Raw genomic sequence first — 111,807 nt, forward strand, 5'->3', positions numbered from 1 at the left:
TCCGTCCCGGCCGCCGGGTACCCGGACCGCGATCTGCCCAGGCACCAGACGCCATCGGAGGTACCCCCCATGCCCGAGTACGGCTACTTCCTCTCCTGTGAGGAGTTCGGCCCGGCGGAGCTCGTCGAGCAGGCGCGGATGGCCGAGCAGGCCGGCTTCCGGTCGCTGTGGATCTCCGACCACTACCACCCGTGGAACGACGCGCAGGGCCAGAGCCCCTTCGTGTGGTCGGTGATCGGCGCGCTGTCGGAAGCGGTGTCGCTGCCGATCGAGACGGCGGTGACCTGCCCGACCGTGCGGATCCATCCGGCGGTGATCGCGCAGGCCGCGGCGACCTCGGCGGTGATGACGGACGGCCGCTTCCGGCTGGGCGTCGGCACCGGCGAAGCGCTCAACGAGCACATCCTCGGACACGTCTGGCCGCCGGCGAGCGTGCGCATGGAGATGCTGGAGGAGTCCATCCAGATCATGCGGCGGCTGTTCACCGGCGAGGAGGTCAGCCACTACGGCACCCACTACAAGGTGGAGAACGCCCGCCTCTACACGGTCCCGGACGAGCCCGTCCCGATCGACATCTCCGGCTTCGGCCCGGCCGCCACGAAGCTCGCGGCGCGCGTGGGGGACGGCTACATCACGATGATGCCGGAGGAGTCGATGGTGGAGCAGTTCCGCAAAGGCGGCGGAGGCGGAAAGCCGGTGAGCGGCGGCACGAAGGTCTGCTACGGCACCGACCGCGACGAGGCCGTGCGCACCGTCCGCGAGAAGTGGTTCAACCAGTTCCTGCCGGGCGAGATGGGCCAGATCCTGCCCTCACCGCGCCACTTCGAGCAGCTGGAGCCGCTGGTCACGGAGGAGATGGTGCGCGAGAAGTCGGTCTGCGGTGACGACGTCGACGAACATGTCTCGGCCCTGCGGGCCTTCGCCGACGTGGGCTTCGACCGGGTCTACGTCAACCAGATCGGACCGGACCAGCGCGGGTTCTTCGACTTCTACCGTACGAAGGTGCTGCCGCAGCTGGATCAGGGCTGAGGTCGGGACCATGAAACTGCACCGCCCCGTCGTCTCCGTCTACACGGTGCCGACCGACGCCCCCGAGGCCGACGGGACGCTCGCCTGGAGCTCCACGACGATGGTGATCGCGGAGGTGACGACGGGCGACGCGACCGGCACGGGCTGGACGTACGGCCCGGCCGCTGTCGGCGACTTCCTCCGCGACCACCTCGCCCCGCTCGTCGAGGGCCGCAGCGCGCTCGACATCCCGGCCGCGCACGACGCGATGTGCCGCTCGGTCCGCAACGCGGGCCGCCCGGGCATCGCGGCCTGCGCGATCTCGGCACTCGACATCGCCCTGTGGGACCTCAAGGCCCGCCTCCTCGAACTCCCCCTGGCCCGCCTCCTCGGCGTCTGCCGCGAACGCGTGCCCGTGTACGGCAGCGGCGGCTTCACGACGTACCACGACACGCATCTGGCGGCGCAGCTGAACGGCTGGGTGCACGGGCAGCACATTCCGCGCGTGAAGATAAAGATCGGCGAGAGCTGGGGCCGTGCGGTCGAGCGCGACCTGGCCCGCGTCCGCGCGGCCCGCCAGGTCATCGGCCCGGAGGCGGAGTTGTACGTCGACGCGAACGGCGCGTACACCCGCAAGCAGGCGGTCCGGGTCGGCCACGCCCTCGCCGAGCAGGGCGTCGGCTGGTTCGAGGAGCCGGTCTCCTCGGACGACCTGACCGGCCTGCGCCTGGTGCGCGACGCGCTGGTGTGCGACGTGACGGCCGGCGAGTACGGCTACGACCTCCCGTACTTCGCCCGCATGATCGCCGCGGGCGCGGTCGACTGCCTCCAGGTGGACGCGACCCGCTGCGGCGGCATCACGGAGTTCCTCCGTGCCGCGGCCCTGGCCCAGTCCCACGGCCTGGAGATCTCCTCCCACTGCGCCCCGCACGCCCACGTCCACGCGGCGGCCACGATCCCCAACTTCCGCCACGCCGAGTGGTTCCACGACCACGTCCGCATAGAAGACATGTTCTTCACAGGCGCCCTCGACCCGACAGGCGGCTCGGTACACCCCGTGACGGGGATCGGCCACGGCCTGACACTGCGGGCGGAGGAGGTGGAGGAGTACTTGGTGGCGGGCCCGTCATAAGAAGGCCTGCGGCTGGCGCCTTTCTGCTACCGGCTCCCTATTTCCGCCGCGACGGCGACCGGCCACCGCGGCGGAGCCCTGCGGTCACCACCGCCCCCAGCCCCCCGGCGACCAACCCCGCCCCCACTCGCCCGCGGTTGCGCGAAACCCACCCCTCCGGGCTGTCCGACACCGCTTCCTCGTCGAAACGCCCGTGCGCCCCGAAGTCCCGGCCGTGCGCCCCGTCCGCCGGGGTCCACAGATTACCGAAACCGTCGTACTCCCCCGGATCCTGCTGCGCGTCGAAGCCGGTCCTGGCCAGGTAGCGGTCCAGCAGGCCCGGCGCCACCGCGTTGGCGAGCAGCGTGGCGGCCGTGGAGCCGCCGATCCAGTACTCGCGTCGGCGGGCGTGCGCGGCCGCGTGGAGGATCGCCTTCGCGGCCACCTCCGGCTGGTAGACGGGCGCCACCGGTCGGGCCCTGCCCGGCATACGGCTCAACACCCAGTCGAACTGCGGGGTGTTGACCGCCGGCAGCTGCACCATCGTCGTACGGACACCGCTCTTCTCGTGCAGCAGCTCGCACCGCAGCGATTCGTTGAACCCCTGGATCGCGTGCTTGGCCCCGCAGTAGGCGGACTGGAGGGGTATGCCGCGATAGGCCAGCGCCGAGCCGACCTGCACGATCGTCCCCCGGTCGCGCGGCAGCATGTGGCGCAGGGCGGCCCGCGTGCCGAACACGCAGCCCAGGTACGTCACTTCGGTCACCCTGCGGAACTCGTCCGCGGTGATCTCGGTGAACGGCGCGAAGACACCGGCGAAGGCGTTGTTGACCCACACGTCGATGTGTCCGAACGCGTCGGCCACCTGCTGGGCCGCGTCGTCGACCGCCTTGGCGTCGGCCATGTCCACGGTGACGACGAGGGCTTCACCCCCGGCCCGCTGCACCTCGTCCGCCGCCGCGGCGAGACCCTCGCGCCCCCGGGCCAGCAGGGCGACCCGGTCGCCCCGCGCGCCGAAGGCCCGGGCCGTGGCCCGCCCCACACCGCCACTGGCCCCGGTCACGACGACGACCCTGCGCCCGCCCGGCAGCCCCGGCACTCCCCAACGCAGCCGCACCACGGCTCACGCCCGGTGGTGCGGCTGCTCGGGGTCGACGCCCTCCGGACGCGGCGCCGGTTCCGCAGTACCGGATCCGGGCGCGGCGCTTCCGGGCAGGGGCGCACCGGCGCCGGGGCCGGGTACGCCACCGCCGGGCCCGGGCAGGCCCGCCCCGGGCGCGACCGGCGGCACCGGCGGGACCGCCGGGATGCCGGACGCCCGGCCGCCGGCCGGGTCGCCCTGCATGGCCGCCAGCTCGGCCTCGCGCTCCGGCGTCGGCCGGGACGCGGACGGACGGGCAGCCCCGCGCAGGACATAGGCGACCACGCCGAGGATCGCCGCGGTGATCAGCGCGGCGGCCCAGTCGGGCAGGCCGATCGCGAGGGCCAGACCGACGGTGAGGGCGAGGGCCGCGCCCGCGTAGAGGGCGACGGCGCCGGACGCGGCGTACAGCATGGCCGTACGGCGCTGTTTGCGAGTCTGTTCGCGCAGTTCCTCGCGCACGGTCTCGCGCGCCACCTGCGCCAGCTCGTCGACCAGGTGCTTGTCCAGATGCTCCAGATGATCCAAGCCTTCCATGACCGCCGAGTACCCGCACACCCGTGCGCATAACGCGGTCCGTGACGGCCGGAAAGCGGTGCGTCGGCCCCCGGTCGCCGGGTACCCGCCGCTCGCACAACCGGACGCACATCCCCTACCGGAGGAAGACAAGAGGATGACCGAGCGCACCGACGTGGTGGAGCTGCTCAAGGGGCAGCACACCAGGATCCGAGAACTGTTCGACGAGGTGGCGAACACCAAGGGCCAGGACCGGGCGCACCACTTCCACGACCTCGTCCGCCTGCTCGCGGTGCACGAGACCGCCGAGGAAGAGGTCGTCCACCCCTTCGCCCGCAAGAACATCGACGGCGGCGAACTGGTCGTCAAGGACCGGATCGAGGAGGAGGAGCACGCCAAACAGGCCCTCTCCCGCCTCGACGACATGGATCCGGACTCACCCGAGTTCCTGGACCAGTTCGCGGCCCTGCGCCAGGACGTGCTCGCGCACGCCGAGAACGAGGAGCGGTACGAGTTCGCGCACTTCGCCCGGGTCGCGGACCGCGGCAGGCTGGAGACCCTGGCCCGCGCGGTGCGGGCGGCCGAGGCCCTGGCGCCGACCCGCCCGCATCCCGGCACCGACACCGCCGTCAAGAACATGGCGGTCGGTCCGGTCGCGGCCGTCGTGGACCGCACCCGGGACGTGGTGCGCAAGGCGATGGGCTGACCCGCGCGCGAGGCGGCCGGAAAGGGTGACGATCATGCGAAACGATCTCCTCTTCCGGCCGCCCCAACTAGGCTCGTCCGCATGGACATTCTGGGAGCCACGCTGCGTGTCTGCGTCGACGACCTGGAGACCGCGGTCCCGTTCTACGAACGGCTGGCCGGCGGCACCGCGCTGCGTTTCGAGCGCGGTGGCGTCCAGGTGGCCGCGGTCGGCTGCTTCCTGCTGATGAGCGGGCCCGAGGCGGAGCTGGAGGTACTGCGCAAGGTGGCCGCGACGATCGCCGTCAAGGACGTCGAGGAGGCCCACCGGGTCCTCACCGAGCTCGGCGCCCATGTCGTCGCCGGCCCGGTGGCGACCCCGGCGGGCCGCAATCTGATCGCGGTGCATCCGGACGGCATGGTGTACGAGTACGTGGACCGCAACTCGTAACCCGCTCACCGCTCCTGTGCGATGGTCCGCGCCAACCGCCGTGCGGAGGGCCGCAGTTCACGTTCCACGGCCTTCTCCGTCCGCCGGTCCAGGACGACCTTCGGCGTGGACGGGCCGCGCCGGTCGAGGAGTTCGACGCGCAGGTGCGTCGGCGGATGGGTGGCGTCCTGCTGGTGCCACTCCAATGCGCTGACCCGGCGCAGCCGTTCACGCTCGCGCGGCGGTACGGCCGCCACGCGGTCGGCGAGTTGCGCCCACAGCGTCTCGTGGGGACCGGACAGGTCGGCGGCCAGGCGGTGCAGCTCGTCATCGATCCGTGCGGCGTGCAGCAGGGTCTCCATCAGGTCCCGGGCGCCCTCGGTGGACGCGACCTCAGCGGCGAGGTCGTCGGCGAGGTACTCGCGCCGCGGGAAGCCGCGCAGCGACACCTTCTCCAGCAGGCTGAGCACGCTCTGCGCCGCATGGTGCGGGGGCGTGAGCGGCAGCGCCACCAGCACCCGGGCGACCCGTCCGTTCCAGCGCTCGGGCCGGAGCACCTCCACCCACAGCCGCAGCGTGTACAGGGCGCTGCCCACCACGCTGCCGTGCCGGGTGTCGCCGCCCGCGAAGTGGCCGAGCTCGTGCCCGAGCAGGGCGACCTTCTGCTGCGGGGTGAGCACGGCCCACAGCCCGAGCCCGAGGTGCAGCACCCGCTGCCGCAGCCCATAGGTGTGCACCCCGGCGTTGACCCGTCCGTCCACCACGATCACGTCGACGCCGCGCGTGCCCACTTCGCCCGCGACCTCGTCGATCAGCCCGAACAGCCGTGGCGCGTCGGCGCGTTCCAGCCTCGGCACCCGGGAGCCGAGCCGCGGAAAGCGCGGCAGCAGGACAAGGAACAGCAGCACCAGCGGCACGCCCACCGCCCAGGCGACCGGGTTGCCGCCGCCCGCCACCAGCAGCCCGACTCCCGCCCCGAGCAACGCGAACGACAGCCCGTGCACCATGAGGGCCAGGGCGTACGACAGCACGTACGAGGCCGTCAGCCGGGCCCGCCGCCCTCGCGTGCCCTCACGGGCCAGCTCCTCGAAGGTCCCTTCGCTGTGCCGTCCGGCGAGCTCGCGCCGGCGTGCCGCGGTGCCGCCGAGGCCGTAGACGAAGAGCTCGGGCGCCACGTTCCACTCGCAGCCCGTGCACCACACGGGATATCCCGCGTCGACGGGCATGTCCAACCCGCACTGCGGACAGGTCTGTTCGGTCGTCTGCTCGGCCATGCGTGCCCACCCCCGTCGCCGCCGCGTCGTACTCGTGTGCGGCGACGAGAGCGGGCACCGGTCCGGTTCGGCCGGGGCGAGGCCGACTTCCCTACGTCTCAGGACTCGGGCGGACGCATACGGAAGTCGTAGTGCGCCGGCAGCGGTTCGTCGGTGACCCGGCTCCACAGCCGGCCGATCGCCTCCGCCCCCTCTCGCAGGTCGGCCACCTCGAAGCCCGCGCGGAAGACGTCCAGCGCCTCCTCGGCCCGCCCCTCCGCGCACAGCAGCCCGGCCTCGATCAGCCGGAACCGGCCGCGCTCGCGGGTGGCCGGATGCAGTCGTCGCCACACGTCGCGCGCCTGGGCGGTGCGCCCCACGGCGAGCAGCGCCTCGATGGTCTCGCGGCCGAGCGCGGCCGTGGCCGCCGTCCACGACTCGCCGTTGTCGCGCCGCTCGTGGCACAGGTCGTCGAAGGCGTCCGCGTACCGGTCGGCGGCCCGCTCGTGGTTGCCGCTCTCCTGGTCGGCGACGGCGAGGCAGCGCAGCAACGGCCAGAGGGACGGGGCGAGTTCGAGCGCCCGCTCCCAGCTGCGCACGGCCTGCGCCCGGTCACCGGCGTGCCACTGGGCGACGCCCAGGTGGTACTCGGTGAGCGGCGTGGCGGGCGCGGTCTCCAGCATGTCCCGCCAGTGCGTGGCGACGAGCGTCTGCCCGGGCGGCCGCACCCGGCGCGGCTCGGGGAAGGAGCCGGCCCGCAGCAGGTGCAGCCACGGCTCCTGGGCCTCGCCGAGCGTGTCCTCGTCGAAGGGGGTGCCGGGCAACTTCCAGTCGGCGCGCAGCACTTCGAGCGCTCCCCAGCCGGAGCCGGCGGCGAGGACCTCGCCGGGTTCGGTGTCGGCGCACGGCTTCCAGGCGGCGTACGCGGCCTCTAGTTCGGCGCGCGGCAGGGCCGCCTCCAGCCGCACCTCGGCACCCCGCAGCACCGCCGCCCACTCCCCCTCGGGGCGTGCGTCCAGCGGCCCGTACGCCTCCAGCCAGCTCAGCTCGCTCTCCGGTTCCAGCCGGACGTGCTCCAACTGGGTGCGGGCGAGCCCCGCCTGGATCTCGCAGTAGCCGCCGGTGCCCGGCTCGGTGAGCCACTCCTGCCAGCGCCGCCCGCCGGCGCCCGTGCCCCACACGAAGAGCTTGCGTCCGCGCAGCACGTCGGTGGACGTCTGCACGAGCCCGTGCCCGTCGGCGTCGAGGGCCGCGATCCAGCGCCGTCGCCCGTCGTCGATCTCGTAGAAGTAGTCGGCTGCGTAAGGGCTGTTGAGCGGGTACGTGCGGTCGATCCCGTCGTACGACGGCACGGGCACCCGGCGCAGTCGCCGCTCGTACCCGAAGTGCCATGCCTCGTCGGCGGGTGCCAGCACCCGGCGCTCCTCGGGCACGGCGATGTTGGACCACCAGTACGTCGGCACGGGCCGCTCGTGCGGATTGCGGATGCGGACGCCGACGTACAGGAAGTCGGAGCCGTCCGGCAGCCAGAGGTCGATCTGGAAGGGCAGGTCCCGCAGCCGGTCCCACTCCCAGAGGCGGAGCATGTCGCCGCCGTCGGGGGCGGGGACGCGGGCGGCGTGCAGGGGTGCGCAGGAGAGCGGGGTGTGGCCGGTGGCGCCGATGTTCCATTCGATGCCGCCGGAGAACCAGGCGCCGTTCAGCGCGAAGTTCGCGGGCTGGAACACCGGGTTGCGGTAGAGGAGTTCGCGTCCGGTGGGCTTGTGGAGGAGGGAGGCGACGCGGCCGCCGAGGCCGGGCAGGACGGTGGCCTTGAGACGGTCGTTCTCGATCACCAGGGCGTCGATCTCACGGGGTTCACGGGTTCTGCCGTACCCGTCCCTGACCCGCACGGGCAGCAGGCTGCGCAGCCTCTCGTAGCCGATCTGCCGAGCCATCTCGCGCGGCAGGTCCTCTCTGTCCCGGTCGTCGATGCGGTGAACCTCGTGGAGCAGTCGCAGCGGGGGCAGCGGGTTGTCCGGACCCAGCTCCGCTGCGGGCAACGTCAGTACCTCACGTCGGATCGTCGTCACGATCACCATGGAAGCCGCTCGCCGATGAGCTGACCAGGGGAGGTACCGGTCAGGATTCCGCAAAGGCGGACACGAGGGCGTCGGCGAGGAGGGCGCCCGCCGAGCCGTCCGGGTCGAGATCGGGGTCGTAGATCGTGACGTTGAGCCCGACGCACTGCGGGGAGGCGAGCAACGGCCGCAGTACCGCGACGAGTTCCTCCGGGAGCAGCCCGTCCGGATCGGGGCTGTCGACGGCCGGCATCACCGACGGGTCGAGGACGTCGGCGTCCAAGTGCACCCAGAATCCCTGGAGTTGGGGCACGGCGAAGGCCTGCGCGGTGGCCGTCGCGAGCGCCTCCCCGCCCCACTCCCGCACGTCACCCACCGTCACGACCGGAATCTTGAGGGCGGCGAGCTCGGCCCGCTCCTTCTCGAAGCAGTCCCGGATGCCGAAGTACCGCACGTCCTCGTCGCGCAGATACGGCTTCAGTCCCTCCAGGTCCGTCAGGTCGTCCTGCCCGCGCCCGGTGGCCAGCGCGACCTCCTCCCCGCCCGCCGCGCCGACGCGGTCGGAGTTGCCGGGGTGCCGGAAGTCAGGGGAGGCGTCCAGCGAGACCAGCCCGTAGCGCCCGATGCGGCGCAGCGCGAGCGAGGCTCCGAGCTGGATGGAGCAGTCACCGCCGAGCACGACGGGAAAGTCCCCGGCCCGCACATGCCGCTCGACGCGGTCGGCGAGCTTCACGGTGTACGAGGCGATGGCGGCGGCGTTGAAGACCCCGTCGCCCTCCTGCCAGTCCCCCCGGTCGTACCGCGGCGGCACGACCACCCCGCCCTCCAGCGCCCCCAAGCGCTGCACGATCCGCTGCTCCCGCAGCGCCCCGGCGAGCTTGTAGCAGCCGGGCACGGTGCCGGGTGCGGGCGGGCGCAGGCCCAGGTTGGAGGGGGCGTCCAGCACGACGAAATTCCGCATGCGGGTCATCCTCGTCGACGTACAGTCGGGCCTTCAACGGAATTCGACGCGGGAGCAGACCGATGGGCGAGCAGCACACGTACCGGGTGATCGTCCGGGGCACGTGGGACGGGCTGAGCGAGGAGGCCCGCGAGCGGCTGCTGGCCGAGGCGGCGGAGCACTCCATGGCAAGCATGCGGTTCTGCGAGGAGGGCTCGCTGTCGTACGAGCCGGCGCCGCTCAAGCACTTCTCGATGCGGTACGTGGTCGTCTCGGACGCCGCCGACGGCGAGGAGATGGCGGGCGCGATCGCGGAGGACCGGGCGGAGACGGCGCTGCGGGAGCTGGGCTACGGGTTCCGCGGCCTGAAGTCCACCGTGACGGACCTCGACACCATGAAGATCAACTTCAAGCCCGCATCTCGGCGGTGATCGCCCAGCGCTCGTGGTCCCGCCAGGCCCCGTCGATGAAGAGCATGGCCGGCGAGAAGCCTTCGAGCCGGAAGCCGCACGAGCGGGCCAGGGCGATGGAGGCCGCGTTCCGGGGCTGTACGTTGATCTCCAGCCGGTGCAGCCGCATCGCGCCGAAGGCGTACCCCACCACCAGGTCGAGCCCCTCCCGCATCAGGCCCCGCCCGGCGGCGTGCGCGAACGCGCCGTATCCGAGCGCGCCGCTCTGGAAGCCGCCCTCGACGATGTTGTTGATGTTGATGAACCCGGCGATGGCCCCGTCGCCGTGCTCGCTCTCCTTCTCGCACACCATGAACCCGGCCCTGGTCCGGTCCTCGATCAGCCGCGCCGCGTACGCGGTGTACCCGTCCGCGGTGTCCGGCGGGAACAGCCAGGGGTGGTGCAGGTCCTTGCTCTCCCGGGCCCGGGCGGCGAACTCGGCACCGTCCTCGTAGGCGAAGTGACGTATCCCCACCCGGGGCCCCTCGGCGAGATAACGGGATGCATGCGGCATCCGGCCACCCTACGGGGTGCCGCGTTCCGGCAGCGCCGCCAAGGGGCGCGGGGAACTGCGCGACCAGCCACGACGGCGCCGCAGCCGACCGACGAACCCGTCAGCTCCGCCGTCTCATGAAATACGCCCCGCACAGAGCGCCGATCACGCCCGTGGCCAGCAGTGCCATCCACAGCGGCATCGTGACCTCGGGGATCAGCAGTCGGATCCTGGTCGCGCGGGTGTTCTCGAAGATGAAGATCAGGGCGAGAACGGCGAGGAGCAGCACGATGATCCGGGAGGGGGTCATCAGCTGCCGGCCCCGGCCCCCGCTCTTGGCGCCGCTCTCGGCGGTCTTCGGGCTCATGCGACCAGGGTGGGTCCGAAGCCCGTCGCCCACACGGCGGGGGCCGCCGTCCGGGTGACGGAGTGCGCCGGGTCAGCGCAGGGCGGGCCGGTCGAGGGTCAGCGTGCCCGCGTCGGCGTCGAGTTCGGCGCTCACCCCGAAGGGGACGGTCAGCGCCCCCGCGCAGTGTCCGAAGCCGAACTCCTCGGCCACGGGCACCCCGAGGCCGCCGAGCCGGTCGACGAGCATCGCCCGTACCTGCTCGTACGGATCGCAGTCCTGCCACGACCCGAGCAGCACCCCGCTCACCCCGTCGAACCAGCCCGCGCGCAGGAGTTGGGTGAGGTAGCGGTCGAGGCGGTACGTCTCCTCGCCCACGTCCTCCAGGCAGAGCAGTCCGCCGCGCGCACCGGGCCGGGCGTACGGGGTGCCCAGGTCGGCGGCGAGCAGGGAGAGGCAGCCGCCGAGGGTCACGCCCCGGGCCCGGCCGGGGACGAGGGCGGTGCCGCCGGAGGTGATCGTGCGGACGGTCTCCGGGGCGAGGAGCGTGGCCTTGAGGTGTTCCTGGGCCCGGGCGTTCTTGACGAAGTCGATCCCGGCGGCCATCGGCCCGTGCAGAGTGACGAGGCCGAGCCTGGTGGCGAACGCCTCGTGCAGGGCGGTGATGTCGCTGAAGCCGACGAAGACCTTGGGGCCGGCGGCGCGCATCGCGTCCCAGTCGAGCAGTTCGGCCATGCGCTGGACGCCGTAGCCGCCCCGCGCGCACAGCACCGCGTCCACCGACGGGTCGCACCAGGCGGCCTGGAGGTCGGCCGCGCGGTCCGCGTCCGTGCCCGCCAGGTAGCTGAACTGCCCGTGCCGGTCCAGCACATGGGGTGCCGCCACCGGGTCGAGATCCCAGCCGCGCAGCACGTCGAGGCCGGCCTGGAGGCGCTCCTCCGGCACCGGCCCGCTGGGCGCGACGACGGCGACCCGGGCGCCGGGTGCGAGCCGGGCCGGCCGGACGAGTTCTCGTACCTCTTCGGTCACTTGGACAGCTCCAGGGTCGGGATGTCGCGCGGGTTGAGGCCGAAGACCTGGGCGTAGAGGGAGAGTTCGGACTCCAGGACCCGGATCATGGTCTCCGCGCGGCGGAAGCCGTGGCCCTCCCCCTCGAAGGCGATGTACGCGTGCGGCACCCGCCGTCCGGCCATCCGCTCCAGGAAGCGCTCGCACTGGGCGGGCGGGCAGATCACGTCGTCCAGCCCCTGGAGCAGCAGGAAGGGCGCGGTGATGCGGTCGGCGTGCTCGGTGGGCGAGCGCTCCGCGTACCGCCCCGGCACCTCGGCGAGCGGTCCGACCAGGGTCTCCAGGTACTGCGACTCGAAGTCGTGGGTCTCCCCCGTGCCCCAGCCGGCCAGGTCGAGGATGGGGTAGATGATCGTGCCGCAGGCGTACACGTCGGTGCTCGTGAGCGACGCGGCGGCGGTCCAGCCGCCCGCGCTGCCGCCGCGGATGGCCAGCCGGTCGCGGTCGGCGGTCCCCTCGTCGGCGAGGGCGAGCGCGACGGCCGCGCAGTCCTCGACGTCGACGACGCCCCACTGCTCGCGCAGCCGGCCCCGGTACTCCCGTCCGTACCCGGTCGAGCCGCCGTAGTTGACCTCGGCGACGCCGATGCCTCGGGAGGTGAAGTAGGCGATCTCCAGGTCGAGGACGAGGGGCGCGCGGCTGGTGGGGCCGCCGTGCGCCCAGACGACGTAGGGCGGCAGCTCGTCGCCGGGCGGGACGCAACCCGGGTTGTGCGGTGGGTAGATGTGCGCGTGGATGTCGCGTCCGGCGGGGCCGGTGAAGGTGCGGATCTGCGGCTCGGGGTAGTGGGCGGGGTCGACCGCGTCGTCGTGCTCGGCGCCGATCACGCGGGCTCTGCCGGTACGAGCGTCCAGTTCGACCACCTCGTAGGCGCTGCGCGGGCTCGCGCCCACCGCGACCACGCGCTCGCCGTGCACCGCGAGCGTCGGCGCGAACTCGGTCCAGGGGCCCGCCGCGTCGACGATCTCGCCGGTCTCCGGGTCCAGTATCCCGAGGGCGGTGGCGCCGCGGCCGTGCACGACGGCAATCAGGCCGCCGTCCAGCGGGGCGAACCAGCGCTGCCCGAGCTTCCACAGCGGCCCGGCGAACTCCTCCTCGCGCGGGCACAGCGGGCTGCCGTCGCGGTAGAGGTTCCACCAGCCGGTGCGGTCGCTCGCGTACAGCAGGGAGCCGTCGGCCGCCCAGTCGACCTGCGCGATCGACTCCCGGGGCCCGCCGGCGACGGTCCGCTGCCGCTGGAGGGTGCCGTCGTCGGCCACCCCGGCGACGACCAGTTCCGTGCCGTCCCACGGCATCCGCGGATGGTCCCAGGCCAGCCAGGCGGCACTGCGCCCGTCGGGCGAGAGGCGGGGCCCGGTGACGAACCGGTGCCGGCCGTCGGTGAGTTCACGTACCGCGTCCCGGTCCTGGGCGGCCGAACCGTCCAGCGGCACGGCGGTGAGCACGCGGCGTACGTCGGTGGGGCCGTCGCCGGTGAACTCCTCCAGGACGCACCACACTTCGCCCCGGTCGGTCACCAACTGCGGCTGTGCCCAGCGCAGTCCGCCGCCCACGAGGGAGACGGGCGTCAACGGCCTTGGCTCGCCGTCGAGTTCGTACCGGTAGAGCCGCTGGTCGGCGAAGTTCACGAAGACCGCGAGCGGGCGGCCGTCCACGACCGCCCCGGCCCAGGGGTGGCCGCCGTACTCGATGACGCGGGTGCGGACGTTCCACGGCGCGGGCAGCACCGGCTCCTCCCGGCCGTCGGCGCGCCGCCGCACGAGGGTGCGCCGGCCGCCCTCGGTGGGCCGTGGCTCGGTCCACCACGCCTCGTCGCCGACGAAGCCGACGTACTCGGGATGCCCGTCGTGCTCGGCCGCGAGCGCCGCGTCGATGGGCGAGGGCCAGGATCCGTACGGCAGGGTCTCCACGTTCTCCCCCAACTCGCCTAGGCCGTGCGCAGAAAGCGGTCGAGTACGCGTACCCCGAAGTGCAGCGCCTCGACCGGGACGCGCTCGTCGACGCCGTGGAACATGGCCTGGTAGTCGTAGCCCTCGGGCAGCTTCAGCGGGGTGAAGCCGTAGCCGGTGATGCCGAGGCGCGAGAACTCCTTGGCGTCGGTGCCGCCGGACATGCAGTACGGCACGACGTGCCCTTCGGGCGCGAACTCCTCGACGGCCGCCCGCATCTTCGCGTACGTGGGCGAGTCGAGGGGCGCCTGCAGGGCGATCGAGCGGTGGTGGAACTCCCAGTCGACGTCGGGTCCGGTGAGCTCGTCGAGGGTGGCGCGGAACTCGTCCTCGACGCCGAACAGATGACGTCCGTCGACGTACGCGACGGCCTCCCCCGGAATGACGTTGACCTTGTAACCGGCTTCCAGCATGGTCGGGTTGGCGCTGTTGCGCACGGTCGCCTCGACCAGCTTCGCGGCCGGACCGAGCTTGTGCAGCAGGCCGTCCACGTCGTCCGGGTCGCTCTCGATGCCGTAGAGCAGGGCGAGTTCGGTGAGTGCCGCCCGCACGGTCGGGGTGAGCCGCGCGGGCCACTCGTACTCGCCGATCCGGGTGATCGCGGCGGCGAGCCGGGTGACGGCGTTCTCCTTGTTGACCTTGGAGCCGTGCCCGGCGCGTCCGCGCGCGGTGAGCTTCAGCCAGCCCGTGCCGCGCTCGCCCGCGGCGATCGGATAGAGCTGCCGCCCGGCGCCGTCGTGGAAGGTGAAGGCCCCGGACTCGCTGACGCCCTCGGTGCAGCCCTCGAAGAGCGCCGCGTGCTCGCCGGCCAGGAACCCGGAGCCGTCCCGGGCGCTGTCCTCCTCGTCCGCGGTGAAGGCGACGACGACGTCCCGCCGGGGCCGGACGCCGGCGCGCGCCCAGCCGCGCACGACCGCGAGGATCATCGCGTCCATGTTCTTCATGTCGACCGCGCCGCGCCCCCAGACGACGCCGTCGCGGATCTCCCCGGAGAAGGGGTGCACGCTCCAGTCCTCGGCCCGGGCGGGTACGACGTCCAGGTGGCCGTGGACCAGCAGCGCGTCGGCGGACGGGTCGGAGCCCTCGATGCGGGCCACCACATTGGTCCGGCCCGCGGTGCGCTCCAGCAGGACGGGTTCCAGGCCCGCCCCGGCCAGCTGTTCGGCCGCGTACTCGGCGGCGGGCCGCTCCCGGCAGTCCCCGCCGCCGCGGTTGGTGGTGTCGATGCGGATGAGGTCGGACGTGAACCGCACGACCTCATCCAGTGCCTGCTCGTCAGCCATACTGCTCCTCCACGGCGGCCGAGACGATCGTGGTGACCGCCTTGAAGGTACGAATCCCCTCGTACATGGTCCCGCTGGTGTACGCCACTTTCCGTTCCCCGATCCTGCCGACGCCCGGCACGACGGTCGCGGCCATCGCGAGATGCTCGGCGTCGAACTCGAGCGCGACGGTGAACGGCCCTGCCTGCACCGGCTGTTGACGGGCCGCCAGCCGAGCGGCCTCCTTGGCGGCGGCCCGGATGTCGGCGGCCGTGCGGGCCGGTGTGCGGCACACGGCCGCGTACCGCGAGACATGGTCCTTGACGGCGACCTTCAGCGCCTCGGGCGCATACCCGAGGGCGTCCTCGCAGGCCACGTCGTCACCGGTCACCAGGACGACGGGTACCCCGTACTCGGCGACCACGCGTGCGTTCAGCAGGCCCTCGCTGGCCCGCACGTCATCGAGCCACACGCCGGTGATGGAGTTCGCGAGGTAGGTGTGGGCGAGCACGCCCTCCATGCCGGCGCCGGCGTGGTAGCCGACGAACGCGATGCCGTCGACGTCGCCGTGCTGCACGCCCTCCACCATGGACAGCGACTTGTGCCGCCCGGTGAGCATCTGCGTGCGCTCGTCGAGCTGTTCGAGGAGCAGGTTGCGCATCGTCCAGTGCGCCTCGTTGACGAGCACCTCGTCCGCGCCGCCGTCGAAGAACCCCAGCACGGCGGCGTTCACGTCCGAGGTGAACATCGACCGGCACCGCTCCCACTGCGGCGTCCCCGGCAGCACGTCGGCCGGCCACGTCACCCCCGTGGCACCCTCCATGTCGGCGCTGATCAGGATCTTCATGGAGCGCCACGTTACGCGCCACGGGGGGAACGGGCCAGGAAGCCGGGCTTCAGAGGGTGCGGCCGAACAGGTCCAGCAGCGCCGCCCAGTGCCGGTCGGTCGCCTCGGCGCCGTACATCGCCGTGTCCGCCTGGGTGAAGCCGTGCCGGGCGCCCTCGTACACCTCGCTGCGGTGCCGCACCCCGGCCTCGGTCAGGGACTTCTCCAGCCGGTCGATCTGCTCGGCGGGGTTCGTGGGGTCCTGGTCGGCGTGGCCGAAGTACAGCTCGGCCGTGACGCGGCCGGCGAGCAGGTGGGGGCTGTCCGGTGCGTCGGTCGCGAGGTACGCGCCGTGGAATCCGGCCGCGGCGGCGACGCGGTCCGCGTGCGTGCCGGCGGTGCGCAGCGCGAGCCCCGCGCCCATGCAGTAGCCGGTGACACCGACCGGGCCGTCGGTGGTCAGCGGGGACGCGGCCAGCCAGTCGAGGTAGACGGCGGCGTCCCGCATCGCGCCCTCGGGGGTGAGGGTGCGCGCGGCCGGCCCCAACTGCGCGAGGATCTCCGGGCGTTCGGCCGGGTTGATGAAGTCGGGGAGCTCGACCACGGGCGCGGGCCCGAACCGGTAGAAGACGTTCGGGACCAGCACCGTGTAGCCGGCCGAGGCCAGCCGGTCGGCCATCGACCTCAGGTGCGGCCGCAGCCCGAAGGCGTCCATGTAGAACAGGACGGCGGGGCGCGGGGTGCTGTCGTCGGGGGTGGCGAGGTAGGCGTCGACGGTTCCGTCGGGGGTGGTGATCTCGACGGAGCTGCCCTGTACGGCGGTCATGTGCTCTCTCAGCTCTCGCGGGTCGCGGCGTCGGTCAGTTCCTTCACACGGGCGGCGGGGACGGGCACGCCCTGCGACTGGAAGAACCAGCGCTGCGCCTCCTCCTGGCTCAGCCCCTCCGGCCGCTCCCCCATGTACGGCTGCACATAGGCGGGCGTCCCGGGCGCGAGCCGCCAGCTGTCGGCGAGGCCCCCGATGTCGACGGCGTCGTAGCCGAACGCGTCCAGCAGGGCGACGACCTGCGCCTTGGCCTCCGCGTCGTCACCGGCGACGGGCAGCGCGCTGCGGTCGGCGGCACCCGCGGGACGGGCGAGCGTGACCAGGTGGTGGAAGTCGATGGTCGCGAACGTCTTCACCACCCGGGAGTCCGCCAGGTGCCGCTGCACCAGCGCGCTGGAGGTCAGCTCACCGCTGCCCAGTTCGGCGATGTCACCGTCGCGCTGCGGATGGAAGACCATCGCGTCGACGACGGTCCTGCCCGCGAGCGCGGCGGCCGGCAGCTCGCCGTAGGCCTTCAGCGGTACGGCCGCCACGACCAGGTCACCGGCCTGCGCGGCCTCGGCGGGGGTGGCCGCGCGGGCGTGCGGGCCGAGGTCGCCGACCAGGTCGGCGAGGGTCTCGGGGCCGCGGGAGTTGCTCAGCACGACGTCCAGTCCGGCGGCGACGGCCAGCCGGGCGACCGCACCGCCGATCATGCCGCTGCCGATGATTCCGAGGGTCTTGGTCACTGTGGCGCTCCTCCGCGTCGTATGTGAAACTGAGTGTCACGCTAACCACTGAGTGTCGACACTGCAAGCGAGGTTCGACGGGAGCTAGGATCAGGGGGTGACCGGAGCAGCGCGCACGAACACGAGGGACATCGCCCGGGCCGCCGTACGGGCCGAACTGGCCCAGGTGGCCTTCGAGTTGTTCCGCCGGGAGGGGTTCGACAAGGTCACCCTGGACGACCTCGCGGCGGCCGCGGGCGTGTCCCGCTCCACCTTCCTGCGCTATTTCGGCACCAAGGAGGACGCCGTCCTGGGCGCCTTCGACGGACATGACCGGCGGGTCGCCGACGCCCTGCGCGCCCGGCCGGCCGGCGAGGACGAGTGGACGGCGCTGCGGCGGGCGCTGGACACGGTGATCGAGCGCTACCACGTGGACCCGGCCGGCTCCCTGGAGACGACCCGGCTGGTCCGGGACACCCCGGCGCTGTGCGCCCGGCACCTGGAGAAGCAGTACAGCTGGCGCCCGGCCCTGTCCGAGGCCCTCGCCGGGCGCGCGGGCGCCGAGCGGCCGACGCTCGCCCAGTCCGTCCGCGCGGCGGCCGCCCTGGACTGTCTGAACGTCGCCCTCGACCACTGGCTCGCCTCGGACGGCCACCAGGACCTGGTCGCCCTGCTGGACGAGGCCTTCGCGTCGCTCGCGGCGGGCTGACCCGGCCCAGGGTCAGATGGACACGGCCACCGCGTTGAACGTCGTCTCCGGCGTCTGCGGGCTGGTGAAACGGGCGTTGACCAGATACAGCCGGCTGCCGAACCGGGCCGCGGTGGTCGGGACGTCGAAGCGCGGGTCGGTGATCGTGCTGCGCAGCGTCGCGGTCGTGGCCTTGGCGTCGAGGTCGAACACGCTGATCAGGTTGAGGCGGTTCTGCACGACGTACAGGGTGCGGCCGATGCGCCACAGCCCGTCGCCATTGGCCACGTCGGCCGCGCCGGACAGGGTTATCTCGGTCGCGTGCCCGGTCCTCAGGCTCACGTTGTAGAGCTTGCCGGGGGTGCTGCTGACGACGATCAGGCCGCGGCCGTCCGGCGTGCCGACGACGCCGTTGGCGTTGTTGACGTCCGGGGTCTGCACCCAGTCGCCGGTCAGCGGCAGGGCACGCACCTCGCCGTCGCGGCCGCGCGGGACGCCGTACAGCGCGGCGGCGCGCGAGTCGGTGAACCAGGCACGGTCGCCGAGCAGGGTGACGTCGTTGATGAAGTGGCCGGTGGCCTCGGTGAGTTGGTACGTCTTCAGGAGCTCGCCGGTGCGGGAGTCGTGGACGCGGGCGACTCCCGTGCTGCCGGCGACGTAGAGCAGTCCGTCGCGGTCCAGCTTGAGGCCGACGGCGACCTGGCCGGTCGCGCCCGCGTAGAGCACTCCGCCCTCGCCGGTGCGCAGGTCGGTGCGGTAGAGGGCGCCGTTCGCGCGCGAGCCCAGGTACGCGAAGGGCTTGCCGCCGATCGCGATGCCCTCGGGGAGCCAGCCGTCGGGGAGCGGGAACTCGGTCGGCCAGGTCGCCTCGCCGGCGGACGGCGCGGCACTCGCCGTACCGGCACCGGCCGCCACGGCGAGACCGGCCAGCGCGGCCGAGCCGAGCAGGGCCCGCCGGGACGGACGGTGGGGGTGGGGGTAGGTCCGGGTCATGGTTCGGGCCTCCGGGGATGGGGGGACGGGACGGCGAACACGTGGCTGGACGAACAACGGGAAGCCGATGACCCGGCCTTGACCGAGATTTCGATTCCTGTTCGTGTCAAACGAACCGCCGCCCACGGGAGTTCCCCGCCGCCCCACCCGTCCCGGTCAAGGCCCCGTCAGCTCGCCCGCCCCGCCACCACCCACTTCGACGGCAGCACGAGCCGCGTCCCATCGGGCGCGAACTCCGTTGTCGTGAGCGGGAGTTCGCCGCTCGCCAGGATCGTCAGACCGGCCGCGCGGAAGTACTCGGGTACGTCCGCGTCGGCCACCTCGCCGGGGGCGATGCCGTGCCGGAAGATCGGGGCGAGCTTGGGCGGCGGGCCGGCCGGGCTCTGGGCCAGGCCCAGCAGCACCGGCTTGGCGTCCTCGGAGAGTTCGACGAGGAAGACGCGCCCCCGGTCGCCGAGGAGCGCGGCGATCCCGTCCACCATGGGCTGCCGGTCGTCGGGCTCGGCCTGGTGCAGGACGCCGCGCATGTAGACGTTGGCGTCGCCGAGTTCCGCGTGCAGCGACTCCGTCTCGTTCTTCTCGACGGCGTCCAGCACCCGGTAGGTCGCCTGCCCGGCGGGGTCGGAATGCCGGGCGTGCTCGATCGCGGCGCCGGACAGGTCGGCGCCGACGACGTGCCGGAAGCGGTCGGCGAGGAACCGGGTCTGGGTGCCGTTCCCGCAGCCGAGGTCCACCATCGCGAGGCCGGGTTCGGCGAGGTGCGGCTCGAACAGCGCCAGATGGAGCGCGGCGGTCAGCGCCGGCTCCGCGTCCCAGAAGACGGCCCCCTCCTCCTCGGGGGCCTCCCGCCAGAAGCCCTCCCAGGCCTCCCGGTACCGACTCGTCACGCTCATGGCCAACTCCCCAGGGTGCGCCGCGAATCCCGCCGCAAGTGACGGGCCAGTACGGTCTATCGCGCCCTGGTCACGGCTACAAGCGCGTCGCGCATTCCTTCACTCCCCATTCGACCCGGGTCCGCCCCTGCGCGCCCCGCGCGCCCCTGTGGCGCGGTCGGCCGGGACGCGGTTCAGCGCCGCGGCAGGGTCAGTTCGAACCAGACGGTCTTGCCGGCCTTGGTGCGGCTGGTGCCCCATTCGCGGGCGAGCGTGCTGACCACGCGCAGGCCGCGCCCGAACTCGTCGGTCGGGCCGGCGTTGAGCAGGGTCGGCAGCTCGTGGTCGTCGTCCTCCACCTCGCACAGCAGGGTGTCGCCGCGGACCAGCCGCAGCTCGACCGGACGGCTGTGGGAGTGCCGTACCGCGTTGGTGACGAGCTCGCTGACCATCAGCTCGGCGTGGTCGGCGAGTTTCGCGAGCCCCCAGTCGTGCAGTTGCTCGCGGACTGCGGCACGCGCGCGTGGCACCTCGACCGGGTCGGGGGTGATGCGCCACTCGGCGACGTCGTCCGCCTCGATGCCGTTCAGTCGGGCCATCAGCAGGGCCACGTCGTCCTTGCGGCCGCCGCGGGTGTTGAGGGCGCGGATGATGGAGTCGCAGGCGTCGTCCATGGAGGCCGCCGGGTGGGCGGCGGACTCGCTGAGCGTGGCGAGCCCCACGCCGATGTCCTCGCCGCGCACCTCGACCAGCCCGTCGGTGCACATCACCAGGCGGTCGCCGGGTTCCACGCGCACGCGTACCGCCTCGAAGGGCACTCCGCCGACCCCGATGGGCGCGCCGGTCGGCAGGTCGAGCAGCTCACTGTGGCCGTCCTCGGCACGCACCAACACGGGTGGGATATGGCCGGCGTTGGCGATGTGCAGCTCGCTCGCGATCGGGTCGTACACGGCGTACACGCAGGTCGCGAGGTAGTTGTCGCCGAGGCGCTGGGCGAGGTCGTCGAGGTTGCGCAGCAGTTGCGCGGGCGGCAGGTCGAGCGCGGCCATGGTCTGCACGGCCGTACGCAACTGGCCCATCATGGCGGCCGAGTTGAGGCCGTGGCCCATGACGTCGCCGACGACCAGGGCGGTGCGGGCGCCGGGCAGCTTCACGGAGTCGAACCAGTCGCCGCCGACCCGGCCGAGGAGCGTGCCGGGAAGGTAGCGGGTGGCGATGTCGCAGCCCGCCATGCGCGGCGGGATGTGCGGCAGCATGCTGTCCTGGAGGGTCTCGGCGACGCTCTCCTGGTAGGTGTACATGCGCGCGTTGTCGAGCACGAGCCCCGCGCGGGCGGCGAGTTCGGCGCCGGTGACGCGGTCCATGTCGTTGAAGACGGGCCGCTCCGGGTGGCGGAGCAGGATCATGAAGCCCAGAACGACGTTCCGTGCCTTCAGGGGCACGACCAGCATGGAGCGGCCGGTGATGAGGGGCCTGATGTCGCGCTTCTCGAACTGCGCGGCGATCGCGTGGCCCATCTCCTCGCTGATGCGCGGCACCAGGACGGGTTCGCCGCTGGTCATGCACTGGAAGAACGGGGTGTGCGCCGGGAACGGCATGGCCTCGCCGACCGGCACGACGTCGTCCCAGCGGCCCGGTTCGTCGGTGTGCTCCAGGGCCACCCGGTGCCACATCGTGGTGGTGTCGGGCACGCCCTCCGGGAACCCCTCGCCCGCGACGACCTGCTCGCGCAGATAGGTGCCGGCGACATCGGTGAAGCGCGGTACGACGGCCTTGCTGACCTCGATGATCGTCCGCGAGAGGTCGAGGGAGGTGCCGATGCGCCCGCTGACCTCGTTGAGGAACTCGAGGTGCTCGCGGACGGCCGCGTACTCCAGGTCCTCGCCGTCGTCGGCGGTGTCCTGCGGCACCGGCAGGCCCTCGGCCACCGCGCGGGCGGCCCGCTCGCGGCGCGCCCTGCGCTCGGCGCGCCGGGGCACGCCCCAGTCGGGGGTGACGGGCACCCGGTCGTTCTGGCTGAACTCCAGGACGGGATAGCCCAGTTCGAGGACCTGAGCGACGATGCGGGCGCTCTCGTCCACGCTCATGCTCGGCAGGATCTCCGGCAGCCGGCGGGCCAGCTCCTCGGCGCCGGGGAAGTCGGTGTGCAGGGCGAAGCCCGGGGCGATCCGCTCGAAGGCCATGTCCCCGTCGGCGCCGTCGGCCTCGTCCCGGCGCAGGCCCGCGGTGTCGGCGGCGAGCACCAGCAGCCGCTCGCTCCCCGGACCCACCAGGGGGTACGCCCACCACAGCACGTCGACCCGGTCCCTCTCGGGCACGGTGAGGCGGGCGCGCCCCGCGGCCGGGTAGGAGAGCCTGCCGCCGAGGGAGGACTCGAGGTCGGGTCCGAGCCCGTCGTAGTCCGCGTACGTGCCGTACAGCGGAGTCTCGTCCTCGTCGGGCAGGGCGCCTGAGACGGGCAGCAGGTCGACGGCGGGGTGCCCGATCGCCTCGTCCTTGGGGACTCCGAACAGGCGGCGCGCGCCGGTGCTCCAGTGCGAGACGAGACCGTCGCGGCCCACCACGACCACGGCCAGCGGGATGCGCCCGGCGTGCCCGGTCGGCGCGCCGTTCCCAGCAGCAGGGCTGGGAGGTGCGTCCCTCTCGGTGCCACGTTCCATGGCCCAGGCCCTCTCTCCGCACGGCTCCGCAAGATCTGTGTAGCCCACTCCACGGTACGGCTCCCGTCATCGGTGATGTGCGGCAATACGGGAATTGGTGCGGGGCGGGCGCACGGGCGCGTGGGCGTGTGCGCCGGAGTGGTTCAGTCCTCGTGGCCCAGCTGCAGGTCGCGCTCGGTGCGCCCCCCGCCCGCCACCTGGAGCACGGTCGCGACCGGCGGGTAACCGGCGGCGATCACGGTGTACTCGCCGGAGGAGAGATCGACGAACCGGAACGTTCCGTCGGCTCCGGTGGTGAGGGTGTCCACGACATTGCCGGCCGCGTCGAGCAGCGTCACGCGCGCGTCCTCGACGGGCCTCCCGCCCCCGGCCCGCACGGTCCCCCGCAGTACGGCGCCGCCCGCGAGCTCGACGTCCTGGCGGGTCTCGCGGGCGGCCTGGACGGTGACGGGGAGCGCGGCCGGGCGGAACGCGGGCGCGCTGGCCGCGAGGGTGTACTCCCCGGCGACCAGCTCGGTGATGACGTAACCGCCCTCGCGTCCGCTGCGGGTGGTGGCGACGACCTCGCCGTGCACGTTGGTGAGCGTGACGGTGGCCTCGCGCACCGGTGCGCCGTCCGCGGTGATGACGTTGCCGGCGAGCCGCCCGGCGCCGCCGAGGACGATGTCCAGCTCGACGGGGCGCTCGCCGACGGTGACGGAGACGGCCTGCGGCTGGTGACCGCCCGCCGCGGCGATCAGCACGTACGAACCCGGACCGGGCGTGGACAGCGCGTACCGCCCGTCCTCGCCGCTCGCGCCCCGTCCGATCTGCTGTCCGGCCACGTCGATGAGCGTGAGCGCCGCGCGCGGCACCACGGTGCCGTCGGGGTGCTGCACCGTGCCGCAGACGGGGATTCCGGCGGCGTACGGCGAACGTGCCTGCGGGATCGGGGCGTTTACGGGCGCGGGCTCGGTTTCGGCGGCGTTGTGGGACACCAGCGGTTTCTCCTTGAGGAAGAAGGCGATGAGCAGGCCGAGGGCGAGCACCGGCACCAGGTAGAGGAAGATCCGGGGCATGGCGTCGGCGTACGCCCGGATGTAGCCGTCGCGCAGCGGCGCGGGCAGGGTGTGGACGAGCTGCGGGGTGATGGACTCGGGGTCGGGAAGGGCGGCACCCGCGCGCGTGGGCAGCCGTTCCGCCAGCGCGTCGGAGAGCCGGTCGGCGAAGAGGGTGCCGAAGATCGCGGCGCCGACGCTGCCGCCGATCTGCCGGAAGTAGTTGTTGGCGCTCGTGGCGGTCCCCAGGTCGGCGGGGCGCACGGAGTTCTGCACGGCGAGGACCAGCACCGGCATCACCAGTCCGATGCCGGCGCCGAGGACGGCCATCCAGATGCTGTAGTGCAGCCGGGGCGTGTCGACTTCGAGCCGGGACAGCAGCCACATGCCGACGACGGAGAGCGCGCCGCCGAGCAGCGGGTAGATCTTGTAGCGCCCGGTGTGGCTGATGAGCTGCCCGGAGATGATCGAGGCGCCGACGATCCCGCCCATCATGGGCAGCATCAGCAGCCCGGACCCGGTGGCGGAGACGCCGTCGACCATCTGCAGGAAGGTCGGCAGATAGCTGGCGGCCCCGAAGAGCGCGACGCCGATCACCAGGCCCACCAGTCCGGTGACGTTGAAGACGGAGTCCCTGAACAGCCGCAGGGGGATGAGGGGTTCGGCGGCGAAGCGCTCGGCGACGAGGAACAGCACGGTGGCGGCCACGGCCCCGGCGCCGAGCCCGAGGATCACCCGAGAACCCCACGCGTACTCGGTGCCGCCCCAACTGGTCAGCAGCACCAGGCACGTCGAAGCAGCCGCGAGCAGCAGCGCGCCGAGGATGTCGAGACGCGGCCTGGCCGTCGGCTTCGGCAGCTTCAGTACGACGGTGACGACGGCCAGGGTGACGATGCCGAAGGGGACGTTGAAGTAGAAGCACCACCGCCAGGAGAGGTGGTCCGTGAAGTAGCCGCCCAGCAGGGGTCCCGCGACGGAGGCGAGCCCGAAGGCGGCGCCGATCAGGCCCATGAACCGGCCGCGCCGCCGGGGCGGCACGATGTCCGCGATGATCGCCTGGACGCCGATCATGAGCCCGCCGGCGCCGACGCCCTGGACGGCGCGGAAGGCGATCAGCTGGTCCATGGACTGCGCGCGGCCCGCCAGTGCGGAGCCGATCACGAAGACGACGATGGCGAACTGGAAGACGCCCTTGCGGCCGAGCAGGTCGCCGAGCTTGCCGTAGACCGGCAGACCGACGGTGGAGGTCAGCAGGTACGCGGTGATCGCCCAGGACATCCGGTCGAGGCCGTGCAGCTCCCCGACGATCCTCGGCAGCGCGGTGGCGACGATCATCTGCTCCAGCGCCGCGAGCAGCAGCGCGAGCATCAGCCCGAGGAAGACCAACCGCACCCGGCGCGGGCTCAGTTCGGCCGGCGACGCGGGTGCGGGGGCGGCGGCCCGCGCGGGCGCCGGCGCCGCGTCCTCGTGCACCAGAGTGATCCCGCCCACGTACCGCTCCCCTCGTCGCGCTGCCTGACAAATTCCCGCGTAAGGCGACAACTCCGAGCAAGCGCGACGAGTTACGGCAGATCGGTACAGCGCACCGAGATCCACTCGATCCGGTGAGGGAGGTCAACGACCCCCGCCCACCGGGGACTTACTTCTCGACCTCGGTCGCCAGGTTGGCGAGCAGGGCGTCGTAGATGCGGCCGAGGCCCTTGGGCGCGAAGGTCTTCTCGAAGAACCCGCCGATGCCGCCGGCGCCGTTCCAGACCGTGCTGACGACCACGCGGGACTTGCCCTCGCCGGCCGGGGTGACCGTCCAGGTGGTGACCATGGAGGAGTTGCGGTCCTTCTCGACGAGCTGCCCGTCGGTGGGTTCGGTGACCTCCAGGAGGCAGTCCCGGACCCGCTTGCTGGTGGCCTGGAGCTTCCAGTGGACGAGGGTGCCCTCGCCGTCGCCGCCCTCGCGCACCTCGTACTCGCTGAAGTGCTCGGGCAGCAGCTTCCGCCGGGTGCCGCTGTAGTCGGCGAGGGCGTCGAACACCTTCTCCGCGTCCGCCGCGACGACCCGCTCCGTAGTGGCCTCGACCTGCGCCATCGATTTCCTCCAGGACTTGCGTTCTCGGGGTTGGGGCAAGCCAACCACCCCCGCCCAGGGCCGCCCAAATCGGGGTGGCGGAGGAGGTCGGAAGCGATCAGAAAGAGCACTTGCCCCGTAAATCGAACACGTGTTTCACTCTGGGGGCAGCGCTACCAAGGAGGCGTCATGCGCTGGGAGAACCTCACAGTGGACTCCGGCGGTCACAGCCGGGCGGCCGACTCCGCGCTGTTCGGTGCGGACGCGGTCGTGAGCAGGACCTTCGACACGCCCGAGTTCCGCGGAATCACCTTTCACGAGGTGCGGGCCCGCTCGATCATCAACCGGGTGCCGGGCGCCTCGCGGATGCCCTTCGAATGGACGGTCAACCCCTACCGCGGCTGCTCGCACGCGTGCGTGTACTGCTTCGCCCGCAAGACGCACACCTATCTCGACCTCGACTCGGGGATCGACTTCGACTCGCAGATCGTGGTCAAGGTGAACGCGCCGGAGCTGCTGCGCCGCCAGCTGGGCTCGCGCCGCTGGCTGGGCGAGCACATAGCGATGGGCACCAACGTCGACTGCTACCAGCGCGCCGAGGGACGGTACCGGCTGATGCCGGGCATCCTGGCCGCCCTGCGCGACCACGCGAACCCCTTCTCGATCCTGACCAAGGGCACGCTGATCCTGCGTGACCTCGACCTGCTGGTGCAGGCGTCCCAGGTGACGGACGTCGGCATCTCGGTCTCGGTGGGCTTCACCGACCCCGAGCTGTGGCGCACGGTCGAGCCGGGCACACCGGCGCCGGAGCGCCGCCTGGACGTGGTCCGCACCCTGGCCGAGCACGGCATCGGCTGCGGCGTCCTGATGGCCCCGGTGATCCCGTTCCTGAGCGACCACCCCGCCCAACTGCGCGCCACCGTGCGGGCGATCGCCGCCGCGGGCGCCACCTCGGTCACGCCCCTGGTGCTGCATCTGCGCCCGGGCGCCCGCGAGTGGTTCATGGCCTGGCTGGCCCACCACCACCCGCACCTGGTGCGCCGCTACGAGCGCCTGTACGCGGACGGCGCCTACGCGCCGAAGTGGTACCAGCGCCGGATCACCCGTCAGGTGCACGAGCTGGCCCAGGAGTACGGGATCGGCCCCACGCGCGCGGGGATGCCTCGCCGGATCCCGCCGCCGGAGCCGGCCGAGGCGACGATGTCCGAACCGACCCAACTCACGCTGATTTGAGAGCGTTCGAGCGCATCCCTCGACCCGATTGGGTCAAGTATTGCCAGAACGCGTTCCTCCGGTGCCGCTTTCCGGGACGATGCGGCGAGGACCGTGAGACTCGCGGTCCGCAGCCCCTCCGTCCTGGGAGGACTCCATGAGAAAACGCGCAGCCGTGCTGTGCGGCGCCGCCGTCGTCGTGGCCGGGACCGTCACGGCCGTCCCCGCCGACGCGAGCGCCCCGAGCAGCGCGGACACCGCTCGAGCCGCGAAGCTCACCTGGAAGAACTGCGGCACCACCGACTATCCGACGCTCCAGTGCGCGTCCCTCAAGGTGCCGCTCGACCACCGCAACCCGTACGGGAAGCAGATCACGCTCGCGCTCTCGCGCGTGCCGCACACCGCCAAGAAGTCCCAGGGCCCGCTGCTGGTCAACCCCGGCGGCCCCGGCGGCAGCGGTCTCTCACTCGCCGGGTTCGTCGCGACCTCGCTGCCCAAGGCGGTCGCCGCCCAGTACGACGTCATCGGCTTCGACCCGCGCGGGGTGGGCAAGAGCAAACCCGCCCTGGACTGCAAGCCGGGTTACTTCAACCCGGTGCGCCCGGACTCGGTGCCGAGCACGCCCGCAATCGAGAAGGCCAACCTGGAGCGCGCCAAGTCCTTCGCCGCCGCCTGCGGCAAGAAGTACGCGAGCGTGCTGCCGTACATCAACACCATCCAGGCCGTGCAGGACATGGACTCGATCCGGGCGGCCACGGGCTACAAGAAGACCAGCTACTTCGGCTACTCGTACGGCACCTACCTGGGCGCGGTCTACGCCAAGCTCTTCCCGCAGCGCGTCAAGCGGCTGGTCCTGGACTCGATCGTCGACCCGACGGGTGTCTGGTACGACGACAACATCGGGCAGGACTACGCCTTCGACGCCCGCCAGAAGGCGCTGATGGCCTGGATCGCCAAGTACGACTCGACGTACAAGCTGGGCACCGACCCGGCCAAGATCGAGGCCAAGTGGTACGCGATGCGCAAGGCGCTCGCGAAGAAGCCGGCGGGTGGCAAGGTGGGGGCCTCCGAGCTGGAGGACACCTTCATCCCGGGCGGCTACTACAACGGCTACTGGCCCTACCTCGCCGAGGCGTTCGCGGCGTACGTGAACGACAAGAACGCCGACCCGCTGGTCGAGGCCTACGAGAACTTCGCCGCCATCGACGCGTCCGGGGACAACGGCTACAGCATCTACACCTCGGTGCAGTGCCGTGACGCCGCCTGGCCGCGCGACTGGAACCAGTGGCGCAAGGACAACTGGGCGGTCTACGACAAGGCGCCGTTCATGGCCTGGAACAACGCCTGGTACAATGCGCCGTGCGCGTTCTGGCCGACCGACTCGCTGCGCCCGGTCAACGTCGCCAACGGCAAGCTGCCGCCGACGCTGCTGTTCCAGGCGACGAACGACGCGGCCACCCCGTACGAGGGCGGTGCGACGGTCCACGAGCTGCTGGCCGGTTCGAGCTTCGTGGTCGAGCAGGGCGGCGGCAACCACGGCATCACGCTGAGCGGGAACGCCTGCCTGGACAAGTACCTCGCGAAGTACCTGACCGACGGCACCGTGCCGCGCAGCGGCGGCGAGGTCGACGCGGTCTGCCCGAAGCTGCCGGACCCGAAGCCGCTGGCCGCGAAGGCGGCGGCGTCGAGCTCCGAACGCGGGTCCACCCTGCACGGCCTGCTCGGCTTCCGCGGCTGAGCGGTTGACCCACCGTCGGGGGCGGGCGTTGTCAGACCCGTGGTCCACCATGGACGCATGAGTGAGCTGACCAGGATCCCCGCCCCCGACGGCGTCTTCCCCGCCGCCCAGTACAGCCACGTGGTGCTGGGCACCGGCCGTTTCGTCGCGATCGCCGGCCAGGTCGCCGTGGACGAGGACGGCAAGCTCGTGGGCGAGGGCGACCCCGAGGCCCAGGCCCGCCAGGTCTTCGAGAACCTCCGCCGCTGCCTGGCCGCCGCCGGCGCGGGCTTCGACGACGTCGTCAAACTCACCTTCTTCGTCACGGACATGGCCCACATGCCGGCCCTCCGCACGGCCCGCGCCGTCCACATACCCGACGACCGCCTGCCGGCCGCGACGGCCGTCCAGGTGGCCGCGCTGGTCCGGCCGGAGTTCCTGATGGAGGTCGAGGCGTTCGCGGTGGTGGCCCCGTGAGCCGCCCCCGCGTCCGCGAGATGACGCTCGAAGACTGCGACCGGGTCGCCGAGATACGCGTCGGCGGCTGGCGGTCCGCGTACCGCGGCCTGATCCCCCAGCCCTACCTCGACTCCATGAGCGTCCGGGAGGACGCCGAGCGCCGCCGCACGCGCCTCCTGGAGGGCAGTGCGGGCGTGGTGAACGTGGTGGCCGAACGGGACGGCGAGGTCATCGGCTGGGCCTGTCACGGCCCGTACCGCGACGGTGAAGTCCCCGCCGGGGGCGTGGAGTTGTACGCGATCTACGTCGATCCGCAGCGGTACGGCGCGGGCGTGGGGCGGCAGCTGATCGAGGAGTCGGTACGACGGTGCACGGCCGCCGGGCACACCCGGATGTACCTGTGGGTGTTGGAGGGCAACGCGCGCGCCCGCCGCTTCTACGAGCGCTCCGGCTTCCGGCCGGACGGCGCCGCCGAGCCCTTCGAGGTGGACGGCGTGCAGGTGCCGGAGGTTCGGTACGTCAAGGAGCTGTCGGGCTGACCTCACCTGGGCCTGGGGATCCGCGCCAGCGCCCGTACCGCCGCCTCCGCCAGCGCCGGATGCGCGAGGGCCTCGTTCAGTACGGGTCTGGCGCGGGCGTCCTCCAGGTCGCCGAGCCCCTCGACGCAGGCAAGGGCCACGCGGCGGTAGGGGTCGTGCGGGCGCAGCCTGCGCTCCAGGGTGGTGATCAGCGCGGGTACGGACTCGGGGGCGCGCAGCTCCGTCAGCAGGCGGACCGGGTGCAGGGCGTAGGCGACGCGCAGTTCGTTCGTGGCGAGCGCCGCCGCCGCACGGGCCGTGCGCGGGTCGCCGAGGCGGGCGAGGGCGTACGCGGCGGAGGCGCAGCGCTGCGGATCACGGTGGTTCAGGAACAGGACGAGCGACTCGAAGGCCCGCCGGTCGCCCGCGAGTCCCAGCCGGAACGCGGCCAGTTCCCTGGCCCACAGCGGCTGTCCGGGCTCGGTGAGCACGCCGGCCAGCTCGTCGGTGTCCTCGGTCGCCACGAGCCGGTCGCAGGCGGGGCTGCCTTGGGACTCCGCCCGTAAACGCTCCGTGAGTGATCGCAACTCTTCGTCCATGGCACCGAGATTAGGGTCCCGGCGGATCCGTCGGGACCTACATCACAAACACGGGGACTGGCGCGCTCGTTACCCGCCGGTTAAGCTCAATCGAGCGAGTCACCCACTCGCATCTGCTTACGTCGGCCTGGTGACGCAGCCGTCGTAAGGGCAGTCGGTTCGGTACCACAGGTACCGCAGCACGACCCGGCCTCGGGACAGGGCCGGTCGGTTTCCCCGTTCGCTCCAGGCGTGTGCACGCCCATGGCGACGGCACCGGGCGTGTGCGCTCGCAGCCCGGCAACACCCGCATCCCTCTTCACGCACCCGGTGCGCCCGTGGTCCGGCCGCGAGACGGCCACCCCTCGGCGCACCCGGGGGCGCTCCCAGTCGTCACCCTCATTCCTGGAGTCCCGCGATGGCCACTCCCCTGTCCGACACCCCTCTGTCCCCGATCGAGACCATTGCCGTCGTCGGTCTCGGCACCATGGGCACCGGTATCACCGAGGTCCTCGCCAAGGCCGGTCGCGAGGTCGTCGGCATCGACATCAGCGAGGCCGCGGCCGCCAAGTCGGTCGCCGCCCTGGAGGCCGCCACCGCCCGAGCCGTGGAGAAGGGCCGGCTCACCGAGCAGGAGCGCGCCGAGCTGCTGGCCCGCGTGAGCACCTCCACCGACCTGCGGGCCGCGGCCGACGCCGACCTGGTCATCGAGGTGGCTCCGGAGTCGTACGAGATCAAGCACCAGATCTTCCGTGAACTCGACGGCATCGTGCGCCCGGAGACGATCCTGGCGACCGGCACCAACGCCCTGTCCGTGACCCGGCTGGCCGCCGACTCGGCGCGTCCGGAGCGCGTGCTCGGGCTGCACTTCTTCAACCCGGCGCCCGCCATGAAGCTGGTCGAGGTCGTCTCCTCGGTGCTGACCGCGCCGACCGCCGTCTCCGCGGTCACCAACCTCGCCCTCGACCTCGGCAAGGAGCCCGTCGCGGTCGGCGACCGGCCCGGATTCGTCGCCGACGGGCTGCTGTTCGGCTACCTCAACCAGGCCGCAGCGATGTACGAGGCCAAGTACGCCTCCCGCGAGGACATCGACGCTGCGATGCGGCTCGGCTGCGGTCTGCCGATGGGCCCGCTCGCGCTGCTCGACCTGATCGGCGTCGACACCGCCCGTACGGTCCTGGAGGCCATGTACGCCGAGTCCCACGACCGGCTGCACGCCCCCGCCCCGATCCTCAAGCAGCTCAGCGAGGCGGGCCTGACGGGCCGTAAGTCGGGCCGCGGCTTCTACACCTACGAGGCCCCCGGCAGCGCCACCGTCGTGCGGGACGCGCTGACGCCGCTGGCCGGCGCCGAGCGGGCCCCTGGCCGCGAGGTCCGCTCGGTCGGCGTCGCCGGCTCCGGCACCATGGCCTCCGGCATCGCCGAGGTCTTCGCCAAGGCCGGCTACGAGGTGGTGCTGGCCGCCCGCAGCGAGGAGAAGGCGCAGGCCGCCAAGGCCCGGATCGGCAAGTCGCTCTCGCGTTCCGTCGACAAGGGACGGATGACGGCCGAGGCCGCCGCGCAGACCCTGGACCGGATCACCGCGGCGGGCTCCTACGACTCCTTCGCCGAGGTCGACCTGGCCGTCGAGGCGGTCGCCGAGGACCTGGAGATCAAGCAGCAGTTGTTCCAGGCGCTGGACAAGGTCTGCAAGCCCGGCGCGGTCCTGGCCACCACGACCTCCTCGCTGCCCGTCGTCGCCTGCGCCCGCGCCACCTCGCGCCCGCAGGACGTGATCGGGATGCACTTCTTCAACCCGGCGCCGGCGATGAAGCTGGTCGAGGTCGTCCGTACGGTGTTGACGGCCGAGGACGTCCACTCAACTGTTCACGAGGTGTGTGGACGGATCAAGAAGCACGCGGTCGACTGTGGAGACCGTGCGGGCTTCATCGTGAACGCATTGCTTTTCCCGTACCTCAACAACGCGATCAAGATGGTGCAGGAGCACTATGCATCTCTTGACGACATTGACGCTGCGATGAAGCTGGGCGGCGGCTACCCGATGGGCCCGTTCGAGCTCCTTGACGTGGTCGGGCTCGACGTCTCCCTTGCGATCGAGAAGGTCCTGCACCGCGAGTTCCGCGACCCGGGCCTCGCTCCGGCCCCGCTCCTGGAGCACCTGGTGGCCGCGGGCTGCCTCGGCCGCAAGACCGGCCGTGGCTTCCGCGAATATGCCCGCCGCTGACGGCGTCGGCGACTGGTTCAGAGGCGGCGAGGACTGGGGCGGACTGCTCGACCCGGGCAGTCCACCCCCGCCCCCGGGACCCGGCGCTCCCCCGCCCGCTCCGGGCGGGGGAAGCCCCGTACCTGCGCATCGAGCTGCGCACATGCAGTACGTTCGGGTCATGTCCCAGCCCGCCAAGTCCTCACGTACACCAGCTACGCCCGACGCGCCGGAAAGTGCCGCAGGCAGTCGCGCGGCCGCCCAGCGGCTCAAGATGCGCCGAGAACTGGCGGCCGCGGCGATGGAGCTGTTCTCGACCAAGGGGTACGAGGCGACCACCGTCGACGAGATCGCGGCCGCGGCCGGAGTGGCCCGCCGCACCTTCTTCCGCCACTTCCGCTCCAAGGAAGAGGCGATCTTCCCCGATCACGACGACACGCTGATCCGCGCCGAGGCCGTGCTCAACGCGGCCCCGCCGCACGAGCACCCGCTCGACACGGTGTGCCGCGGCATCAAGGAAGTCATGCGGATGTACGCGGCCCGGCCGGAGATCTCGGTCGCCCGCTACAAGCTCACGCGCGAGGTGCCCACCCTGCGCGAGGCGGAGATCGCGTCGGTGGCCCGCTACGAACGCCTCTTCACCCGCTACCTGCTCGGCCACTTCGACGAGCACGCGCACGACGACGACGCCAACGACGACCCGCTGCTCGCGGAGGTCGCCGCGTCCGCGGTCGTCACCGCCCACAACCACGTCCTCAGACGCTGGCTCAGGGCCGGCGGCCAGGGCGACGTGGAGGCGCAGCTGGACCACGCCTTCGCGATCGTGCGCAAGACGTTCGGCACGGGCATCGGGGCGGGCCGTACGGCACCCCCGCAGCCGCCCGCACCGGCGACGGTCTCCACCCAGGGCGAGGTGCTGGTCACGGTCGCCCGCACCGACGCCCCCCTGGACGAGGTCATGCGGACCATCGAGCAGGCGCTCAAGGACCGCTGAGGAGCATCGGGAAGCTCCTTCGGCGCTGTGATGACGGCCACCCTTCGGGGTGGCCGTTTTGGCATGTCAGAGCACCTTTTCGAGCAGATTTCAGAGCCCGTTCGATCGATCATCGCTCATTTGTTACGTAAAGATTTCACCTGAGAGGAATCTCTGGCACTCAGTGCCTTGCACGGTGGCACGCGGTGTCTTACGTTGATGGTGTCCGGGCGGCCGGCGAGCAGAGACCTTTCGCTCGCCGGCTGTCCCAGCAAGTCATCGACTCGCCCGCCCGGACGCCTGCGTCACAGGCAACCTCCCGCGCCACAAAGCGCTGCCGAAGCACCATCCGCCGAACCGACGGCACTTCACCGAAACCCTCAGCAGCACACCGACGTAACCCTCAGCACCCCTCCCTCAGGGTGCGTATCGCCGGAGGCAACACCGTGACCACGAAGGACATCCTGGACGCGATCCAGTCGCCGGACTCGACGCCGGCCGACTTCGCCGCCCTGCCGCTCCCCGAGTCGTACCGCGCGATCACCGTGCACAAGGACGAGACGGAGATGTTCGCGGGCCTGGAGACCCGTGACAAGGACCCGCGCAAGTCGATCCACCTGGACGAGGTGGCGCTGCCCGAGCTCGGCCCGGGCGAGGCCCTGGTCGCCGTCATGGCATCGAGTGTCAACTACAACTCGGTGTGGACCTCGATCTTCGAGCCGCTGTCCACCTTCGGCTTCCTGGAGCGCTACGGCCGCCTCAGCGAGCTCACCAAGCGGCACGACCTGCCGTACCACATCATCGGCTCCGACCTCGCCGGCGTCGTCCTGCGCACCGGCCCGGGCGTCAACGCCTGGAAGCCCGGCGACGAGGTCGTCGCGCACTGCCTGAGCGTGGAGCTGGAGTCGAGCGACGGCCACAACGACACCATGCTCGACCCCGAGCAGCGCATCTGGGGCTTCGAGACCAACTTCGGCGGCCTCGCCGAGATCGCCCTGGTCAAGTCCAACCAGCTGATGCCGAAGCCGGACCACCTCAGCTGGGAGGAGGCCGCCGCTCCGGGGCTCGTGAACTCGACCGCGTACCGGCAGCTGGTCTCCCGCAACGGCGCCGCCATGAAGCAGGGCGACAACGTGCTGATCTGGGGCGCCAGCGGCGGTCTGGGCTCCTACGCCACGCAGTTCGCGCTGGCCGGTGGCGCCAACCCGATCTGTGTCGTGTCCTCGCCGCAGAAGGCGGACATCTGCCGGGCGATGGGCGCCGAGGCGATCATCGACCGCAACGCCGAGGGCTACAAGTTCTGGAAGGACGAGCAGACCCAGGACCCCAAGGAGTGGAAGCGCTTCGGCAAGCGCATCCGCGAGCTCACCGGCGGCGAGGACATCGACATCGTCTTCGAGCACCCCGGCCGCGAGACCTTCGGCGCCTCCGTCTTCGTCACCCGCAAGGGCGGCACCATCACCACCTGCGCCTCGACCTCGGGCTACATGCACGAGTACGACAACCGCTACCTGTGGATGTCCCTGAAGCGGATCATCGGCTCGCACTTCGCCAACTACCGCGAGGCCTGGGAGGCCAACCGGCTCATCGCGAAGGGCAAGATCCACCCGACGCTGTCGAAGACCTACTCCCTGGAGGAGACCGGTCAGGCCGCCTACGACGTGCACCGCAACCTCCACCAGGGCAAGGTCGGCGTGCTGTGCCTGGCCCCCGAGGAGGGCCTCGGCGTGCGCGACGAGGAGATGCGCGCCAAGCACCTCGACGCCATCAACCGCTTCCGCAACATCTGAGACACCCGGGGTCATAGATGACTGAGCGTCAGCCCGCCGAAGGCACGCGGGAGAAGGACCGGCCGTGGCTCATGCGCACGTACGCCGGTCACTCCACGGCCGAGGCGTCCAACGAGCTGTACCGGCGCAACCTCGCCAAGGGGCAGACCGGCCTGTCGGTCGCGTTCGACCTGCCCACGCAGACCGGCTACGACTCCGACCACATCCTCGCCCGCGGCGAGGTCGGCCGGGTCGGTGTGCCGATCGCGCACCTCGGTGACATGCGCCGGCTGTTCCAGGACATCCCCCTGGAGCAGATGAACACCTCGATGACGATCAACGCCACCGCCATGTGGCTGCTGGCGCTCTACCAGGTCGTCGCCGAGGAGCAGGGTGCGGACATCACCAAGCTCCAGGGCACGACCCAGAACGACATCGTGAAGGAGTACCTGTCGCGGGGCACGCACGTGTTCCCGCCAGGTCCCTCCCTCCGTCTGACGACGGACATGATCTGCTACACGGTCAACCACATCCCCAAGTGGAACCCGATCAACATATGCAGCTATCACCTCCAGGAGGCGGGGGCGACCCCGGTCCAGGAGATCGCGTACGCCATGTCGACGGCGATCGCGGTGCTGGACGCGGTGCGGGACTCGGGGCAGGTGCCGGAAGAGAAGTTCGGTGACGTCGTCGCCCGGATCTCCTTCTTCGTGAACGCGGGCGTCCGCTTCATCGAGGAGATGTGCAAGATGCGCGCCTTCGGCCGCATCTGGGACAAGATCACCCGCGAGCGGTACGGCATCGAGAACCCCAAGCAGCGTCGCTTCCGGTACGGCGTCCAGGTCAACTCCCTCGGTCTGACCGAGGCGCAGCCGGAGAACAACGTCCAGCGGATCGTCCTCGAGATGCTCGCCGTGACGCTCTCGAAGGACGCACGCGCGCGTGCCGTCCAACTCCCCGCCTGGAACGAGGCCTTGGGCCTGCCCCGGCCCTGGGACCAGCAGTGGTCGCTGCGCATCCAGCAGGTCCTCGCCCACGAGAGCGACCTGCTGGAGTACGAGGACATCTTCGACGGCTCGCACGTCATCGAGGCGAAGGTCGCCAAGCTGGTCGAGGAGTCCCTCGCGGAGATCGAGCGGATCCAGGAGATGGGCGGCGCGATGGCCGCCGTCGAGTCGGGCTACCTCAAGTCGCAGCTCGTGTCGTCCCACGCCGAGCGGCGCGCTCGTATTGAGTCCGGTCAAGAGAAGATCGTGGGCGTCAACATCTTCGAGACGACCGAGCCCAATCCACTCACCGCGGATCTCGATACAGCCATCCAGACAGTCGATCCGGCTGTCGAGGCCCGCGTCATCGCATCACTGCGGAACTGGCGCGACACCCGCTACCAGCCCCCCTTCAACCACCCGCGCCCGTGCAAGGCGCTGGAGAAGCTGAAGGAGGCGGCCAGGGGCACCGGCAACCTCATGGAGGCCACCCTGGAGTGTGCCCGTGCGGGGGCCACGACCGGTGAGTGGGCCGGTGCCCTGCGCGAGGTGTTCGGCGAGTTCCGCGCCCCGACCGGCGTCTCGTCCGCGCCGGTGGCGGTCCCCGCCGAGGAGGGCTCGGCCATGGCCGAGGTGCGCCGCAAGGTCGAGCTGACGGCGAAGGACCTCGGCGTCGGCAAGCTGCGCTTCCTGGTCGGCAAGCCGGGCCTGGACGGGCACTCCAACGGCGCCGAGCAGATCGCCGTACGGGCCCGGGACGCCGGCTTCGAGGTGGTCTACCAGGGCATCCGGCTCACCCCGGAGCAGATCACGGACGCGGCCCTCGCCGAGGACGTGCACGCGGTCGGCCTGTCCATCCTCTCCGGCTCGCACGCCCAGCTCGTTCCCGACGTGCTGGAACGGCTCCGTGTGGCCGGTGCCACAGACATCCCCGTCATCGCCGGTGGGATCATCCCCAATGGTGACGCCGAGCAGCTGAGGGCCGCCGGAGTGGCCGCCGTCTTCACCCCGAAGGACTTCGACATCACCGGAATCATCGGCCGCATCGTCGACGAGATCCGGAAAGCGAACAAGCTCGACCCCCTGGAGGTCCCCGCATGACCACGCCCGTCAACCGTCTGCGTCCGCGACGCTCGTGCCTCGCGGTCCCCGGAAGCAACCCCCGCTTCCTGGAGAAGGCGCAGGGCCTCCCCGCCGACCAGGTCTTCCTGGACCTGGAGGACGCGTGCGCCCCGCTCGCCAAGCCCGAGGCCCGGCACACGATCGTCAAGTTCCTCAACGAGGGTGACTGGACGGGCAAGACGAGGGTCGTGCGGGTCAACGACTGGACGACCGAGTGGACGTACCGCGACGTCGTCACGGTCGTCGAGGGCGCCGGCCAGAACCTCGACTGCATCATGCTGCCGAAGGTGCAGACGGCCCAACAGATCGTCGCCCTCGACCTCCTGCTGACGCAGATCGAGAAGACCATGGGCTTCGAGGTCGGCAAGATCGGCATCGAGGCGCAGATCGAGAACGCCCAGGGCCTCAACAACGTCAACGAGATCGCGACGGCCTCCCAGCGCGTCGAGACGATCATCTTCGGCCCGGCCGACTTCATGGCGTCGATCAACATGAAGTCGCTGGTCGTGGGCGAGCAGCCGCCCGGCTACCCGGCGGACGCCTACCACTACATCCTGATGAAGATCCTGATGGCCGCCCGCGCCAACAACCTCCAGGCGATCGACGGCCCCTACCTGCAGATCCGCAACATCGACGGCTACCGCGAGGTCGCCCAGCGTGCCGCCGCCCTCGGCTTCGACGGCAAGTGGGTGCTGCACCCGGGCCAGGTCGAGGCGTCCAACGAGATCTTCTCGCCCTCCCAGGAGGACTACGACCACGCCGAGCTGATCCTGGACGCGTACGACTACTACACGTCCGAGGCGGGCGGCAAGAAGGGCTCGGCGATGCTCGGCGACGAGATGATCGACGAGGCCAGCCGCAAGATGGCGCTGGTCATCTCCGGCAAGGGACGCGCGGCCGGCATGCAGCGCACCAGCAAGTTCGAGATCCCGGAGGCCTGACGGTCATGCAGTTCGGACGCACCTACGAGGAGTTCGAGGTCGGGGCGACGTACAAGCACTGGCCGGGCAAGACGGTCACCGAGTACGACGACCACCTGTTCTGTCTCCTCACCATGAACCACCACCCGCTCCACATGGACACCAACTATGCGGAGAACACGACGGACTTCGGCAAGAACGTCGTCGTCGGCAACTACATCTACTCCCTGCTGCTCGGCATGAGCGTGCCGGACATCTCCGGCAAGGCGATCGCCAACCTGGAGATCGAGTCGCTCAAGCACGTGGCGCCGACCTTCCATGGCGACACGATCTACGGCCAGACGACCGTGCTCGACAAGTGGCCCTCCAAGTCGAAGAACGACCGCGGGATCGTCCACGTCGAGACCAAGGGCTACAAGCAGGACGGCACGCTGGTCTGCGTGTTCCGCCGCAAGGTGATGGTGCCGACCGAGACGTACATCAAGGAGCGCGGCGGCGAGCAGCCCGGCCGCCCGGAACTTCAGGAGGGCTGAGCCCCATGGCACGCCTCGCCCAGACCGCCGGTCTGACCGACGTCCAGCAGGAGATCCTCTCCACCGTCCGCGACTTCGTGGACAAGGAGATCATCCCGGTCGCGACCGAGCTGGAGCACCGTGACGAGTACCCGCAGCAGATCGTCGACGGGCTCAGGGAGTTGGGCCTGTTCGGCCTGATGATCCCGGAGGAGTACGGGGGTCTGGGCGAGTCGCTCCTGACCTACGCGCTGTGCGTCGAGGAGATCGCCCGTGGCTGGATGTCGGTCTCCGGCATCATCAACACCCACTTCATCGTGGCGTACATGCTCAAGCAGCACGGCACGCAGGAGCAGAAGGACCACTTCCTGCCGCGCATGGCGGCCGGCGACATCCGCGGCGCCTTCTCGATGTCGGAGCCGGGTCTGGGCTCGGACGTGTCCGCCATCACCTCCAAGGCGGTCAAGGACGGTGACGAATACGTCCTCAACGGCCAGAAGATGTGGCTGACCAACGGCGGAACGTCAAGTCTGGTCGCCGTACTCGTCCGAAGTGATGAAGGACACCCCGAGGGCACGGCACCCCACAAGTCGATGACGACCTTCCTGGTCGAGAAGGAGCCCGGCTTCGGAGAGGTCCGCCCCGGCCTCACCATCCCCGGGAAGATCGACAAGATGGGCTACAAGGGCGTCGACACCACCGAGTTGATCATGGATGGCCTGCGGATTCCGGCCAACCGCGTGCTCGGCGGCGAGACCGGCCGAGGTTTTTACCAAATGATGGACGGGGTCGAGGTCGGCCGCGTCAACGTGGCGGCGCGTGGCTGCGGCGTCGCTCAGCGTGCCTTCGAGCTCGGCGTCCAGTACGCCCAGCAACGGCACACTTTCGGCAAGGCGATCGCCCAGCACCAGGCCATCCAGTTCAAACTGGCGGAGATGGCCACCAAGGTCGAGGCCGCCCATGCGATGATGGTGAACGCCGCACGCAAAAAGGACTCCGGCGAACGAAACGACCTTGAGGCAGGGATGGCGAAGTACCTCGCCTCCGAGTACTGCAAGGAGGTCGTGGAGGACGCCTTCCGGATCCACGGTGGCTACGGCTTCTCCAAGGAGTACGAGATCGAGCGCCTCTACCGCGAGGCGCCGATGCTGCTCATCGGTGAAGGCACCGCCGAGATCCAGAAGATGATCATCGGTCGCAGGCTGCTCGAAGAGTATCGATTCCAGGGCTAGATGTCCGGATACGGGGTGTTTTCTTGGAGAAGAAGATCACACCCCGTAGGCACTCTTCGGCCGCCGACTCGGCTTCCTGGCTTGCCCAGTTGTGGCCGTCGACCGGTACGATCCCCGGAAAGCCGCCGTCCCCCGTTACAGCGCGGCATCATCCGCTACGAAGGTCATCCATGCCCCACAGCCAAACCTCTGCACCACGCGACAGCCTGGCAGGCGTACGTCTTGCGCGCGGAGCATCGCCGTGGCTTCTGCCGACCGTCGCCACCGCAGCCCTCAGCCTGGCCCGCGCGCGCCGCTCCGGCGTCGCCAAGGCCGTGGCCGTGCCCGCCACCGCGCTCGCGGCGGGCATGCTGTGGTTCTTCCGCGACCCCGAGCGCGAGATCGCTCAGGGCCGGGTCATCTCGCCCGCCGACGGTGTGGTGCAGAGCATCATGCCGTGGAAGGACGGACGTACCCGCGTCGCGATCTTCATGAGCCCGCTCAACGTCCACGTCAACCGCGCGCCGCTCTCCGGCGAGGTGACGTCGGTCGAGCACATCCCCGGCGGGTTCGTTCCGGCGTTCAACAAGGAGAGCGAGAACAACGAGCGCGTAGTCTGGCATTTCGACACCGAACTCGGCGACATCGAGATGATCCAGATCGCCGGCGCGGTGGCCCGCCGCATCGTGCCCTACATCCCGCAGGGGACGAAGGTCGAGCAGGGCGACCGCATCGGTCTGATCCGCTTCGGCTCGCGCGTCGACATCTACCTGCCCGAGGGCGTGGAGGTGGCGGTCGAGGTCGGTCAGAAGACCGTGGCTGGGGTGACTCGCATTGACCGTGATTGATCCTTCAGATACCCAGGCGGGCTGGGTTCCCGAGGCCGACGAGGTGGACGACGAGGAGGAGATGCCTCTTTCTCTCCGCCTCTCGATAGCGGACACCCTCACCCTCGGCAACGCGACGTGCGGCTTCATGGCGGTGTACTTCACCACCACCGGCATCCTGATCCCGCACCTCACCGACAGCCAGGAATCCGGCATGGCGCGCAACAGCGCGGCCACCGCGGTGATCCTGATGCTGTGCGCGGCGGTCTTCGACCTGTTCGACGGCCTGGTGGCGCGCAAGCTGCGCTCCTCCCCCATGGGCGCGGAGCTGGACAACCTCTCCGACCTGATCAGCTTCGGCCTCGCGCCGGCGTACTTCGTGCTGGTCTACGGCATGGTGGCGGACGACGCGTACCAGAAGGTCGCGGCGGTCGGGGCAATCGTGGTGCTCCTGGCCGTCGTACTGAGACTCGCGCGCTTCTCGTGCGTGACGCCGACGAACGGCATGTTCCAGGGCATGCCGTCCCCGTTCGGCGCCCTGACGGTCGTCTCGATCGTCCTCCTGGAGCTGCCGTTCTTCGCGACGCTCCTGGCGATCCTGGGCACCGCCTGGCTGATGGTGAGCCGGGTCGAGTACCCGAAGCCGCGCGGCCGCAGCGCGGTGGCGATGCTCTCCTGGATCGTGCTGAGCATGGGCCTGCTGGCGGCGTGGGCCTTCGACGCCCCCAGCGGCCAGCTGCTCCTCCAGACGGGCTGCGCGCTGCAGCTGGTCATGGGCGCGGTCATCCCGCTGTTCGCCACGGCCCGCCGGGTGAACAACTTCCGCGACAACCGCCGAGAGGCGCGGGCGGCCCAGCTGCCGTAGCGGATGTCGTACGACGATGAGGGCCCCGAGCCGACCGGCTCGGGGCCCTTCGTCATGCCGACCGGCTCTCGCTCAGGTCAGGAAGTCGCGCGCGATCTGCTCGGCGACCCGCTCCAGGATCGGCCCGGCGTCCGAGATGCACTTGGCGACGTCCGGCTCGGCGTCCGTCAGCGGGTACGCCCGGCGGATCCCGGCCCGGCCCAGCGCCTCCGGCGGCAGGGCGAGACGGCCGCAGACCGCGACGACCTCCTTGTCCGCGGCGCGGGCCGCGGCGGCGACGCCCGCGGGGGCCTTGCCGTGCAGGGTCTGCTCGTCCAGGGAGCCCTCGCCCGTGATCACCAGCTCCGCCCGCTCCAGGGCCGGCGCGAAGCCCAGGACGTCGAGCATGACCTCGATGCCGGGGCGGAAGCGGGCGCCGAGCAGGAGGGCGCCGTAGCCGATGCCACCGGCCGCGCCCGCGCCCGGCGAGGCGGCGTACTCGGCGGCCTGGGCGCCGACCGCCTCCTCCAGGACCTTGGCGTAGTGCGCGAGGGCCGAGTCCAGGGTCTCCACGTCGTCCGGGGACGCGCCCTTCTGCGGGCCGTACACGGCCGGGGCGCCCTTGGGGCCGGTGAGCGGGTTGTCCACGTCGCTGGCGAGGACCAGCTCGACGGAGGCGAGGCGCGGGTCCAGGCCGGACAGGTCGGCCGAGGCGAGCTCGCCGAGGCCGCCGCCGCCCGGCGGGACCGGCTCGCCGTCCGCGTCCAGGAAACGCGCGCCCAGCGCGGAGAGCATGCCGGCGCCGCCGTCGGTCGTGGCGCTGCCGCCGACGCCGAAGACGATGGTGCGCGCGCCCGCGTCGAGCGCGGCCCGCAGCACCTCGCCCGAGCCGTACGTCGAGGCCGTCAGAGGCGCGAAGACGCCCGCCGGGAGCCGCTGCAGGCCGCTGGCCTCGGCCATCTCCACGACCGCGGTGTCGCCGCGCAGCGCGAAGGCCGCCGTCACGTCGTGGCCGAGCGGTCCCGCGACCAGGAGCTCGCGCCGCTCGAAGCCGGCCGCGACGGCCGCGTCCACGGTCCCGTCACCGCCGTCCGCCACGGGCAGCGAGGCCACCTCGACTCCCGGCACGACCCGGCGCAGCCCGGCCGTCACACGCTCGGCGACCTGCACGGCCGTGAGCGACCCCTTGAACTTGTCCGCGGCGATGAGCACGCGCTGTGTCACCTGTATCCCCTTGCTCTCCGGGCCTCACGCATGTCAAGGCCAGTCGCGCCGCTGCGACCTTAACCGGAGACCGCCCCCGCCGTCATGCACCGCCCGGACCCTGAGAACGGCGTGGGGACAACGTACGAGCGCCGTGTCAGGCGCCTGTGCGGACGCCCAAAACCCGCGCGGGCGCCCCCGGAATCGGGTAAACCGGTCCTATGACCCCTGTGGGCACCGAGCCAGAGCTCGCCAACCGCGTCCTCGGGGGCTGGCTCGGCCGGATCGCGGGCAACATGCTCGGCAAGCCGGTCGAGCAGGGCGACCTGTGGACGCGGGACCGTATCGACCGCTATCTCCGGCAGGCCGCCGCCCTGCCGCTGACCGACTACCTCCCCGAGCCCGCCGACGAGAGCGACGGCTTCGAGCTGCGCCCCGAGTGGCGCCAGTGCGTGCGCGGGCGCATCCACGGCAGCTGCCGGGACGACGACGTCGACTACGCGATCCTGGGCCTGGACCTGCTGGAGACGCACGGCTTCGGCTTCAGCACCGAGCAGGTGGGCGACCTGTGGCTGCTGAGACTGCCGTACCTGCAGACCTTCACGGCGGAGCGGGCGGCGTACCGTAATCTCGCGAACGGCCTCAAGCCGCCGCTGACCGCCACCTACGACAACCCCTACCAGGAGTGGATCGGCGCCCTGATCCGCGCCGACATCTACGGCTGGACCTGCCCCGGCCTGCCGCGCCGCGCCGCCTCGCTGGCCCGCCGGGACGCCGTGCTGTCGCACACCGGGAACGGGGTGTACGGCGCGATGTGGGCGGCCGCGCTGATCTCGGCGGCGTTCACCGCGCCGACGGTCCGGCACGCGGTCGACCAGGCGCTGGCTGTCGTCCCGGCCTCCAGCCGCCTGGCCCGCACGGTTCGGCGGGTCGTCTCGCTCCACGACACCCGGATGACCTGGGAGGACACGCTCACCACGGTCGCCGAGGAGACCGCCGGGCTCGGCTGGATCCACACCATCCCGAACGCGGCGGTGCTCACCGCGGGCCTGCTGTACGGCGACGGCGACTTCACCCGCACCATCACGCTCACCGTCCGCGGCGGCCTCGACACCGACTCCAACGGCGCGACGGCGGGCTCGGTGGCGGGCGTGCTCACCGGAGCGGAGGCGATCCCGGCGCAGTGGAAGGAGCCGCTGGAGGACACCGTCCGCAGCGCGGTCTTCGGCTTCGACGGGGTGCACATCAGCGAGCTGTCGGAGCGGACGGTACGGCTGGCCGAGGCGAAGCCCGATCCCTAGCCCGCGTCCCCGAACACCCCGGCCGTGACCCCCATCGCCCGCAGCACGAGCCGTTCCCGCAGCCGGTCCGGCAGGAACCGCAGCGCCGCCAGAGCCCGCCCGTCCCGTCCGGTCGTGTACAGCGGGGCGGGCCGCCGCGCGGTCAGCGCCCGTACGACCGCGGAGACGGCCGGGGCGACGGGCCCGAGTGTCTGCCGCGCGGCCGTCTCCCGTACGGCGTCCAGGGCGCGGGCGTAGTACCGCTGGGTGTGCGCGCTCCCGGCCCAGCCCAGCTCGGCGCTCGCCTTGTCGGCAGTGGCGAAGATCGGGGTGTCCATGGCGCCGGGCTCGACCAGGCTGACCTTGACGCCCTGGTGCCGTACCTCCATGCGCAGCGCCTGGGTGAGCGCCGACAGGGCGGCCTTGGAGGCGGCGATCGGGCCGAAGAAGGGCGGCGGGACGCGGGCGGAGACGGCTCCGATGTTGACGATACGGCCGCCCGCCGACCGCAGGGCGGGCAGGAAGGCGCGGATCACGGTCGCCTGTCCGATCACGTTGATCTCGAACTGCCGCCGCCATGCCTCGGACGGCGTCAGCTCGACGGGGCCCTGCCCCATGATCGCGGCGCTGTTGACGAGCCCGTCGAGCCGCGGCCCGATCGCCTCGGCGGCGGCCTGGACGGACTCCTCGTCGGTGAGGTCGAGCCGGACGGGCGTGAAGCCGGCGCCTCGCAGCGCGTCCGCGTCCGCGGGCCTGCGGTGGGCGGCGTACACCGTCCAGCCGTCGGCGTGCAGCCTGCGCGCCACGGCGGAGCCGACGCCGCCGGTGACGCCGGTGATGAGAACGGTACGGGGCACAAGGGCCGCCTTTCGGCTGGGAGTTCAGGGGATGCGCGGTTCGCGAGATCCGCGTCCCTTCCACCCTCCGCCCGTGCCCGTGCCGGTTGAAGAGTGCAGAATTTACTGGTGGCAGCGACACCAGTACCGGACCCCGGCCGCAAGGCGCTCGGCGCCTTCCTGCGGTCCCGACGCGAGCGGGCCGACCCCGAGGGGACGGGACTGCCGCCCGGAGGCCGTCGCCGTACCCCGGGGCTGCGCCGGGAGGAGGTCTCCCTGCTGTCCGGGGTGAGTCTGACCTGGTACACCTGGCTGGAACAGGGCCGCGACATCAACGTCTCGCCGCAGATCCTGCTGGCCCTGGCCCGCGCGCTCCAGCTGGACGAGGTCGAGCGCGCCCATCTGTTCCGGCTCGCGGGCCTGCCCGCCCCGAAGCCGGCCGAGCGCTCCCTCGACGTGCCGCACGCGGTCCGCGGCTTCCTGGACACGCTCCTGCCCAACCCGGCGTTCGTGATCGACCGCTGCTTCGACGTCCTGGCCTGGAACAGCGCCCAGGAGGAGATCCTCGGCAGCGCCCTGCTCGACCGCCCGCGCCGCGAGCTGAACAGCGTCTGGCTGCTCTTCCGCGAGCCCCGGGTGCGTGCCCTGATGCCCGAGTGGGAGGCGGAGGCGCGGTGGCTGGCCGGGTTGCTGCGCCAGCAGGCGGCGTACGAGCTGGACAACCCGCGCTTCACCGAGCTGGTCGACGAACTCCTCGCCACGAGCGAGGAGTTCGCGGCGCTGTGGGAGCAGCACGACGTCGTCGAGTTCCGCTCCTCGGTCCGCCGCTACCGGCACCCGGTCGTCGGCGACCTGGAGGTGTCGTACGTCCGCATGGCGCTGGAGGAGGCACCCTGGCTGAGCCTGATCTGCCACTTCCCCGAACCGGGGAGTGAGTCGGAGGGACGGCTGCGGAAGCTGGTTACCCTTCCTGGATGACCAGCTCCGAAGAATTCGCCGCGTACATCGCGGGTCTGCCCCGCGTCCTCTCCGGTGCCGCCGCCCTCTTCCGCGACGCGGAGGGCCGGGTGCTGCTCGTCGAGCCCAACTACCGTGAGGGCTGGGCGCTTCCGGGCGGCACGATCGAGTCCGACGGCGGCGAGACCCCGCGCCAGGGCGCGCACCGCGAGACGCTGGAGGAGATCGGCCTCGACCGCAGGCTCGGCCGCCTGCTCGCGGTGGACTGGGTGTACCGCCCGGGCTGGCCGCCGCTGGTGGCGTACCTCTACGACGGTGGAGTCCTCACGGAGGACGACTTCAAGGCGATCCGCCTCCAGGAGGAGGAGCTGCTGTCCTGGCGGCTGGTGGCCCGCGAGGACCTCCCGGACTACCTCCCCGGCCCCTTCGGCGACCGCATCCTGGCCGCGCTGGACGTCCTGGCCGAGGGCTCGGGCACGGCGGAGCTGGAGAACGGGCGGCGGGTGGACCTGGACCTGTGATCGGCCGCCGCCCGCCGATATCCATTAGCCCCTCCCCCCGGCCCGTCCTACCCTCGGCCCCATGAACAGGCCTCTCGTCGCCATCCTCAGTGGCGCCGGCATCTCGACCGACTCCGGCATCCCCGACTACCGCGGCCCGGGCGGGCTGTGGCGGAAGGATCCCGAGGCCGAGAAACTGGTGACGTACGAGTACTACATGGGCGATCCGGAGATCCGGCGGCGGTCCTGGCAGATGCGGCGCGGGAACCGCACGCTGAAGGCCGAGCCCAACGCGGCGCACCTCGCGGTCGCCGGGCTGGAGAGGTCCGGCGTGCCCGTGCGGGTGATCACGCAGAACGTCGACGGGCTGCACCAGCTCGCCGGGATGCCCGCCCGCAAGGTGCTCGAACTGCACGGCAGCGCACGGAGTTACGTGTGCACCGGGTGTCATGCGCGCGGGCCGATGGAGGACGCCATCGCCCGGGTCGAGGCGGGCGAGGACGATCCGCCGTGCCTGGAGTGCGGCGGGATCCTCAAGTCCGCCACCGTCATGTTCGGCGAGCGGCTCGATCCCGTCGTGCTCGGTGAGGCCGTCGCCATCACCAAGGCCTGTCAGGTGTTCATCGCCGTCGGCAGCAGTCTCCAGGTGCAGCCCGCGGCCGGGCTCGCCGGGGTCGCCGCCGACCACGGCGCGCGGCTCGTCATCGTCAACGCCGAGCCGACACCGTACGACGACCGCGCCGACGAGGTCGTACGGGAGCCCATCGGGACGGCGCTGCCGAAGCTGCTGCGCGAGCTGGGCGGTGCGTCGGACGGCTAGAACAGGGCCGCCGCGCTTTCGAAGTCCAGCAGCTGCTGCTTGCGGGCCAGGCCGCCGCCGTAGCCCGTGAGGCTGCCGTTCGCGCCGACCACCCGGTGGCAGGGCACGATGATGCCGATCGGGTTCCTGCCGTTGGCGAGGCCCACGGCGCGGGAGGCGGCGGGTTTGCCGAGGGCGTCGGCGAGTTGGCCGTAGGTGCGGGTCTCGCCGTACGGGATGCGACGCAGCTGGTCCCAGACCGTGCGCTGGAACGGGGTGCCGTTCAGGCCGAGTTGGAGGGTGAACTCCTTCAACTCGCCCTTGAAGTAGGCCTCCAGCTGTTCCTCGGCCTCGGCGAAGAGGGTCTCGTCCCGGCCGCCGAAGGTCTCCTCCGGTGGGCGGTGGCGCTGTTCGGTCATGTAGAGGCCGCACAGGAGTCCGTCCTCGGCGACGAGGGTGAGGGGGCCGTACGGGCTGTCGATCACAGTGTGCTGCTTGAGTGTCACCGGTTTTCCTCACACGGGCTCATACGGGCTTATACGGGCAGGAAGTTGATCGGGTGGTCGTCCGTCGCCCACAGGTACTGAACCGCGTACGCCCGCCAGGGGCGCCAGGCGGCGGCGCGGGCCGTGAGGGCCGCCGGGGTGGAGGGCAGGCCCAACTCCTGGGCGGCGCGGCGGATTCCGAGGTCGGTGGGGAGGAAGGCGTCGGGGTCGCCGAGGGCGCGCATGGCGATGACGTCGACCGTCCAGGGGCCGAAACCGGGGAGGGCCAGGAGACGGGCGCGGGTCTCCGACCAGTCGCTCTCCACGCCCAGGTTGACGGTTCTGTCGGCGAGTTGGCGTACGAGTGTGGTGAAGGTGGTGCGGCGGGTGCGGGGCATCGCCAGGGAGTCGGGGTCGAGGGAGGCGAGGGCCTCGGGGGTGGGGAAGAGGTGGGTGAGGCCTCCTTCCGGGTCCTCGACCGGGTCGCCGTGCGCGAGGACCAGGCGGGACGCGTGGGTGCGGGCCGCGGCCGTGGAGACCTGCTGGCCGAGGACGGCCCGTACGGCGAACTCGGCCTCGTCGACCGTGCGCGGGACGCGCCGGCCGGGCGCCTTGTCGACCAGCGGCGCGAGCAGTGGGTCCGTGCGCAACTGGTCGTCGATGGCGACCGGGTCGGCGTCCAGGTCGAGCATGCGGCGGCAGCGGCTGATGGCGACGGGCAGGTCGCGCAGGTCGCTGAGGGTGAGGCGGCAGGCGATGTGGTCGGACCTGGGGGTGAGGGTCGCGATGCCGTGGCCGTACGGGAGGCGGAGGGTGCGGCGGTAGGCGCCGTCGAGCCACTCCTCCACGCCGGGTACGGCGGTGGCGGCGAGGTGGCCGAAGAGGTTGTCGGGGTTGAGGGGGCTGCGGAAGGGGAGGCGGAGGGTGAGGGTGCCGGGGGTACCGGGGGTACCGGGGGCCGTGAGTGCCTTCGTCCTCGGCAGGCGGGCGCGCAGTTCGCTCGGTGTGAGGGCGAAGACCTCGCGGACGGTGTCGTTGAAGGTGCGGATCGAGGAGAAGCCGGCGGCGAAGGCGATCTCCGCCATCGGCAGCGGGGTCGTCTCGATCAACAGGCGTGCGGTCTGGGCGCGTTGGGCGCGGGCCAGGGCGAGGGGGCCGGCGCCGAGTTCGGCGAGCAGTTGGCGTTCGACCTGCCGGGCGCTGTAGCCGAGGCGGGCGGCGAGTCCGGGCACGCCCTCGCGGTCGACCACGCCGTCGGCGATCAGACGCATCGCGCGGGCCACGAGGTCGGCCCGCTGGTTCCACTCCGGGGAGCCGGGGCTGGTGTCGGGGCGGCAGCGCTTGCAGGCCCGGAAGCCGGCCTGCTGGCAGGCCGCCGCGCTCGGGTAGAACGTCATGTTCTCGGGCTTCGGCGGTACGACCGGGCAGCTGGGCCGGCAGTAGATCCGGGTGGTCAGGACCGCCGTGAAGAACCAGCCGTCGAAGCGGGCGTCCTTGGACTGGACGGCGCGTACGCAGCGCTCTCGGTCGGTGTGCATCCCGTTCTGCATGGATCCAGCATCGACGATCGGGCCGGGCCCGGCTGGCGAGAATCCGACATCAACCTGGCGTGGACTGGGGCGGCGCGGATCACCCGCCCGGAGCGCATCCACACCCAGCCCACATGAACAATCGTTCATATGTTCCTGTGCGATGGGTAGGATGCCCCCATGGGTCATGGAGCCGTCACCGCCGCGCAGGACGCCACCGAGCGCGTACGTCTGGACGCGGGCAATGTCGCCAAGGTGGCCACCACGCTGCAGGCCCTGTCGACGCCGTCCCGGCTGCTGATCCTGGCGCGGCTGCGCGAGGGGCCGCTGCCCGCCACGGAGTTGGCGGCGGAGGTGGGCATGGAGCAGTCGGCGTGCTCGCACCAGCTGCGGCTGCTGCGCAACCTGGGGCTGGTCGTGGGCGAGCGGCAAGGCCGGTCGGTGGTGTACGCGCTGCACGATCACCATGTCGCCGAACTCCTCGACCAGGCCGTCTACCACGTGGAGCATCTGCGGCTGGGGATCAGTGACGCGGGCGAGTGAGCGGTCCGTCGCCTCGCGACGGCAGATGTGGCCCCTGTACGCCGCCGGTTTCACCACGGCCTTCGGCGCGCACGGCATCGCGGCGAACCTCGGGGGCGCCGGGAAGGACGCCGTCACCTCGCTGCTCGTGCTCGGCGGACTGCTCGCGCTGTACGACGGCGCCGAGGTGCTGCTGAAGCCGGTGTTCGGGACGCTGGCCGACCGGGTCGGGGCGCGGCCGGTGCTGCTGGGCGGGCTGGTGGCGTTCGCGGTCGCGTCCGCGCTGTACGTCCTTGCGGACAGCCCGGGGTGGCTGTGGGCCGCGCGCCTGGGGCAGGGAGCGGCGGCCTCGGCGTTCTCGCCGTCCGCCTCGGCGCTGGTGTCGCGGTTGAACCCGGCCGCCAAACAGGGCCGAGCGTTCGGGAGTTACGGCTTCTACAAGTCGATCGGCTACACGCTCGGGCCGCTGCTCGGCGGGGTCCTGGTGTGGGCGGGCGGGCTGCGGCTGCTGTTCGGGGTGCTGGCGGTGCTCGGCGCGGGCGTGGCGCTGTGGGCGCTGGCCGCCGTACCCGTCGTACCGCCGCTCCCCCGGGCCCGGCAGACGGTCCTGGACCTGGCGCGGCGGCTGGCGGACCCGGCGTTCCTGGGGCCGACGGCCGCGCTCGCGGGAGCGACGGCCGCACTGTCGGTCGGGGTCGGCTTCCTGCCCGTGTCGGGCCGGGCGGCGGGACTCGGGACAGTGGCGACGGGGGCGGCGGTGTCGGTGCTGGCGGCCTGCGCCGCGGTCGTACAGCCGCGGGCGGGGCGGGCGTTGGACGCGGGGTCCTTGACCGCGCGCACAGGGCTGACGGCCGGACTGTTGCTGTCAGCCACCGGGCTGGCCTGCGCGATGCTCCCCGGGCTGACCGGCGTACTCCTCGCCGCGGCCCTCATCGGCGCCGGCACGGGCCTGATCACCCCCCTCGGCTTCGCGTCCCTGGCCTCCTCGACCCCGAAGGAACGCCTCGGCCAGACCATGGGCGCGGCGGAACTGGGCCGCGAACTGGGCGACGCGGGCGGCCCACTGCTGGTTGCGGCGGTCGCGGCGGCGACAACACTGACGTACGGCTACGCGGCGCTGGCGGCGGTGCTGGCTGGGGGGACGGCGGTGGTGGCGGTGGTGCGGTCTCGGGTGTGAGGGGGCGTGGCACTCGGCGGACCTGTGAGCCCCGCCCACCGCACCCGCCGGCGCCGTCGCTCCGCCCCCGTCACGCCATGCGGCGCCCCGTCGCCTCCTGCTGGGCGGCCAGGGCCCAGATCACGAACACGTCGATCGCCATCATGATGACGGACCAGACCGGTGCGTACGGCAGGAACAGGAACTGGGCGATCAGGCTGAGCGAGGCGAGCAGGATGCCCGCGAAACGGGCCCAGGCGGCGCCCTTGAGCACGCCGTAGCCGGTCGCGGCGACCAGGGCGCCCAGGATGACGTGGATCCAGCCCCAGCCGGTGAGGTTGAGCTCGTACACATAGGTGCCGATACGGGCGTACACGTCGTCGTCGGCGATCGCGGCGATGCCCTGGAGGACGGCGAGGACACCGTTGCAGAGCATCAGCACACCGGCGAACACGGCGCCGCCGGTCACCCAGCCGTCGCCGCCACCCCGCGGAGCGGGCGACGGCCGATCGGCCATCCAGGGTTCGCCGATCTCGCTCTCGGAGGTCCTCGGCTTGCGCGGTGCGTCCTGGCTCATGGGCGGTGATCCCTTCTCGCTCCCCCGCGGTCGGCTCAGTCCGAGCCTTGGGGTGAGAGGCGGGTGCCGCCCTTCGGGGTACGCCGATCGGGTGAGGCCGGCTCGTCAGCCGTCGCTCTCGCCCAGGAGCTCGCGCAGAGCCTTCTCCTCCGCCGGGCTCAGGCCGGTGACGAAGTGCTGCAGGGCGGCGATGGGATCGGGGCCCCGGTCCAGGGCCCGGTGCATGGCCTCGGCGGTCATCTGCGCCGCGTTCTTCACCGGGCGGTAGGCGCCGCGCCGACCGTCCGCGTCCCGGTGCACGAGGCCCTTGTCGTGCAGGCGCCGCAGGATGGTGTGCACGGTGTTGTAGGCGAGGTCGCCGCCGAGTTCGGCCTGGATCTCGGCCGGAGTCAGCGCCCGGTCCGTCGCCCACAGCGTGGCGAGGACCGCGCTCTCCAGCTCGCCCGGGCTGCGCCGCTCGGCCCTGCCGCGAGGGGTCGTGCCTGCCATGGCCACCACCTTACGGCGCGTAGGGTCCGTCGGTCACCGACTCGCACCTCTCCCTTACCCGCCTCCGACCCCCGTCCGACCTACAGGTTGTAGTGTGCCGACAACGCAAACCCTACAAACTGTAGGGCCCGGAAGGGTGAGCCAATGGCAAGGGCCTCCGACGCCGCAGGCGCACACGCGGGCACGACCGCGCTCTCGCGGACGCGCGCAGCCACCCGCCGCACCCCGTCATGGGCGCGGACACCCCGCCGCGACGCACCCCACAGGCCGCCACCCGCCACCCGCCTGCTCATGGCCGTGCCGGCCGCCTTCACCCTGCTCCAACTCGTCCTGGTGCGCCCCGGAGCGGGCCTCGGTTGGGACGAGTCGGTGTACGTCAGCCAGGTGAGCGGGCACGCCCCGGCGGCGTTCTTCAGCGCGCCGCGCGCCCGCGGCATCAGCCTGCTCGTCGCCCCGATCGCCTCCTGGTCGTCGTCGACCCCCTTGCTGCGGGTGTACCTCGCGTTCCTGTCCGGTCTCGGCCTGTACTGGGCCCTGCGCGCCTGGCGCGGCCTCTTCCCGACCGGGGTCCTCGCGGCCGGCGGCGCACTGTTCGCCTCCTTGTGGATCACCCTCTTCTACGGCCCCCAGGCCATGCCCAACTACTGGGTGGCCCTGGGCGCCCTGGCCGCCGTGGGCTTCTTCCTGCACACGCGCCGCGAACGCGACCGGCGCGGACCGCTGTGGGGCCTGGCCGCGGGCGCGGCGCTGATGGCGTGGATGCGGCCGACGGACGCCGTCTGGGTCACCGTCCCGCTGCTCGTCCTCTGCCTCCGCGACCGCCGCCCGCGCCTGCCGCTCGCCCTGCTCGGCGGTCTGGCGGCGGGCGCGGCCGAGTGGATCGTCGAGGCGTACGTCCGCTACGGCGGCCTCGGAGCCCGGCTGTCCGCCGCCTCCCGCATCCAGGGCGGCCTCGGCCTGCACGACGCCGTGACCGACCAACTGCGCAGCCTGGGCGGACGGGCGCTGTGCCGGCCGTGCACCGGGGCCGTGCCGAGCGCGCCGGTGATCGCCTGGTGGTTCGTCCTGCCGCTGCTCGCGGCCGGGGCGCTGGTGATCGCGGTACGGGGCCGCCGTACGACCGCCACCGCGCTGCCGCTGGCCTGCGCCGTGACCGCGGCCGTGCCCTACCTCTTCCTCATCGGGTACGCGGCACCCCGCTTCCTGCTGCCCGCGTACGCCCTGCTGGCGATCCCGGTCGCGGACGCGCTGACCCACCTCGTGACCGCGCCGACGGGGCGGTGGCGGCTGGTCGCGGTGACGCTGGTGGCCGTCGGGGTGGCCGGTCATCTGGCCGTGCAGTTCGCGGTGCTGGAGGCCACGGTGGCGCGTACGACGGCCGCGCACCGGGTCTGGGCCGACACGGCCGCGCAGCTGCACCGCCTCGGAGTGCGCCCGCCGTGTCTGCTCACCGGGGGCGATTCCGTGCCCGTCGCCTTCTCCGCCGGGTGCGCCTCGGCGTACACGGCCGGCCATGACGCCAGCACGACCGCCGCGGGCCTCACCCGCACCGCCCACCGCGTGCCGGTCGCCTTCCTGACGACCGGTCCCGCCCGTCCGCCGTCGTACGCACGCGGGTGGCAGCGGCACCGGGTGGCCGACGGTTACGCGTACGTCGCGCCCGCGCCCTCGGCGGTCGGGAAGCGGGGGCACGGCTGACGGGGCGGGCGGGTCGTGGTCTGCGGGGTCGGGATGTGTTCGTTCAGGTCTCGGGTGACTGCGTCGGCGGTATGGCGTCGGCCGTTGGTCCGTCGCCTTCCGACGGCTCAGGTCTCGGCCACCTGGTCAGGCCCCACCAGCACAGGCCCAGCCAGGTGGCCGCCAGCAACCAGCCGGCGAGGACGTCGCTGGCCCAGTGCACGCCGAGGTACACCCGCGTCGCCCCGACGGCGACCGCCCAGCAGACGGCGAGCGCGCAGGTCGTACGGGCGAGGTCCGGGCGGGTGTGCCGGGTGACCGCCCAGCACACCAGGCCCGCGGCCAGGGCGGAGGTGGTGGCGTGGCCGGAGGGGAAGGCGAAGCCGGAGGCGTGTGTCGCCCAGTCGGTGCGGGTGGGGCGGGGGCGGGCGAACAGCTCCATGAAGCCGGTGCGCACCAGTTGCCCGGTGAACAGCACGGCCAGGGCACCGACGGCGGCTCTCAGGCGGCCGTCGGCCCCGCGGCCCGCGAACAGCCCGGCCACCGCCACGATCAGGTACGGCCAGGGCCCCGTCCCCGTCGCGGTGATCCCGCGCGCGAGCGCCTCCGCGACCGGCGGCCGGTGCCGGAGCGCCCACATGTGAGCCGCGCCGTCACCGGGCAGCGGAGTGCCGTGCCGTACGCCCACGGCGGTGGCGAGGGCGGCGAAGAGCAGGGCGCAGACGAGGGCCGGCAGCAATGGCCCTCGCCGCGCTCGTCCCGGCGCCTCCACGTCGTCCACCGCCGCCCGCCTCACGCCGATCGCCCTGCCGACCCTGTCACCGCGAAGCCCCCGGAGAGGCGCGGCGGGCGCGAGTGCGGCGGGCTTCCAGGGCGAGGGGGGTGAGAGAGGCCAGGACGATCAGGGCGACCACGGGGAGGAGGTAGTGGTCGACGTTCGGGATCGAGGACCCGAGGGCATAGCCGCCCAGGGTCAGGCCGGTCGTCCAGAGCAGGCCGCCGGTCAGCTGCCACACGGTGAAGACCCGCGGCGGTACGTCGAGTGCGCCGGCCAGCGGGTTCAGTACCGTCCGCACCACCGGGACGAAGCGGGCCAGCACCACCGCTTTCGCATGGCCGTACCGTGTGAGGAGCTCCTCCGCGCGTGCCGCGCCCTCGTGCAGTCTTCTCGCGCGGCTGCGGGCCAGCAGGGCCCTGCCTCCACGACGGCCCGCCCAGTACCCGAACTGCGCTCCGGCCAACGCCCCCACCGCCGCCGCGACCAGCACCTGCGGCAGCGACAGGTGCACGGACCCGCCCGCGCCGTCGGCGCACAGCAGACCGGCCGTGAACAGCAGGGAGTCGCCGGGCAGGAAGAACCCGACCAGCAGGCCCGTTTCGGCGAACAGCACGACGGCGATGCCGAGCGCGCCGTAGGCGGACAGCAGGGATCTGGCGTCCAGGACGTTCACCGCCTGTGCGACGGCGAACTGTGCGGCTGCCATGGGCGGCCCCTCTCATACTGGGACATGGACGGAGCGGGCACGGACCCGCACCGAGCGACTACAGTCAAGTAGACCGTCTACCGCACTGTAGACGAATGAGAGCCGAGGAGCGTTCCCATGCCCGAGGGGCAGATCGACGAGTCGGGCGACGGCCGGGCGGACCGTCGACCGGCGGGTGAGCTGGAGGCGGGCGTGCTGGCCGCGCTGTGGGCCGCCGACGGACCGCTCACGCCCGGCGCGGTCCAGCTGGAGCTCGGCGGCGGTCTCGCCCGGACCACCGTGACGACGATCCTCACCCGGCTGCATGCCAAGGGCGTGGTCAGCCGGGCGCGTTCGGGCCGTGGGTACGCCTACGCCCCGGTCCAGGACTCCCACGGTCTCACCGCCCGCCGTATGCACGCCGAACTCGACAAGGACGAGGACCGCCGCACCGTGCTGGCCCGTTTCGTCTCCGACCTGAGCCCCGAGGACGAGGAACTGCTGCGCGCGCTCCTGGAGGGCGAGCCGGGGGCGGCGGACGACACCCGGTGAGGCGGAGCCCGTTGTCGGTGGCGCCTCGTACGCTGGTCGGCAGGGAATGGGCCTCCAGGGACAGAAGGGGAGGGGCAGCATGATCTACGCCGTGTGGCTTCCGCTGCTCGTGCCGCTGCTCGCCGCGCCACTGGCCCGGCGCGGCGCCGAGTCGCTGCCGCCCCGGGCCGCCGCCTGGGCGCTGACCTGCCTCGCTCTGGCCCTCGCCCTGTCCAGTACGGCGGCGCTGACGCTGCTGGCCCTCGACGGCGCCCTCCGGCTGCCGTTCGTGGCCGCGCTGGGCCATCTCTCCCCGAACCTGCTGGGCGACGGTTCGCCCGCCACGGCGCCGGCCGCGGTCCTGGCCGCGGTCGCGCTCGTCGGGCTCGGAGCCCTGGTGTTGCACCGGGCCCGCCGTCATGTGCGTGAACTACGTGCCGTACACGGGCAGTTGGCCGATCACGCGAGCGCAGGCGATCTCACCGTACGGCAGGACGACGGTCCCGACGCGTATGCCCTGCCCGGGCGGCCGGGCCGCATCGTGGTGACCACCGGGATGCTGCGCGCGCTCAGCGCGCCCGAGCGCGAGGTGCTGTTCGCCCATGAGCGCGCCCACCTCGCCGGGCGCCACCATGTCTTCCTCGCCGCCGCCGAGTTCGCCGCCGCCCTGCATCCGGCCCTGCGCGGGCTGCGCGCGCCGCTGTCGTACGCCCTGGAGCGCTGGGCCGACGAGTGCGCCGCGCGCGTGACGGGCGACCGCGCGCTCACCGCCCGGGCGGTCGGCCGGGCCGCGCTCGCCGTGAGTGCGGCGGGTCCCCGGCCGCGCCCCCGCCTGTCCCTCACGGCCACCGCGGGCCCGGTCCCCCGCCGCGTCACCGCGCTCCTCGCCCCCGCCCCGACCATCGCCCGCACTCACCACCTGTTCCCCCGCGCCCTGGCCGCCCTGCTCCTCGCCTGCGTGGCCCTGTCGGCGACCGCGGCCCTGGAAGCAGCCACCGATCTGCACGCGGGCATCGAGACCGCGCAGGGGGAGAGCGCCGGGCACGGCTTCGGCGACGCCTACGGCGACGGCGACGGCGACGGCGACGGCGACGGCAACTGAGCGGCCGTAACCGCCGCACGGCCCCGCCGTAAGCCGCCGGCGGCCTGCCGCAGCCGCGCCCTGTTCGCGCCCCACCGCTCCTGGCGCGACGAGCCGCTGCGTGACCATCCGGCCGCCAGGAGATCTGCCGTGGCCGCATCGGACCGGCGGTCGTCACCAAGGACCAGCCGTCGTCGCCAAGGGCCAGCCGCCGTCGCCAAGGGCCAGCCGTAGTCGCAAAGAACCGCCCGTGGTCGCCAAGGACCCCCCGTGACCGCCTGGGACCGCCCGCAGTCGCCAACGGCCTGCCGCCAAAGGCCTGCCGCAGCCGCTGCCGGGAATCCGCCGCAGCCGCGAAGGCCGTGCCGCGGTCCACCACCTACCGCGGAACTCACCCCTTCGCACCAGCTCTTATGGCATGCTCCGGTCAACCGATACACGCAGCCCACGACCGCTCCCGGCGCACCCAGGCCGGGCGGAGGTCGCCGAGCAGGCCGGAATCCCGGTCGCCGCAAAGGAGTTTCGCGTGAGAAAGACCCCCCACAGATCCATCGCCGCGCGCGTACTGACCGTCGCCGCGCTGGCCGCAGTCGCCCTTCCCGCCCTACCCGCGTCCGCCGCCCCGCCCGCCGCGGCAGCGGCCTGCACGCCGGCCCAGGTGGTCGGCAACGGCGGCTTCGAGAGCGGGACTTCGCCGTGGACGCAGTCCTCGACGAGCGTCATCACCAGCCGCTCCGGGCAGAGCGCGCACGGCGGCACGTCGTTCGCCTGGCTGGACGGCGTCGGCAGCACGCACACCGACACGCTCTCGCAGAGCGTCACGATCCCGTCGGGCTGCAGCAAGGCGACCCTGACCTTCTGGCTGCACATCGACACCGCCGAGACGACCTCGTCGACCGCGTACGACAAGCTGACGGCGAAGATCGGCAGCACGACGCTGGCCACGTACTCGAACCTCGACAAGGCCACCGGCTATGCGCAGAAGTCGATCGACGTGTCGGCGTTCGCGGGCCAGACGGTGAGTCTCGCCTTCACCGGCACCGAGGACTCCAGCCTGCAGACCAGCTTCGTCCTCGACGACATCGCCCTCGACACGTCCGGGGACACCACCCCGCCGGCCGACTCGACGCGGACGCCGGCCGCGCCCTCGTACACCGTCAGTCTGAGCAGCGACACCGCCGGTACCGTCTGGACCGGTCACGAGAGCGCGACCTTCACCAACGCCTCCTCGACCGCGCTCAGCGAGGTGTATCTGCGGCTGTGGGACAACTACCACGGCACCTGCTCGGCGATGCCGATCACGGTCACCAACGTCAGCGGCGGTACGGCCGGTGCGCTGTCCGTCGGCTGCACCGCGCTGCAGATCTCCCTGCCGACACCTCTCGCGCAGGGCCAGAGCACGACGATCGGCTTCGACCTGGGCATCACCGTGCCCAGCGGCGCCGACCGGTTCGGGCACGACGGGGCGTTCAGCTTCATCGGCAACGCGCTGCCCGTGCTCGCGGTGAAGGACGGTTCGGGCTGGCATCTGGACCCGTACACCAACAACGGCGAGTCCTTCTACTCGCTGGCCGCCGACTTCAAGGTGACCCTCGACCACCCGAGCAGCCTGCTGGTCCCGGCGACGGGCACGTCGGTGGACACGCCCGGCAGCAGCGGACGCACCGTCACCACGGCGACCGCGTCCAAGGTGCGTGACTTCGCCTGGGCGGCCGGGCCGTTCAGCAAGATCTCCGGCACCTCGACGGCCGGCACGACCGTCAACGTCTACTCGGTGTCGGGCATCAGCTCCTCCGACGCGCAGTCGATGCTCTCCACCGCCAAGACGGCGGTCGACGCTCACGCGGGTCGCTTCGGGGCCTACCCGTACGGCGAGTTGGACGCGGTGATCGACAACAACTACTGGTTCGGCGGCATGGAATACCCGGGCTTCGTCCTCGACCTCGTCAGCACGACCGCGCTGACGCACGAGATCGGGCACCAGTGGTGGTACGGCATCGTCGGCGACGACGAGTACAACAGCCCCTGGCTGGACGAGGCGTTCACCGACTACTCCACCGACCTCGCCCTCGGCAAGACCGGCACGAGCTGCTGGAACAGCGTCTCGTGGACCTCGTCGGCGGAGAAGATCACCAACTCCATGGCCTACTGGGACGCCCACTCGTCCCGCTACTCCACCGTCGTCTACGGCTACGGCAAGTGCGCCCTGCACGACCTGCGCCGGCTCATCGGCGACACGGCCATGACCAAACTCCTGAAGGACTACGCGAGTTCGCACTGGTACGGCGTCTCGACGACGGCCGAGTTCAAGGCGGCCGCGCAGGCCGCCACGACCACGGACCTGACGTCCTTCTGGAGCACGCACCGCATCGACGGCTGAGCACCGGCCGAGCGTTCGAGGAGCGCTTCAGCGGGCCTGCGCGGCGAACGCCTCGTAGGCCCGCTGGTCGAACAGTACGAACCGGACCTCCTCGACCGAGGTGTCCGCCGCCCGCACCGTCTCCACGGCGATGCGGGCGCCGTCGTCCATCGGCCAGCCGTAGACGCCGGTGGAGACGGCGGGGAACGCGACCGTCCTGGCGCCGAGTTCGTCGGCGACCCGCAGGGACTCGCGGTAGCAGGAGGCCAGCAACTCGGAGCGGTCCTCGCCCGGGCTGTACACGGGGCCGACGGTGTGGATCACCCACCGCGCGTCCAGTTTCCCGGCGGTGGTGGCGACCGCCCGGCCGGTGGGTAGGCCCTTGCCGTACCGCGAGGCGCGGAGCCTGCGGCACTCGGCGAGGATCTCCGGGCCGCCCCGGCGGTGGATGGCGCCGTCCACGCCTCCGCCGCCGAGCAGCGAGGAGTTCGCCGCGTTGACGATGGCGTCGACGGACTGCTGCGTGATGTCGCCCTGGACGAACGTGATGCGGGTCATGAATGCCTCTATACCAGTCCAGCCAGAGCCGACAGCGGCGACTTCACCTCCGTCGCGCCGGTGTGGTCCGGGTCGTACGGGAGGCCCTGGGGTTACGCGCGTCACGCGGCCGCGGCGCGCAGGAACTCGATGGAACGGCGGGCGACTTCGGGGGCGTTCAGGGCGCCGTCCTGGATCTCGACCGAGACCAGCCCGTCGTGGCCGAGGGCGCGCAGGGCGGCCAGTACCGGCGGGAAGTCGATCTCGCCGGCGCCGAGTTCGAGGTGCTGGTGGATGCCGCGTCGCATGTCCTCGATCTGCACGTTCAGCAGGCGCGGTGCCGCCAGCCGGACGCACTCCAGCAGGGGCCGTTCCTCCACGCAGTGGGCGTGTCCGATGTCCAGGGTGATGCCGAACAGCTCGTGTCCGCCGAGGAGTTCGGCCAGGACCAGGCAGCGCTGCACGGTGTCGACGAACATGTACGGCTCCGGCTCGAAGGCCAGCGCGACGCCGTACCGCTCCGCGGTCTCCAGCACCGTCCCGAGCCCGGCCGCGAGCCGCTTGAACGCCTCCGCCTCCGACAGACCGCCCGGCGCGGGACCACTGCCGAGGTGGACGGTGGGCGATCCGAGGTCGGCGGCTATGCGAACGGCCCTTTGCAGCAGGTCGGTTCGCCGTCCGTCCGGGTCCGCCATCAGGGTCGGCAGGTGCTTGCCGCGGGGGTCGAGGAGATACGGCGCGCCCGTCTCCACCGTGAGGTCGAGGCCGTAGCGGTTGAGGGCCCGGGCCAGCGCGGTCAGACGCTGGGAGAGGTCGTCGGCGTAGGGGTCGAGGTGGATGTGGTCGAGGGTGAGGGCGACGCCTTCGTAGCCGAGGTCGGCGAGGATGCCGAGGACGGCGTCGAGCCGGTGGTGGGTGAAGCCGTTGGTGCCGTAACCGAATCTGAGGGGGGTGGGGGGAGGTTCCATGCGGGGGTTCCTCACACAGAGGTCAGGTGGGGGATGTGCGGCGGACGAGCCGTCGCGCGAGGGGGTGGCCGACGCCGAGGCCCGCGGCCGAGGGCGGTGAGCGCCGCTGGCAGGGGCCTGAGGGAGAGGATCCCGGGCCCGACAGCCCGCCGCGGAGGTCGTACGCCCAGGCCAAGCCGGTCAGCGACAGCGCTCCCCGCAGGCTCCGGTGTCCGCCCGCGACGGCGAGCGCGGTGCGCCGGGGTACCCGGCCTGACGGTACCGGCCGCTCGGGGCGTTCGACGGCGTCGACCGTGGCGTCCGCGTAGCCGTGGAGCGCCATGCCCGACCAGTAGAAGCAGACGTCGGGGTGTCGTGGCCGCTGGTCTCTCATGAGCGCACGGTACTCAACGCGCTTCAGCCTTCACACTGCGCTGTTCTCATGACTCTGCCTTGGTGACTAGGCGCTACCCCTGCTGCCGAAGGCGTCGCCAGACCGCCTTTGCCGCGTTGTGCCCGGACATGCCGTGCACTCCCGGGCCCGGCGGGGTGGCCGAGGAGCAGATGAAGACCGCCGGGTGCGGGGTGGTGTACGGGGACAGGCTGAGCTTGGGGCGCAGCATGGTCTGCAGGCCGCTCACCGCGCCCGAGCCGATGTCACCGCCGACGTAGTTGGCGTTGCGGGCGGCGAGTTCGGCCGGGCCCGCCGTGGCCCGGGCGAGGACACGGTCGCGGAACCCCGGGGCGAACCGCTCCAGTTGGCGCTCCATGGCGTCCGTGAGGTCGCCGGTCCAGCCGCTCGGGACATGGCCGTAGGCCCAGAAGACCTGCTTGCCCTCGGGCGCGCGGCCGGGGTCGACCACTCCGGGCTGGACCGTGATCATGAACGGCCTCTCGGGTGCCCGTCCGTCCCGCGAGGCGTTGCGCAGGGCGGTGCCGATCTCCGCGCTGTCCGCGCCGATCTGCACGGTGCCCGCCCGCCGGGCCTCCTCGGCGGTCCACGGCACCGGACCGTCCAGCGCGTAGTCCACCTTGAACACGCCGGGGCCGTACTTGTAGTTCTCGTAGTAGCGGCCGAACCCGGCGATACGGGCCAGGGCGGTGGGCGAGGTGTCGAAGACGTACGCGCGGGCGGGCGGCAGGTCGTCGAGGCGCTTGACCTCGTAGTCGGTGTGCACCAGCCCGCCGAGGTCCTTCAGATACGCGGTCAGCGCGTCCGAGATGGACTGCGAGCCGCCGCGGGCCACCGGCCAGCCGCGGGCGTGCGCGGCGAGGGCGAAGACCAGGCCGATGGCGCCGGTGGCGAAGCCGCTCAGCGGGGCCATCACGTGCGCGACGAGGCCCGCGAACAGGGTCTTGGCGCGCTCGTCGCGGAAGCGGCGGCTCAGCCAGGTCGACGGCGGCAGACCGACCAGGCCGAAGCGGGCGAGGGTCACCGGGTCGCGCGGGAGGGCGGTGAGCGGCAGGGACATGAAGTCCCGGGCCAGGACGTCCCACTTGGGCAGGAAGGGCTCGACCAGCCTGCGGTACGAGCCCGCGTCGCGCGGGCCGAAGGAGGCGGCCGTCTCGGCGACGGAACGGGCCAGCACGGCTGCCGTGCCGTCGGTGAAGGGGTGCGCCATGGGCAGCTCGGGGTGCAGCCACTCCAGGCCGTACCGCTCCAGTGGCAGGGCGCGGAACGCCGGGGAGTTGATGCCGAGGGGGTGGGCCGCGGAGCAGGGGTCGTGCAGGAAGCCGGGGAGGGTGAGCTCTTCGGTGCGGGCGCCTCCGCCGACGGTGTCCCGTGCCTCGAAGACGGCCACGGAGAAGCCGCGGCGGGCCAGTTCCACGGCGGCCGTCAAGCCGTTCGGCCCCGCACCCACCACGACAGCATCGAGCATCGACGGCACCTCGACCCCTTCGTCAGCCTTCGGCCACCGGGTCAGGATATGCCGGGTGCCTGGGTGGCCCGGCGAGGCCCTCTTGAAGGTGGGTCACATCGAACCATGCCGTAGCAGTTCCGCCACCTTGTGCGCCGTCGCCGCGTCCCGGGCCGTTGTGAACGGGAGGGTGTTGCCGCCTGTGATGCGGAAGGGGTCTCCGCCGAGGGTGAGGTGGGCGCCGCCGGCTTCCTCCACCAGGAGGATGCCTGCCGCGTGGTCCCAAGCCGCCTCCCAACTGAAAACGGTTGCATCCAACTCGCCCCGGGCGATGGCCAGATACTCCAGCCCCGCCGAGCCGCAGGGGCGGGTGGACACGCCGTCGGTCCAGAGGCCGAGGAGGGCTCGCTTCTGGGCGTCCGTCGTGTAGTCCGGGTGGGAGGTGGCGACTTCGAGGTCGCGGCCGGGGGCGGGCGAGCCGGCGTGCAGGCGTTCGCCGTCCAGGAAGGCACCCTGGCCCCTTACCGCGGTGGCCAGTTGGTCGCGGGCCGGGGCGTACGTCCAGGAGGCCAGCAGGACTCCGTGGTGCGCCAGCGAGACCAGCGTGGCGAAGCCGGACTCGCCGCGCACGAACTGGCGCGTGCCGTCGACCGGGTCGACTATCCACACCGGCGCCTCGTGCTGTATCGCCTCGTACGTCGCCGGATCGGCGTGCACCGCCTCCTCGCCGACCACGACCGAGCCGGGCAGCAGCGCGCCGAGCGCCTCGGTGAGACGTCGCTCGGCGAGGCGGTCGGCGTCGGTCACCAGGTCGTGCGGGCCGCTCTTCTGGTCGACCTCGTGCGCGGCGAGTCGGCGGAAGCGGGGCAGGATCTCGGCCGCGGCGGCCTCCCGGACCGCCTCCTCGACGTCGGCCGAGTGCTGGGCCAGAAACTCTTCGATGGTTTCCGTGTCTACGATCATGGCTCCATGAGAACACGCCCCACTGACAACCCACGCCGGATGGGTGGACTTCCGGTGGAATCGGCATGAAATCGGAGTGCGCGGCCAAAGCCCCCCTTCGCTGTGGTCGGCCGGCTGTCGTGCCTGCTCAGCGGCCCACCGCGTACCCCTGCATCCCCCGCGGGTTCGCCGCCGCCGACAGCACTCCGGTCTCCGGGTCCCGGGCCACCGCGCACAGCCGTCCCTCCGACCAGGGGTCGCCGACGGTCACGTCGTGGCCGCGCCGTCGCAGCTCCTCGATCACGTCCGCGCCGATCCGGGACTCGACCGTGACGCTCCCCGGTCGCATTCCGCGCGGGTAGAAGGAGCCCGGGAAGCCGTCGTTGTGCCAGTTCGGGGCGTCGATCGCGCCCTGCAGGTCGAGGCCGCCGCGGACCTGCGCGCGCAGGGCGACGGCCAGGAAGAAGTGCAGCTGCCACTGGTCCTGCTGGTCGCCGCCGGGCGTGCCGAAGGCCATGACCGGGACGCCGTCGCGCAGGGCGATGGAGGGCGTGAGGGTCGTGCGGGGGCGGCGGCCGGGCGTCAGCGAGTTCGGCAGGCCCTCCTCCAGCCAGGTCATCTGGAGCCGGGTGCCCAGCGGGAAGCCCAGTTCGGGCACGACGGGGTTGGACTGGAGCCAGCCGCCGCTCGGGGTGGCGGCGACCATGTTGCCCCAGCGGTCGACGACGTCGAGGTGGCAGGTGTCGCCACGGGTGGCGCCGTCGGCACGGACGTCGGGCTCACCGGTACGCACGCGTGCCGGGCTTTCCACCACCGGCTCGCCGGTACGCACGCGTGCCGCGCCTCCCGCCACCGGCTCGCCCGGCACCGGTGAGGTCGGCGGCTTGGCCACCGTCGGCTCGCCCGCTCCCATCGGGTCGAACCCCGGGTCGTTTGTGACGACCACGTGCGCGTGCGCGCTGAGTCGTGGGGTGCGCCCGCCCGGGCTGCCGGGCCGCAGTTCGTACGAGGCCTTGTCGCCGACGAGGACGCGCCGGGCCGCGTTGTAGTCGGGCGACAGCAACTCCCCCAGCGGGACCTCGGCGGCGTCCCCGTACCAGGCCTCCCGGTCGGCCATGGCGAGCTTGCAGCCCTCGACGAGCAGGTGGACGTACTCCGCGGAGCCGTACTCGGGCAGTTCGGGCGGGAGCAGGGCGAGCTGCTGGAGCAGGGCCGGGCCCTGGCTCCAGGGGCCCGCCTTGCACACGGTCCAGCCGTTCCAGTCGTACGTCGCCGGGCTCTCGTAGGTCGCGGACCAGCCGGCGAGGTCGGCGGCCGTGAGCGTGCCGGTGTGGCGCTCGCCGCTGGTGTCCATGGTGGGGCGCCGGGCCTGCCGTACCAGCGCCTCGGCGATGAATCCCGAGCGCCAGACCTCGCGCGCGGCCTCGATCTGCGCGATGCGGTCGCCGGCCCCGGCGACCTCGGCGAGCAGGCGCTTCCAGGTGGCGGCGAGGGCGGGGTTGCGGAAGAGTTCCCCGGGCCGCGGGGCCCGGCCGCCGGGCAGGTAGACGTCCGCTGACGAGGTCCACTCCGTCTCGAACAGTTCCCGTACCGTCTCGACGGTCGCGCCGACGTTCTCCACGGGCGCGTGGCCGTCCTCGGCGTATCCGATGGCGTACTTGAGCACGTCGGCGAGCGGCTTGGTGCCGTGGTCGCGCAGCAGGAGCATCCAGGCGTCGAAGGCGCCCGGGACGGCGGCGGCGAGGGGGCCGGTGCCGGGGACGAGGTCCAGGCCGAGCGCCTTGTAGTGCGCGACCGTCGCCCCGGCCGGCGCGACGCCCTGACCGCACAGCACCCGTACCTCGCCGCCGGCCGGCGCGAGCAGGATCGGCACCTCGCCCGCGGGCCCGTTGAGGTGCGGCTCGACGACGTGCAGGACGAACGCGCCCGCCACGGCCGCGTCGTAGGCGTTGCCGCCGTCCTCCAACACCGCCATCGCCGACTGAGAGGCCAGCCAGTGGGTGGAGGACACCACGCCGAAGGTGCCCTGGAGGGTGGGCCGGGTGCTGAACCGCATCTCTCACCTCACGGGTCGGGCCGCTTCGGCCGGTCCGAAGCGATCACTGCCACGGAGCATTTCATTCCACGGAACGGGGTCGCGAAAGAGGGAAGAGGGGCTGCGGAAGAGGGAAGAGGGGGCTGCGGAAGAGGGAAGAGGGTGCTGCGCAAGAGCGGGCCTACGAAGATTTTGCGATTCCACGGGCACCTCATGAACCGGCTCCCACCTGCGCGAAGTCCCCTTTGTCCGGCCGTGCGGCCGACCGGTAATCCCCCGTTCACCATCGCCCTCTTCCTCCCGGTCTACGCGCGTGGTGTCATGCCCACGCTCACCACCCCCCACGTGGGCATCAACTCGACTAGGAGTCACGCATGTTGTGGAAGGTCCTCGGCCGCGCGGGTGTCGCCGTGGCGGCCGGCGCCGCCATGCTCGTCACCGCGTCCCCCGCGAACGCCGCGAGCTACTCCGCCTTCGCCTTCTCGCTGAGCAGCAGCGAGCCCACGATCTACGACTTCATCAACTCGGCCACCTCGTCGCTCGACATGACCATGTACGAGCTGGAGGACACCACGGCCGTCAACGACCTCATAGCCCTGGAGAACAAGGGCGTCACCGTGCGGGTGGTTCTCGACCAGGCGCACAAGTCGGCGAACAACTCGGCGTACACCGCGCTGACGAACGCGGGTGTCGGCGTGGCGTGGTCGCCCACCAGCTTCGTCTACACGCACCAGAAGACGATCACGGTCGACGCCACCAAGTCGCTGGTCCTGACCGGGAACCTGACCTCGCAGTACTACTCGACCGGCCGTGACTACGGTGTGTTCACGGACGACACGCGCGATGTCGCCGCGATCGAGAAGGTGTTCAACGCGGACTACGCGGGGACGTCGATCACGCCGACCGACGGGGACCACCTGCTGTGGTCGCCGACCGACTCGCGCAGCCGGCTGCTGTCCGTGATCAACGCGGCCACCAAGACGCTCGACGTCGAGGAGCTGGAGTTCAGCGACAGCACGGTGGTCAACGCGATCGTGGCGAGAGCGAAGGCGGGTGTCGCGGTGCGGGTGGTGCTGGAGTCGCCGAGCAGTTACTCCAGCGAGGTGTCCGCGGTGAAGGCGGCGGGCGGGAAGGTCGTCGGGTACTCCGACCCGAACGGGTTCTACATCCACGCCAAGGCGATGGTCGCCGACTACGGCCTGTCCACGCAGGAGGTTGAGGCCGGGTCGATGAACGTCAGCAGCAACTCGCTGTCCAACAACCGGGAGTTGGGGATCATCCTCACCGGGACGGGGGTGGCTCAGTCGGTGGCTACGACGATTGAGACGACGTTCAACAGCGACTATGCGGGTGGTACGGCCGCGTAGGTGGTGTGTTCGGGTGCGGTCGCCGGCTTTCCGCCGGTGGGGGCTGGTCGCGCAGTTCCCCGCGCCCCTTAGGGGGCGCGGTACCGTGCCGGGATATTCAGGGCCGTCTGCCTGTCGTCAGCAAGTGGCCGCTCGCGCCTAGGAGAGTCGGCTCGGACTCGATGCGGCGGGTCGCGGCCAGGACGATCTCTCGGCGGTCGGGGGCGTCCAGCCAGTCCTCCACGCCGCCCATCAGCCAGGCCAGGCCCTCCAGGCCGTACTGGCCCTCGACGGTCAGGCCCGCGTCGGTGAACTCGGCGGGGACCTCGGTGGGTTGGGCGAAGTAGGCGACAGTGAACAGGCCGCCCTCGGCGCCGTGCCGGCCGTCGGTGCTCGCCGCGTCGGTGCGTGCCCGCTGGGCGGGGTCGAAGTAGCGCTCCTCGCGGAGTAGGTCGTGCAGGCCTGCGTAGCGGTTGATCGTGGCCGCGACCACGGGTCCGCCCGGCTTCGCCACCCGTCGCACCTCCGCCAACGCCCTTACCCGGTCGGCCCGTTCGGGCAGGTGGTACAGCGGGCCGAGCAGCAGGACCGCGTCGTAGGAGGCGTCCTCGTCCGGGAGGGCACGGGCGTCGCCCGGCCTGGCGTTCACCCCGGGCAGGCGGGCCGCCTGTGCGACGTGCAGCGGTACGGGGTCGACCAGTTCGACCTCGTACCCGTCCTCGGCGAGCCACTGCGCGTGCACGCCGCTGCCGCCGCCGACGTCGAGTATGCGTGCGGGGGCCGGGGGCAGGGTGCGGCGCAGTACGTCCTGGGTGCGCCAGAACTCCAGGCGGCCGGCGGGTGCGCCGCCCTCTCTGAGGCGGGCGTCCTCCTTGCCGCGCGCGTAGTAGCCGAGGATCTCCTCGTGGACGGCCGGGGGCTGTGCGCGTGTCGTCTCGGTCATCGTCCAAGGCTGCTGATCCATCCGCCCCGCGTGCAACGGGTTAAGTGCGGCGTGGCGCCACCAGCCCCGACTCGTAGGCGAAGACGACCAGTTGGGCGCGGTCCCGGGCGCCCAGTTTCGTCATCGCCCTGCTGATGTGGGTCTTGGCGGTGAACGGGCTGATGACCATGTGCGCGGCGATCTCCTCGTTGGTGAGGCCGTGGGCGGCGAGGGCGGTCACCTCGCGTTCACGGCGGGTGAGGCGGTCGAGGTCCGGAGGTGTGGCGCGGTCCGGCGGGCGGGCGACGAACTCGCCGATCAGGGTGCGGGTGACCGACGGGGAGAGCAGGGCCTCGAAGACGTACTCGTCAAGGCCGTAGTTGGTGAGGATCACGACCCGGACGGCCGCGAGTGCGGGGTCCGCGGCGATCCTGCGGGTCGCCTCGATGCCCGTCATGACCGGCATCTGTACGTCGATCAGCGCGATGTCGGGCACCTGCGCACGGACGAGAGCGACCCCCTGCTCCCCGTCCGCCGCCTCCCCCACGACCTCGACCCCGTCCTCGGCGTCCAGCAAGGCCCGGAACCCGGCCCGCATGAGCGCCTGATCGTCGACGAGAGCGACCCTGATCGTGCCGCCGCCCCGCCCGTCCTCCTTCATCCCGCCTCCCGCAGCGGCAGCGAGGCCCGTATCTCGAAGCCGCCCTCCTCGCGCGGTGCCGCGTGCAGGGTGCCGCCGAGGGCCGTCACGCGTTCGCGCATGCCGGTCAGGCCGACGCCCGGGGTGGTCGGGCGGGTCGGGTCGGCGGTGCCGTCGTCCGCCACGTGGATCGTCAAGTCGTCGTCGGCGTAGGCGAGTTCGACGGTGACCTTGGCCGGGCCCGCGTGCCGGGCCGCGTTGGTGAGGGCCTCCTGGACGATGCGGTACACGGCCCGGTCGACCGTCGCCGTCAGCGGGCGTTCCTCGCCCGTCACCGTGAGGTCGACGGACAGGCCCGCCGCGCAGGCGCGCTCCACCAGCAGCGCGGGCGTGCCGGTCGGTTCGTCGCCGCGCAGCAGCTCCAGGGTGGCCCGCAGCTCGCGCATCGCGTCGCCGCTCGCGTCCTGGATGGCCAGCAGCGCGGGCGGAATCTCCTCGCCGCGCTTGCGGGCGAGGTGCACCGCGACCCCGGCCTGGAGTTTGACGATGGAGATGCTGTGGGTGAGGGAGTCGTGCAACTCCCTTGCTATGCGGAGGCGTTCCTCGCCCGCGCGACGCAGCGCCGCCTCCTCCCGGGTCCGCTCCGCCTCCAGCGCGCGCTGCTCGGTCTGGCGCAGATACGCCTGCCAGTTGCGGTCGGCGAGGCCGGTGACGACCGCGCACAGGAACCAGCCCGCGAGCAGCACGGCCCGCTCGACCACCTCCTGGGTCGTCGGCCCGGTGGCGATGAACGCCGCCAGGAACACTCCGCTCGCCGCGGCCGCCAGGCCCCGGTGTCCGACGCGGGCGGCCGTGTGGACCGCGGCGAAGACGGGCAGCGCGGAGACCGGGCCCGGGTGGGCGTGCAGCACGTACGCCGAGCCGCTCGCGGTGGTGACGGCCAGCACCGCTCGCGGGGCCGCCCGGTAGCAGGCAAGCGCGGCCGAACCGACCGCGATGAGCGCGTAGTCGACGGGCCCGGTGTCCGCGTCGAAGGCGGCCACGGTCATGACGAGGGCGCCGACGACGACCGCGAGGGCCGCGTCGGCGAGCCGCCTGCCTGTCACGAAGTGCCCGCTCATGCACGCACAGTAGACGGCCGCACCGACAACGGCGTCAGACCTGTGGACGGCTCCCCCACTACTCCCCACGCAGTACTCGACGGCCCCCGCGGACTCCTCGTCGTAGTGCCGACAACCTCCACGCGTACGACGACGTCACCCGCCCCGCCCGCGCATGCTGCTGACCATGTCCACACCCTTCCGTCACACCCAGCCACCGTCGCCCAAGTCGGCCACCGGCCGGGTCGCCGAGGTCTACGAGCAGATCTCCGCCGACTTCGGCATCGACCGGCCGCCCACCTTCGTCGTGCTGTCCTCCGCGCCCGAACTCCTCGCGCCCGCCTGGGCGTTGATGCGCGAGTCACTGATCGCCGGCCCCGGCAGCCGTACCGGCAAGGAGCTCGCCGCGCTCGGGGTGTCGCTCGCCAACCGGTGCCCGTTCTGCGTGGACGCGCACACCGTGCTGCTGCACGCGACCGGTGAGCACGCCCTGGCCGAGCAGCTGGCCCGCGACGAGGACCCGGCGAGCGCGGAGCACGAGCGCCTGCTCGACTGGGGCCTCGCCACCCGCGTGCCGGGCGCCGACCTGCGGCCGTACCCCTTCCCGGACGAGCAGGCCCCCGCCTACCTGGGCACGGCCCTCGCCTTCCACTTCATCAACCGGATCGTCTCCGCGCTGCTGACCGAGCAGCTGCTGCCGGGCGGCCTGCAGCGGTTCCGCGCGGTCCGCAGCATCGCGGGCCGCGCCCTGTCGCGGACCGTGCGCCGCACTCCGGAACCGGGAGCTGCCCTTCCCCTCCTCGACGACCCGGGCCCCGGCCCGGACTGGGCCGCCGGCAGCCCGGTCGGCCCCGCCTACGCCGCCCTGGGCGCGGCCGCGCGGGCGGGCGCCGGCCTGCTCGACGCGGACGACCTGGCCCTCGTACACACGGCTCTGCGGGACTGGGACGGCGAGCACCCGTCGGCCGTGCTGCGCGGGTTCCCGCGGCGGCAGGAGCGGCCCGGGGCGCGGCTGGCGCTGCTGGCCGCCCTCGCGCCGTACCGCATCACGGACGAGGACGTGGCCGCCTGGCGCCGGCCCGAGCACAGCGATCACTGTCTGGTCCACCTCGTCGCGTACGGCGCCTTCGCGGCCGTGGACCGCATCGAGAGCGCGCTCGCCCTGCCCGCCGCGCTGAGGGAGCATCAGCCATGAGGGCTCAGTGACCGCGCGGGCACGGAGCGAGTTTCCGCTTCCGTCTCACAGGGACTCGTGTGAAACTGGCGCCCCGTCCGCAGTGCGGACTGCTCCGCACACCGTCCCCCACCGAAAAGTGTGCCCGTGCGCGAATTTCCTCTGCCGGTCGCCCTGACGGCACGCCTGTCCCCGGTCGTCGTGCTCGCCGCGGCGGGCTGGGCACTGTCGTCGAGTCCGGCGACGCCGGCCGACGAGCACAACACCTCGCACAAGACGAGCACTTCGTCGCCCTCCGCACCGTCCACGCAGGCCGTGTCCAAGTCGTACGACTCCGCGCCCGCCCCCTGCGGCGCGATCACCACGGCGACGATCAAGTCGCTGGTGCCGGGCGCCAAGACGGCCGGCAAGGAGATCAAGTCGACGGACTCGAAGCTGCGCCGCACCTGCTCCTGGAACGCGCTCAAGGGGTACGACTACCGCTGGCTCGACATCTCCTACGAGGTCATGACCTCGGACGAAGCGGCACAGAAGGAATACAAGGAACGACTTGCGGAGAAGAGCGGCGGAGGGGACGTTCCGGGCCTCGGTGACGAGGGCTACTCCGTCGTGAACCTCACCACCGAGGACAAGCAGCAGACCCGCGAGGGCGTCGTCATCGCGCGCGTGGCCAACGTCCTGGTGGTCACCACGTACAACGGCAGCGACTTCGAGTCGAAGAAGGCGCCGAGCACGAGCGTGATCAACACCGGCGCGATCAAGGCGGCGAAGGACGCGGTGACCGCGCTGAAGGGCAGCCAGAGCCAGTAGCGCCGGCTGCCCTTCGAGGGGCGGGGCTCAGGCCTCCGGGCGGTTCTTTCCGGTCAGCACCATCAGGAGCAGGTAGAGCACCATCGAGGTGCCGAGGCCGACCGCCCAGCCGTAGTCGGCGAGGGACTTCAGCGCCGGGATGGGGCGGCCGTCGATCAGCGGCTTGAAGCTGGCGCCGCCGATGGCGAGGACGCCGCCGACCGCGAAGGCGACGACGGCCCGCCAGTTCCAGCCGCCCTCGTACCAGTAGCGGCCGCCCGTGCGGTACAGGTCGACGAGGTCGAGCTTGCCGCGGCGCAGGATCCAGTAGTCGGCGATGAGGATGCCGGCGACCGTGCCGAGCAGACCGCCGACCAGGCCGAGCCAGGTGAAGATGTAGCCCTGCGGGTCGGAGTACAGCTTCCACGGGAAGATCAGCACGCCGATGACGCAGGTGGCGAGGGCGCCGGTGCGGAAGCTGATCTTCCGGGGCGCGATGTTGGAGAAGTCGAAGGCCGGGGAGACCAGGTTGGCCGCGATGTTCACGGAGAGGGTCGCCACCAGCACGGTCACCAGCGCGTACAGCAGGCCGAGGACGTTGTCCGTCTTCGCGGCGAGCTGGACCGGGTCCCAGATCGTCTGCCCGTACACGGCCTGCGAACCGGAGGTGACCAGCACGGACAGCAGCGCGAACAGGGTCATGGTGGTGGGCAGGCCGAGGGCCTGTCCCCAGGTCTGCGCCTTCTGCGACTTGCCGTAGCGGGTGAAGTCGGGGATGTTCAGCGACAGCGTGGACCAGAAGCCGATCATGCCCATCAGGGACGGCCAGAACAGCTTCCAGAAGCCGCCGCCCCAGCCGAGCTTGGAGGGCTGGTCGAGCAGCGGGCCGAAGCCGCCGGCCTTGTTGCTCATCCAGATCAGCATCACCAGCGCGCCGACGATGACGAAGGGCGCGGCCCAGTTCTCGAAGCGGCGGATGGTCTCCATGCCGCGGTAGATGATGGCGACCTGGATCGCCCAGAAGATCGCGAACGACAGCCACATCGTCCAGGCGTACCCGCCGATCTTCCCGGCGTCGGACCAGCCGTTCCCGATCAGCTTCCCGGCGAGGAAGTAGATCGCCTCGCCGCCGATCCAGGTCTGGATGCCGAACCAGCCGCACGCCACCAACGCCCGTACGACGGCGGGGAGGTTGGCGCCGCGGACACCGAAGGACGCACGCGCGAACACCGGGAAGGGGATGCCGTACTTCGGTCCCGCGTGCCCGGTGAGAAGCATCGGGACCAGCACGATCACATTGGCCAGGGCGATGGTGAACACCGCCTGCTTCCAGTCCATGCCGACGGCGATCAGACCGGAGGCCAGCGTCCAGGAGGCCGTGTTGTGGGCCATGCCGACCCACAGTGCGGAGAAGTTGTACGTGGTCCAGGTGCGCTTCTCGATCGGGACCGGGAGCAGGTCCTCGTTCGCGTACGGACCGCTGGGCATGGGGGACCCCGGCGCGATCTCCACGCGCCCGTCGTCCAGGGTGACTTGAGCGGTCGGCGGTATGGCCGTGGGAGCGGTGTCGGTCATGGGCAGGCCAATCGATGAGGGGTGGGTCCGGAAAGGCCGTGCGGGTCTCCGGCCCCCTCCCCGGGGAGGTGAGGAGGGGGTGAACTGGAGTGGGGGGACGGTGGGTTGAGGGTGCTGCTGTGGGTCAGGCGTTGACGGCGGGGATGACCTTCGTGCCGTACGCGTCGATGACGGTCTCCTGCGCGTCGTGCATGTCGTACACGGCGAACTGGTCGACGCCCAGCTCGCGCAGGGCGTTCAGCTTCTCGATGTGCTTCTCGACCGGCCCGATGAGGCAGAACCGGTCGACGATCTCGTCGGGGACGAAGGCGGTGTCCGGGTTGTCGGCACGCCCGTGGTGCGAGTAGTCGTACCCCTCACGGGCCTTGATGTAGTCGGTGAGTTCCTCGGGGACCTGGGCGGAGTGCTCGCCGTACTTGGAGACCAGGTCGGCGACGTGGTTGCCGACCATGCCGCCGAACCAGCGGCACTGGTCGCGGGCGTGGGCGAGGGCCTCCGGCGAGTCGTCCTCGGTGACGTAGGCGGGGGCGGCGACGCAGATCTTGACCTCGGAGGGGTCACGGCCGGCGGCGACGGCCGCGTCCTTCACGGCCTTGACCATGTACTCCGTCAGATAGAGGTCGGCCAGCTGGAGGATGAACCCGTCGGCCTCCTCGCCGGTCATCTTCAGCGCCTTGGGGCCGTACGCCGCCATCCAGACGGGGAGTTCGGCGCCGGGCTTGATCCACGGGAACTTGATCACCGCGCCGCCGAGGTCGGCCTCCTGGCCCGAGCCGAGGGCCCTGATGACCTTCATAGCCTGGCTGATCCGGGCCAGCGTGTTCGGCGTACGGCCCGCGACGCGCATCGCGGAGTCGCCGCGGCCGATGCCGCAGACGGTGCGGTTGCCGAACATGTCGTTGAGGGTGGCGAAGGTGGAAGCGGTGACCTCCCAGGTGCGGGTCCCGGGGTTCGTCACCATCGGGCCCACGGTCAACTTCTGGGTATTGGCCAGGATCTGACTGTAGATCACGAACGGTTCCTGCCACAGCACCGCCGAGTCGAAGGTCCAGCCGTAGGTGAAGCCGTTGCGCTCCGCCCGCTTCATCAGGCTGACGACCTTCGAGGCCGGCGGATCGGTCTGCAGGACGAGTCCGAAGTCCATGTGCGCCACTCCTAGTTGAGGTACTGACAGGTGGAGCGCGGGGTGTAGACGCCGTGCCCCGCGTGGCCGGTGTACTCCCGCTCGGTGATGACGAGTTCGCCGCGCGAGAGGACCGTCTCGACCCGGCCGGTGATGCGCTTGCCCTCGTAGGCCGAGTAGTCGACGTTCATGTGGTGCGTCTCGACCGACATGACCTGCTCGGCGTTCGGGTCGTAGATCACGACGTCCGCGTCGGCGCCGGGAGCGATCGTGCCCTTCTTCGGGTACATGCCGAACATCCGGGCCGGGGTGGCGCAGGCGATCTCGATCCAGCGGCGGCGGCTGATGTGCCCGTCGACGACTGCCTGGTGCAGCAGGTCCATTCGGTTCTCGACGCCCGGCAGACCGTTGGGGATCTTCGAGAAGTCCCCGCGCCCGAGCTCCTTCTGGCCGACGAAGCAGAAGGGGCAGTGGTCGGTGGAGACGACCTGGAGGTCGTTGGTCCTGAGGCCCTGCCACAGCTTGGCCTGGTGCTCGCGCGGCCTCAGCGGCGTACTGCACACGTACTTCGAGCCCTCGAAGTCGGGCTCGGCGAGGTTGTCGGTCGACAGGAAGAGGTACTGCGGGCAGGTCTCGGCGAAGACCGGCAGCCCCTCGTCACGCGCGCGTGCCAGCTCGGCCACTGCCTCCATGGCCGAGACGTGCACGACGTACAGGGGCGCTCCGGCGACCTGCGCGAGCTTGATGGCGCGGTGGGTGGCCTCGGCTTCGAGCAGCGCCTTGCGCACCTCGCCGTGGTAGCGGGGGTCGGTCTCCCCTCGCGCCAAGGCCTGCTCCACCAGCACGTCGATCGCGATGCCGTTCTCGGCGTGCATCATGATCAGGCCGCCGTTCTCGGCGGAGCGCTGCATGGCGCGCAGGATCTGGCCGTCGTCGGAGTAGAAGACGCCGGGGTAGGCCATGAACTGCTTGAAGGAGGTCACGCCCTCCTCCACCAGCAGGTCCATCTCCTTGAGCGTCTCCTGGTTCACATCGGAGACGATCATGTGGAAGCCGTAGTCGATCGCGCAGTTGCCCTCCGCCTTGGCGTGCCAGGCGTCGAGGCCCTCGCGGAGGCTGTGGCCGACGCTCTGTACCGCGAAGTCGACGATCGTCGTCGTACCGCCCCAGGCGGCGGCCCGGGTGCCGGTCTCGAAGGTGTCGGAGGCGAAGGTGCCGCCGAAGGGCAGCTCCATGTGGGTGTGGGCGTCGACGCCACCGGGGATGACGTACTTCCCGGTGGCGTCGATCGTCCGCTCGCCGGTGAACGCTTCGGCGGCGGGCGTGCCCGAGGCGGCGAGGGCGGCGATGCGGCCGTCCTCGATCAGCACGTCGGCGTGGATCTCGTCGGACGCGGTGATGACGAGACCACCGCGGATGACGGTACGGCTGCTCATGGTCCCTCTCCTGCCAGGGTGGACGGTTCGGTCAGGGTGCGGTCAGCGGCGGGTAGGCGTCGGGACGGCGGTCGCGGTAGAACTGCCAGCGGTCGCGCACCTCCCGCAGCTTGGCCATGTCCAGGTCGCGGACGACGAGTTCGGTCTCCTTGTCGGAGGCCACCTCGCCCACGAACTGGGCCTCCGGGTCGACGAAGTAGGTCGTCCCGTAGAAGTCGTTGTCGCCGAGCTCCTCGACTCCGACCCGGTTGATCGCGCCGACGAAGTACTCGTTGGCGACGGCCGCGGCCGGCTGCTCCAACTGCCAGAGATAGGCGGACAGTCCGCGCGAGGTGGCCGACGGGTTGAAGACGATCTCGGCACCGGCCAGCCCCAACGCCCGCCAGCCCTCGGGGAAGTGGCGGTCGTAGCAGATGTAGACGCCGATCTTCCCGACCTTGGTGTCGAAGACCGGCCACCCGAGGTTGCCGGGGCGGAAGTAGAACTTCTCCCAGAATCCCGGGACTTGGGGGATATGGTGCTTGCGGTACTTGCCGAGGTACGAGCCGTCCGCGTCGATCACGGCCGCGGTGTTGTAGAGGACGCCGGGCTGCTCCTCCTCGTACATCGGCAGGATCAGGACGATGCCCAGCTCCTTGGCGAGCGCCTGGAAGCGCTTGACGATCGGGCCGTCGGGGATCTGCTCGGCGTACTCGTAGAACGCCTTGTCCTGGACCTGGCAGAAGTAGGGCCCGTAGAACAGCTCCTGGAAGCACAGGACCTGAGCACCCTGCGCGGCCGCGTCGCGGGCCGCCTGCTCGTGTACCTGGATCATCGACTCCTTGTCGCCCGTCCACGCGGTCTGGAAGAGGGCGGCACGGATCACTCTGCTCATCGGGACCTCCGGTCGCTCGGTGTGCGAGAAGACTAGGAAGTCCGAAAACCGGCTTTGAGTTGCACGGTGTCACGTCTGCGGGCGTGCGGCGTGTCACGGTGTCACCCTGTCGTGAGCCCATGTTTCACCACCGTTTTCCCAGGTCGTGGCATGTTTCAGCCCTGTTGCGCGTCGTGCGCGAGGAGCGCGATGTGCACCGAGGCGGCCTGCTCGAAGTCGTCGAGGTCGACGCCGAGCCGGCCCTGTATGGCTTCCAGCCGCCGGTAGAGGGCGGGCCGGGAGACGTGGTGGAGCTGCGCGGTGCGGGACTTGTTGCGGCCGGTGGCCAGATAGGTCCGCAGCACGGACAGCAGATCGTCGTCGGCCGAGCACAGCAGCCCGTCCAGCTCCCGCTCGGCGAAGGACTGCACATGCGGGTCGTCCCGCAGCAGCCGGATCAGCCCCCGCAGGTGTACGTCCTTCAGGCGTACGACGGCCGGGAGGTCGAGGGCGTGCGCGGAGTCCGCCACGGCGTCGGCGACGTGCTGTGCCTCGCGCAGCCCGGCCGGTACGTCGTCCCAGGCGATGCGGGGATCGGCCGCGGCGACGACCGTGCGGGCGGCCTCGGAGCGCAGCCGGGCCGCGAAGTTCGCCACGAGCACGGCGGCGTCCTGGTCCCGGGCCAGGCTGAGCAGCACGGCGGTGGCCTCCTCGGCGAGCTCGGCGACGAGGCCCGGCAGCCCCAGCATCCGCAGGACGCGCTCGAGCCCGGCGGCGTCGCCGTCCCGCACGACCATCGGCACGAAGGTGCGCCGGTTGACCGGGAGTCCGGCGGCACGCGCGCGTGGCAGCAGCTGGCGTGCCGGTACGACGCCGCTCACCAGGTCGGTCAGCAGGCTCTGCGCCGACTGTTCCTCCCAGGTGTGGGCGGAGTTGCCGCCGAGCATGCGGTGCAGGACGAGGGCCTCGGCGCCGCGGTCGGCGAGGAGCCGTCCGGTGGCGGTGTCCCCGCGGTATCCGCACAGCACGATCTGGCCCCACCGCTCTCCGCGTCCGCCCAGCTCGGCGCGGATCCAGCCGTCGCCCTCGCTGCCGCCGGCCTGCCGGGAGATCCGCTCCCAGTCGCGCAGCACGTCGTCGACCGCGGAGCGCTCCCCCGCGGTGGCGAGGACGCGGTGCGCGAGGTTGGTGACGACGACCGGGCAGGCGCTGTGCTGGGCGACCTCGTCGAGGAGGCTCTGCAGCGGGGCGCCCCCGGTGATGAGTCCGGTCAGGGCGGTCCGTACGGACTCCGACAGGCTGACGGCGGCGAACTTCCGCCGTACCAGCCGGGCCTGCACCTCCTCCGTCAACTCGGCGAAGGGGAAGGGCCGGTGGAGCACCACCATCGGCAGCCCGCAGCGCTCGGCGGCCCGGCGCATCACGTCCGGGGGCGCCGGAAAGGCACGTCCCAGGCCGAGCACCACGGCCGCGGCCTCCGCGCGGTGCAGGGACCGGATGTACTCGGCCTGCTTCTCCTCGTCGCCGGCGAGCAGCACGCCGGTGGTGAGGACCATCTCGCCGCCGCTGAGCATCACGCCCACGTCGGGTGCCTCGGCGACGTGCACCCAGCGCACGGGCCGGTCGAGCTGGGCCGCGCCGGCCACCACCTCGGGCTCCCCGGCGAGGACCCGTTCCATGGTCAGCACCTGGCGCACGGACAACGCCGGTTCGAGGGTCCCGAAGGTGGTGGTCATGACGGCCGTTCCCTTGCTCAGTCCACTACTGCGACAGGCTCCTCAGAGCGCGTTCGAGGATCGTGGCGCCCTCCTCGGCCTCCGCGACCGTGAGGGACAGCGGCGGCGCGATGCGCAGGGCGCTGGTGTTGTGGCCGCCGCCCTTGCCGATGAGCAGCCCGTCGGCGCGGGTCGCCTCCAGCACGGCGGACGCGGCCTGCGGATCGGCCTCGTCGGTGCCGGGCTTCACCAGCTCGACGCCGAGCATCAGGCCCCGGCCGCGTACCTCCCGTACGTGCGGAACCTGCGCGGCGACGGCCCGCAGCCGCTCGACGAGCAGTCCGCCGACGCGCCGGGCGTTGCCCTGAAGGTCGTGTTCCAGCAGGTAGTTGAGGTTGGCGAGGCCGGCGGCCATGGTGATCTGGGTGCCGCCGAAGGTGGAGATGCTGTTGGCGTCCAGGCAGTTCATGATCTCGGCGCGGGCGACGACCCCGCCGATGGAGCTGCCGTTGCCGATGCCCTTGGCGAAGGTGAGGATGTCCGGCGGGCCGCTCCGGCCGTGTGCCTGCCAGCCCCAGAAGTTGTCGCCGGTGCGACCCCAGCCGGTCTGCACCTCGTCGGCGATCCAGAGGATGCCGCGCTCGGCGAGGACCTCGCGGAAGGCCGCGTACAGGCCGTCGGGCGGCGAGGTGAAGCCGCCGACGCCCTGGATGGGCTCGGCGATCAGGGCCGCGGGCGGGCGGGTGTGGCCGAGGAGGTCCTTGAGGTCGTCGACGCAGGCCTCGATGAAGGCGTCGTCGCTGAGTTCGGCGTACGGGCCGCGGGTGCGGACGCCGCCGTGGACGTACAGGGTCTGCAGCGGGGACAGGGAGGTCGGGGACCAGCCGCGGTTGCCGGTGATGCCGACCGCGCTGAAGGAGCGGCCGTGGTAGCTGTTGCGCATCGCCAGGATCGTGTTGCTGCGGCGGTAGGTGGTGGCGAGCAGGAGAGCCGTGTCGTTGGCCTCGGTGCCGGAGGTGGTGAAGAAGACGCGGGCGTCCGGGATGCCGCTCAACTGGGCGATCCGCTCGGCGAGTTCGACCATCGGCCGGTTGAGGTAGAGGGTCGACGAGTGGAGGATCCGCCCGGCCTGCTCGCTGACCGCCTTGGTGACCTCGGGGAGGGCGTGCGCGGTCATCGTCGTCAGGATGCCGCCGAAGAAGTCGAGGTACTTGTTGCCGTCCGAGTCCCAGACGTACCGGCCCTCGCCGTGCGTGATCTCGAGGGGGTCCTCGTAGTAGAGCGCGAGCCAGTCCGGCAGGACGGATCGATGACGTGCGTACAGGTCGGTCACGGCTGCACCAGCCCCTCGTAGGCGTCGGGTCGTCGGTCTCGGTAGAACGCCCACTGCTGCCGCACTTCCTCGATCAGGTCGAAGTCGAGGTCGCGGACGACGAGTTCCTCGCTCTTGTCGCTGGCCGTCTCGCCGACGAACTGGCCCCGCGGGTCGACGAAGTAGCTCGTCCCGTAGAAGTCGTTGTCGCCGTACTCCTCCTGGCCGACGCGGTTGATGGCGGCGACGAAGTACTCGTTGGCGACGGCCGCGGCGGGCTGCTCCAGCTGCCACAGGTAGGCGGACAGGCCGCGTGAGGTGGCCGACGGGTTGTAGACCAACTGGGCGCCGTTGAGGCCGAGTTGCCGCCAGCCCTCGGGGAAGTGGCGGTCGTAGCAGATGTAGACGCCGACCTTGCCGACGGCGGTGTCGAAGACGGGCCAGCCGACGTTGCCGGGCTTGAAGTAGTACTTCTCCCAGAAGCCCTTGACCTGCGGGATGTGGTGCTTGCGGTACTTGCCGAGGTAGGTGCCGTCGGCGTCGATCACGGCGGCGGTGTTGTAGTAGAAGCCGGACTGCTCGACCTCGAAGACCGGGACGACGATCACCATGCCGGTCTCGCGGGCGAGTTCCTGCATACGAACGACGGTCGGCCCGTCGGGCACCGGTTCGGCCCAGCCGTAGTGCTCGGGTTCCTGGACCTGGCAGAAGTAGGGGGCGTTGAACACTTCCTGGAACCCGATGATCTTCGCACCCTGGCGGGCCGCCTCACGGGCGTGCTCCACGTGTTTCGCCACCATGGACTCGGTGTCGCCGGTCCAGGTGGCCTGGACCAGAGCGGCACGAACGACGTTGGCCATGAGCTGCTCCTTCGGCGGGACGTCAGAGCCTCTACGCCCGTAGACGACGGCCGTAGAGGGATGAACGTAAGCCTCCGGGAGAGCCTTGCCAAGACCATCGCCGTTAACCCGCGGAGTCGATCACGTTTCGCACTCCTGTGGGTGAGCGGGGACCGCGTCAGGCGGCGAAACCGGCGACCCGGAGGGCGTGCACCAGATCCCAGTGTCGCTCGTCCGACACTCCTCGCGCGGCTTCGAGCAGCAGGGGTACGAGGGCCCCCGGGTCCGGCTCGGCGCTGCGGGCGGCCTCCTCGGGGGTGCGGACCCTGACGTACGCGTCGAGCAGCGCGCGCACCTCACGCCGGCGCCCCTCGGTGGCCAGCCCCAGCACGGCCCGGCCTATCTCGCCGGCGGGGCGGGCGACGCCCTGCCGCAGGATCTGCTCGCCGTCGGAGCCGCGCCCGGCCGCGACCAGCGCGTCGGCGGCCGCGACGAGCCGGTCGGCGGGCAGCGAGGCGGCCTCCCACAGCAGCGTCGCCCAGTCGGCGCCGAGCCCGGCCCGCTGCAGTCCGACGGCGAGCGGTGGAAACCTCACGGCGGGCCAGTAGGCGGCCTCGACGAGCAGCGCATGGGCCTCCCCGCTACGCCCCTCAGCACGCAGCCGCACGAGCCGCTCGACGGCCCCGGCGACCTCACGGGCCCCCTCCGCGTCCAGCTCCTCGACGACCGGCTCCGCCCGCGCGGGAGCCTCCGCGGCCCCGGCGAAACGGGCGCCGCGCGGGGTACGGCCACCATCGGCCGCGGGCGAGGGAAGCACTTGCGGGGCGGTCGGCGGTACGACAACAGGCGCGGCGTCCTCCTCGACCATCCCGGCAAAACGGGCACTGCCCCGGCGCTTGCGCTTCTTGGGGGCGGGGGGTTCGAGGGTGGGGGCGGGCTGGGAGGGCGCGGGGTGTTCGGGGTGGGCGGGGTCCGACGGGGCGGCGGCGGTGCGCTGGGGCGCCGGGTGGGCGGGGGTCTCGGCCGAAGTGGGGTAGTGCGGCTGCGGCGCGGGACGGACGGCTGCATCGGCCGTGGCCGGGTAGTGCGGCGCCGGTTGCGGGGAGGCCGACCCGGCCGGGGTGGGGTAGTGCGGCTGCGGCGCCGGATGAGTGGCGGCATCGGCCGTGGCCGGGTAGTGCGGCGCCGGTTGCGTAGCCGCCGACCCAGCCGGGGCCGGGTACTGCGGGGTCGCCTGGGCGGAGGCCGACCCTGCCGGGGCTGGGTATTGCGGGGTCGGCTGCGCGGAGTAGTGCTGTTCGGGGGTGGAGGGGTGGAGGGTGCGGCCCGGAGCCGGGGAGCGAGGGGCGTCGTGCAGCTGCGGGGCGTCGGGGGCGGGTGTGGCCGAAGACGTGCCCGTGAAGAGGTCCCCCCGCGCGGCCGAGGGCTCCGGTCCGCGCCGCGTCGGCGAGAGCCTCGGCCCACGTCCCGCTTCCTCGGCGTCATCTCCGTACGGGGCAATCAGCGCCGACGGCTCCCGGCGTCCTGGCGCGTACCCACCCCGCGGTCCACTCGTGGGCGACGAGTCGTACGAGCCGCGCTGCTGCTGCAAGCCGGCGTCGCGTCCCCCGGGCCCGCCCGAACCCCCGGCGAGCCCGCCCCTCGGAGCCGGCCCCGTGTCGTCCAGCCCGTCCTCGGTCTCCGCGTACTCCCGGTCGATCCGGTACACCGCTCCCCCGCTGAGCCGGCCCCGCCGGGCCGCCGCCATCCGTTCGCCCGTCGCTCGGCGGTCCAACTCGGCTATCCTGCCCCGCAGTTCGGCGCAGCGGGCGGTGGCGCGTTCGTGGTCGTCGTGGGCCCAGGCCAGGTCGAGGCGGATGGTGTCGGCCTGCTGCCGTGTGGTCGCGGAGGCGAGCATGCGGGCCAGTTCCGCCTGGCGTTCGGCGGCGTAGCGCTGTTCGCGGAGCATGACGTCGAGGCGGTCGCCGAGGGCGTCCCGGGCGCCGGGGCGGGCGTCGTACGCGGTGAGCGCGGCCGTGTGCAGGGCGCGGACCCGGTTCAGTTCCTCGGCGACGAAGGCCGGACCGTATTCCGCGGTGAGGTCCTGCAGCAGCGCCTCCATCACGTCCCAGGGCGGCACCTCGCGCCCTTCGAGACAGGCCCGCATGCCGTCGGGATCGCGCTGCCAGAACACCGCGCACCAGCCGCCGCCCTGGTCCAGGCGCGCCAGCAGGCCGCTCAGGTAGTTCACGAACTCCCGCATCCGACCCGGGAGTTGATCCACAGCCATCGCCCAACTCCCGCCAGACCGGAGCACTCCGGTTCCGTAGGCAACACCAGTCGTGTTACGGGGGTGCTACGGGGAGTTTTCGAGGGGCGCGCAGACCCGTCATTGCGCGATCTTGACCGATGTGCGGCCGATCACGCGAGCAGCAGGGCGCACCTCTCCACAAGGTCGTCCATGGACAGGCCGAGCGTCCGGGCGAGCGCGGCCACTGTGAAGAAGGCGGGCGTCGGGGCCCGCCCGGTCTCGATCTTGCGCAGAGTCTCCGCGGAGATGCCCGCCGCGGCCGCCACGTCCGTCATGCTCCGCCCGCCGCGGGCCTCGCGCAGCAGCCGGCCGAGCTGCTCGCCGCGTTCGCGCTCTTCAGGGGTGAGAGGGGTGCGCACCATGGCGCCATTCTAATCCCGGATTTCAATCCGGTCTAACAACCCGGTATATTAATTGGCATGGTGGAACTGAAGACGGACACATCGATCGACGCCATGTACGAGGCGGGCCAGGTGGTCGGGCGTGCCCTCACGGCCGTGCAGAAGGCCGCCGACGTGGGCGTTTCCCTTTTGGAGCTGGACGAGGTGGCACGCGAGGTGCTGCGCGGGGCGGGGGCCGGCTCGCCCTTCCTCGGCTACCGCCCCTCCTTCGCGCCCACACCCTTCCCCGCCGTCATCTGCGCCTCGGTGAACGACGCGATCGTGCACGGCATCCCGACCCGCTACCGGCTGCGCGACGGCGACCTGGTCTCCATCGACTGCGGCGCCGAACTGGGCGGCTGGGCGGGCGACTCGGCGATCAGCTTCACGGTCGGCGAGCCGCGCCCGGACGACGTACGGCTCATCGAGACCGCCGAGCGTGCCCTCGCGGCCGCCATCGACGCGGCGGTCGTCGGCAACCGCGTCGGCGACATCGCGCACGCGATCGGCACGGTGTGCCGGGAGGCGGGCTACGGCATCCCGGAGGGCTTCGGCGGACATGGCATCGGGCGCCGTATGCACGAGGACCCGGGCGTTCCGAACGAGGGCCGCCCCGGCCGGGGCTACCCGCTGCGGCACGGCATGGCCCTCGCGATCGAGCCGATGCTGATCGCGAGCGGACGGGACGGCTATCACGCGGCGGCGGACGGCTGGACGCTGAGGACGGACGACGGTTCGCGGGCGGCACATGTGGAGCACACGGTGGCGATCCTGGAGAGCGGACCGAGGATCCTGACGGCACGCTGATCAGGGCCGTGCCCCGCTGCTAACCTGCCCTTCCTGATCATCGCGGGCTCGGGGAGGGGCGCACGTGGGGTTCAAACGGCTGTTCGGGATCGGGGATCCGGACGAGGCGATCGAGGTGGACACGCAGATCCTGGGTCCGGTGTATCCGGGCGCGGAGCTGCGGGGCGAGGTTCTCCTGCGGGGCGGTAGCCGTGACGCCGAGGTCGACACCGTCTATCTGCGCGTGCTGGCCCAGATCACGAGGCACGACGACGAACTGCGGGACTACGAGATCGAGTTCTGCGGTGCCCGGCCGTACTACTTCACCCTCCGCAAGGGCGAGGAGAAGCGGCTCACCTTCACGGAGCGGCTCTCCTGGGAGACGCCGGTGAGTGAGGTGGGCGGACGGGCCGTGGGGGTCACGCTCTGGGTGAAGACGGAGCTGTCGTTGCGCGACGGAAGCAGAAGCGCCGCCGACAACGACCTGTTGCACGTCTCGGCCCTGCCCCTGCACGAGGCCGTCCTGGACGCCTTCGCGGAAGAGGGCTACTTCTGCGACTCCGCGCACCTCGTCGACTCCTACATCCCGGAAACGGAGCAGCACAGGGGCTTCTACGAGACCTTCGTCCTCACCGACCGCGCACCGGGCGGGGGCCGGCCGGAACAGCTGGAGGTCGTCTTCCACACCAACCCCGTCGGCGCCATGACCTATGTGCGCCGCGCCGCACTCGACGAGCGCGACTGGGCCGACAAGCCCCCCACCCGCTGCTTCCCCGCCGCCCACCACGAGGTCGGTCAGGCCGACTGGGGCCCCCGGGTACGCAAGGTGCTGGAGGAGCTCGTACTCATCGAATCCCTCTGACGGCCCGGAGTCCGTCCGCTGGAGGTGCTGCCCACCGGGGTTCGTGCGAAGGTGTTCTACGAACGCGCGCCCAACGTGTAATCCGCTTGTGCCCGGGTTACCCGAGTCCGGCATGTCGATCAGCGAGGGCGTCCCCGGCCCGCGCAGGGACGCCGGATGGGAAAGCCATGACCAGCGGCTTCAGCGGACCCGAGGGCTACGACCCCTTCGGTGAATTCCTCGCTCGTTTCTTCGGCGGACCGCGCCCCGGCCCGCGGCAGATAGACATCGGACGGCTGCTCAGTCAGCCGGCCCGGGAACTGGTGCGCGGCGCCGCCCAGTACGCCGCCGAGCACGGCAGTCGCGACCTCGACACCCAGCATCTGCTGCGGGCCGCCCTGACGAGCGAGCCGACCCGGAGTCTGCTCAGCCGCGCCGGCGCGGACCCCGACTCCCTGGCGTCGGAGATCGACGAGCGCTCCGGCCCGGTCCAGCACACGCCCGAGGAGGCGCCGCCGCCCACCTCGCTCTCGCTCACCCCGGCCGTCAAGCGCGCCCTGCTGGACGCGCACGACCTGGCGCGGGCGAGCGGCGCGGGCTACATCGGCCCCGAACACGTCCTCAGCGCCCTGGCCGCAAACCCCGACTCGGCCGCCGGGCACATCCTGAACTCGGCCCGCTTCGCGCCCACCGGCCCGCCCGAGGCCCCGGACACCGCGCCGGGCGGCCGTACCGAGCAGGCCCGCGCCACGGGCACGCCCACGCTCGACAAGTACGGCCGTGATCTCACCGACCTGGCCCGGCAGGGCCGTATCGACCCGGTGATCGGGCGGGACGACGAGATCGAGCAGACCATCGAGGTGCTCTCCCGCCGCGGCAAGAACAACCCGGTGCTGATCGGGGACGCGGGCGTCGGCAAGACCGCGATCGTGGAGGGGCTGGCCCAGCGGATCGCCGACGGGGACGTGCCCGACGTGCTGACCGGGCGGCGCGTGGTGGCCCTCGACCTGACCGGTGTGGTCGCGGGCACCCGCTACCGCGGCGACTTCGAGGAGCGGCTCAACAACATCGTCGGCGAGATCCGCGCCCACTCCGACCAACTCATCGTCTTCATCGACGAGTTGCACACCGTCGTCGGCGCCGGCGGAGGCGGTGAGGGCGGTGCGATGGACGCCGGGAACATCCTCAAGCCGGCGCTGGCCCGCGGCGAGCTGCACATCGTCGGCGCCACCACGCTGGAGGAGTTCCGCCGGATCGAGAAGGACGCGGCACTCGCCCGCCGCTTCCAGCCGATCCTCGTGCCCGAACCGTCCGTCGCCGACACCATCGAGATCCTGCGCGGCCTGCGCGACCGTTACGAGGCCCACCACCAGGTCCGCTACACCGATGAGGCGCTGGTCGCCGCCGTCGAGCTGTCCGACCGCTATCTCACCGACCGCCGCCTGCCCGACAAGGCCATCGACCTGATCGACCAGGCGGGTGCCCGGGTACGGCTGCGGGCGCGGACCAAGGGCACGGACGTACGGGCCATGGAGCGCGAGATCGGACAGCTGACCTGCGACAAGGACCAGGCGGTCGCGGACGAGCAGTACGAGCGGGCCACCCAACTCCGTGATCAGATCGCCGAGTTGAAGCAGCGCATCAGCGAGGCCGGCGGGGAGGACAAGGCCGACGAGGGCCAGGATCTCGCGGTCACCGCCGAGGCGATCGCCGAGGTGGTCTCACGGCAGACCGGCATCCCGGTCGCCAGCCTCACCCAGGAGGAGAAGGAGAAGCTGCTCGGCCTGGAGGAGCACCTCCACGAGCGGGTCGTAGGGCAGGACGAGGCCGTGAGCGTGGTCTCCGAGGCGGTCCTGCGCTCCCGCGCCGGACTCTCCAGCCCCGACCGGCCGATCGGCAGCTTCCTCTTCCTGGGCCCGACCGGCGTGGGCAAGACGGAGCTGGCCCGCGCGCTTGCCGAGGCCCTGTTCGGCAGCGAGGAGCGCATGGTCCGCCTGGACATGAGCGAGTACCAGGAACGGCACACCGTCAGCCGCCTGGTCGGCGCCCCGCCCGGGTACGTCGGCCACGAGGAGGCGGGCCAGCTCACCGAGGTCGTGCGCCGGCACCCGTACTCGCTGCTCCTGCTGGACGAGGTCGAGAAGGCGCACCCGGACGTCTTCAACATCCTCCTCCAGGTCCTGGACGACGGCCGCCTGACCGACTCCCAGGGCCGCACGGTCGACTTCACCAACACGGTGATCGTCATGACCAGCAACCTCGGTTCGGAGGCGATCACCCGCCGGGGCGCGGGCATCGGCTTCGGCGCGGGCGGCACGGACGCGGACGAGGAGGCCCGCCGCGAGCAGATCCTCCGGCCGCTGCGGGACCACTTCCGCCCGGAGTTCCTGAACCGCATCGACGAGATCGTGGTCTTCCGCCAGCTGACGACGGATCAACTGCGGCAGATCACCGACCTGCTGCTGGAGAAGACCCGGCGGCTGCTGCACGCCCAGGGCATCACGGTCGACTTCACGGACGCGGCGGTGGACTGGCTGGCCGAGCGAGGCTTCCAGCCCGAGTACGGGGCGCGCCCCCTGCGCCGCACCATCCAGCGGGAGGTGGACAACCGACTGTCCCGGCAGCTGCTGGACGGCACGATCGCGGAGGGCGGCACGGTGACGGTGGACGTGGAGGAAGGGCGCCTCGTCTTCAGGAAGTAGGGTTCACGGCTTCACGGAGTAGGGTTCACGGCTTCACGGCGTGGGGTTCACGACCATCGCCGAACCCCCGCCCCGCCGGACCGTCTCCGCCGCGGCCAGCCACTTCCCGTCCGGCAACCGCTGCACGCCGGTCGCCGCCCCGATCTCGGGGTTCAGCGAGAACGAGTGCCCGATGGCCTCCAGCTGAGTCCTCAAGTCGCTGTTGTACAGCCCGGGTTCGAGTTCAGTCTTGGCCGCGTTGCGCTGGCTGGCGCGCGGTGCGGCGATCGCGTCGACCAGCGGCAGATGACGGTCGAGGAACTCGGTCAGCACCTGCAGCACGGTCGTGATGATGGTCGCCCCGCCCGGTGAACCGACGGCAACCACCGGCTTGTTGTGCTCGTCCAGGACGATCGTCGGCGAGATCGACGACCGGGGCCGCTTCCCGGGGCCCGGCAGGTTCGGGTCGTGCACGGCCGGGTTGGCCGGTGTGAACGAGAAGTCCGTCAGCTCGTTGTTGAGCAGGAACCCGCGCCCGGGCACGGTGATCGCGCTGCCGCCGGTCTGCTCGATGGTCAGCGTGTAGGACACGACGTTGCCCCACTTGTCGGCGACCGTCAGATGCGTCGTGTTCTCGCCCTCGTAGGTCGTGGGAGCCGCCGTACCGCCCGACGCGCACGCCGCCGGGTTGCGCGGATCGCCCGGCGCCACCGGGCTCGTCAGCACCGCGTCGTCCTTGATCAGGCAGGCCCGCGAGTCGGCGTACTTCTGCGACAGCAGTTCCTTCGTCGGTACGTCCTCGAAGGCGGGGTCCCCCACCCAGCGCCCCCGGTCCGCGAACGCGATCCGGCTCGCCTCGACGTAGTGGTGCAGGTACTGGACCTCGCTCGCCTTCGAAAGGTCGGTGTTCTCAAGGATGTTGAGCGCCTCGCCGACGGTCGTGCCACCCGAGGACGAAGGCGCGATGGAGTACACCTTCAGGCCGCGGTACCCGGTCTCGGTGGGCGCCTGGAGCTTGGCGCGGTAGGCCGCGAGGTCCGCGTCGGACAGCTTGCCGGGCCGGGCGTTCCAGCCCGAACCGGGGTCCACCGGCGGCTTGTTCACCGTGTTCACGATGTCGTCGCCGAGGTCGCCGCGGTAGATCGCGCCGACGCCCTTCTTGCCCAACTCCTCGTAGGTGCGGGCGAGATCGGGGTTCTTGAACGTCGAGCCCACCACCGGCAGCTGCCCGCCCGGCAGGAACAGCTTCGCCGTGTCCGGGAAGTACCGGAAGCGCGTCTCGTTCGACGCGGTCTGCGAGCGGAAGGTGTCGTCGACGGTGAAGCCGTCGCGGGCGATCCGCTCGGCCGGCTTCAGCACCGAACCGAGTCTCCTGCTCCCCCACTTGTCGAGGGCGGTCTGCCAGGTGGCGGGCGTGCCCGGGGTGCCGACGCTCAGCCCGCTGCTGACGGCGTCGGCGAAGGCGAGCGGCTTGCCGTTCTCCACGAACAGGTCGGAGTCGGCGGTCAGCGGCGCGGTCTCACGGCCGTCGATGGTGTGCACCGTACGGGACTTGGCGTCGTAGTAGACGAAGTAGCCGCCGCCTCCGATGCCGGAGGAGTACGGCTCGGTGACGCCGAGGGCCGCCGCTGTGGCGACGGCGGCGTCGACCGCGTTGCCGCCCTTCCTCAGCACCTCGATACCGGCGGCGGAGGCGTCCGCGTCGACGCTGGCGACCGCGCCGCCGTAGCCGACGGCGACCGGCACCTTCGCGGCGGCCGTACTCCCCGAGGACGGTGGCGCCGCCGCCCCCACCGAAACCACGGCGGCCGAGACCGCCAGGACCGACAGTTTCCGCGCGACAGGGCGACGCATCCGTACCTCCAGTCCAGGACCGTCCGCGCAGCGTAACCAGATCACCGGGGCCCCGACAGACCCAATCCGGGCAGCTGTCATACGAATGCCACAGATCGAACACCGGTACGTACCAGCCATCTCGGCCCGCTAGCATGCGCGCCCATGAATGACGACGTGCGCAACATCGTCCTGGGCGTGGTCGCGGCCGGCCTCAGCGCCGCCCTCGGCTGGCTGGCCCGTACCTACCTGTGGAAGCGGAAGCTCCGCCGCAAGCAGGCGTTCTTCGGGCTGCCCGACAACTCCGAGTCGCTGCTCGTCGTCAACCGCGATGCCGGCAGCCCCGATCTCGCGGTGCACCGCTACGACGTGTTCGCGCTGCTGGAGCTGTCGGCGCTCATCAAGGACTGCGGTGCGCATGCCGAGGTGATCACCCAGGACGTGGCCCGGCAGGGATTCGGGGAGCGCACGGAGTTCTGTGTGGGCGGGCCGAGTTCCAACCGGCGCATGGCCGCCCATATGCACGCCATGCTGCCGGGGGTGCGGGTCAACAACGATCCGGAATCGGGTCCGGACTGGCTGGCGTTCCAGATCGGCAGCGAGCGCTACCGCGTGGAGAAGGGCGTCTCCGAGCATGTGCTGCTGGCCCGACTCACGGCCGGACAACCCGGCCTGTCCCGGCCGGTGTTCCTGTTCTGCGGTCAGACCGCGATCACCAACCAGGCAGCGACCCGCTATCTCGCCCGCAACCACGAGCGGCTGGCCCGCAAGTACGGCAACAACGGGTTCGTGCTGCTGTTGAAGGTGGTCAACTCGCAGGCGTACGGCCCGGACGTCGCCGAGCTGGTCGCGGACGTGACGCGGGCGGCACAGGCCCCGCTGCCGACGCCCGCGGCTCCGCGCAACTCCCACCGCTCGTCCTGAATTCATTCACACGACAACAATCGTTACTGGCACGTAACTTACCGACGGGTTACTTGCGGTAAGCGGTCGCGGTTACCGTCTGGTCACTTTGCACTTACACGAGTGAGGAGTGGCCCGTGGGACTCCAGCGCAAGGCCCTGCGTACGACCGCCGTGGGCGCCGTGTCCGCGACCCTGATCGCCGGTGGCGCCTTCGGACTCACCCCCGCCGCCCAGGCGGCCGACGCCGTCCGCTTCGTCGACATCTCCGGCGACGGCGGCACCGTCCTCAAGGCGAACGTCGTCACGCCCGCGGGCGCCGACGGCACCCGGCACTACCCGCTGCTCGTGCTCCCCACGAGCTGGGGCCTGCCCCAGGTCGAGTACCTCGCACAGGCCCGGAAGCTCGCCGACTCCGGCTATGTCGTGGTCAGTTACAACGTCCGCGGCTTCTGGCAGTCCGGCGGGGAGATAGAAGTGGCGGGACCTCCCGACATAGCCGACGCCTCCAAGGTCATCGACTGGGCGCTTGCCAACACCCCCGCGGACTCGCGGCACATCGGCATGGCGGGCGTCTCGTACGGCGCCGGCATCAGCCTGCTCGCGGCAGCGCACGACAAGCGGATCAAGGCGGTCGCCTCGCTCAGCGGCTGGGCCGACCTGATCGACTCGATCTACTCCGGCCGCACCCAGCACGTCCAGGCGGCCGCGCTGCTGGACGGCGCGAGCCTGGTCACCGGCCGCCAGAGCGCCGAGATCCGGCAGATCTTCGACGACTTCTACGCCTCCAACCTGTCCAAGGAACAGGACATGATCAATTGGGGGAAGAAACGTTCGGCCGCAACATACGTGGACCAACTCAACAAGAACGGCGCCGCGGTCATGATGGCCAACGCGTGGGGCGACACGGTCTTCCCGCCCAACCAGTACGCGGACTTCTACGAGAAGCTGACGGGCCCGAAGAGACTGGAGTTCCGGCCCGGAGACCACGCGACCGCGGAGCTGACCGGCCTGTTCGGGCTGCCCAACGACGTGTGGACGGACACCGAGCGCTGGTTCGACCACTACCTCAAGGGCGCGGACAACGGCATCGACCGCGAGCAGCCCGTCCAGCTCAAGTCCCGTTCCACCGGCGGCTACGAGGGCTACCCGGACTGGAAGTCGGTGGGCGCGATCCGCACGAAGCTCGCCCTTGCCGGCACGACCACGATCCACGCCAACGTCGACTCCGGCGCGGACGGCGGGATCGTCTTCCTGTCCAGCATCCTCGACCAGGTGGCCCAGCTGCCCCCGGTCGCCTCGATCCCCCTGCTCCCCCGCCGCTGGGCCGCCGTGTGGCAGTCGGAGAAGTACGCCACGGCCCAACAGGTGCGCGGCACCGCGAAGTTGCACACGACGCTCACTCCTACCAAGGAGAGCGGCACCCTCGTCGCCTACCTGTACGACGTGGGGCCGCTCGGCCTCGGCAAGCTGGTCAGCAACGCGCCGTACACCTTCCACGGGCGTACGCCCGGAAAGCCGTTCGACGTCGACCTGGAGCTGTACTCCACGGCCTACGACGTCCCGGCAGGGCACCGACTCGCCCTGGTCGTCGACACGGTCGACCCGCTCTACATCGAGCACAACCCGTCCGGCGCGCAGCTGACCTTCTCCTCGCCGGCGGACGACCCGTCGTACGTGTCGGTTCCGCTGCGCGAGCAGTGATCTCCGGCTGCCGCCGGGCGGGTACGGCTCTGTGACCGTCGCCCCCTACTGCCTCGGGGCCGTAGGGGGTACCCCGCTCCCCCCGCTCAATGTTCGAGGATCTTGGACAGGAAGTCCCTGGCGCGCTCGCCGCGCGGCGCGGTGAAGAACTCCTCCGGGGTCCGGTCCTCGACGATGCGGCCGTCGGCCTCCAGCACCTCGTTGATCATCTCCGGGTCGAGCGCGGAGGTCGGCTCGCCGCACAGGAGGGTCTTGGGCTCCATGGCCAGGGCGCGGGCGATGGCCACGCGCTGCTGCCGGCCGCCGGAGAGCTGTGCGGGGAACTTCGGCGCCCGGTCGGCGAGTCCGACCCGCTCCAGGAGGTCGCGAAAGCGCCGGCCGGCCGGTTGATCGTCCTGCACAGGGTGGACCTGCCCGACCCGGACGGGCCGATGACCACGACCACCTCCCCCTCACCGTAGTACTTGTTGACGTCACGCAGCTCGATCAACGGATCGACGGCCATACGCAGCCCTACTCACTCTCAGCTGTGTCGTGGTTGCCGCAAACTATCCAGACAAGACTGGAGTTAATACACGACACGCACTTTTCGGGCATTAGCCGTATTTACGCCGAACCATCAGTCACACAAGGCCCACCGGTCACGCCTCCGCGACCTCGGCGTACAGCTGCGAGAGCTCGGGCACCCCGCTCTCGGCCCACTCGTGGCCGGAGGTCACGACGTCGAACTCGCGGCCCGAGGCGAGCTTCACGACGGGCTGGCCGTCCGGCCAGATCTCCCAGACAGCGCCCGGCACAGTGCGCACGATCACGGTGCCGAGATACAGGCCGGCGTCATTGCCCAGCCAGTGCACGACCTCCTCGTCGCCGCGCCAGCGCGGCAGCAGCTGGTCGAGCGCCTCCAACGAGGCGGCCGTGTCGTCGAGTTGGACGCCGTCGCGGCCGGCCTGTGAGCGCAGCAGCTCGCACTCGGAGAGGAGTTCGGCGATGCCCTCCGCGTCACGCACCGGGGGGCTGTCGCGACGCCTGCCGAGGAAAGGGATGTTCATACCTTCAGCCTCGCATCGACCACCGCCCTCGCACCACAGGCGCGCGCAAGCCCTTGCCAAGGTTATTCACCTTCCGTAGAGTTCATCGGGTCATGAGTTCAACGTCTGTTGACTTCGACGCGGAGAGGCAGGGACTCGTGCAGAAGATCCCCTTCCAGGTGAACGAGGGCGGGCTCGTCGCACTGCTGCCGAACGGGCACGTCGAGTTCCTCGCCGCTTCGGCGCGGGAGCTGATCGTCCGCCACAACTCCGGACTGCCGGTGTCCGCCGAGGAGTTGATGACGTACGCGGTCACGGACCCGCTGGTGACGCTGGACCGCTTCCATCTGCCGGCGCCTGCGATCGCGTTCGTCGAGACCACGAACCTGTGCAATCTGCGCTGCAAGCACTGCTACGCGGACTCCGCGCTCAAGCGGCCGGACGAGTTGTCCACCCCGGCGATCAAGGCGCTGCTCGACGACTTCGCCGAACTGGGCGTGTTGCAGGTGTTCCTGACGGGTGGTGAGATCTTCTCGCACCGGGACGCGGTCGAGATCGTCCGGCATGCCCGCAGCAAGCCGTTCAGCACGCAGATCTTCACCAACGGGCTGCTGGTGACCGAGGAGCGGCTCGCGGCGATCCCGCCGGGACAGTCGTTCTTCATCAGCTTCGACACGGCCGACCCGGAGCGGACGGTGCGCGGCCGGATGGACTTCCCCAAGCTGGAGCGCGCGTTCGAGGCGATGCGCCGGCACGGGCATGTGTTCCGTACGGCGATCTCGGTGCACCGGGGCAACATCCGGGACGCCGAGGAGATCTTCGACTGGTGCGCCGAGCGCGGGTATCCGCGGCCGCAGTGGCTGGAGACGCATCCGGTGGGCCGGGCGCTGCTGCACCCGGACATGCTGCTGCGGCCCGAGGACGTGGACGAGGTCTTCGAGGTGTACCGGCGCTGCATGGAGCGGTACTCCAGCGCGCCGGGCGACATGGCCGCGGAGGCGGCGGAGAGCGCCGGGCAGCCTGCGCCGCGGGCGGCCGACGAGATCCGCGGGGTGGACACGATCCAGTTCTGCCAGCGGCTGGAGCGGGCGGTTGGGCAGGAGAAGTGCGGGCGTTCGGTCGTCTACGTCAACAGCCGCGGCGACGTGTACCCGTGCAGCAACTGCATGTCGGGCCAGCTCTACCGGGCCGGGAACATCACCCGGCGGCCGTTCGCGGAGATCTGGGAGTCGGGGTTCGACGAGTTCCGGGACTTCCGCTTCGAGGACCACTCGGTGTGCGGGAGCTGCCCGGTGGCGCGGGAGGACATCTGGTGCCAGTTCCGGTGCCCGCCGCTGGCCCGCAACCTCACCGGTGACCCGAGGGGCTGCGGCGCGACCGAGTACCTCCAGGAGTTCATGCTGCGCGCCGGCCGCTACTGGCGCGAGCGCAAGCGGAAGGACGTACGCCTGACGCTCACCCCACGTTAGCGCTCCGCTGGATGTGCGGCGGTGTGTCGTGGCTCGTCTGCGGCACCGTCGTGGCTGGTCGCGCAGTTCCCCGCGCCCCTTTGGGGCGCGGACGAACCGCAGCCGACTTCGCCCCGCCCGCTCAGGCGCCGTCCCACGCCCGGCGAACCGGCCGGGCCCCATCGCCCCCGCTCCCGACGACGTGAGCGGGCCCCCACCCGGGTGGCGGCGCAGGCCGTCGCCCCTCAGTGAAGGGAACAACGTCATGCCGGAAGAGAAGAAGGTCATCCGCATCCACCTGGAGCCGGGGCAGGAGGGCGTTACCCTGAGCGCCGTCGGCGCCGCCTCCGCCACCGCGCCCGCCGAGACGCTCGTGGAGGCCACCAACATCACCGAGGCCACGGTCATCGAGGTCGAGGTCTGACCCACGCCCGTGCCGACAGGAACCGGAGCGGAGCAACACCTCCAGGGCCCGTAGAGGGACGGGCCCGAGGAGTGCGCGGTCTGCACGAGCCCCCGGATGAGGCGAGCAGAGCGCCGCACGGTCTTCCCGGCCCGTGAGGGACGGGCCGGGAAGGGCCGGGTCCGAACCAGGTGTGAGGAGACGAGGTCGCGATGAGCAAGACGGTTGCTTCAGCCGGCACCACCGCCGTGCGCCCGGGCACAGGGCTCGCGCGGCTGCTCCGGGAGAACCCCGCGCTGCGGATCGGCCAGGACGACTACAACATCAACGTGACCGCCAACTACGGCGAGCGGCTCACGCCCGCCGAGGTCGGTGACGCCCTGCGCGAGCACCCGGGAGCGGGCCGGCCCGCGCATCTCTACTTCCATGTGCCGCTGTGCGCGTACATCTGCCACTTCTGCAACTACGTCAAGCGCAAGGTGCCGGGCGGCGCGGAGGGCGAGCGCGCGCCGCGGGTGTGGACCGACCTGCTGCTCGACGAGTCGGGGCGCCGGCTCGCGCACGAGCCCTGGCTGGCCGAGGCTTCGATCGAGTCCGTCTATCTCGGCGGCGGAACCGCCTCGCTGCTCGGGAGCGAGCAACTGGCGCGTCTTGTACGGCATATGAGGGAGCGTTACGCGATTTCCGAGGACTGTGAGATCTCGCTCGAAGGCAATCCCGACAACTTCCTGCACGACGAGCTCGCCGAGGCCTGCGCGATCGGCTTCAACCGGTTCAGCGTCGGCGTGCAGTCCCTGCAGAGCGAGGTCAACGCGTTCGCGGGGCGCGGCCACGACGCGGCCATGTCGTTGCGGGCCATCGGGAAACTGCGGGCCACCGGCAAGCCGTTCAACGTCGACATGATGTTCGGCCTGCCCCATCAGACGCCCGCGAAGGTCGCCGACGACATCCGCTGCCTGATCGACCACGAGGTCCCCACCATCACCATCTACCGGCTGCGCAACGCGGACCGCGCGAAGATGGGCATCGGCAACCGGGCCCTGTGGAACGTGGAGAGCGTCCGCGACCGGCTGCGCGAGGAGCACCGCTTCCCCGGCCTCGACGAGACCTACGCGATGCGCGAGGCCATCGTCGAGCTGCTGCTGGACGCCGGCTACCACCCGAGCCCCTGCGGCTGGTGGAACCGGCCCGGCGTCTACCCGGACGGCAACATCCCGCGCGTCTCCCGCAACAAGTGGCAGCGCCACGACTCGATGATCGCGTACGGTCCCGGGGCGTACGGCTGGCTCACCCGCGACGACGACACGGTGGTCCAGACCCACAACATCGCCGACATCAGCGGCTACGCGCGCCGGCTCCAAGAGGGGCCCGGGCTGCCGCTGGCCTTCGGACGCCGGCTCGCGGGACTCGAGGCGATCGGCCTGGTGCTGGGCTTCAACTTCAAGGCCAACCAGCCCATCGACGCGGCACGGTTCCGCCACCGGTTCGGCGTCGAGCTGTTCCACGACGAGCCGTTCGCCTCGGTCTTCGCCGAACTCCTGGAGCGCGGACTGGTCGAGCCGGTGCCCGGCGAGCCGGAGAGCGTGATACCGACGCTGGACGGCGAGGCACTGCACGAGGAGATCATCAGCGTCTACTTCCACCAGCGCGTCGGCAGCTTCGCCGACGCCGTCTGCCGGAGGTGAGCCGGTGACCAGCACCGTCCACCGTCACCTCCGGTGGCACAAGGACCGGGGCGGGACCGCCTACCGCACGAGGCGGTCCTTCCCCGCGGCGCCCGCGAACGCCACCGTGCTGCTCGCGGGCCCCGGAAGCGTCTCGGCCCTCGACGGCGGGGGCCGGGACGACCGGCTTCTGGGAGAGCTGACGGAGCGTCTGGTCGCGGACGGCGCACAGGTCCTGGACTGCGACATGCCCGCCCGCGACCCCAAGTCACCGGCCACCGAGGAGGACCGGCGGCTGCGCTCCGAGCGGCTCGGTCAACTCCTCGACTCCAGCCGCCACTTGGTGACCGGGCCGCTCTCCCTGATCGGATTCTCGCTCGGCGGCCAGGCCCTGCTGCGGCTCCTGGAGTCCGGCGCACCGCCGCGCGCCGACCGGGTGGTCCTGGTGGGCACGGTGGTCGAGGAGGACGTCTTCATGACCTCCCGGATCCCGGCCGTCGAGCTCGTGTACGGCGGCCACGACCTGGTCGGCTACCTCGCCGACGCCTCCGACGACAAGCTGCCGCCCGCCGTCTTCGACCCGGGCATGTACGCCGACTGGTCCGCCCGCCATGTCATCGGCACCCACACCCCCGCCGTCCGGGTCCATGTGCTCGAAGGGCTCGGCCACACCCTCCACCCCTGCGGCAGAGGCCCGGCCCGGGACCCGCTCGCGGCGCTCACCTCACTGGTGGGCGCCGAATGGTGACGAACCGTCAGCAATAGCAGACCTGCCGACCGCCCACACCGGTAAGCCTCCGCAAGTTTCCGCCCGACCCCGTCGCCCGAAGGAAAGAGGACCACATGCCCGCCAGCGAGACGCTCTCCAGCCGGCGTTTCGACAAGATCGCCGACAACTTCGCGACCAGCGAGGTGCACCGGTCGAGCCCGACGATGGAGGCCCTGCACGAGACGCTGGGCCCCCAGACGGGCGCCGCGATCTGCGACGTCGCCTGCGGCGCGGGCCATCTCGCGCTGTCCTTCGCCGACGAGCAGCCGTCCCGGCTCGTCGGCGTGGACCCAGCGCCGTCCATGCTGGAGTCCTTCCGCCGGCTCGCGGCCGAGCGGTCCGTGACCGTGGAGACCGCGCAGGCCGCCGCCGAGGAACTCCCCTTCCCGGACGGCTCGTTCGACCTGGTCGTCTCCCGGCTCGCACCCCACCACTTCCAGGACATGCCCAAGGCGGTCGGCGAGATGGCCCGGCTGCTGCGCCCCGGCGGCCGGCTCGCCGTCATCGACCTGGAGGGGAACGAGGACCCGGAGACCGACGCGCTCAACCACGAGCTGGAGGTCCTGCACGACCCGACACACGTGCGCAGCTACACGCTCACGGAGTGGATCGCCTTCCTGCAGGGCGCCGGGCTGAACGTGCCGGTGGCGCGCGGCGCGCAGGCCGAGAGCCGTACCGGGGTGCCGGTGAAGCGCTGGTGCGAGATCGCCTCCTCCGGCGCCGAGGCCGAGCGGGCGATCCGCCGCCGACTGGCCGAGGCGCCCGAGGCACAGCGCGCGGCACTCGGCATCCGGCAGGACGGCGAGGAGTTCCTCATCCCCGTGCGCACCTGCATGCTGATCGGCGTCAAGCCGCTGGGCGGGGTGCGCTGAGATGCCGGTGATCAGGCTCTACTCCCCCGCCGAGAGCCCCGGCGTCACCGCCCTGGCCCAACTGGCGGACGCCGTGACGGAGTTGCTCGGCCTGCCCGCCGGGCAGTGCTGGGTGTGGTGGCAGCAGCTCAGGCCCGGCACCTACCACCGCCCCGAGTGGCGCGGCGACCCCGAGAACCCGGCGCCGGTCGGACTCGTCATCTGCAAGGAGAGCTACGGCAACGGTCAAGTCGGGGCGCTGCTGCGGGTGTTGCAGGAGCGGCTCGCCGAACTCCTCGGCGTACGGCGGGAGGAGATCTATCTGACGGTGCAGCGCGCCACCGCCGGCGAACTCCTCGTACGCGACGAGGTGTGGTCGCCCGAGGCGGCGCAGCCCGCGCCGGAGCCGATCGCGGACCTCGTGCCGGTGGCGTACGTGCACAACGAGCGGCGTGAACTCACCGACGACCACTGGGGAGACGTGCCGTCGGTGATCCGCCTCGACGGCGGCCGGTTCACCCCCGAGGCGCTGCTCTCGCTCGACTCCTTCTCGCACCTGGAGGTCGTCTTCCACTTCCACCGGGTGGAGCCCGGGAAGATCCAGACCGCCGCCCGGCATCCCCGCAACAACCCCGAGTGGCCGCTGGCCGGGATCTTCGCCCAGCGCGGCAAGAACCGGCCCAACCGCATCGGCGTCTCGCGCTGCCGGCTGCTCAAGGTGGACGGGCTCGACGTGCACGTCCTGGGCCTCGACGCGGTGGACGGCACGCCCGTGCTCGACATCAAGCCGTACCTGAGGCAGTTCGGGCCGCGCGAGGAGGTCGTACAGCCGGAGTGGGTGGACGACCTGATGCGGGACTACTACTCCGGATCGCCGGAGCCCGAGTCCCCTGAAGCCACCCCCTGAAGGCCCTGCAAGCCCGCTGAAGCTCCCCTGAACTCCCTTGGACGGAGGCCGACATGAAGAGTCACGCCGAGCGGGGGCGGCTGCCGGGAGCGGCGCTCGCCCTGCTCGCCGCCGTGTTCGTCGACGCGCTCGGCAGCGGGCTCTACATGTCGGTCTCCGTCGTCTTCCTGACCCGGTATCTGGGCCTGGGCGACGGGCAGGTGGGCGTCGGGCTGTCCGTCGCGGGCGCGCTGTCGTTCGCGCTGCTGGTGCCGACCGGGATCCTCGCGGACCGGGCGGGCGCCCGCCGCACGCTCATGGCCGCGCATCTCGTACGGGCCGCGCTGCTGACCGTGTATCCGCTCGCGTCGGGGTTCGTGCCGTTCCTGTGCGTGGTGTCCCTGCTCGCGGTGGCCGACCGCGCGGCCTCGCCGCTGCTTCAGGGCCTGTTCGGCACGGCGGTCGAGGGGCCGCAGCGGGTGCGGGCGATGGGGCGGGCCCGGTCGCTGCAGAACCTGGGGCTGGCGCTGGGCGGTCTGGTGGCCGGGGCGGTGCTGGTGGCGGACAGCGACGCGGTGTACCTGGGCGTCGTGTACGCGAACGCGGTGTCGTTCGTGGTGGCCGCCGTCCTGGTCGCGCGGCTGCGGACCGGGGCGGACGGCGAGCGGTCCGGTGTACGGCCGCTGCCGTGGCGGGAGCGGCTCGGGGTCTTCCGGGACCGTCGTTTCGCCGCGCTCACCGCGCTCAACTCCCTGGTCAGCCTGCATGTGACGGTCCTGACGGCGGGCGTGCCGCTGTGGGTGCTGGCGCATCCGTCGGCCCTCCCACGCGCCGTCATCGCCTGGGCGGTGGTGCTCAACACCGTCGTCGTGGTGCTGTTCCAGGTGCGGGCGACCCGCGCCACCGAGACCGCCGCGGACGGCGGCCGGGCGCTCGGGCTGAGCGGGATGCTGCTGGCGGTGGGCTGCGGCGCACTGGCCACCACCGGGGCGCTGCCCATGCCGTACGCCGTCGCGGTGCTCCTCGTCGCGGTGGCCTTCCAGGCGTTCGCCGAGATGCACCAGCAGGCGGGGGCCTGGGCGATCTCGTACGAACTCGCCCCCGAGGACCGCCGACAGGTCTACCTCGCCTTCTTCAGCCTGGGCAACGCCGCCCGCAACACCTACGGGCCGCTGGTCGTCACCTTCCTGGTGGTACGGCAGGGGGCCCTGGGCTGGCTGCTGCTCGGGGCCCTCGTACTCGGTGCGGGGGCGTGGGCGGCGCGGGTCGGCCGCCCGACCGCCGCGACCGGCATCACGACCGGCACCACGCCCGCACCGGCCGCACCGCTGACCGACGTCCAAGGAGAAACCCATGGCCAACGCGCCTGAGCAGTCCGTCATCGTCGTCGGGGCCGGACCCACCGGACTCGCGCTGGCCTGTGAACTGGCCGCCGCCGGAGTGTCCTGCACCGTCCTGGAACGCCGTACCACCGCGTCCGCGCAGTCCCGGGCCATGGGCCTGTACAGCAGGACGATGGAGGTGCTCGACCTGCGCGGCCACGCCGACGCACTGACCGCGGTGGGCCGGCCGGTGGGCCGCATGGTGCCCGCCCGGGGCGCGGTGCTCGACTTCACCGAGCTCGACACGCGCTTCCCGGCGCTGCACGTGATCCCGCAGAGCCGCACCGAGGAGGTGCTCCAGCGGCACGCCCTCGATCTCGGGGTCACCGTGCAGCGCGGGGCCGAGGTGTTCGGCCTGGAGCAGGACGGCTCCGGGGTGGTGCTCCAGGTGCGCACCGAGTCCGGGGAGTGGGAGGAGAGCGCCGACTACGTCGTCGGCTGCGACGGCGCGCACAGCGCGGTGCGCGAGCTCGCGGGCATCGCCTTTCGCGGTCGTACGTACGACATCGCGCCGGTCCTCGCGGACGTACGGCTGCGCAAGCCGCCGCCGGACGACGTGCTGGTGCTGTCCGGGGGCGGCGGGGTGATGGTGTCGGTGCCGTACGGCGACGGGCTGTACCGGATCGCGGTGGCGCGGCGGGACCGGCCGTGGACGCGGGAGGCGGTGACGTTGGAAGAGCTGTCCGAGCTGCTGACGTTGTCGCTGGGGTTCGATCCGGAGCCGTACGACGCGGAGTGGCTGGCCCGTTTCAAGATCCATCAGCGGATCGCGGACAGTTATCGGACCGGGCGGGTGCTGCTGGCCGGGGATGCGGCGCACTTGCACTCCCCGTTGGGCGGGCAGGGGCTCAACCTGGGCATTCAGGACGCCGTGAACCTGGGGTGGAAGCTGGCGGCGGCGGTGCAGGGGTGGGCGCCGGCGGGGCTGCTCGACTCGTACGAGAAGGAACGGCGACCGCAGGCTCAGCGCATCCTGCGCGCGACGGACCGGGCGACTTCACTGGCGACGAGTCCGTCGGAGGTGGTGACTGCGGCACGGCGGGTGGTGCTGGCGGGGCTGCTGGGGCGGCGGGCTGTGCGGCGGGTTGCCGGGGAGGCGATCTCCGGGTTGCGGGCGGGGTATGAGGGGCGGGGTGGTTCGGGACGGGCCGGCTTGGGGAGTGGTCCGGGTGCTTCGGGACTGAGGGGTGCACTGCTGGGGGGTGCACGGCCGAAGGGTTCGCTGCTGGGGGGTTCGCTGCTGAGGGCAGGGCTGGGGGGTCTTGGTGTGGGGAGCGGGGAGCGTGGGTCGGGCTTGCGGGCCGGGCTGGGTGGACTGGGGTCGCTGCGGGCTGCGGTAGGAGGCTCAGGTGTGCGGGTCGGGCGGCGGGTGGCGGATCTGACGGTGCCGCGGCCGGGGGGTGCGCCGGTTCGGTTGTACGAGTTGATGCGGGACGGGCGGTTCGTGTTGCTCGATCTGACCGTGGACGGGCGTGGGGCCGGGGTGGCCGAGGCCTGGGGGTCGCGGGTGTGTCCTGTGGTCGTCGCCGGGCCGGTGCGTGAACTCGCCGGTGTGGCCGGGTTGTTGGTGCGGCCGGATGGTTATGCGGCCTGGGTGGACGGGGAGGGGGATCCGGCGGGGTTCGAAGGGCGGGTGCGGGAGGCGTTGCTTCGGTGGTGCGGGGCGGAGGGGCCGGTGGCTCGGCGGGGGGTTGAGGCGGTGCCGGGTGGTGAGGGTGCCTCGGCTGGGCAGGAGCGTGAGCCGGAGTCGGAATCGGCGGCGGTCGAGTCGGCGGAGATCGAACAGGCGTGACGCGGGGGGAGGTGGTTGCGGTGTCCGGATATCGCCCCCGCCGCCCCTACCCGTCCCATCCCCAGGGGCTCCGCCCCTTCAACCCCGGCGGGGACCACGTCCCCTGCACCCCTCGGGGCTCCGCCCCGGACCCCGTTCGGCCCTGAAGGGGCCTCGTCCTCAAACGCCGGACGGGCTGGGGGGCGGGTCGGCGCCGAAGCCGAAGGCAAATTCAAGGCCGAGGCCGAAGCCGAAGTCAAAGCCGAGGTCGGAGTCAAAGCCAAGGTCAAGGTCAAGGTCAGAGCCGAGGTCAAAGTCGAAGTCGAAGCCAAGGTCAAGGTCGAAGTCAGAGCCGAGGTCGAAGTCGAGGTCAAAGTCGAAGTCGAAGTCGAAGAGGCAGCGTGCCCCAGCCCCCCCGGGTCTGAACCGTGCCTCACACGAAAGGTCCTCCGTCATGGCGTACCCCGCATCTCCGCGCTCCCTCCGTACCCGCGAGGCGATCCTGCGGGCCGCTCGGGTGCGGTTTGCCGCTGATGGGTATCAGCGGGCGACCATACGGGCCATTGCGGCCGGCGCCTCGATAGATCCGTCCATGGTGATGCGGTACTTCGGGAGCAAGGAACAGCTCTTCGACGCCGCCCTCGACGTCGACCTGGGGCTGCCCGATCTCACCGGCACCGATCCGGAACGGCTCCCCCAGACACTCGTCGCCCACTTCCTCGCCCCCTGGGAGGACGACTCCGACGAGGGCTCCCTGCGGCTGCTCCTGCGCTGCGCCGCGACCAACGAACGCGCCGCCGAGCACCTGCGCCACATGCTCCACGAGCAGTTCACCAGCAGCCTCACCGGCGTGCTGGGTCACGAGCGGGCCGCCGCCGGCAGCGGGCTGCTCGCCGCGCAGTTGCTGGGAGTCGCCTTCACCCGGTACGTACTGCGGCTGCGCCCCATCGCCGACCTCTCCGTGCCGGCCCTCGCCGAACTCGTCGCTCCCTCGATGCGGACAGCCCTCGCACTGCACGTACCCTCGCCCCTGTGACAGACGTATTCGTCCTGGACGGGACACGCATCAGCACCCTCGAGGACTTCTGGCGGGAGATCGGCGAGGCCGTCAACGGCCCCGGCGGCTACTACGGCAGGAACCTCGACGCCCTCGTCGACTGCCTGCGCGGCGGGTACGGGACCCCCGAGGACGACGACTACGTCATGGAGTGGCGCGATCACGCCGTCTCCCGCGAACGTCTCGGGTATCCGGAGACCGTCCGGCAGCTGGAGATCCGGCTCTCCCGGTGTCATCCCACCAACCGGCCCGCGGTCGCCGCCGAGTTGGCCGCCGCCCGTGCCGGGCAGGGCGACACCGTCTTCGACTGGCTCGTCCGGATCTTCGAGGACCAGAGTCCTGGTGTGCTTCGGTTGAGTTGAGACCGCGGGCAACAGCAACTGGCGGCCTGCGCCGCTCAGTCGCGCCAGCTCAGCGGTGAGCGGTACGGGAGGGCGGGGGCGGCCGGTCCTGGGCGTTCCCAGAGCGGGACGACCCGTACCGGCTCCTCCTCGTCGCCCCTCCCCTCCGCCTCCACCGTCGCCGCCCGCGCGAGCAACACCGCCGTCAGGGCGGCCAGTTCGTCGGGGTCCGGTTCACCGCCCCTGATGATGCGAACCAGGGGCTGCCTCTCCGTCTCCGTCTCCGTCTCCGTCTGCGGTCGGGTCATCCCGCGCTCCTCCCAAGTGGATGAAAACGTCCAAGTCGATCAATACGGTCAACGACGTCCACTGCGGCCAAGTCGCCCGTCATTGCGGCGGGTTGCCGTGTTTGCGGGCCGCCAGGTCCGCGTGCTTCGTGCGCAGCATGCGGAGGGACTCGACCAGGACGCGGCGGGTGTCGGCCGGGTCCAGGACGTCGTCCAGCAGGCCGCGTTCGGCGGCGTAGTACGGGTGCATCAGCTCGGCCTGGTACTCCTTCACCAGCTGGCGGCGGGTCGCGTCGGGATCGTCGGCCGCCTTGATCCGGCGGCGGAAGATGACGTTGGCCGCGCCCTCCGCGCCCATCACCGCGATCTCGTTGGTGGGCCAGGCGTACGACAGGTCCGCGCCGACCGAGCGCGAGTCCATGACGATGTAGGCGCCGCCGTAGGCCTTGCGGAGGATGAGGGAGATGCGGGGGACCGTCGCGTTGCAGTAGGCGTAGAGGAGCTTCGCGCCCCTGCGGATGATGCCGTTGTGCTCCTGGGCGACCCCGGGGAGGAAGCCCGGTACGTCGACCAGCGTCACCAGCGGGATGTTGAAGGCGTCGCACATCTGCACGAAGCGGGCGGCCTTCTCACTGGCGTCGATGTCGAGGACGCCGGCCTGGACGAGGGGCTGGTTGGCGACGATGCCGACGACCTGGCCGCCGAGGCGGGCCAGCGCGCAGATGACGTTGGCGGCCCAGCGTTCGTGGATCTCCAGGAACTCGCCGTCGTCGACCAGCTCTTCGACGACCCGGCGCATGTCGTACGGGCGGTTGCCGTCGGCCGGGACCAGGTCGAGCAGGGCCTCGCAGCTGCGGTCCGCGGGGTCCTCCAGGGGGACGGCGGGCGGGGTTTCGCGGTTGTTGCGAGGGAGGAGGGAGAGGAGGTACCTGACCTCCTCCAGGCAGGTCTCCTCGTCGTCGTAGGCGAAGTGCGCGACCCCGGACACCTCGGCGTGCACGTCCGCGCCGCCGAGGCCGCCGAGCGAGACCCGTTCGCCGGTGACCGCCTGGACGACGTCGGGGCCGGTGATGAACATCTGCGAGGTCTCGCGGACCATGAAGACGAAGTCGGTCAGGGCGGGCGAGTAGGCCGCGCCGCCCGCGCACGGGCCCAGCATCACGCTGATCTGCGGGATCACTCCGGACGCCCGGGCGTTGCGGGTGAAGATGCCGCCGTAGCCGGCGAGGGCGGTGACGCCCTCCTGGATGCGGGCGCCGGCGCCGTCGTTGAGCGACACCAGGGGGGCGCCCGCGGCGACGGCGCGGTCCATGATGCGGTGGATCTTCTCGGCGTGCGCCTCGCCGAGCGCGCCGCCGAAGATGCGGAAGTCGTGCGCGTAGACGAAGACCGTGCGGCCGTGGACCGTGCCCCAGCCGGTGATGACGCCGTCGGTGTGCGGCTTCTTGTCCTCCAGGCCGAAGCCGGTCGCGCGGTGCCGGCGCAGCTGCTCGGCCTCGTGGAAGCTGCCCTCGTCGAGGAGCAGCGCGATGCGCTCGCGGGCGGTGAGCTTGCCCTTGGCGTGCTGGGCCGCGGTGGACTTCTCGTCCGGGCCCTGTGCTATCTCGTCCTTGAGCGCGCGCAGGGCGGCGGCGCGGCCGTGGATGCCCGTCGCGGGTGTGTTCCCGGGCGTGCCCGGCTCGCGGGGGCTCATGAGGCGACCGGCGAGAACGGCTCGCCCGCGGTGAGGAGTTCGGGGAACGTGCCGTCCGCGGCCGGCCGGGCGTCCGCACCGCCGAGCGTCCACTCCAGCAGCGCCGTGCCGACGCTCATCCCGCCGCCGAACGCGGCCAGCACGACCAGCTCGCCGGGGGCGACCACGCCGGTGCGGTCCATCTCGGCCAGGGTGACCGGTACGGAGGCGGCGCCGGTGTTGGCGTAACGCTCCAGAGTGAGGTGGAGGGCGGCGCGGTGCAGTCCTAGGTCGGGCCAGAGCTCGGCGAGCATGATGCCGTTGGCCTGGTGGGGGACGAAGTGGCGCACGGCGTCCGGGAGTACGGCCGCTTTGCGCAGGAGGCGTCCGATCTCGTACGGCAGGTTCTGCTGGACGAAGGAGCGGACTCCGCGTCCGTCCATGCGGAAGTAGTGGCCGCCCTCGGCCACCGTGCTCGGCGAGGCGGGGCGGCGGCTGCCCCCGGCCTCGACCCGGATCAGGCCGTGCGCGTCGCCGCGCGAGACCAGGGAGACGTGCTTGAGGCCCTGTCCGGCGGGGACGGGGCCGAGGACCACCGCGCCGGCGCCGTCGCCGAAGAGGGCGGCGGTGCGGCGGTCGGTGTAGTCGAGGATGCGGGAGTAGATGTCGGCGCCGACGACGAGGGCGTGGCGCGGCTCGCCGGGGGCGGCCCCGGCGAGCAGCCGCTCGGCCGTCTTGAGGGCGTAGACGAAGCCGCTGCACACCGCGTTGACGTCGAAGGCGGCGGCCCGCCGGGCGCCGATGCGGTCCTGGACCAATGCGGCGGTGGCGGGCTGGGGGTGGTCCGGCGTGGAGGTGGCGACCACGACGTACGCGAGCTGATCCGCCGTCAGGCCCGCGCGGTCCAGGGCGCGTCGGGCGGCCACGGCGGCCAGGTCCGAGGTGGCCTCGTGGGGAGCGGCGCGGCGCCGCTCGCGGATGCCGGTCTTGCGGACGATCCACTCGTCGGTCACGCCGGCGCCGTGCCCGATCTCCGCGTTGCTGATGACCGTCTCGGGCAGGTACGAGCCCACTCCGGTGATGCCGATGGACTGCACGATTCCTCCTCGGGCAGCGGCGAGCCTCTAACTCACCATGCGTTGAAATCATCGCAGAGCCGCTTGACTAATTCAACACGGGGAGAGTTCACTTGAACATGAATTAGCGTACGGCGCATCCGGCGCCGTCCGGACGTTCACCCAACGGGAGATGCTCACCATGACCGCCTCCACCACTGCGACCACCACGGACACCCGGGCCGAGGCGACCCAGACCCTGATCTCGGCGGGCCGCACCCTGTTCACCGAACGCGGCTACCGGCAGACCGACTTCGCGGACCTCGCCGCGGCGGCCGGCCTGGAGCCCGGGTACGCCCAGGAGCTGCTGACCGACAAGGCGGCGGTCTTCGGCGCGCTGGTCGAGCGGACCGTCAAGGTCGCCGGGCTGCTCGGGCCGGCGCTGGCCGAGGGTGTGGACGAGGACCTGCCGGCCCGGCTCGCCCGCACCTTCCTCGCCCTGTGGGAGCCCGGCGAGGACGGGGAGTCCCCGCTGATCGAGGTGTTCCGCATCGCCCTCTCCGACCGGGAGGCCTCCGCGGTCTGGCGCGAGCGCATCACCGAGGTGCTCAACGGCTCGGTCGACCAAGAACTGCCCGGCGAGGACGCGGTGTTGCGCACCGCGCTGTTCGGCGCCCAGCTCGGCGGCACGGTCGTCGCCCGGCACCTGACCGGGACGACGGCGATTACCTCGGTGGAGATCGAGACGGTCATCGAGACCATCACCCCGGCCCTGCGGCGTACGCTGCTGGGACCGGCGGACGCGCGGTAGGCGGGCCGACGGAAGGACGAAGGCCACCCGACGGCCGGGCGACCTGCGCACCAACGGCCCGTGACGGACAGGGCTTTCCAGGGCGGCATCCGTGGATGGATTCCGTACGTCCGGCCTGCTAGGATGTTTTCACTGTGCAGTGAATTACTCGTTGGCAAGCCCCCATGAAGTGCAGTGATTCCATGACATCCAGGCGCGCGGACGGTTCCGCCACTCCTGCCCGAAAGCCCACCTCGACCTCGCGGACGGGGGCTTCCCCGACGAAGAAGCCCCGACCCCAGCGTGCCCGCAGCGGGCGCCGGCCCGGCGACAGCGGCACGCGTGAGCAGATCCTGGAATCGGCGCTCCACCTCTTCGCGGACCGCGGCTACGCACGGACTACGATCCGTGCGATCGCGGAGGACGCGGGGGTGGATCCCGCGCTGGTCCACCACTTCTTCAACAACAAGGAAGGCGTCTTCGACGCGGCGGTCAACTCCTCGCTGAGCGTCTCGGGCGTCTTCGAGGGCGAGGGGTCGGAGACGATGTCCGACGCCGAGTGGCTGACCCGCTCGTACCTGGTCTTCTGGGAGAACCCCGACACCCGGTACGCCATGACGGCCATCTACCGGGCCGGCCTGGCCGACAACGCCACCTCGGACGTGCTGCGGGCCAGGATCGAGACCAGCATCGGCAACTGGGCCAACCGCCCGACCTACAAGGACCACCCGGACGCCGAGATCCGTACCGGCCTGGCCTCGGGCCATCTCGCCGGTCTGGCCATCCTGCGCTATGTGCTGCATGTCGAACCGCTCGCCTCGATGGACTTCGAGGAGTTCGTGAACTGGGTGACCCCCGCCCTCGAACTGCGGCTGACCACCCTGGATCCGCGCGCCTGACCGACGCGCGGACGAAGGGCGGGGGCCGGCCGGGGACAGCGCCCCGGCCGCTTCCTACATCGCGTGCCAGACGCACTTGAGGGCGTAGAGGCACACACCGGGACCGACGCCGAACAGCACACCCGCCGCCTCGTCGGCGGGGGGTTTGGCGTAGGTCCGTTCCAGTACGTCGAGCACGGAGACCCCGCCGACGTTGCCGAGGTCGCGCAGCGAGTCGCGGGCGGCGTCCATCACGCGCGGGTCGCAGCCCAGGCCCTGGACCATCGCGTCCATGATCCGGGGACCCCCGTTGTGGGACACCACGAACCCCGGCACGGGATCGGCACCGGCGGGCGCGGTGAGCTCCAGCCAGCGGGCCAGTTTCGAGGCCAGTTCCGGGATCACGCCGAGCAGCCGCGGCGCGTTGTAGAGATGCAGGCCCGTGCCGTCGACGGTGGTGCCGACGATGTCGTAACTGCCGGGCTGCACGTACTCGAAGGACCCGGTCAGTTCCATTCGGGGGCCGTCGGCGTGCGGCCGCACCACGCAGGCGCCGGCCGCGTCCCCCATCAGCCCCTTGAAGATCATCCCGTCCATGCCGGTGTCGGCCGGGTGCAGGTAGTGGCTGAACATGTCCGAGCACACCACGAGATACGTCGACCCCGGCCGGGCCTGCACCAGTTCGAAGGCCTTGGCCAGCGCGAACGCGCCGCCGCCGCAGCCGATCTGGGTCACCGGCACCCGGCGCACGGACGCGGGCAGGCCGAGCCGCTCGACCAGGGGGATGTCGATCCCCGGCATGGCGTAGCCGGTGGTGCTGGTGACGACCAGCCCGTCCACGTCGAGGGGGTCGAGGCCGGCCTCCAGGAGCGCCTGGCGGGCGGCCCGTTCCGCGAGGTCCAGGGAGTCGCGGAAGTGCTCGCGCAAGCGCCGGGCGACCGACACGCGGGTGTCGAACTGCCGGGCCGGGGGCCTCGAGTACCAGCGGGTACGTACGGTCGAGGCGGTGATGGCCTTGCGCACGCTCGGCATCCGGGGATGGTCCGGATACCGCTGCGCGAGCATGTCGAGGACTTCATCGGTGGTTACCTGATGGCGTGGCAGAACCACGACCGGCGCGCTGACGACTGGCACGACGTCTCCAAAGCTGTGGGAAGCCTGCTGGGAAGTACGGGTCGGTCACACCCGACCGGGCCGCCCGCGCCGCGACGACGGCCACTGCCGTCGCCCGGCGGCTCTCGCCGTGGAAGTCTGCGCACGCCGAACACCCCCCGGTGTCTGACCGTGCTCCCCCCGTTGGGAGCGCCTTTTGCAGCGCGGAAATGCAGAACGCAGAGCTGGGATCGCTGTTCGCAGCGGCACCTGACGACCCGGAGCATGCTCGTGGGGGAGCTCCGCCGTCTGGATTACGTGCCGTCTCCAACGTGACCGTACGACAGAGGAGTTGGCTCCGGCAAGAGCGAATTTCAACGCCTGTGGAATCCAGCACTCGGACACCGTTCGTCCAGCTCTCAACCACATTTGCGCCTCGGGCAACCACCTGCCGCGTAGATGTCAACACGCATTGAAATCATTGGTTGTTGAGTTTACTCTGGCGGAAGGATCCGCCCATCGCCACGACGAGAGAGGGACGACCGCCATGTACGCACCGGCGCGCCACCGCGCGGACCCCGACCCCTGGGTGGAACGAGCGGCCTGCCGCGACGCCGACCCCGACACCTTCTTCCCACCGGCCGGCGGCGCGGAGGCTTCCGACCGGGAGGCGGCCGCCAAACGGCTGTGCGCGCGCTGCCCGGTGACCAGGGAGTGTCTGCGCGAGGCGCTGCAGCACGAGGAGGGCACCGGGATCTGGGGCGGCCTCAGCGTGCGGGAGCGGCGCGAAGTGCTGCGCGTCGCCGGGACCTTGGAGGAGATCGCCGACGAACTCGCCGCGTTCCTCGCGAACGGCGGGCGGCGGATCAGCGCGCCGGTGCGGGAGCGGCCCGCGTACGTGTGGTTCCTGCGCCGGCACGGCTGGTCGCCGGGCCGGATCGCCGGGGCGCTGGGGCTCACCTTCGGGCAGGTCCAGCAGGCCTGGCGGGCGGCGGAGTACGCGTTCGTGTGCACGCGGGGGCCGGTGAGCCGGATACCGAGGTTCTGCCTGCCGGCACCGCGGGCGGCGGGAGGCGGGCGGGGCACCAAGTCCTGCTCCCCCGAGGGTCGTTCGCAGCATCTGGAGCCGGCTGTCGTCGATGTGGCGCGGGCGTCATGAGCGTCGCGGTGTCGCAGGACCTGGGATGTGCGGCTCCCGCCGTCGGCTCGTCGTACGGGCCGCGGAGTGCCGTCCGTACGGTGGTCACCGACGACGGCGCCGAGATCGTCGTCCACACACAGGGTGCGGCGGATGCGCCGGCCACCGTGGTGCTGTGTCACGGGTGGACCATGGCCGCGCGCGACTGGCGGCCGCATGTCGACGCGCTGGCCCGGCCCCGGTCCGGATTTCCCGTGCTGCGGGTGGTCGCCTACGACCAGCGGGGGCACGGGCGTTCCACCCGGGGCGGGGCGGTGCTCGACATGGCGCTGCTCGGACGGGATCTCGGCCGGGTACTGGACGCGGTCTCGGACGGTTACGACGGACCGGTGGTGCTCGTCGGGCACTCCATGGGCGGCATGGCGATCCAGCAGCTCGCGGTGGAGCGGCCCGAGCTCTTCGGAGGCCGGGTGGCCGCCGTCGGGCTGTTCTCCACCTGCCTTGACGGGGTGGGGACGGTCACGGCCGGCGCCCCGCCCGCGCGACGGCGGGCGCACGCCGGCTGGCGGGCGGTCGTCGCCGGGCTGCTGCGCTCGCCGGGGTCGGCCAAGGCCGTGCACCGGCTGCTCACCGGGCCGTTGACCCATCCGTCCACGGCCCTGCTGTGGCGTGTGCTGTTCGGTGCGCGGCACGGCGGGGACACGGCACGTACGGACGCGCGGGCGCTGCGGGCGGTCCCGCCGCTGGCCGTCGCCGAGTTCTACGCCGCCCTCACCACCCACGACTGCGCGGGGCGCCTCACGGCACTGGGCCGCGTGCCCACGCGGGTCCTGGTCGGCGCGCGCGACTACTACACCCCACCGGAACAGGCGGCACGCCTGACAGCCGACATACCGGGAGCCGCCCTGCAGACGGTCCCGCAACAGGGGCACGATCTGCCGTACGAGCGGCCGGTGTTGGTGCTGGAGACGGTGCATGCGCTGTTGCGTGAGATGGCGGGGGGTGGGGGTCGGGGGGCCGGGGTGGGGGGTGGGAGCCGGGTGGGTGGGGCCGGGAGCGAGGTGGCTGGGGTGGGGAGCCGGGTGGCTGGGGTGGGGAGCCGGGTGGCCGAGGCCGGGAGCGAAGTGGCCGAGGTGAGGAACCAGGCAGCCGAGGCCAGGAGCCAGGTGGCCGAGGTGAGGATCGAGGGCGGCGGCGCGAGCGGTGTGGCGGGCTCGGTAGGTGGCTCGGGCGCATCGGCGAGCGGGGCTGCCGTCGAGGCGGGTGGCTCGACTGCCCGAGCAGGTGGCTCGGCCGTCGGGGCAAGTCGCTCGACTGCCGAAGCAGGTAGCTCGGCTGCCGGGAGAAGTCGCTCGGACGCCGAAGCCAATAGCTCAGCCGCCCAGACCGGTACCGCGACCGCCGGAGTTGGCAGCTCAGCCGCCCGGACCAGTAGCTCGGCCACCGGAGTTGGCAGCTCGGACGCCGAGACAAGTCCCCCGGACACCAAAGCCAACAGCTCAGCCACCCAGACCAGTACCTCGGCCACCGGAGCCGGCAGCTCGGACGCCGAGACAAGTCCCCCGGACACCAAAGCCAACAGCTCAGCCACCCGGATCGGTAGCTCGGCCGCAGGAGTCGGTAGCTCGGACGTCGGGGCAAGTCGATCGGTCGGTGGTGTCAGTGGCTCGGGGGTCGGGGGAAGTGGGTTGGGCGTCGGGGCGGGTATTGCGCGGGGCGCGTTGGGGAGTGGGGGCGTGGTTGGTGGCTCGGGGGGTGTTGCGGGTGTGGGTTGTGAGGCGGCTCGTGGGGGTTGGGCAGTGGGTGGTCTTTTCGTTACGGGTGTCCGGTGACGGCGCCGTCCTCGCAGCGGGCGGCCGCAGGCGAACCGCCCGTGCGTGACGCTGTGTTGACGGCCCGTCGGATCGTGGTGAAGGTCGGGTCGTCCTCGTTGACGACCGCCGTCGGAGGGCTCGACTCGGACCGGGTGGACGCGCTGGTGGACGTCCTGGCGCGAGCCCGTGGCGCGGGCACCGAGGTCGTACTGGTGTCCTCCGGGGCCATCGCCGCCGGGCTCGC

General features: G+C 71.7%; 104 protein-coding genes and 1 pseudogene (1 of these 105 only partly in view). 52 read left to right on the plus strand and 53 right to left on the minus strand.

The genetic code is table 11. The features are described from left to right. Positions 1–69: 69 nt before the first annotated feature. Both MQP27_RS08670 and MQP27_RS08675 read left to right on the plus strand, forming a co-directional pair. The gene (locus MQP27_RS08670) at positions 70–1,029 is read left to right on the plus strand and encodes an LLM class F420-dependent oxidoreductase (RefSeq protein ID WP_242763254.1); all 960 of its coding nucleotides are present in this window, start codon (positions 70–72) and stop codon (positions 1,027–1,029) included. 10 nt (positions 1,030–1,039) lie between these two features. Further along, a complete protein-coding gene (locus tag MQP27_RS08675; RefSeq protein ID WP_242763257.1) occupies positions 1,040–2,140 on the plus strand; it encodes an enolase C-terminal domain-like protein in 1,101 nt (366 codons plus the stop codon). 37 nt (positions 2,141–2,177) lie between these two features. Here MQP27_RS08675 and MQP27_RS08680 read toward each other — a convergent pair whose 3' ends face one another. After that, positions 2,178–3,209, minus strand: a complete 1,032-nt coding sequence (locus MQP27_RS08680; protein WP_278195889.1) for an SDR family oxidoreductase — start codon at positions 3,207–3,209, stop codon at positions 2,178–2,180. Between the two features lie 33 nt (positions 3,210–3,242). Next, a complete protein-coding gene (locus MQP27_RS08685; protein WP_242763262.1) occupies positions 3,243–3,797 on the minus strand; it encodes a phage holin family protein in 555 nt (184 codons plus the stop codon). Positions 3,798–3,933: 136 nt separating this feature from the next. On the opposite strand from MQP27_RS08685, the gene MQP27_RS08690 reads away from it, so the two are divergent. Next, complete coding sequence (locus tag MQP27_RS08690) at positions 3,934–4,482, plus strand: hemerythrin domain-containing protein (protein WP_242763265.1); 549 nt, start codon at positions 3,934–3,936, stop codon at positions 4,480–4,482. An 81-nt stretch (positions 4,483–4,563) separates the two neighbouring features. Further along, positions 4,564–4,911 carry a VOC family protein gene (locus MQP27_RS08695; RefSeq protein WP_242763268.1) on the plus strand — a complete coding sequence of 116 codons (348 nt, stop codon included), beginning with the start codon at positions 4,564–4,566 and terminating at the stop codon, positions 4,909–4,911. 5 nt (positions 4,912–4,916) lie between these two features. Here the strand turns inward: MQP27_RS08695 and MQP27_RS08700 are convergent, their stop codons facing one another. From MQP27_RS08700 to MQP27_RS08710, 3 genes are all read right to left on the minus strand, one after another. Further along, a complete protein-coding gene (locus tag MQP27_RS08700; RefSeq protein ID WP_242763271.1) occupies positions 4,917–6,164 on the minus strand; it encodes a M48 family metalloprotease in 1,248 nt (415 codons plus the stop codon). Between the two features lie 98 nt (positions 6,165–6,262). Then, positions 6,263–8,224 (minus strand): DUF5107 domain-containing protein, encoded by a 1,962-nt coding sequence (locus MQP27_RS08705; RefSeq protein ID WP_242763274.1) that lies wholly within the window; start codon positions 8,222–8,224, stop codon positions 6,263–6,265. 40 nt (positions 8,225–8,264) lie between these two features. Then, on the minus strand, positions 8,265–9,164 hold the full coding sequence (locus tag MQP27_RS08710) for an arginase family protein (RefSeq protein ID WP_242763278.1): 900 nt from the start codon (positions 9,162–9,164) through the stop codon (positions 8,265–8,267). Positions 9,165–9,226: 62 nt separating this feature from the next. Here MQP27_RS08710 and MQP27_RS08715 point away from each other — a divergent pair, with 62 nt between their 5' ends. Further along, positions 9,227–9,574, plus strand: coding sequence for a DUF6204 family protein (locus MQP27_RS08715; RefSeq protein WP_242763281.1), 348 nt, complete (start codon positions 9,227–9,229; stop codon positions 9,572–9,574). On the opposite strand, the gene MQP27_RS08720 is transcribed toward MQP27_RS08715, so the two are convergent. The 8 genes from MQP27_RS08720 to MQP27_RS08755 form a co-directional block, all read right to left on the minus strand. Continuing rightward, positions 9,552–10,106 carry a GNAT family N-acetyltransferase gene (locus MQP27_RS08720; protein WP_242763283.1) on the minus strand — a complete coding sequence of 185 codons (555 nt, stop codon included), beginning with the start codon at positions 10,104–10,106 and terminating at the stop codon, positions 9,552–9,554. The genes MQP27_RS08715 and MQP27_RS08720 overlap by 23 nt on opposite strands. 100 nt (positions 10,107–10,206) lie before the next feature. Then, on the minus strand, positions 10,207–10,452 hold the full coding sequence (locus tag MQP27_RS08725) for a LapA family protein (RefSeq protein WP_242763287.1): 246 nt from the start codon (positions 10,450–10,452) through the stop codon (positions 10,207–10,209). Positions 10,453–10,524: 72 nt separating this feature from the next. After that, positions 10,525–11,460, minus strand: a complete 936-nt coding sequence (locus MQP27_RS08730; RefSeq protein WP_242763289.1) for a S66 peptidase family protein — start codon at positions 11,458–11,460, stop codon at positions 10,525–10,527. Next, positions 11,457–13,409 carry a prolyl oligopeptidase family serine peptidase gene (locus MQP27_RS08735; protein ID WP_242763292.1) on the minus strand — a complete coding sequence of 651 codons (1,953 nt, stop codon included), beginning with the start codon at positions 13,407–13,409 and terminating at the stop codon, positions 11,457–11,459. The genes MQP27_RS08730 and MQP27_RS08735 overlap by 4 nt, the downstream gene beginning before the upstream one ends. 17 nt (positions 13,410–13,426) lie before the next feature. Then, a complete protein-coding gene (locus MQP27_RS08740; protein WP_242763295.1) occupies positions 13,427–14,731 on the minus strand; it encodes a M20/M25/M40 family metallo-hydrolase in 1,305 nt (434 codons plus the stop codon). Further along, entirely contained in the window at positions 14,724–15,557 is an 834-nt protein-coding gene (locus MQP27_RS08745) for a M55 family metallopeptidase (RefSeq protein WP_242763297.1), read from the minus strand. Before MQP27_RS08745 ends, MQP27_RS08740 begins: the two co-directional genes overlap by 8 nt. 49 nt (positions 15,558–15,606) lie before the next feature. Continuing rightward, the gene (locus MQP27_RS08750; RefSeq protein WP_242763300.1) at positions 15,607–16,362 is read right to left on the minus strand and encodes a dienelactone hydrolase family protein; all 756 of its coding nucleotides are present in this window, start codon (positions 16,360–16,362) and stop codon (positions 15,607–15,609) included. 8 nt (positions 16,363–16,370) lie between these two features. After that, complete coding sequence (locus tag MQP27_RS08755) at positions 16,371–17,090, minus strand: NADPH-dependent F420 reductase (RefSeq protein WP_242763303.1); 720 nt, start codon at positions 17,088–17,090, stop codon at positions 16,371–16,373. Positions 17,091–17,187: 97 nt separating this feature from the next. Between MQP27_RS08755 and MQP27_RS08760 the strand changes: the two genes are divergently transcribed. Beyond that, the gene (locus MQP27_RS08760; RefSeq protein ID WP_242763306.1) at positions 17,188–17,778 is read left to right on the plus strand and encodes a TetR family transcriptional regulator; all 591 of its coding nucleotides are present in this window, start codon (positions 17,188–17,190) and stop codon (positions 17,776–17,778) included. A 12-nt stretch (positions 17,779–17,790) separates the two neighbouring features. Here MQP27_RS08760 and MQP27_RS08765 read toward each other — a convergent pair whose 3' ends face one another. From MQP27_RS08765 to MQP27_RS08785, 5 genes are all read right to left on the minus strand, one after another. After that, entirely contained in the window at positions 17,791–18,750 is a 960-nt protein-coding gene (locus tag MQP27_RS08765; RefSeq protein ID WP_242763310.1) for an SMP-30/gluconolactonase/LRE family protein, read from the minus strand. 167 nt (positions 18,751–18,917) lie between these two features. After that, entirely contained in the window at positions 18,918–19,643 is a 726-nt protein-coding gene (locus tag MQP27_RS08770) for a class I SAM-dependent methyltransferase (protein WP_242763313.1), read from the minus strand. Positions 19,644–19,816: 173 nt separating this feature from the next. Beyond that, complete coding sequence (locus MQP27_RS08775; RefSeq protein ID WP_242763316.1) at positions 19,817–22,282, minus strand: ATP-binding SpoIIE family protein phosphatase; 2,466 nt, start codon at positions 22,280–22,282, stop codon at positions 19,817–19,819. Positions 22,283–22,425: 143 nt separating this feature from the next. Then, on the minus strand, positions 22,426–24,810 hold the full coding sequence (locus tag MQP27_RS08780) for an MFS transporter (protein WP_242763319.1): 2,385 nt from the start codon (positions 24,808–24,810) through the stop codon (positions 22,426–22,428). Between the two features lie 148 nt (positions 24,811–24,958). Beyond that, a complete protein-coding gene (locus MQP27_RS08785; RefSeq protein ID WP_242763322.1) occupies positions 24,959–25,402 on the minus strand; it encodes an SRPBCC family protein in 444 nt (147 codons plus the stop codon). A 168-nt stretch (positions 25,403–25,570) separates the two neighbouring features. Between MQP27_RS08785 and MQP27_RS08790 the strand changes: the two genes are divergently transcribed. The 4 genes from MQP27_RS08790 to MQP27_RS08805 all read left to right on the plus strand — a co-directional run bounded on the left by MQP27_RS08790 (position 25,571) and on the right by MQP27_RS08805 (position 29,308). Further along, positions 25,571–26,614, plus strand: a complete 1,044-nt coding sequence (locus MQP27_RS08790; RefSeq protein WP_242763325.1) for an Rv2578c family radical SAM protein — start codon at positions 25,571–25,573, stop codon at positions 26,612–26,614. Positions 26,615–26,750: 136 nt separating this feature from the next. Continuing rightward, the gene (locus MQP27_RS08795) at positions 26,751–28,331 is read left to right on the plus strand and encodes an alpha/beta hydrolase (RefSeq protein ID WP_242763328.1); all 1,581 of its coding nucleotides are present in this window, start codon (positions 26,751–26,753) and stop codon (positions 28,329–28,331) included. A 57-nt stretch (positions 28,332–28,388) separates the two neighbouring features. Continuing rightward, complete coding sequence (locus tag MQP27_RS08800) at positions 28,389–28,787, plus strand: RidA family protein (RefSeq protein WP_242763331.1); 399 nt, start codon at positions 28,389–28,391, stop codon at positions 28,785–28,787. A gap of 20 nt (positions 28,788–28,807) precedes the next feature. Beyond that, on the plus strand, positions 28,808–29,308 hold the full coding sequence (locus tag MQP27_RS08805) for a GNAT family N-acetyltransferase (RefSeq protein WP_242763643.1): 501 nt from the start codon (positions 28,808–28,810) through the stop codon (positions 29,306–29,308). 2 nt (positions 29,309–29,310) lie between these two features. On the opposite strand, the gene MQP27_RS08810 is transcribed toward MQP27_RS08805, so the two are convergent. Next, a complete protein-coding gene (locus MQP27_RS08810) occupies positions 29,311–29,886 on the minus strand; it encodes an adenylosuccinate lyase (protein WP_242763334.1) in 576 nt (191 codons plus the stop codon). Positions 29,887–30,283: 397 nt separating this feature from the next. Between MQP27_RS08810 and MQP27_RS08815 the strand changes: the two genes are divergently transcribed. From MQP27_RS08815 to pssA, 9 genes are all read left to right on the plus strand, one after another. Further along, on the plus strand, positions 30,284–32,089 hold the full coding sequence (locus MQP27_RS08815; protein WP_242763337.1) for a 3-hydroxyacyl-CoA dehydrogenase family protein: 1,806 nt from the start codon (positions 30,284–30,286) through the stop codon (positions 32,087–32,089). 160 nt (positions 32,090–32,249) lie between these two features. Continuing rightward, positions 32,250–33,062, plus strand: a complete 813-nt coding sequence (locus MQP27_RS08820; RefSeq protein WP_242763340.1) for a TetR family transcriptional regulator — start codon at positions 32,250–32,252, stop codon at positions 33,060–33,062. Between the two features lie 425 nt (positions 33,063–33,487). Continuing rightward, entirely contained in the window at positions 33,488–34,831 is a 1,344-nt protein-coding gene (gene ccrA, locus MQP27_RS08825; RefSeq protein WP_242763343.1) for a crotonyl-CoA carboxylase/reductase, read from the plus strand. Between the two features lie 17 nt (positions 34,832–34,848). After that, positions 34,849–36,897, plus strand: a complete 2,049-nt coding sequence (locus tag MQP27_RS08830; protein ID WP_242763347.1) for an ethylmalonyl-CoA mutase — start codon at positions 34,849–34,851, stop codon at positions 36,895–36,897. Further along, a complete protein-coding gene (locus MQP27_RS08835; RefSeq protein ID WP_115910143.1) occupies positions 36,894–37,859 on the plus strand; it encodes an HpcH/HpaI aldolase/citrate lyase family protein in 966 nt (321 codons plus the stop codon). The genes MQP27_RS08830 and MQP27_RS08835 overlap by 4 nt, the downstream gene beginning before the upstream one ends. A gap of 5 nt (positions 37,860–37,864) precedes the next feature. Continuing rightward, positions 37,865–38,371, plus strand: a complete 507-nt coding sequence (locus tag MQP27_RS08840; RefSeq protein WP_242763350.1) for a MaoC family dehydratase — start codon at positions 37,865–37,867, stop codon at positions 38,369–38,371. A 5-nt stretch (positions 38,372–38,376) separates the two neighbouring features. Further along, a complete protein-coding gene (locus MQP27_RS08845) occupies positions 38,377–39,582 on the plus strand; it encodes an acyl-CoA dehydrogenase family protein (protein WP_242763353.1) in 1,206 nt (401 codons plus the stop codon). Positions 39,583–39,752: 170 nt separating this feature from the next. Further along, positions 39,753–40,409 (plus strand): phosphatidylserine decarboxylase, encoded by a 657-nt coding sequence (locus tag MQP27_RS08850; protein ID WP_242763357.1) that lies wholly within the window; start codon positions 39,753–39,755, stop codon positions 40,407–40,409. Between the two features lie 61 nt (positions 40,410–40,470). After that, positions 40,471–41,253 (plus strand): CDP-diacylglycerol--serine O-phosphatidyltransferase, encoded by a 783-nt coding sequence (pssA, locus tag MQP27_RS08855; RefSeq protein WP_242763360.1) that lies wholly within the window; start codon positions 40,471–40,473, stop codon positions 41,251–41,253. A 72-nt stretch (positions 41,254–41,325) separates the two neighbouring features. Here pssA and MQP27_RS08860 read toward each other — a convergent pair whose 3' ends face one another. Then, positions 41,326–42,444, minus strand: a complete 1,119-nt coding sequence (locus MQP27_RS08860; protein ID WP_242763646.1) for a glycerate kinase — start codon at positions 42,442–42,444, stop codon at positions 41,326–41,328. A gap of 212 nt (positions 42,445–42,656) precedes the next feature. Between MQP27_RS08860 and MQP27_RS08865 the strand changes: the two genes are divergently transcribed. Further along, entirely contained in the window at positions 42,657–43,736 is a 1,080-nt protein-coding gene (locus tag MQP27_RS08865) for an ADP-ribosylglycohydrolase family protein (protein ID WP_242763364.1), read from the plus strand. Here the strand turns inward: MQP27_RS08865 and MQP27_RS08870 are convergent. Continuing rightward, positions 43,733–44,572, minus strand: coding sequence for an SDR family NAD(P)-dependent oxidoreductase (locus tag MQP27_RS08870; RefSeq protein WP_242763367.1), 840 nt, complete (start codon positions 44,570–44,572; stop codon positions 43,733–43,735). The two genes, MQP27_RS08865 and MQP27_RS08870, sit on opposite strands and share 4 nt — an antisense overlap. Before the next feature lie 108 nt (positions 44,573–44,680). Between MQP27_RS08870 and MQP27_RS08875 the strand changes: the two genes are divergently transcribed. The 3 genes from MQP27_RS08875 to MQP27_RS08885 all read left to right on the plus strand — a co-directional run bounded on the left by MQP27_RS08875 (position 44,681) and on the right by MQP27_RS08885 (position 46,828). Continuing rightward, on the plus strand, positions 44,681–45,529 hold the full coding sequence (locus tag MQP27_RS08875; protein ID WP_242763370.1) for a helix-turn-helix transcriptional regulator: 849 nt from the start codon (positions 44,681–44,683) through the stop codon (positions 45,527–45,529). Beyond that, positions 45,526–46,029: an NUDIX domain-containing protein gene (locus MQP27_RS08880; RefSeq protein ID WP_242763373.1), complete on the plus strand. Its 504-nt coding sequence runs from the start codon at positions 45,526–45,528 to the stop codon at positions 46,027–46,029. The genes MQP27_RS08875 and MQP27_RS08880 overlap by 4 nt, the downstream gene beginning before the upstream one ends. 61 nt (positions 46,030–46,090) lie before the next feature. Then, positions 46,091–46,828, plus strand: coding sequence for an SIR2 family NAD-dependent protein deacylase (locus tag MQP27_RS08885; protein WP_242763376.1), 738 nt, complete (start codon positions 46,091–46,093; stop codon positions 46,826–46,828). On the opposite strand, the gene MQP27_RS08890 is transcribed toward MQP27_RS08885, so the two are convergent. Both MQP27_RS08890 and MQP27_RS08895 read right to left on the minus strand, forming a co-directional pair. Beyond that, positions 46,825–47,313 carry a methylated-DNA--[protein]-cysteine S-methyltransferase gene (locus MQP27_RS08890; protein ID WP_242763377.1) on the minus strand — a complete coding sequence of 163 codons (489 nt, stop codon included), beginning with the start codon at positions 47,311–47,313 and terminating at the stop codon, positions 46,825–46,827. The genes MQP27_RS08885 and MQP27_RS08890 overlap by 4 nt on opposite strands. A 29-nt stretch (positions 47,314–47,342) precedes the next feature. Next, positions 47,343–48,842 (minus strand): AlkA N-terminal domain-containing protein, encoded by a 1,500-nt coding sequence (locus MQP27_RS08895; protein ID WP_278195761.1) that lies wholly within the window; start codon positions 48,840–48,842, stop codon positions 47,343–47,345. A gap of 159 nt (positions 48,843–49,001) precedes the next feature. Here MQP27_RS08895 and MQP27_RS08900 point away from each other — a divergent pair, with 159 nt between their 5' ends. Both MQP27_RS08900 and MQP27_RS08905 read left to right on the plus strand, forming a co-directional pair. After that, positions 49,002–49,364 (plus strand): ArsR/SmtB family transcription factor, encoded by a 363-nt coding sequence (locus tag MQP27_RS08900; protein WP_242763380.1) that lies wholly within the window; start codon positions 49,002–49,004, stop codon positions 49,362–49,364. Between the two features lie 25 nt (positions 49,365–49,389). Then, positions 49,390–50,520, plus strand: a complete 1,131-nt coding sequence (locus tag MQP27_RS08905) for an MFS transporter (protein WP_242763651.1) — start codon at positions 49,390–49,392, stop codon at positions 50,518–50,520. Between the two features lie 70 nt (positions 50,521–50,590). Here MQP27_RS08905 and MQP27_RS08910 read toward each other — a convergent pair whose 3' ends face one another. Together MQP27_RS08910 and MQP27_RS08915 are read right to left on the minus strand one after the other, a co-directional pair. Beyond that, positions 50,591–51,076, minus strand: coding sequence for a DUF7144 family membrane protein (locus tag MQP27_RS08910; protein WP_372511146.1), 486 nt, complete (start codon positions 51,074–51,076; stop codon positions 50,591–50,593). A gap of 105 nt (positions 51,077–51,181) precedes the next feature. Then, positions 51,182–51,565 (minus strand): BlaI/MecI/CopY family transcriptional regulator, encoded by a 384-nt coding sequence (locus MQP27_RS08915; RefSeq protein WP_242763383.1) that lies wholly within the window; start codon positions 51,563–51,565, stop codon positions 51,182–51,184. Between the two features lie 144 nt (positions 51,566–51,709). Between MQP27_RS08915 and MQP27_RS08920 the strand changes: the two genes are divergently transcribed. Beyond that, positions 51,710–53,263, plus strand: coding sequence for a hypothetical protein (locus MQP27_RS08920; protein ID WP_242763385.1), 1,554 nt, complete (start codon positions 51,710–51,712; stop codon positions 53,261–53,263). Between the two features lie 43 nt (positions 53,264–53,306). Here the strand turns inward: MQP27_RS08920 and MQP27_RS08925 are convergent, their stop codons facing one another. Together MQP27_RS08925 and MQP27_RS08930 are read right to left on the minus strand one after the other, a co-directional pair. After that, entirely contained in the window at positions 53,307–54,023 is a 717-nt protein-coding gene (locus MQP27_RS08925; protein WP_242763387.1) for a phosphatase PAP2 family protein, read from the minus strand. Between the two features lie 37 nt (positions 54,024–54,060). Beyond that, positions 54,061–54,726 carry a DedA family protein gene (locus MQP27_RS08930; RefSeq protein WP_242763389.1) on the minus strand — a complete coding sequence of 222 codons (666 nt, stop codon included), beginning with the start codon at positions 54,724–54,726 and terminating at the stop codon, positions 54,061–54,063. A gap of 117 nt (positions 54,727–54,843) precedes the next feature. Between MQP27_RS08930 and MQP27_RS08935 the strand changes: the two genes are divergently transcribed. From MQP27_RS08935 to MQP27_RS08945, 3 genes are all read left to right on the plus strand, one after another. Beyond that, a complete protein-coding gene (locus tag MQP27_RS08935; protein WP_242763391.1) occupies positions 54,844–55,257 on the plus strand; it encodes a BlaI/MecI/CopY family transcriptional regulator in 414 nt (137 codons plus the stop codon). Positions 55,258–55,336: 79 nt separating this feature from the next. Further along, entirely contained in the window at positions 55,337–56,338 is a 1,002-nt protein-coding gene (locus MQP27_RS08940; protein ID WP_242763393.1) for a M56 family metallopeptidase, read from the plus strand. Positions 56,339–56,843: 505 nt separating this feature from the next. Beyond that, positions 56,844–58,697 (plus strand): M1 family metallopeptidase, encoded by a 1,854-nt coding sequence (locus tag MQP27_RS08945; RefSeq protein ID WP_242763395.1) that lies wholly within the window; start codon positions 56,844–56,846, stop codon positions 58,695–58,697. Between the two features lie 27 nt (positions 58,698–58,724). Here the strand turns inward: MQP27_RS08945 and MQP27_RS08950 are convergent, their stop codons facing one another. The 6 genes from MQP27_RS08950 to MQP27_RS08975 form a co-directional block, all read right to left on the minus strand. Next, on the minus strand, positions 58,725–59,234 hold the full coding sequence (locus MQP27_RS08950; RefSeq protein WP_242763397.1) for an O-acetyl-ADP-ribose deacetylase: 510 nt from the start codon (positions 59,232–59,234) through the stop codon (positions 58,725–58,727). Between the two features lie 101 nt (positions 59,235–59,335). Beyond that, positions 59,336–60,181 (minus strand): sugar phosphate isomerase/epimerase family protein, encoded by an 846-nt coding sequence (locus MQP27_RS08955; RefSeq protein ID WP_242763400.1) that lies wholly within the window; start codon positions 60,179–60,181, stop codon positions 59,336–59,338. A gap of 22 nt (positions 60,182–60,203) precedes the next feature. After that, a complete protein-coding gene (locus tag MQP27_RS51610; RefSeq protein WP_372511147.1) occupies positions 60,204–60,554 on the minus strand; it encodes a UbiA prenyltransferase family protein in 351 nt (116 codons plus the stop codon). A 73-nt stretch (positions 60,555–60,627) separates the two neighbouring features. Then, positions 60,628–62,040, minus strand: a complete 1,413-nt coding sequence (locus tag MQP27_RS08965; protein ID WP_242763403.1) for a phytoene desaturase family protein — start codon at positions 62,038–62,040, stop codon at positions 60,628–60,630. Between the two features lie 93 nt (positions 62,041–62,133). Further along, positions 62,134–62,982 (minus strand): inositol monophosphatase family protein, encoded by an 849-nt coding sequence (locus tag MQP27_RS08970; protein ID WP_242763405.1) that lies wholly within the window; start codon positions 62,980–62,982, stop codon positions 62,134–62,136. 127 nt (positions 62,983–63,109) lie between these two features. Next, on the minus strand, positions 63,110–65,017 hold the full coding sequence (locus MQP27_RS08975) for a gamma-glutamyltransferase family protein (protein WP_242763407.1): 1,908 nt from the start codon (positions 65,015–65,017) through the stop codon (positions 63,110–63,112). Positions 65,018–65,370: 353 nt separating this feature from the next. Between MQP27_RS08975 and MQP27_RS08980 the strand changes: the two genes are divergently transcribed. After that, positions 65,371–66,363, plus strand: coding sequence for a phospholipase D-like domain-containing protein (locus MQP27_RS08980; RefSeq protein ID WP_242763409.1), 993 nt, complete (start codon positions 65,371–65,373; stop codon positions 66,361–66,363). Between the two features lie 97 nt (positions 66,364–66,460). Here the strand turns inward: MQP27_RS08980 and MQP27_RS08985 are convergent, their stop codons facing one another. Genes MQP27_RS08985 through MQP27_RS08995 form a run of 3 tightly spaced genes read right to left on the minus strand, consistent with a single transcriptional unit; the run spans position 66,461 to position 69,025 of the window. Next, complete coding sequence (locus tag MQP27_RS08985) at positions 66,461–67,285, minus strand: class I SAM-dependent methyltransferase (RefSeq protein ID WP_242763411.1); 825 nt, start codon at positions 67,283–67,285, stop codon at positions 66,461–66,463. 40 nt (positions 67,286–67,325) lie between these two features. Continuing rightward, a complete protein-coding gene (locus MQP27_RS08990; protein ID WP_242763413.1) occupies positions 67,326–67,925 on the minus strand; it encodes a response regulator transcription factor in 600 nt (199 codons plus the stop codon). Next, entirely contained in the window at positions 67,922–69,025 is a 1,104-nt protein-coding gene (locus tag MQP27_RS08995) for a sensor histidine kinase (protein WP_242763415.1), read from the minus strand. Before MQP27_RS08995 ends, MQP27_RS08990 begins: the two co-directional genes overlap by 4 nt. A 166-nt stretch (positions 69,026–69,191) precedes the next feature. On the opposite strand from MQP27_RS08995, the gene MQP27_RS09000 reads away from it, so the two are divergent. Together MQP27_RS09000 and MQP27_RS09005 are read left to right on the plus strand one after the other, a co-directional pair. Further along, positions 69,192–70,199 carry a carboxymuconolactone decarboxylase family protein gene (locus MQP27_RS09000; protein ID WP_242763417.1) on the plus strand — a complete coding sequence of 336 codons (1,008 nt, stop codon included), beginning with the start codon at positions 69,192–69,194 and terminating at the stop codon, positions 70,197–70,199. Positions 70,200–70,325: 126 nt separating this feature from the next. Then, a complete protein-coding gene (locus MQP27_RS09005; protein ID WP_242763419.1) occupies positions 70,326–70,988 on the plus strand; it encodes a hypothetical protein in 663 nt (220 codons plus the stop codon). A gap of 27 nt (positions 70,989–71,015) precedes the next feature. On the opposite strand, the gene MQP27_RS09010 is transcribed toward MQP27_RS09005, so the two are convergent. From MQP27_RS09010 to MQP27_RS09050, 9 genes are all read right to left on the minus strand, one after another. After that, complete coding sequence (locus tag MQP27_RS09010; RefSeq protein WP_242763421.1) at positions 71,016–72,542, minus strand: NCS1 family nucleobase:cation symporter-1; 1,527 nt, start codon at positions 72,540–72,542, stop codon at positions 71,016–71,018. A 124-nt stretch (positions 72,543–72,666) separates the two neighbouring features. Further along, a complete protein-coding gene (locus tag MQP27_RS09015) occupies positions 72,667–73,686 on the minus strand; it encodes a TIGR03842 family LLM class F420-dependent oxidoreductase (RefSeq protein WP_242763423.1) in 1,020 nt (339 codons plus the stop codon). 11 nt (positions 73,687–73,697) lie between these two features. Beyond that, entirely contained in the window at positions 73,698–75,101 is a 1,404-nt protein-coding gene (gene hydA, locus MQP27_RS09020; RefSeq protein WP_242763425.1) for a dihydropyrimidinase, read from the minus strand. Positions 75,102–75,132: 31 nt separating this feature from the next. Beyond that, positions 75,133–75,975, minus strand: a complete 843-nt coding sequence (locus tag MQP27_RS09025; RefSeq protein ID WP_242763426.1) for a nitrilase-related carbon-nitrogen hydrolase — start codon at positions 75,973–75,975, stop codon at positions 75,133–75,135. Between the two features lie 155 nt (positions 75,976–76,130). Next, positions 76,131–77,690: a PucR family transcriptional regulator gene (locus tag MQP27_RS09030; protein ID WP_242763428.1), complete on the minus strand. Its 1,560-nt coding sequence runs from the start codon at positions 77,688–77,690 to the stop codon at positions 76,131–76,133. 25 nt (positions 77,691–77,715) lie between these two features. Continuing rightward, entirely contained in the window at positions 77,716–79,002 is a 1,287-nt protein-coding gene (locus tag MQP27_RS09035; protein WP_242763430.1) for an aspartate aminotransferase family protein, read from the minus strand. Next, positions 78,999–79,841: a nitrilase-related carbon-nitrogen hydrolase gene (locus tag MQP27_RS09040; protein ID WP_242763432.1), complete on the minus strand. Its 843-nt coding sequence runs from the start codon at positions 79,839–79,841 to the stop codon at positions 78,999–79,001. The genes MQP27_RS09035 and MQP27_RS09040 overlap by 4 nt, the downstream gene beginning before the upstream one ends. A 157-nt stretch (positions 79,842–79,998) precedes the next feature. Continuing rightward, the gene (locus MQP27_RS09045; RefSeq protein ID WP_242763434.1) at positions 79,999–82,089 is read right to left on the minus strand and encodes a hypothetical protein; all 2,091 of its coding nucleotides are present in this window, start codon (positions 82,087–82,089) and stop codon (positions 79,999–80,001) included. Positions 82,090–82,220: 131 nt separating this feature from the next. Then, positions 82,221–82,472 carry a helix-turn-helix domain-containing protein gene (locus MQP27_RS09050; RefSeq protein ID WP_242763436.1) on the minus strand — a complete coding sequence of 84 codons (252 nt, stop codon included), beginning with the start codon at positions 82,470–82,472 and terminating at the stop codon, positions 82,221–82,223. A gap of 57 nt (positions 82,473–82,529) precedes the next feature. Between MQP27_RS09050 and map the strand changes: the two genes are divergently transcribed. The 3 genes from map to MQP27_RS09065 all read left to right on the plus strand — a co-directional run bounded on the left by map (position 82,530) and on the right by MQP27_RS09065 (position 86,819). Further along, positions 82,530–83,297: a type I methionyl aminopeptidase gene (gene map / locus MQP27_RS09055; protein ID WP_242763438.1), complete on the plus strand. Its 768-nt coding sequence runs from the start codon at positions 82,530–82,532 to the stop codon at positions 83,295–83,297. Positions 83,298–83,361: 64 nt separating this feature from the next. After that, positions 83,362–84,138 (plus strand): sporulation protein, encoded by a 777-nt coding sequence (locus tag MQP27_RS09060; protein ID WP_242763440.1) that lies wholly within the window; start codon positions 83,362–83,364, stop codon positions 84,136–84,138. A gap of 167 nt (positions 84,139–84,305) precedes the next feature. Further along, on the plus strand, positions 84,306–86,819 hold the full coding sequence (locus tag MQP27_RS09065; protein WP_242763443.1) for an ATP-dependent Clp protease ATP-binding subunit: 2,514 nt from the start codon (positions 84,306–84,308) through the stop codon (positions 86,817–86,819). A 33-nt stretch (positions 86,820–86,852) separates the two neighbouring features. Here the strand turns inward: MQP27_RS09065 and ggt are convergent, their stop codons facing one another. Beyond that, entirely contained in the window at positions 86,853–88,652 is a 1,800-nt protein-coding gene (gene ggt, locus MQP27_RS09070; RefSeq protein WP_242763446.1) for a gamma-glutamyltransferase, read from the minus strand. Between the two features lie 144 nt (positions 88,653–88,796). Between ggt and MQP27_RS09075 the strand changes: the two genes are divergently transcribed. Next, complete coding sequence (locus tag MQP27_RS09075) at positions 88,797–89,555, plus strand: hypothetical protein (protein WP_242763449.1); 759 nt, start codon at positions 88,797–88,799, stop codon at positions 89,553–89,555. 116 nt (positions 89,556–89,671) lie between these two features. Next, positions 89,672–91,237, plus strand: a complete 1,566-nt coding sequence (locus MQP27_RS09080) for a CocE/NonD family hydrolase (RefSeq protein WP_242763452.1) — start codon at positions 89,672–89,674, stop codon at positions 91,235–91,237. A gap of 86 nt (positions 91,238–91,323) precedes the next feature. Here the strand turns inward: MQP27_RS09080 and MQP27_RS09085 are convergent. Continuing rightward, positions 91,324–91,742: pseudogene (locus MQP27_RS09085) on the minus strand (ATP-binding cassette domain-containing protein). Between the two features lie 136 nt (positions 91,743–91,878). Further along, positions 91,879–92,286, minus strand: coding sequence for a DUF6278 family protein (locus MQP27_RS09090; RefSeq protein ID WP_242763455.1), 408 nt, complete (start codon positions 92,284–92,286; stop codon positions 91,879–91,881). 92 nt (positions 92,287–92,378) lie between these two features. Between MQP27_RS09090 and MQP27_RS09095 the strand changes: the two genes are divergently transcribed. From MQP27_RS09095 to MQP27_RS09130, 8 genes are all read left to right on the plus strand, one after another. Beyond that, positions 92,379–93,734, plus strand: coding sequence for a radical SAM/SPASM domain-containing protein (locus MQP27_RS09095; RefSeq protein ID WP_242763458.1), 1,356 nt, complete (start codon positions 92,379–92,381; stop codon positions 93,732–93,734). 244 nt (positions 93,735–93,978) lie between these two features. After that, the gene (locus tag MQP27_RS09100; RefSeq protein WP_158690554.1) at positions 93,979–94,137 is read left to right on the plus strand and encodes a hypothetical protein; all 159 of its coding nucleotides are present in this window, start codon (positions 93,979–93,981) and stop codon (positions 94,135–94,137) included. Positions 94,138–94,328: 191 nt separating this feature from the next. Next, on the plus strand, positions 94,329–95,801 hold the full coding sequence (locus MQP27_RS09105; protein WP_242763461.1) for a coproporphyrinogen-III oxidase family protein: 1,473 nt from the start codon (positions 94,329–94,331) through the stop codon (positions 95,799–95,801). A 4-nt stretch (positions 95,802–95,805) separates the two neighbouring features. Then, the gene (locus tag MQP27_RS09110) at positions 95,806–96,528 is read left to right on the plus strand and encodes an alpha/beta fold hydrolase (RefSeq protein WP_242763464.1); all 723 of its coding nucleotides are present in this window, start codon (positions 95,806–95,808) and stop codon (positions 96,526–96,528) included. Between the two features lie 95 nt (positions 96,529–96,623). Further along, on the plus strand, positions 96,624–97,421 hold the full coding sequence (locus MQP27_RS09115; RefSeq protein WP_242763467.1) for a class I SAM-dependent methyltransferase: 798 nt from the start codon (positions 96,624–96,626) through the stop codon (positions 97,419–97,421). Position 97,422: 1 nt separating this feature from the next. After that, entirely contained in the window at positions 97,423–98,307 is an 885-nt protein-coding gene (locus MQP27_RS09120) for an SAM-dependent methyltransferase (protein ID WP_308289918.1), read from the plus strand. 53 nt (positions 98,308–98,360) lie between these two features. Next, on the plus strand, positions 98,361–99,656 hold the full coding sequence (locus MQP27_RS09125; RefSeq protein WP_242763471.1) for an MFS transporter: 1,296 nt from the start codon (positions 98,361–98,363) through the stop codon (positions 99,654–99,656). Beyond that, the gene (locus MQP27_RS09130) at positions 99,640–101,460 is read left to right on the plus strand and encodes an FAD-dependent oxidoreductase (protein ID WP_242763474.1); all 1,821 of its coding nucleotides are present in this window, start codon (positions 99,640–99,642) and stop codon (positions 101,458–101,460) included. Before MQP27_RS09125 ends, MQP27_RS09130 begins: the two co-directional genes overlap by 17 nt. Positions 101,461–101,619: 159 nt before the next feature. Here MQP27_RS09130 and MQP27_RS09135 read toward each other — a convergent pair whose 3' ends face one another. Further along, complete coding sequence (locus tag MQP27_RS09135) at positions 101,620–101,895, minus strand: hypothetical protein (protein WP_242763476.1); 276 nt, start codon at positions 101,893–101,895, stop codon at positions 101,620–101,622. Here MQP27_RS09135 and MQP27_RS09145 point away from each other — a divergent pair. Next, entirely contained in the window at positions 101,894–102,475 is a 582-nt protein-coding gene (locus MQP27_RS09145; protein WP_278195762.1) for a TetR/AcrR family transcriptional regulator, read from the plus strand. The genes MQP27_RS09135 and MQP27_RS09145 overlap by 2 nt on opposite strands. Beyond that, a complete protein-coding gene (locus tag MQP27_RS09150; protein WP_242763478.1) occupies positions 102,472–102,858 on the plus strand; it encodes a barstar family protein in 387 nt (128 codons plus the stop codon). Before MQP27_RS09145 ends, MQP27_RS09150 begins: the two co-directional genes overlap by 4 nt. A 35-nt stretch (positions 102,859–102,893) precedes the next feature. Here MQP27_RS09150 and MQP27_RS09155 read toward each other — a convergent pair whose 3' ends face one another. From MQP27_RS09155 to MQP27_RS09165, 3 genes are all read right to left on the minus strand, one after another. Further along, positions 102,894–103,145 carry an acyl-CoA carboxylase epsilon subunit gene (locus MQP27_RS09155; protein WP_242763480.1) on the minus strand — a complete coding sequence of 84 codons (252 nt, stop codon included), beginning with the start codon at positions 103,143–103,145 and terminating at the stop codon, positions 102,894–102,896. A gap of 79 nt (positions 103,146–103,224) precedes the next feature. After that, positions 103,225–104,817: an acyl-CoA carboxylase subunit beta gene (locus MQP27_RS09160; RefSeq protein ID WP_242763482.1), complete on the minus strand. Its 1,593-nt coding sequence runs from the start codon at positions 104,815–104,817 to the stop codon at positions 103,225–103,227. Beyond that, on the minus strand, positions 104,814–105,893 hold the full coding sequence (locus MQP27_RS09165; RefSeq protein ID WP_242763484.1) for a 3-oxoacyl-ACP synthase III family protein: 1,080 nt from the start codon (positions 105,891–105,893) through the stop codon (positions 104,814–104,816). Before MQP27_RS09165 ends, MQP27_RS09160 begins: the two co-directional genes overlap by 4 nt. Positions 105,894–106,053: 160 nt before the next feature. On the opposite strand from MQP27_RS09165, the gene MQP27_RS09170 reads away from it, so the two are divergent. Beyond that, positions 106,054–106,662: a TetR/AcrR family transcriptional regulator gene (locus MQP27_RS09170; protein ID WP_242763486.1), complete on the plus strand. Its 609-nt coding sequence runs from the start codon at positions 106,054–106,056 to the stop codon at positions 106,660–106,662. A 182-nt stretch (positions 106,663–106,844) separates the two neighbouring features. Next, entirely contained in the window at positions 106,845–107,540 is a 696-nt protein-coding gene (locus tag MQP27_RS09175) for a TetR/AcrR family transcriptional regulator (protein WP_242763489.1), read from the plus strand. Between the two features lie 54 nt (positions 107,541–107,594). Here the strand turns inward: MQP27_RS09175 and MQP27_RS09180 are convergent, their stop codons facing one another. Further along, positions 107,595–108,653: a beta-ketoacyl-[acyl-carrier-protein] synthase family protein gene (locus MQP27_RS09180; protein ID WP_242763492.1), complete on the minus strand. Its 1,059-nt coding sequence runs from the start codon at positions 108,651–108,653 to the stop codon at positions 107,595–107,597. A gap of 505 nt (positions 108,654–109,158) precedes the next feature. On the opposite strand from MQP27_RS09180, the gene MQP27_RS50865 reads away from it, so the two are divergent. The 3 genes in view from MQP27_RS50865 to proB are tightly spaced (at most 41 nt apart) and all read left to right on the plus strand, a layout consistent with a single transcriptional unit that may run on beyond the window. Beyond that, a complete protein-coding gene (locus tag MQP27_RS50865) occupies positions 109,159–109,770 on the plus strand; it encodes a WhiB family transcriptional regulator (protein WP_278195763.1) in 612 nt (203 codons plus the stop codon). Beyond that, entirely contained in the window at positions 109,767–111,581 is a 1,815-nt protein-coding gene (locus MQP27_RS50870) for an alpha/beta fold hydrolase (protein ID WP_278195764.1), read from the plus strand. Before MQP27_RS50865 ends, MQP27_RS50870 begins: the two co-directional genes overlap by 4 nt. A 41-nt stretch (positions 111,582–111,622) precedes the next feature. Continuing rightward, a protein-coding gene (gene proB / locus MQP27_RS09195) for a glutamate 5-kinase (RefSeq protein WP_242763495.1) crosses the window boundary here: on the plus strand, positions 111,623–111,807 show its beginning. 1,015 nt of this gene lie beyond the right edge of the window; the window shows 185 of its 1,200 coding nt (coding positions 1–185); it begins with the start codon at positions 111,623–111,625; the stop codon falls past the right edge of the window.

This window comes from Streptomyces cylindrosporus (genome assembly GCF_022698165.1).
GTDB lineage: Bacteria > Actinomycetota > Actinomycetes > Streptomycetales > Streptomycetaceae > Streptomyces > Streptomyces cylindrosporus.

Bases quoted from the DNA above. Each gene is read 5' to 3' on its own strand.
- MQP27_RS50870 (WP_278195764.1), top strand. From the start codon at position 109,767: ATGAGCGTCGCGGTGTCGCAGGACCTGGGATGTGCGGCTCCCGCCGTC.
- MQP27_RS08770 (WP_242763313.1), bottom strand. From the start codon at position 19,643: ATGAGCGTGACGAGTCGGTACCGGGAGGCCTGGGAGGGCTTCTGGCGG.
- MQP27_RS08765 (WP_242763310.1), bottom strand. From the start codon at position 18,750: ATGACCCGGACCTACCCCCACCCCCACCGTCCGTCCCGGCGGGCCCTG.
- MQP27_RS08685 (WP_242763262.1), bottom strand. From the start codon at position 3,797: ATGGAAGGCTTGGATCATCTGGAGCATCTGGACAAGCACCTGGTCGAC.
- MQP27_RS08785 (WP_242763322.1), bottom strand. From the start codon at position 25,402: ATGGCGCAGGTCGAGGCCACTACGGAGCGGGTCGTCGCGGCGGACGCG.
- MQP27_RS08850 (WP_242763357.1), top strand. From the start codon at position 39,753: ATGCCCCACAGCCAAACCTCTGCACCACGCGACAGCCTGGCAGGCGTA.
- MQP27_RS08970 (WP_242763405.1), bottom strand. From the start codon at position 62,982: ATGATCGTAGACACGGAAACCATCGAAGAGTTTCTGGCCCAGCACTCG.
- MQP27_RS09120 (WP_308289918.1), top strand. From the start codon at position 97,423: ATGCCGGTGATCAGGCTCTACTCCCCCGCCGAGAGCCCCGGCGTCACC.
- MQP27_RS08990 (WP_242763413.1), bottom strand. From the start codon at position 67,925: ATGAAGGAGGACGGGCGGGGCGGCGGCACGATCAGGGTCGCTCTCGTC.
- MQP27_RS09155 (WP_242763480.1), bottom strand. From the start codon at position 103,145: ATGACCCGACCGCAGACGGAGACGGAGACGGAGACGGAGAGGCAGCCC.
- MQP27_RS08675 (WP_242763257.1), top strand. From the start codon at position 1,040: ATGAAACTGCACCGCCCCGTCGTCTCCGTCTACACGGTGCCGACCGAC.
- ggt (WP_242763446.1), bottom strand. From the start codon at position 88,652: ATGCGTCGCCCTGTCGCGCGGAAACTGTCGGTCCTGGCGGTCTCGGCC.
- MQP27_RS08820 (WP_242763340.1), top strand. From the start codon at position 32,250: ATGTCCCAGCCCGCCAAGTCCTCACGTACACCAGCTACGCCCGACGCG.
- MQP27_RS08795 (WP_242763328.1), top strand. From the start codon at position 26,751: ATGAGAAAACGCGCAGCCGTGCTGTGCGGCGCCGCCGTCGTCGTGGCC.
- MQP27_RS08955 (WP_242763400.1), bottom strand. From the start codon at position 60,181: ATGGAACCTCCCCCCACCCCCCTCAGATTCGGTTACGGCACCAACGGC.
- MQP27_RS09125 (WP_242763471.1), top strand. From the start codon at position 98,361: ATGAAGAGTCACGCCGAGCGGGGGCGGCTGCCGGGAGCGGCGCTCGCC.
- MQP27_RS51610 (WP_372511147.1), bottom strand. From the start codon at position 60,554: ATGAGAGACCAGCGGCCACGACACCCCGACGTCTGCTTCTACTGGTCG.
- MQP27_RS09145 (WP_278195762.1), top strand. From the start codon at position 101,894: ATGGCGTACCCCGCATCTCCGCGCTCCCTCCGTACCCGCGAGGCGATC.
- MQP27_RS08750 (WP_242763300.1), bottom strand. From the start codon at position 16,362: ATGACCGCCGTACAGGGCAGCTCCGTCGAGATCACCACCCCCGACGGA.
- map (WP_242763438.1), top strand. From the start codon at position 82,530: ATGGTGGAACTGAAGACGGACACATCGATCGACGCCATGTACGAGGCG.
- MQP27_RS08980 (WP_242763409.1), top strand. From the start codon at position 65,371: ATGTTGTGGAAGGTCCTCGGCCGCGCGGGTGTCGCCGTGGCGGCCGGC.
- MQP27_RS08940 (WP_242763393.1), top strand. From the start codon at position 55,337: ATGATCTACGCCGTGTGGCTTCCGCTGCTCGTGCCGCTGCTCGCCGCG.
- MQP27_RS08985 (WP_242763411.1), bottom strand. From the start codon at position 67,285: ATGACCGAGACGACACGCGCACAGCCCCCGGCCGTCCACGAGGAGATC.
- MQP27_RS09030 (WP_242763428.1), bottom strand. From the start codon at position 77,690: ATGACCACCACCTTCGGGACCCTCGAACCGGCGTTGTCCGTGCGCCAG.
- MQP27_RS09045 (WP_242763434.1), bottom strand. From the start codon at position 82,089: ATGGCTGTGGATCAACTCCCGGGTCGGATGCGGGAGTTCGTGAACTAC.
- MQP27_RS09010 (WP_242763421.1), bottom strand. From the start codon at position 72,542: ATGACCGACACCGCTCCCACGGCCATACCGCCGACCGCTCAAGTCACC.
- MQP27_RS09160 (WP_242763482.1), bottom strand. From the start codon at position 104,817: ATGAGCCCCCGCGAGCCGGGCACGCCCGGGAACACACCCGCGACGGGC.
- MQP27_RS08670 (WP_242763254.1), top strand. From the start codon at position 70: ATGCCCGAGTACGGCTACTTCCTCTCCTGTGAGGAGTTCGGCCCGGCG.
- MQP27_RS08725 (WP_242763287.1), bottom strand. From the start codon at position 10,452: ATGAGCCCGAAGACCGCCGAGAGCGGCGCCAAGAGCGGGGGCCGGGGC.
- MQP27_RS09025 (WP_242763426.1), bottom strand. From the start codon at position 75,975: ATGAGCAGAGTGATCCGTGCCGCCCTCTTCCAGACCGCGTGGACGGGC.
- MQP27_RS08830 (WP_242763347.1), top strand. From the start codon at position 34,849: ATGACTGAGCGTCAGCCCGCCGAAGGCACGCGGGAGAAGGACCGGCCG.
- MQP27_RS09130 (WP_242763474.1), top strand. From the start codon at position 99,640: ATGGCCAACGCGCCTGAGCAGTCCGTCATCGTCGTCGGGGCCGGACCC.
- MQP27_RS08835 (WP_115910143.1), top strand. From the start codon at position 36,894: ATGACCACGCCCGTCAACCGTCTGCGTCCGCGACGCTCGTGCCTCGCG.
- MQP27_RS08715 (WP_242763281.1), top strand. From the start codon at position 9,227: ATGGGCGAGCAGCACACGTACCGGGTGATCGTCCGGGGCACGTGGGAC.
- MQP27_RS08950 (WP_242763397.1), bottom strand. From the start codon at position 59,234: ATGACCCGCATCACGTTCGTCCAGGGCGACATCACGCAGCAGTCCGTC.
- MQP27_RS09065 (WP_242763443.1), top strand. From the start codon at position 84,306: ATGACCAGCGGCTTCAGCGGACCCGAGGGCTACGACCCCTTCGGTGAA.
- MQP27_RS08930 (WP_242763389.1), bottom strand. From the start codon at position 54,726: ATGGCAGCCGCACAGTTCGCCGTCGCACAGGCGGTGAACGTCCTGGAC.
- MQP27_RS08790 (WP_242763325.1), top strand. From the start codon at position 25,571: ATGCGCTGGGAGAACCTCACAGTGGACTCCGGCGGTCACAGCCGGGCG.
- MQP27_RS09075 (WP_242763449.1), top strand. From the start codon at position 88,797: ATGAATGACGACGTGCGCAACATCGTCCTGGGCGTGGTCGCGGCCGGC.
- MQP27_RS08995 (WP_242763415.1), bottom strand. From the start codon at position 69,025: ATGAGCGGGCACTTCGTGACAGGCAGGCGGCTCGCCGACGCGGCCCTC.
- MQP27_RS08915 (WP_242763383.1), bottom strand. From the start codon at position 51,565: ATGGCAGGCACGACCCCTCGCGGCAGGGCCGAGCGGCGCAGCCCGGGC.
- MQP27_RS08815 (WP_242763337.1), top strand. From the start codon at position 30,284: ATGGCCACTCCCCTGTCCGACACCCCTCTGTCCCCGATCGAGACCATT.
- MQP27_RS08975 (WP_242763407.1), bottom strand. From the start codon at position 65,017: ATGCGGTTCAGCACCCGGCCCACCCTCCAGGGCACCTTCGGCGTGGTG.
- MQP27_RS08720 (WP_242763283.1), bottom strand. From the start codon at position 10,106: ATGCCGCATGCATCCCGTTATCTCGCCGAGGGGCCCCGGGTGGGGATA.
- MQP27_RS08920 (WP_242763385.1), top strand. From the start codon at position 51,710: ATGGCAAGGGCCTCCGACGCCGCAGGCGCACACGCGGGCACGACCGCG.
- pssA (WP_242763360.1), top strand. From the start codon at position 40,471: ATGCCTCTTTCTCTCCGCCTCTCGATAGCGGACACCCTCACCCTCGGC.
- MQP27_RS08905 (WP_242763651.1), top strand. From the start codon at position 49,390: ATGTGGCCCCTGTACGCCGCCGGTTTCACCACGGCCTTCGGCGCGCAC.
- MQP27_RS09175 (WP_242763489.1), top strand. From the start codon at position 106,845: ATGACATCCAGGCGCGCGGACGGTTCCGCCACTCCTGCCCGAAAGCCC.
- MQP27_RS08745 (WP_242763297.1), bottom strand. From the start codon at position 15,557: ATGAAGATCCTGATCAGCGCCGACATGGAGGGTGCCACGGGGGTGACG.
- MQP27_RS08845 (WP_242763353.1), top strand. From the start codon at position 38,377: ATGGCACGCCTCGCCCAGACCGCCGGTCTGACCGACGTCCAGCAGGAG.
- MQP27_RS08910 (WP_372511146.1), bottom strand. From the start codon at position 51,076: ATGAGCCAGGACGCACCGCGCAAGCCGAGGACCTCCGAGAGCGAGATC.
- MQP27_RS08690 (WP_242763265.1), top strand. From the start codon at position 3,934: ATGACCGAGCGCACCGACGTGGTGGAGCTGCTCAAGGGGCAGCACACC.
- MQP27_RS09015 (WP_242763423.1), bottom strand. From the start codon at position 73,686: ATGGACTTCGGACTCGTCCTGCAGACCGATCCGCCGGCCTCGAAGGTC.
- MQP27_RS08900 (WP_242763380.1), top strand. From the start codon at position 49,002: ATGGGTCATGGAGCCGTCACCGCCGCGCAGGACGCCACCGAGCGCGTA.
- MQP27_RS08695 (WP_242763268.1), top strand. From the start codon at position 4,564: ATGGACATTCTGGGAGCCACGCTGCGTGTCTGCGTCGACGACCTGGAG.
- MQP27_RS08800 (WP_242763331.1), top strand. From the start codon at position 28,389: ATGAGTGAGCTGACCAGGATCCCCGCCCCCGACGGCGTCTTCCCCGCC.
- MQP27_RS08710 (WP_242763278.1), bottom strand. From the start codon at position 9,164: ATGCGGAATTTCGTCGTGCTGGACGCCCCCTCCAACCTGGGCCTGCGC.
- MQP27_RS08775 (WP_242763316.1), bottom strand. From the start codon at position 22,282: ATGGAACGTGGCACCGAGAGGGACGCACCTCCCAGCCCTGCTGCTGGG.
- MQP27_RS08700 (WP_242763271.1), bottom strand. From the start codon at position 6,164: ATGGCCGAGCAGACGACCGAACAGACCTGTCCGCAGTGCGGGTTGGAC.
- MQP27_RS08965 (WP_242763403.1), bottom strand. From the start codon at position 62,040: ATGCTCGATGCTGTCGTGGTGGGTGCGGGGCCGAACGGCTTGACGGCC.
- MQP27_RS09095 (WP_242763458.1), top strand. From the start codon at position 92,379: ATGAGTTCAACGTCTGTTGACTTCGACGCGGAGAGGCAGGGACTCGTG.
- MQP27_RS09170 (WP_242763486.1), top strand. From the start codon at position 106,054: ATGACCGCCTCCACCACTGCGACCACCACGGACACCCGGGCCGAGGCG.
- MQP27_RS50865 (WP_278195763.1), top strand. From the start codon at position 109,159: ATGTACGCACCGGCGCGCCACCGCGCGGACCCCGACCCCTGGGTGGAA.
- MQP27_RS08810 (WP_242763334.1), bottom strand. From the start codon at position 29,886: ATGGACGAAGAGTTGCGATCACTCACGGAGCGTTTACGGGCGGAGTCC.
- MQP27_RS08895 (WP_278195761.1), bottom strand. From the start codon at position 48,842: ATGCAGAACGGGATGCACACCGACCGAGAGCGCTGCGTACGCGCCGTC.
- MQP27_RS08740 (WP_242763295.1), bottom strand. From the start codon at position 14,731: ATGGCTGACGAGCAGGCACTGGATGAGGTCGTGCGGTTCACGTCCGAC.
- MQP27_RS08885 (WP_242763376.1), top strand. From the start codon at position 46,091: ATGAACAGGCCTCTCGTCGCCATCCTCAGTGGCGCCGGCATCTCGACC.
- MQP27_RS08865 (WP_242763364.1), top strand. From the start codon at position 42,657: ATGACCCCTGTGGGCACCGAGCCAGAGCTCGCCAACCGCGTCCTCGGG.
- MQP27_RS09050 (WP_242763436.1), bottom strand. From the start codon at position 82,472: ATGGTGCGCACCCCTCTCACCCCTGAAGAGCGCGAACGCGGCGAGCAG.
- MQP27_RS09090 (WP_242763455.1), bottom strand. From the start codon at position 92,286: ATGAACATCCCTTTCCTCGGCAGGCGTCGCGACAGCCCCCCGGTGCGT.
- MQP27_RS09040 (WP_242763432.1), bottom strand. From the start codon at position 79,841: ATGGCCAACGTCGTTCGTGCCGCTCTGGTCCAGGCCACCTGGACCGGC.
- MQP27_RS08705 (WP_242763274.1), bottom strand. From the start codon at position 8,224: ATGGTGATCGTGACGACGATCCGACGTGAGGTACTGACGTTGCCCGCA.
- MQP27_RS09105 (WP_242763461.1), top strand. From the start codon at position 94,329: ATGAGCAAGACGGTTGCTTCAGCCGGCACCACCGCCGTGCGCCCGGGC.
- MQP27_RS08840 (WP_242763350.1), top strand. From the start codon at position 37,865: ATGCAGTTCGGACGCACCTACGAGGAGTTCGAGGTCGGGGCGACGTAC.
- MQP27_RS09115 (WP_242763467.1), top strand. From the start codon at position 96,624: ATGCCCGCCAGCGAGACGCTCTCCAGCCGGCGTTTCGACAAGATCGCC.
- MQP27_RS08805 (WP_242763643.1), top strand. From the start codon at position 28,808: ATGACGCTCGAAGACTGCGACCGGGTCGCCGAGATACGCGTCGGCGGC.
- MQP27_RS09000 (WP_242763417.1), top strand. From the start codon at position 69,192: ATGTCCACACCCTTCCGTCACACCCAGCCACCGTCGCCCAAGTCGGCC.
- MQP27_RS09135 (WP_242763476.1), bottom strand. From the start codon at position 101,895: ATGACGGAGGACCTTTCGTGTGAGGCACGGTTCAGACCCGGGGGGGCT.
- MQP27_RS08880 (WP_242763373.1), top strand. From the start codon at position 45,526: ATGACCAGCTCCGAAGAATTCGCCGCGTACATCGCGGGTCTGCCCCGC.
- hydA (WP_242763425.1), bottom strand. From the start codon at position 75,101: ATGAGCAGCCGTACCGTCATCCGCGGTGGTCTCGTCATCACCGCGTCC.
- MQP27_RS08935 (WP_242763391.1), top strand. From the start codon at position 54,844: ATGCCCGAGGGGCAGATCGACGAGTCGGGCGACGGCCGGGCGGACCGT.
- MQP27_RS09100 (WP_158690554.1), top strand. From the start codon at position 93,979: ATGCCGGAAGAGAAGAAGGTCATCCGCATCCACCTGGAGCCGGGGCAG.